Source organism: Brevibacillus porteri (genome assembly GCF_003013475.1).
GTDB lineage: Bacteria > Bacillota > Bacilli > Brevibacillales > Brevibacillaceae > Brevibacillus > Brevibacillus porteri.
The window spans coordinates 1-115343 of record NZ_PXZO01000003.1 but is presented as its reverse complement, the minus strand read 5'-3'; the positions used below and the strand labels follow the sequence as shown (position 1 = coordinate 115343).

General features: G+C 48.4%; 115 protein-coding genes, 2 pseudogenes and 2 other annotated features (1 of these 119 running past the window's edge). Of the genes and pseudogenes, 20 read left to right on the top strand and 97 right to left on the bottom strand.

The window, feature by feature from the left end; genetic code table 11:
* Positions 1 to 1346, top strand: the 3' portion of a protein-coding gene (gene spoVB, locus C7R92_RS04435; protein ID WP_106833376.1) for a stage V sporulation protein B. The gene continues 241 nt to the left of window position 1, outside the view; only the last 1346 of its 1587 coding nucleotides appear in the window; the start codon falls outside the window, past its left edge; the stop codon is at positions 1344 to 1346.
* 3 nt (positions 1347 to 1349) lie between these two features.
* On the opposite strand, the gene C7R92_RS04430 is transcribed toward spoVB, so the two are convergent.
* A complete protein-coding gene (locus tag C7R92_RS04430) occupies positions 1350 to 2063 on the bottom strand; it encodes a DUF421 domain-containing protein (protein ID WP_106833375.1) in 714 nt (237 codons plus the stop codon).
* Between the two features lie 67 nt (positions 2064 to 2130).
* Positions 2131 to 3108 (bottom strand): magnesium/cobalt transporter CorA, encoded by a 978-nt coding sequence (gene corA, locus C7R92_RS04425; RefSeq protein WP_007717563.1) that lies wholly within the window; start codon positions 3106 to 3108, stop codon positions 2131 to 2133.
* A gap of 131 nt (positions 3109 to 3239) precedes the next feature.
* Here corA and C7R92_RS04420 point away from each other — a divergent pair, with 131 nt between their 5' ends.
* Positions 3240 to 3656 (top strand): TIGR04086 family membrane protein, encoded by a 417-nt coding sequence (locus tag C7R92_RS04420; RefSeq protein ID WP_069850500.1) that lies wholly within the window; start codon positions 3240 to 3242, stop codon positions 3654 to 3656.
* Between the two features lie 49 nt (positions 3657 to 3705).
* Here C7R92_RS04420 and yajC read toward each other — a convergent pair whose 3' ends face one another.
* The 9 genes from yajC to C7R92_RS04375 all read right to left on the bottom strand — a co-directional run bounded on the left by yajC (position 3706) and on the right by C7R92_RS04375 (position 11160).
* A complete protein-coding gene (yajC, locus tag C7R92_RS04415; protein ID WP_106833374.1) occupies positions 3706 to 4026 on the bottom strand; it encodes a preprotein translocase subunit YajC in 321 nt (106 codons plus the stop codon).
* 18 nt (positions 4027 to 4044) lie between these two features.
* Positions 4045 to 5175 (bottom strand): tRNA guanosine(34) transglycosylase Tgt, encoded by a 1131-nt coding sequence (gene tgt, locus C7R92_RS04410; protein ID WP_007717557.1) that lies wholly within the window; start codon positions 5173 to 5175, stop codon positions 4045 to 4047.
* A 117-nt stretch (positions 5176 to 5292) separates the two neighbouring features.
* On the bottom strand, positions 5293 to 6321 hold the full coding sequence (queA, locus tag C7R92_RS04405) for a tRNA preQ1(34) S-adenosylmethionine ribosyltransferase-isomerase QueA (RefSeq protein WP_106833373.1): 1029 nt from the start codon (positions 6319 to 6321) through the stop codon (positions 5293 to 5295).
* 43 nt (positions 6322 to 6364) lie between these two features.
* Positions 6365 to 8299 (bottom strand): SpoIID/LytB domain-containing protein, encoded by a 1935-nt coding sequence (locus C7R92_RS04400; protein WP_106833372.1) that lies wholly within the window; start codon positions 8297 to 8299, stop codon positions 6365 to 6367.
* Positions 8300 to 8472: 173 nt separating this feature from the next.
* Positions 8473 to 8691 carry a DUF2905 domain-containing protein gene (locus C7R92_RS04395; RefSeq protein ID WP_012685583.1) on the bottom strand — a complete coding sequence of 73 codons (219 nt, stop codon included), beginning with the start codon at positions 8689 to 8691 and terminating at the stop codon, positions 8473 to 8475.
* Entirely contained in the window at positions 8688 to 9686 is a 999-nt protein-coding gene (gene ruvB / locus C7R92_RS04390; RefSeq protein WP_012685582.1) for a Holliday junction branch migration DNA helicase RuvB, read from the bottom strand. Before ruvB ends, C7R92_RS04395 begins: the two co-directional genes overlap by 4 nt.
* Before the next feature lie 4 nt (positions 9687 to 9690).
* Positions 9691 to 10308, bottom strand: coding sequence for a Holliday junction branch migration protein RuvA (gene ruvA / locus C7R92_RS04385; RefSeq protein ID WP_012685581.1), 618 nt, complete (start codon positions 10306 to 10308; stop codon positions 9691 to 9693).
* Positions 10305 to 10805, bottom strand: coding sequence for a crossover junction endodeoxyribonuclease RuvC (ruvC, locus tag C7R92_RS04380; protein WP_017247564.1), 501 nt, complete (start codon positions 10803 to 10805; stop codon positions 10305 to 10307). Before ruvC ends, ruvA begins: the two co-directional genes overlap by 4 nt.
* Before the next feature lie 163 nt (positions 10806 to 10968).
* The gene (locus C7R92_RS04375; protein ID WP_017247563.1) at positions 10969 to 11160 is read right to left on the bottom strand and encodes a hypothetical protein; all 192 of its coding nucleotides are present in this window, start codon (positions 11158 to 11160) and stop codon (positions 10969 to 10971) included.
* Positions 11161 to 11289: 129 nt separating this feature from the next.
* Between C7R92_RS04375 and C7R92_RS04370 the strand changes: the two genes are divergently transcribed.
* A complete protein-coding gene (locus C7R92_RS04370; protein WP_106833371.1) occupies positions 11290 to 12378 on the top strand; it encodes a hypothetical protein in 1089 nt (362 codons plus the stop codon).
* 86 nt (positions 12379 to 12464) lie between these two features.
* On the opposite strand, the gene C7R92_RS04365 is transcribed toward C7R92_RS04370, so the two are convergent.
* Positions 12465 to 13037: a BofC C-terminal domain-containing protein gene (locus C7R92_RS04365; protein ID WP_106833370.1), complete on the bottom strand. Its 573-nt coding sequence runs from the start codon at positions 13035 to 13037 to the stop codon at positions 12465 to 12467.
* Positions 13038 to 13254: 217 nt separating this feature from the next.
* Between C7R92_RS04365 and C7R92_RS04360 the strand changes: the two genes are divergently transcribed.
* Complete coding sequence (locus tag C7R92_RS04360; RefSeq protein WP_106833369.1) at positions 13255 to 15243, top strand: bifunctional 2',3'-cyclic-nucleotide 2'-phosphodiesterase/3'-nucleotidase; 1989 nt, start codon at positions 13255 to 13257, stop codon at positions 15241 to 15243.
* Positions 15244 to 15298: 55 nt separating this feature from the next.
* Here C7R92_RS04360 and C7R92_RS04355 read toward each other — a convergent pair whose 3' ends face one another.
* Together C7R92_RS04355 and C7R92_RS32690 are read right to left on the bottom strand one after the other, a co-directional pair.
* Entirely contained in the window at positions 15299 to 16327 is a 1029-nt protein-coding gene (locus tag C7R92_RS04355) for a phosphotransferase (protein ID WP_069850516.1), read from the bottom strand.
* A gap of 183 nt (positions 16328 to 16510) precedes the next feature.
* The gene (locus C7R92_RS32690) at positions 16511 to 17215 is read right to left on the bottom strand and encodes a hypothetical protein (RefSeq protein WP_244195645.1); all 705 of its coding nucleotides are present in this window, start codon (positions 17213 to 17215) and stop codon (positions 16511 to 16513) included.
* Between the two features lie 147 nt (positions 17216 to 17362).
* On the opposite strand from C7R92_RS32690, the gene C7R92_RS32685 reads away from it, so the two are divergent.
* Positions 17363 to 17779: a hypothetical protein gene (locus tag C7R92_RS32685; RefSeq protein ID WP_244195644.1), complete on the top strand. Its 417-nt coding sequence runs from the start codon at positions 17363 to 17365 to the stop codon at positions 17777 to 17779.
* Positions 17780 to 17904: 125 nt separating this feature from the next.
* Here C7R92_RS32685 and C7R92_RS32680 read toward each other — a convergent pair.
* The 6 genes and pseudogenes from C7R92_RS32680 to C7R92_RS04325 all read right to left on the bottom strand — a co-directional run.
* Positions 17905 to 17958, bottom strand: a pseudogene (locus tag C7R92_RS32680) (LysM peptidoglycan-binding domain-containing protein); the annotation flags it as partial.
* A gap of 149 nt (positions 17959 to 18107) precedes the next feature.
* A complete protein-coding gene (pheA, locus tag C7R92_RS04345; RefSeq protein ID WP_017247555.1) occupies positions 18108 to 18971 on the bottom strand; it encodes a prephenate dehydratase in 864 nt (287 codons plus the stop codon).
* A 22-nt stretch (positions 18972 to 18993) separates the two neighbouring features.
* Complete coding sequence (thrB, locus tag C7R92_RS04340) at positions 18994 to 19923, bottom strand: homoserine kinase (protein ID WP_106833368.1); 930 nt, start codon at positions 19921 to 19923, stop codon at positions 18994 to 18996.
* Positions 19920 to 21002, bottom strand: coding sequence for a threonine synthase (gene thrC / locus C7R92_RS04335; protein WP_106833367.1), 1083 nt, complete (start codon positions 21000 to 21002; stop codon positions 19920 to 19922). Before thrC ends, thrB begins: the two co-directional genes overlap by 4 nt.
* The gene (locus tag C7R92_RS04330) at positions 21002 to 22303 is read right to left on the bottom strand and encodes a homoserine dehydrogenase (protein WP_106833366.1); all 1302 of its coding nucleotides are present in this window, start codon (positions 22301 to 22303) and stop codon (positions 21002 to 21004) included. The genes thrC and C7R92_RS04330 overlap by 1 nt, the downstream gene beginning before the upstream one ends.
* A 38-nt stretch (positions 22304 to 22341) precedes the next feature.
* Positions 22342 to 22785 carry an ACT domain-containing protein gene (locus C7R92_RS04325; protein ID WP_017247551.1) on the bottom strand — a complete coding sequence of 148 codons (444 nt, stop codon included), beginning with the start codon at positions 22783 to 22785 and terminating at the stop codon, positions 22342 to 22344.
* Positions 22786 to 22970: 185 nt separating this feature from the next.
* On the opposite strand from C7R92_RS04325, the gene C7R92_RS32225 reads away from it, so the two are divergent.
* Positions 22971 to 23123 (top strand): hypothetical protein, encoded by a 153-nt coding sequence (locus C7R92_RS32225; protein ID WP_007728640.1) that lies wholly within the window; start codon positions 22971 to 22973, stop codon positions 23121 to 23123.
* Between the two features lie 50 nt (positions 23124 to 23173).
* On the opposite strand, the gene C7R92_RS04320 is transcribed toward C7R92_RS32225, so the two are convergent.
* The 9 genes from C7R92_RS04320 to C7R92_RS04280 all read right to left on the bottom strand — a co-directional run bounded on the left by C7R92_RS04320 (position 23174) and on the right by C7R92_RS04280 (position 30398).
* Positions 23174 to 24352: an NAD(P)/FAD-dependent oxidoreductase gene (locus tag C7R92_RS04320; protein WP_069850527.1), complete on the bottom strand. Its 1179-nt coding sequence runs from the start codon at positions 24350 to 24352 to the stop codon at positions 23174 to 23176.
* 43 nt (positions 24353 to 24395) lie between these two features.
* Entirely contained in the window at positions 24396 to 24851 is a 456-nt protein-coding gene (locus C7R92_RS04315; RefSeq protein WP_007728644.1) for a helical membrane plugin domain-containing protein, read from the bottom strand.
* Positions 24852 to 25141: 290 nt separating this feature from the next.
* Positions 25142 to 25807, bottom strand: coding sequence for a hypothetical protein (locus C7R92_RS04310; RefSeq protein ID WP_069850529.1), 666 nt, complete (start codon positions 25805 to 25807; stop codon positions 25142 to 25144).
* Positions 25808 to 25815: 8 nt separating this feature from the next.
* Positions 25816 to 27093, bottom strand: coding sequence for a GTPase ObgE (gene obgE / locus C7R92_RS04305; protein WP_017247548.1), 1278 nt, complete (start codon positions 27091 to 27093; stop codon positions 25816 to 25818).
* A gap of 13 nt (positions 27094 to 27106) precedes the next feature.
* Positions 27107 to 27691, bottom strand: a complete 585-nt coding sequence (locus tag C7R92_RS04300; protein ID WP_017247547.1) for a Spo0B C-terminal domain-containing protein — start codon at positions 27689 to 27691, stop codon at positions 27107 to 27109.
* A gap of 108 nt (positions 27692 to 27799) precedes the next feature.
* On the bottom strand, positions 27800 to 28093 hold the full coding sequence (gene rpmA / locus C7R92_RS04295; RefSeq protein WP_005832382.1) for a 50S ribosomal protein L27: 294 nt from the start codon (positions 28091 to 28093) through the stop codon (positions 27800 to 27802).
* A gap of 7 nt (positions 28094 to 28100) precedes the next feature.
* The gene (locus tag C7R92_RS04290) at positions 28101 to 28451 is read right to left on the bottom strand and encodes a ribosomal-processing cysteine protease Prp (RefSeq protein ID WP_069850533.1); all 351 of its coding nucleotides are present in this window, start codon (positions 28449 to 28451) and stop codon (positions 28101 to 28103) included.
* A 13-nt stretch (positions 28452 to 28464) separates the two neighbouring features.
* Positions 28465 to 28776: a 50S ribosomal protein L21 gene (rplU, locus tag C7R92_RS04285; protein WP_016739197.1), complete on the bottom strand. Its 312-nt coding sequence runs from the start codon at positions 28774 to 28776 to the stop codon at positions 28465 to 28467.
* A 10-nt stretch (positions 28777 to 28786) separates the two neighbouring features.
* Positions 28787 to 28865: a sequence feature (ribosomal protein L21 leader region), on the bottom strand.
* Between the two features lie 57 nt (positions 28866 to 28922).
* The gene (locus C7R92_RS04280) at positions 28923 to 30398 is read right to left on the bottom strand and encodes an Rne/Rng family ribonuclease (RefSeq protein WP_106833365.1); all 1476 of its coding nucleotides are present in this window, start codon (positions 30396 to 30398) and stop codon (positions 28923 to 28925) included.
* A gap of 107 nt (positions 30399 to 30505) precedes the next feature.
* On the opposite strand from C7R92_RS04280, the gene aac(6')-35 reads away from it, so the two are divergent.
* Positions 30506 to 31057 carry an aminoglycoside 6'-N-acetyltransferase AAC(6')-35 gene (gene aac(6')-35, locus C7R92_RS04275; RefSeq protein ID WP_106833364.1) on the top strand — a complete coding sequence of 184 codons (552 nt, stop codon included), beginning with the start codon at positions 30506 to 30508 and terminating at the stop codon, positions 31055 to 31057.
* On the opposite strand, the gene C7R92_RS04270 is transcribed toward aac(6')-35, so the two are convergent.
* The 16 genes from C7R92_RS04270 to C7R92_RS04195 all read right to left on the bottom strand — a co-directional run bounded on the left by C7R92_RS04270 (position 31054) and on the right by C7R92_RS04195 (position 46066).
* Positions 31054 to 31890 (bottom strand): M50 family metallopeptidase, encoded by an 837-nt coding sequence (locus tag C7R92_RS04270; RefSeq protein WP_106833363.1) that lies wholly within the window; start codon positions 31888 to 31890, stop codon positions 31054 to 31056. The genes aac(6')-35 and C7R92_RS04270 overlap by 4 nt on opposite strands.
* On the bottom strand, positions 31883 to 32668 hold the full coding sequence (locus C7R92_RS04265) for a M23 family metallopeptidase (RefSeq protein WP_106833362.1): 786 nt from the start codon (positions 32666 to 32668) through the stop codon (positions 31883 to 31885). Before C7R92_RS04265 ends, C7R92_RS04270 begins: the two co-directional genes overlap by 8 nt.
* A 158-nt stretch (positions 32669 to 32826) precedes the next feature.
* Positions 32827 to 33027, bottom strand: a complete 201-nt coding sequence (locus tag C7R92_RS04260) for a cold-shock protein (protein ID WP_005832370.1) — start codon at positions 33025 to 33027, stop codon at positions 32827 to 32829.
* Positions 33028 to 33335: 308 nt separating this feature from the next.
* A complete protein-coding gene (gene rodA / locus C7R92_RS04255) occupies positions 33336 to 34466 on the bottom strand; it encodes a rod shape-determining protein RodA (RefSeq protein ID WP_106833361.1) in 1131 nt (376 codons plus the stop codon).
* A gap of 57 nt (positions 34467 to 34523) precedes the next feature.
* A complete protein-coding gene (minD, locus tag C7R92_RS04250) occupies positions 34524 to 35318 on the bottom strand; it encodes a septum site-determining protein MinD (protein WP_106833360.1) in 795 nt (264 codons plus the stop codon).
* 20 nt (positions 35319 to 35338) lie between these two features.
* Positions 35339 to 36016: a septum site-determining protein MinC gene (gene minC / locus C7R92_RS04245; RefSeq protein WP_026042972.1), complete on the bottom strand. Its 678-nt coding sequence runs from the start codon at positions 36014 to 36016 to the stop codon at positions 35339 to 35341.
* Between the two features lie 150 nt (positions 36017 to 36166).
* Entirely contained in the window at positions 36167 to 38605 is a 2439-nt protein-coding gene (locus C7R92_RS04240; protein WP_106833359.1) for a peptidoglycan D,D-transpeptidase FtsI family protein, read from the bottom strand.
* A gap of 21 nt (positions 38606 to 38626) precedes the next feature.
* Entirely contained in the window at positions 38627 to 39151 is a 525-nt protein-coding gene (gene mreD / locus C7R92_RS04235) for a rod shape-determining protein MreD (RefSeq protein ID WP_017247537.1), read from the bottom strand.
* Complete coding sequence (gene mreC / locus C7R92_RS04230) at positions 39151 to 40110, bottom strand: rod shape-determining protein MreC (protein WP_106833358.1); 960 nt, start codon at positions 40108 to 40110, stop codon at positions 39151 to 39153. Before mreC ends, mreD begins: the two co-directional genes overlap by 1 nt.
* Before the next feature lie 14 nt (positions 40111 to 40124).
* Positions 40125 to 41168, bottom strand: a complete 1044-nt coding sequence (locus C7R92_RS04225) for a rod shape-determining protein (protein WP_017247535.1) — start codon at positions 41166 to 41168, stop codon at positions 40125 to 40127.
* A 156-nt stretch (positions 41169 to 41324) separates the two neighbouring features.
* Positions 41325 to 42023 carry a RadC family protein gene (gene radC / locus C7R92_RS04220; RefSeq protein WP_069850548.1) on the bottom strand — a complete coding sequence of 233 codons (699 nt, stop codon included), beginning with the start codon at positions 42021 to 42023 and terminating at the stop codon, positions 41325 to 41327.
* A 101-nt stretch (positions 42024 to 42124) separates the two neighbouring features.
* The gene (locus tag C7R92_RS04215; RefSeq protein ID WP_017247533.1) at positions 42125 to 42712 is read right to left on the bottom strand and encodes a Maf family protein; all 588 of its coding nucleotides are present in this window, start codon (positions 42710 to 42712) and stop codon (positions 42125 to 42127) included.
* A gap of 8 nt (positions 42713 to 42720) precedes the next feature.
* Complete coding sequence (locus tag C7R92_RS04210; RefSeq protein ID WP_069850743.1) at positions 42721 to 42960, bottom strand: DUF4321 domain-containing protein; 240 nt, start codon at positions 42958 to 42960, stop codon at positions 42721 to 42723.
* A 159-nt stretch (positions 42961 to 43119) separates the two neighbouring features.
* Complete coding sequence (locus tag C7R92_RS04205) at positions 43120 to 44412, bottom strand: hypothetical protein (RefSeq protein ID WP_069850550.1); 1293 nt, start codon at positions 44410 to 44412, stop codon at positions 43120 to 43122.
* A gap of 117 nt (positions 44413 to 44529) precedes the next feature.
* Positions 44530 to 44964, bottom strand: a complete 435-nt coding sequence (locus tag C7R92_RS04200; RefSeq protein ID WP_069850552.1) for a prepilin peptidase — start codon at positions 44962 to 44964, stop codon at positions 44530 to 44532.
* 106 nt (positions 44965 to 45070) lie between these two features.
* The gene (locus C7R92_RS04195) at positions 45071 to 46066 is read right to left on the bottom strand and encodes a ketoacyl-ACP synthase III (protein WP_106833357.1); all 996 of its coding nucleotides are present in this window, start codon (positions 46064 to 46066) and stop codon (positions 45071 to 45073) included.
* 100 nt (positions 46067 to 46166) lie between these two features.
* On the opposite strand from C7R92_RS04195, the gene C7R92_RS04190 reads away from it, so the two are divergent.
* Positions 46167 to 46358, top strand: coding sequence for a hypothetical protein (locus C7R92_RS04190; protein ID WP_106833356.1), 192 nt, complete (start codon positions 46167 to 46169; stop codon positions 46356 to 46358).
* A gap of 174 nt (positions 46359 to 46532) precedes the next feature.
* Here the strand turns inward: C7R92_RS04190 and murC are convergent, their stop codons facing one another.
* From murC to C7R92_RS04160, 6 genes are all read right to left on the bottom strand, one after another.
* Entirely contained in the window at positions 46533 to 47915 is a 1383-nt protein-coding gene (murC, locus tag C7R92_RS04185) for a UDP-N-acetylmuramate--L-alanine ligase (RefSeq protein ID WP_017247528.1), read from the bottom strand.
* A 1-nt stretch (position 47916) separates the two neighbouring features.
* On the bottom strand, positions 47917 to 49290 hold the full coding sequence (locus tag C7R92_RS04180; RefSeq protein WP_106833355.1) for a bifunctional folylpolyglutamate synthase/dihydrofolate synthase: 1374 nt from the start codon (positions 49288 to 49290) through the stop codon (positions 47917 to 47919).
* Positions 49291 to 49333: 43 nt separating this feature from the next.
* Complete coding sequence (locus C7R92_RS04175) at positions 49334 to 52006, bottom strand: valine--tRNA ligase (protein ID WP_106833354.1); 2673 nt, start codon at positions 52004 to 52006, stop codon at positions 49334 to 49336.
* A gap of 57 nt (positions 52007 to 52063) precedes the next feature.
* Positions 52064 to 52305: a binding site (T-box leader), on the bottom strand.
* 59 nt (positions 52306 to 52364) lie between these two features.
* Entirely contained in the window at positions 52365 to 52691 is a 327-nt protein-coding gene (locus C7R92_RS04170) for an STAS domain-containing protein (RefSeq protein ID WP_007726674.1), read from the bottom strand.
* Between the two features lie 107 nt (positions 52692 to 52798).
* Positions 52799 to 54037, bottom strand: a complete 1239-nt coding sequence (locus tag C7R92_RS04165; RefSeq protein WP_069850563.1) for an ATP-binding protein — start codon at positions 54035 to 54037, stop codon at positions 52799 to 52801.
* 25 nt (positions 54038 to 54062) lie between these two features.
* Positions 54063 to 55265 (bottom strand): PP2C family protein-serine/threonine phosphatase, encoded by a 1203-nt coding sequence (locus C7R92_RS04160; protein WP_106833353.1) that lies wholly within the window; start codon positions 55263 to 55265, stop codon positions 54063 to 54065.
* A gap of 250 nt (positions 55266 to 55515) precedes the next feature.
* On the opposite strand from C7R92_RS04160, the gene C7R92_RS04155 reads away from it, so the two are divergent.
* Positions 55516 to 55698 (top strand): hypothetical protein, encoded by a 183-nt coding sequence (locus C7R92_RS04155; protein ID WP_007726679.1) that lies wholly within the window; start codon positions 55516 to 55518, stop codon positions 55696 to 55698.
* A 40-nt stretch (positions 55699 to 55738) separates the two neighbouring features.
* On the opposite strand, the gene C7R92_RS04150 is transcribed toward C7R92_RS04155, so the two are convergent.
* The 11 genes from C7R92_RS04150 to C7R92_RS04100 form a co-directional block, all read right to left on the bottom strand.
* Positions 55739 to 56734: a protein kinase family protein gene (locus C7R92_RS04150; protein ID WP_106833352.1), complete on the bottom strand. Its 996-nt coding sequence runs from the start codon at positions 56732 to 56734 to the stop codon at positions 55739 to 55741.
* Positions 56721 to 57719: a phosphotransferase gene (locus C7R92_RS04145; protein ID WP_106833351.1), complete on the bottom strand. Its 999-nt coding sequence runs from the start codon at positions 57717 to 57719 to the stop codon at positions 56721 to 56723. The genes C7R92_RS04150 and C7R92_RS04145 overlap by 14 nt, the downstream gene beginning before the upstream one ends.
* Before the next feature lie 14 nt (positions 57720 to 57733).
* A complete protein-coding gene (locus tag C7R92_RS04140; RefSeq protein ID WP_106833350.1) occupies positions 57734 to 59218 on the bottom strand; it encodes a LysM peptidoglycan-binding domain-containing protein in 1485 nt (494 codons plus the stop codon).
* 94 nt (positions 59219 to 59312) lie between these two features.
* Positions 59313 to 60722: a protoporphyrinogen oxidase gene (gene hemY / locus C7R92_RS04135; RefSeq protein WP_106833349.1), complete on the bottom strand. Its 1410-nt coding sequence runs from the start codon at positions 60720 to 60722 to the stop codon at positions 59313 to 59315.
* Positions 60723 to 60734: 12 nt separating this feature from the next.
* Positions 60735 to 61667, bottom strand: coding sequence for a ferrochelatase (hemH, locus tag C7R92_RS04130; protein ID WP_106833348.1), 933 nt, complete (start codon positions 61665 to 61667; stop codon positions 60735 to 60737).
* Between the two features lie 17 nt (positions 61668 to 61684).
* Positions 61685 to 62722, bottom strand: a complete 1038-nt coding sequence (gene hemE, locus C7R92_RS04125) for a uroporphyrinogen decarboxylase (protein WP_069850577.1) — start codon at positions 62720 to 62722, stop codon at positions 61685 to 61687.
* Between the two features lie 138 nt (positions 62723 to 62860).
* Positions 62861 to 63709, bottom strand: a complete 849-nt coding sequence (locus tag C7R92_RS04120; RefSeq protein ID WP_106833347.1) for a DUF4097 family beta strand repeat-containing protein — start codon at positions 63707 to 63709, stop codon at positions 62861 to 62863.
* Between the two features lies 1 nt (position 63710).
* The gene (locus tag C7R92_RS04115) at positions 63711 to 64262 is read right to left on the bottom strand and encodes an HAAS signaling domain-containing protein (protein WP_017247514.1); all 552 of its coding nucleotides are present in this window, start codon (positions 64260 to 64262) and stop codon (positions 63711 to 63713) included.
* Positions 64249 to 64578 (bottom strand): PadR family transcriptional regulator, encoded by a 330-nt coding sequence (locus tag C7R92_RS04110; RefSeq protein WP_017247513.1) that lies wholly within the window; start codon positions 64576 to 64578, stop codon positions 64249 to 64251. The genes C7R92_RS04115 and C7R92_RS04110 overlap by 14 nt, the downstream gene beginning before the upstream one ends.
* Before the next feature lie 152 nt (positions 64579 to 64730).
* Complete coding sequence (locus tag C7R92_RS04105) at positions 64731 to 66605, bottom strand: bifunctional metallophosphatase/5'-nucleotidase (protein ID WP_106833346.1); 1875 nt, start codon at positions 66603 to 66605, stop codon at positions 64731 to 64733.
* 86 nt (positions 66606 to 66691) lie between these two features.
* Positions 66692 to 67483 (bottom strand): alpha/beta fold hydrolase, encoded by a 792-nt coding sequence (locus C7R92_RS04100; protein ID WP_106833345.1) that lies wholly within the window; start codon positions 67481 to 67483, stop codon positions 66692 to 66694.
* A 102-nt stretch (positions 67484 to 67585) separates the two neighbouring features.
* Here C7R92_RS04100 and C7R92_RS04095 point away from each other — a divergent pair, with 102 nt between their 5' ends.
* Positions 67586 to 68263, top strand: a complete 678-nt coding sequence (locus tag C7R92_RS04095) for an alpha/beta hydrolase (protein WP_106833344.1) — start codon at positions 67586 to 67588, stop codon at positions 68261 to 68263.
* A 51-nt stretch (positions 68264 to 68314) separates the two neighbouring features.
* On the opposite strand, the gene C7R92_RS04090 is transcribed toward C7R92_RS04095, so the two are convergent.
* The 7 genes from C7R92_RS04090 to hemA all read right to left on the bottom strand — a co-directional run bounded on the left by C7R92_RS04090 (position 68315) and on the right by hemA (position 75355).
* Positions 68315 to 68791, bottom strand: coding sequence for a GyrI-like domain-containing protein (locus C7R92_RS04090; protein ID WP_106833343.1), 477 nt, complete (start codon positions 68789 to 68791; stop codon positions 68315 to 68317).
* Positions 68792 to 68911: 120 nt separating this feature from the next.
* Positions 68912 to 70201 carry a glutamate-1-semialdehyde 2,1-aminomutase gene (gene hemL, locus C7R92_RS04085; protein ID WP_017247507.1) on the bottom strand — a complete coding sequence of 430 codons (1290 nt, stop codon included), beginning with the start codon at positions 70199 to 70201 and terminating at the stop codon, positions 68912 to 68914.
* A gap of 7 nt (positions 70202 to 70208) precedes the next feature.
* A complete protein-coding gene (gene hemB, locus C7R92_RS04080; RefSeq protein WP_106833342.1) occupies positions 70209 to 71183 on the bottom strand; it encodes a porphobilinogen synthase in 975 nt (324 codons plus the stop codon).
* On the bottom strand, positions 71167 to 71979 hold the full coding sequence (locus C7R92_RS04075) for a uroporphyrinogen-III synthase (protein WP_106833341.1): 813 nt from the start codon (positions 71977 to 71979) through the stop codon (positions 71167 to 71169). Before C7R92_RS04075 ends, hemB begins: the two co-directional genes overlap by 17 nt.
* Positions 71976 to 72905 carry a hydroxymethylbilane synthase gene (gene hemC, locus C7R92_RS04070; protein ID WP_017247504.1) on the bottom strand — a complete coding sequence of 310 codons (930 nt, stop codon included), beginning with the start codon at positions 72903 to 72905 and terminating at the stop codon, positions 71976 to 71978. The genes C7R92_RS04075 and hemC overlap by 4 nt, the downstream gene beginning before the upstream one ends.
* A 24-nt stretch (positions 72906 to 72929) precedes the next feature.
* Entirely contained in the window at positions 72930 to 73748 is an 819-nt protein-coding gene (locus C7R92_RS04065; RefSeq protein WP_017247503.1) for a cytochrome C assembly family protein, read from the bottom strand.
* Between the two features lie 242 nt (positions 73749 to 73990).
* Positions 73991 to 75355 carry a glutamyl-tRNA reductase gene (gene hemA / locus C7R92_RS04060; protein WP_106833340.1) on the bottom strand — a complete coding sequence of 455 codons (1365 nt, stop codon included), beginning with the start codon at positions 75353 to 75355 and terminating at the stop codon, positions 73991 to 73993.
* Between the two features lie 233 nt (positions 75356 to 75588).
* Between hemA and C7R92_RS04055 the strand changes: the two genes are divergently transcribed.
* Complete coding sequence (locus C7R92_RS04055) at positions 75589 to 76530, top strand: DMT family transporter (protein ID WP_328137434.1); 942 nt, start codon at positions 75589 to 75591, stop codon at positions 76528 to 76530.
* 49 nt (positions 76531 to 76579) lie between these two features.
* On the opposite strand, the gene C7R92_RS04050 is transcribed toward C7R92_RS04055, so the two are convergent.
* The 12 genes from C7R92_RS04050 to racE all read right to left on the bottom strand — a co-directional run bounded on the left by C7R92_RS04050 (position 76580) and on the right by racE (position 90627).
* The gene (locus C7R92_RS04050) at positions 76580 to 77932 is read right to left on the bottom strand and encodes a protein O-GlcNAcase (RefSeq protein ID WP_106833338.1); all 1353 of its coding nucleotides are present in this window, start codon (positions 77930 to 77932) and stop codon (positions 76580 to 76582) included.
* Between the two features lie 39 nt (positions 77933 to 77971).
* Positions 77972 to 78619: a ribosome biogenesis GTP-binding protein YihA/YsxC gene (gene yihA, locus C7R92_RS04045; protein ID WP_106833337.1), complete on the bottom strand. Its 648-nt coding sequence runs from the start codon at positions 78617 to 78619 to the stop codon at positions 77972 to 77974.
* Positions 78616 to 80955, bottom strand: a complete 2340-nt coding sequence (gene lon / locus C7R92_RS04040; protein ID WP_106833336.1) for an endopeptidase La — start codon at positions 80953 to 80955, stop codon at positions 78616 to 78618. Before lon ends, yihA begins: the two co-directional genes overlap by 4 nt.
* 246 nt (positions 80956 to 81201) lie before the next feature.
* On the bottom strand, positions 81202 to 82899 hold the full coding sequence (gene lonB / locus C7R92_RS04035) for an ATP-dependent protease LonB (protein WP_069850608.1): 1698 nt from the start codon (positions 82897 to 82899) through the stop codon (positions 81202 to 81204).
* A 196-nt stretch (positions 82900 to 83095) separates the two neighbouring features.
* The gene (gene clpX, locus C7R92_RS04030; protein ID WP_007722243.1) at positions 83096 to 84361 is read right to left on the bottom strand and encodes an ATP-dependent protease ATP-binding subunit ClpX; all 1266 of its coding nucleotides are present in this window, start codon (positions 84359 to 84361) and stop codon (positions 83096 to 83098) included.
* Between the two features lie 20 nt (positions 84362 to 84381).
* Positions 84382 to 84963: an ATP-dependent Clp endopeptidase proteolytic subunit ClpP gene (gene clpP / locus C7R92_RS04025; protein ID WP_007722241.1), complete on the bottom strand. Its 582-nt coding sequence runs from the start codon at positions 84961 to 84963 to the stop codon at positions 84382 to 84384.
* A 132-nt stretch (positions 84964 to 85095) separates the two neighbouring features.
* On the bottom strand, positions 85096 to 86388 hold the full coding sequence (tig, locus tag C7R92_RS04020) for a trigger factor (RefSeq protein ID WP_069850611.1): 1293 nt from the start codon (positions 86386 to 86388) through the stop codon (positions 85096 to 85098).
* Positions 86389 to 86513: 125 nt separating this feature from the next.
* Positions 86514 to 87053, bottom strand: coding sequence for a metallophosphoesterase family protein (locus C7R92_RS04015; RefSeq protein WP_106833335.1), 540 nt, complete (start codon positions 87051 to 87053; stop codon positions 86514 to 86516).
* Between the two features lie 30 nt (positions 87054 to 87083).
* A complete protein-coding gene (locus tag C7R92_RS04010) occupies positions 87084 to 87677 on the bottom strand; it encodes an XTP/dITP diphosphatase (protein WP_069850616.1) in 594 nt (197 codons plus the stop codon).
* Positions 87670 to 88431, bottom strand: a complete 762-nt coding sequence (gene rph, locus C7R92_RS04005) for a ribonuclease PH (RefSeq protein WP_017247492.1) — start codon at positions 88429 to 88431, stop codon at positions 87670 to 87672. The genes C7R92_RS04010 and rph overlap by 8 nt, the downstream gene beginning before the upstream one ends.
* Positions 88432 to 88665: 234 nt before the next feature.
* A complete protein-coding gene (locus tag C7R92_RS04000; protein WP_069850618.1) occupies positions 88666 to 89718 on the bottom strand; it encodes a GerMN domain-containing protein in 1053 nt (350 codons plus the stop codon).
* 96 nt (positions 89719 to 89814) lie between these two features.
* Positions 89815 to 90627, bottom strand: coding sequence for a glutamate racemase (gene racE / locus C7R92_RS03995; protein WP_106833334.1), 813 nt, complete (start codon positions 90625 to 90627; stop codon positions 89815 to 89817).
* A gap of 170 nt (positions 90628 to 90797) precedes the next feature.
* Between racE and C7R92_RS03990 the strand changes: the two genes are divergently transcribed.
* Positions 90798 to 91829, top strand: coding sequence for a superoxide dismutase (locus C7R92_RS03990; RefSeq protein WP_106833333.1), 1032 nt, complete (start codon positions 90798 to 90800; stop codon positions 91827 to 91829).
* 78 nt (positions 91830 to 91907) lie between these two features.
* Here the strand turns inward: C7R92_RS03990 and C7R92_RS03985 are convergent, their stop codons facing one another.
* The gene (locus C7R92_RS03985; RefSeq protein ID WP_017247488.1) at positions 91908 to 93014 is read right to left on the bottom strand and encodes a peptidylprolyl isomerase; all 1107 of its coding nucleotides are present in this window, start codon (positions 93012 to 93014) and stop codon (positions 91908 to 91910) included.
* A gap of 398 nt (positions 93015 to 93412) precedes the next feature.
* Here C7R92_RS03985 and C7R92_RS03980 point away from each other — a divergent pair, with 398 nt between their 5' ends.
* The 5 genes from C7R92_RS03980 (at position 93413) to C7R92_RS03960 (ending at position 96945) form a co-directional block, all read left to right on the top strand.
* Positions 93413 to 93931: a YncE family protein gene (locus tag C7R92_RS03980; protein ID WP_106833332.1), complete on the top strand. Its 519-nt coding sequence runs from the start codon at positions 93413 to 93415 to the stop codon at positions 93929 to 93931.
* Between the two features lie 158 nt (positions 93932 to 94089).
* Complete coding sequence (locus tag C7R92_RS03975; protein WP_106833331.1) at positions 94090 to 94845, top strand: Gmad2 immunoglobulin-like domain-containing protein; 756 nt, start codon at positions 94090 to 94092, stop codon at positions 94843 to 94845.
* 98 nt (positions 94846 to 94943) lie between these two features.
* Positions 94944 to 95462, top strand: a complete 519-nt coding sequence (locus C7R92_RS03970) for a sigma-70 family RNA polymerase sigma factor (RefSeq protein ID WP_106833330.1) — start codon at positions 94944 to 94946, stop codon at positions 95460 to 95462.
* Positions 95455 to 96351, top strand: coding sequence for a DUF4179 domain-containing protein (locus tag C7R92_RS03965; protein WP_106833329.1), 897 nt, complete (start codon positions 95455 to 95457; stop codon positions 96349 to 96351). The genes C7R92_RS03970 and C7R92_RS03965 overlap by 8 nt, the downstream gene beginning before the upstream one ends.
* Before the next feature lie 147 nt (positions 96352 to 96498).
* Positions 96499 to 96945, top strand: a complete 447-nt coding sequence (locus C7R92_RS03960; protein WP_106833328.1) for an acetyltransferase — start codon at positions 96499 to 96501, stop codon at positions 96943 to 96945.
* 272 nt (positions 96946 to 97217) lie between these two features.
* On the opposite strand, the gene C7R92_RS32220 is transcribed toward C7R92_RS03960, so the two are convergent.
* The 5 genes from C7R92_RS32220 to C7R92_RS03940 all read right to left on the bottom strand — a co-directional run bounded on the left by C7R92_RS32220 (position 97218) and on the right by C7R92_RS03940 (position 101400).
* Positions 97218 to 97379 carry a hypothetical protein gene (locus C7R92_RS32220; RefSeq protein WP_167403182.1) on the bottom strand — a complete coding sequence of 54 codons (162 nt, stop codon included), beginning with the start codon at positions 97377 to 97379 and terminating at the stop codon, positions 97218 to 97220.
* A 2-nt stretch (positions 97380 to 97381) separates the two neighbouring features.
* Positions 97382 to 97942: a MauE/DoxX family redox-associated membrane protein gene (locus tag C7R92_RS03955; RefSeq protein WP_106833327.1), complete on the bottom strand. Its 561-nt coding sequence runs from the start codon at positions 97940 to 97942 to the stop codon at positions 97382 to 97384.
* Positions 97943 to 97957: 15 nt separating this feature from the next.
* Positions 97958 to 99742 (bottom strand): ABC transporter ATP-binding protein, encoded by a 1785-nt coding sequence (locus tag C7R92_RS03950; RefSeq protein WP_106833326.1) that lies wholly within the window; start codon positions 99740 to 99742, stop codon positions 97958 to 97960.
* A complete protein-coding gene (locus C7R92_RS03945; protein ID WP_106833325.1) occupies positions 99739 to 100272 on the bottom strand; it encodes a TlpA family protein disulfide reductase in 534 nt (177 codons plus the stop codon). Before C7R92_RS03945 ends, C7R92_RS03950 begins: the two co-directional genes overlap by 4 nt.
* 210 nt (positions 100273 to 100482) lie before the next feature.
* Positions 100483 to 101400 carry a PhzF family phenazine biosynthesis protein gene (locus tag C7R92_RS03940; protein WP_106833324.1) on the bottom strand — a complete coding sequence of 306 codons (918 nt, stop codon included), beginning with the start codon at positions 101398 to 101400 and terminating at the stop codon, positions 100483 to 100485.
* Positions 101401 to 101527: 127 nt separating this feature from the next.
* Between C7R92_RS03940 and C7R92_RS32675 the strand changes: the two genes are divergently transcribed.
* Genes C7R92_RS32675 through C7R92_RS03930 form a run of 3 tightly spaced genes read left to right on the top strand, consistent with a single transcriptional unit; the run spans position 101528 to position 102792 of the window.
* The gene (locus C7R92_RS32675) at positions 101528 to 101923 is read left to right on the top strand and encodes a LysR family transcriptional regulator (protein WP_244195643.1); all 396 of its coding nucleotides are present in this window, start codon (positions 101528 to 101530) and stop codon (positions 101921 to 101923) included.
* Positions 101884 to 102396: a LysR family transcriptional regulator substrate-binding protein gene (locus C7R92_RS32670; RefSeq protein ID WP_244195642.1), complete on the top strand. Its 513-nt coding sequence runs from the start codon at positions 101884 to 101886 to the stop codon at positions 102394 to 102396. The genes C7R92_RS32675 and C7R92_RS32670 overlap by 40 nt, the downstream gene beginning before the upstream one ends.
* Before the next feature lie 18 nt (positions 102397 to 102414).
* The gene (locus C7R92_RS03930) at positions 102415 to 102792 is read left to right on the top strand and encodes a DUF3899 domain-containing protein (RefSeq protein WP_069850649.1); all 378 of its coding nucleotides are present in this window, start codon (positions 102415 to 102417) and stop codon (positions 102790 to 102792) included.
* A 51-nt stretch (positions 102793 to 102843) separates the two neighbouring features.
* Here C7R92_RS03930 and C7R92_RS03925 read toward each other — a convergent pair whose 3' ends face one another.
* The 10 genes and pseudogenes from C7R92_RS03925 to C7R92_RS32550 all read right to left on the bottom strand — a co-directional run.
* Entirely contained in the window at positions 102844 to 103794 is a 951-nt protein-coding gene (locus C7R92_RS03925) for an ABC transporter ATP-binding protein (protein WP_106833323.1), read from the bottom strand.
* Positions 103791 to 104813 (bottom strand): ABC transporter ATP-binding protein, encoded by a 1023-nt coding sequence (locus C7R92_RS03920; protein WP_167403181.1) that lies wholly within the window; start codon positions 104811 to 104813, stop codon positions 103791 to 103793. Before C7R92_RS03920 ends, C7R92_RS03925 begins: the two co-directional genes overlap by 4 nt.
* A gap of 20 nt (positions 104814 to 104833) precedes the next feature.
* Positions 104834 to 105769, bottom strand: a complete 936-nt coding sequence (locus C7R92_RS03915) for an ABC transporter permease (protein WP_167403183.1) — start codon at positions 105767 to 105769, stop codon at positions 104834 to 104836.
* A gap of 9 nt (positions 105770 to 105778) precedes the next feature.
* A complete protein-coding gene (locus C7R92_RS03910) occupies positions 105779 to 106711 on the bottom strand; it encodes an ABC transporter permease (protein WP_106833321.1) in 933 nt (310 codons plus the stop codon).
* 15 nt (positions 106712 to 106726) lie between these two features.
* A complete protein-coding gene (gene pepV / locus C7R92_RS03905; RefSeq protein ID WP_106833320.1) occupies positions 106727 to 108160 on the bottom strand; it encodes a dipeptidase PepV in 1434 nt (477 codons plus the stop codon).
* Entirely contained in the window at positions 108157 to 110232 is a 2076-nt protein-coding gene (locus C7R92_RS03900; RefSeq protein WP_106833319.1) for a sigma-54 interaction domain-containing protein, read from the bottom strand. Before C7R92_RS03900 ends, pepV begins: the two co-directional genes overlap by 4 nt.
* 75 nt (positions 110233 to 110307) lie before the next feature.
* Entirely contained in the window at positions 110308 to 111972 is a 1665-nt protein-coding gene (locus tag C7R92_RS03895; RefSeq protein WP_106833318.1) for a peptide ABC transporter substrate-binding protein, read from the bottom strand.
* A gap of 81 nt (positions 111973 to 112053) precedes the next feature.
* Positions 112054 to 113079 carry an asparaginase gene (locus tag C7R92_RS03890; protein ID WP_106833317.1) on the bottom strand — a complete coding sequence of 342 codons (1026 nt, stop codon included), beginning with the start codon at positions 113077 to 113079 and terminating at the stop codon, positions 112054 to 112056.
* A gap of 357 nt (positions 113080 to 113436) precedes the next feature.
* Positions 113437 to 114477 carry a BMQ_0737 family morphogenetic spore coat protein gene (locus C7R92_RS03885; RefSeq protein ID WP_106833316.1) on the bottom strand — a complete coding sequence of 347 codons (1041 nt, stop codon included), beginning with the start codon at positions 114475 to 114477 and terminating at the stop codon, positions 113437 to 113439.
* A 1-nt stretch (position 114478) separates the two neighbouring features.
* Positions 114479 to 115343 (bottom strand): annotated as a pseudogene (locus C7R92_RS32550) (hypothetical protein); the annotation flags it as partial.

The window sequence follows — 115343 nt, the reverse complement described above, 5'->3', positions numbered from 1 at the left end:
GCCGATTTCTGTTACTAGCCTTGTCGGTCACAGGCGGGATTAGCCTCTTCATCTGTGTCCTGCTCCTCTTGTTCGCTCAATGGATATCCGGAATGTTATTTGCGGACCCTCGTGCACACATCGTTCTGCTTGCAGCCATCCCGGTCATCCCGATTTCCGGCATTTCTCTTGTCCTGCGAGGATACTTCCAGGGCAAGCAAAACATGATCCCTACTGCCGTCTCTCAACTTGTGGAGCAAGTCGTCCGAATGGCACTGGTCGTTGTCATGACGATGTCGTTTCTATCGGCAGGGATTGAGTACGCCACAGCAGGGGCGGTCGCCAGCATTATTTTTGGAGAAGCCGCCGGACTCTTGTACATTCTCTGGCAGTATCGTAAAAGCAGCAAAAAAGCAGCAGCTCAGCTTCTGGATAAGCCCCTTCTCATGACGGTTTCAGCAAGCAAAAAGAGCTTGTCGCAACTCATCCATGTCGCACTCCCTGTCACGCTAAGCCGTATCATCGGCTCCATCGCTTACGTACTAGAGCCGATGCTCGTACCGTATGCGCTCGTCATCGCAGGCTTTACCACCTCGACTGCAACTGGTTTGTACGGACAGTTTGCCGGAATGGCCGTTCCTTTGTTGCTTTTTCCCACTTTTTTAACGTATTCCTTGTCCGTTTCCCTCGTTCCTGCCGTGGCGGAAGCGGCCTATCAAAAAAATGCTCCACTCGTGCATCGCCGCATTTATCAAGCCATGCGGATTACACTCGTCATCGGAGCACCTTGTACTGTCTTGCTCACCATTTTTGCAGAACCTTTATGTGTCCTGCTCTACGGCAATGAGTATCGGGAGGTTGGCGTACTGCTAAAAGAGCTGGCACCGTTCTCCGTCTTCCTGTTTTTCCAAGCACCGCTTGCAGCCGCCTTGCAAGGCCTCGATTACGCTCAGGTTGTCTTTCGAAATACACTGATCAGTGCCATCGTCAAAACTGTCGCCATGTTTTTTTTCACGGCACATCCAGCATTCGGCATTCACGGCGCTGTCGTTGCTCTTAATATCGGCATTACACTTGGGACATTACTGCATTTTGCCAGCCTGATCAAAAAAATCGGGTTTACGATCGACCTTCGGGAATTCGGCAAAATCGCGGTCGCCATGCTTCTCATGGGTTATTCTGGTTCCTATATTGCCAAGCACTGGTTTATGGACGTATCCATTGGGCAGCTATTGACTGCAAGCACCTTCATTAGCACCTTGCTGTACTTTGTCCTGCTCGTCGCCATGCGTGTCTTGGGCAAACAAGACGTGCGTCGCATTCCGTGGATCGGCGAACAACTCGCCGTGTTCTTCCCTCGCCGCTAGCGCTTATTGCAGCGGCTTGTCTTTTTTATCCAAATACATGATGCCACGTTCGTCAATGCTGCAAAAAGAGACCTCTCGAATGTCTTTGATTCCATATTTCCGGATTTCTCGTTTGAGCCACAGCTGGTTTTGTCCGATCTTGTTCAATGCCTCCGTCCTCACCTTGCCATCGAGAATCAGTGGGATGGGCAGACCTTTGTACGAGATAGGACCGACTTGTGGCCTCTTCATCAACGATAAATCTTCCCTCGTAATCTTTTCTTTTTGCTCCTTTAAAAACACACTCATCTGTCCAGTTGGCTCCAACAACGCAAATTCAACATCGGCAATGTTTTTTACGTCTTTTTGCCGCAGATGTACCATCAAATCATCCATGTTCAAGCGATTGCGACGCATCGCCTGCTCCCTGATTTGCCCATTTTCTATAATCAAATCGGCAGAGCCGTCCACTGAATCACGGAATTTCTTGCTCTTTAATGACAGATAAGCGAAGGCGACTTCCAATAAGGCAATCAACAGCATCGGCAAATAAAACCGAAGGGCAGGCTTATCGACATCCTCAATCGCCAGTGCAGCCATTTCTGCAAGCATGATCGAAATGACCACATCAAAAACGGACAGCTTTCCCAATTCCCGTTTTCCCATCAACCGCACTAAGATCAGGAGGAAAAAATACGAGAAAAGGGTGCGAAGTAACACCATTGTAAGATTATCCACTTACGCTGCCCCCCAAGAACATTTGATACTAGTGTTCAACAGGGGGCAGGGAAAGTATTAGCACCAATTACAGCCACTTTCGCTTGCGGAAAATGTGAAGCATAGCAAACGTCATGGCTAGCATAATCACGAGTGCCACGATCAGCATATACGGTTCTGCTTCTTCACCCAGCCATGCGAAAGTATTCATCCCGAATAGTCCGGTGATAAATGTCAACGGAAGGATGATCGTGGAGATGATCGTAAGAACCCGCATCGTCTCCGTTGTTTTGGCGCTAATGATGGTATAGTACGTATCCAACGCACCGTTTACTAGATCACGGAAGGTTTCCGTTGAATCGGAAATCCGCTCCAAGTGGTCTGTTAGGTCGGTGTAGAACGGAACGTTTTCCTCGGAAATATCGAAGGAGTAACGGCCATTGACGTTCGCGAAAATTCTTTTTTGCGGCATGATCACACGCCTGATTAAAATAATCGTTCGCTTCAACGCCAAGAACTCTTCTGTAATTTCCTCCATTTGATGCTCATAAATCTCGTCCTCCAGCTCGTCAATCCGCACACTAATCCGATCAATAATGGGAAAATATTCATCGGTAATCCCGTCTACAATGGCATACAGCAAATAGTCAGGACCTCTGTTCAAGTAAGAAATGTTGCGGTGACACATGGCAGCGATCCGACCGATGGTATTCATCGGGGACTTGTGGATCGTCACGATGTAGTTAGGGCCGAGAAAAACGTTCAGTTCTACCGTTGTGATCTCGTCATCACTTTCTTCATTGTAACGCAGGGCGTGAAAAACGAAGAAATAGTAGTCATCGTACTTGTCTACCTTGGCACGTGGACTGACGTGCAGGCAGTCCTCAATTGCCAGCGGGTGAAAGTCGAAAATCTTGGCAATATAGGGCAGTTCATTGTTTCCCACATCATACAGATCGATCCAGAGTAGATCCTCTGGTGATTTCAGCCATTGATCTTTCGTTGCCAGATCAACGTCGTGAAACATCTTCTGTTCAGAGTGGTTATAAAAGTACGTTTTGATCAATCTTCCTCACCCCCGTCTCGTTCCCCATCCATCATACGAAAATTCCTATCAATGTTCAACGCGAAGATGAATACGTGAGCCAAGCCTCTCATATAGATGTACAAACACTTCCAATAAAGGGGGTACATACCGTGCGAAGTGCATCTACCTCTGTACTGACAGGTCTATTGTATACGACATGTCTTGTTTTAGTTGGAGCGTTGCTCGCGACCTTGCTCCTTAGCTTCACCTCGATACGGGAAGGCACGCTGCCCTATTTTACGTACGTGATCAATGCCATCGCCCTCTTGATCGGGGGATTCGTTACTGGACGTCGTTGCGGCGGCAGGGGCTGGTACTACGGCGGACTTACCGGACTCACTTACTTCCTTTTCATCCTCTTGATCGGTTTCCTCGGCTTTGACGCCCCGATGCAATGGGGGACCTTCCTGTTCTTGTTCGGCGCTTTCGGAGTGGCTGCGTTAGGTGGGATTCTCGGCGTGAATTCGGCCAATTCCAACAACAAGCATAAAAGCGGTAAACCTAAAGTTATCAAGCCTCGCCGCTAAAACAAGACAGAAAAAAGCAGGTGGAGCACCCACCTGCTTTTCGCATGTATTATTTGGATTCTTCTTTTGCTTCTTCGCTCTTCGCTGGTTCACTCTTTGCAGGTTCGTTGCTGGTAGAAACTACGCTGTTGATCGCACCACGATCGAACGTAACGTTTACGTTATGAGCAATACGCAAAGTGATAGTATCATCAGACAGGTCTTGGATCGTTCCATGCACTCCACCGATTGTTACGATCTTGTCGCCTTTTTTCAGAGCACCAAGCATAGCGTTGCGTTGTTTTGCCTTCTTTTGTTGCGGACGAATCAGCAAGAAGTAAAAAATCGCAAACATGATGATAATCGGTAAAAACTGAGTCAAGCCATCCATGAAAAAAATCCCCCTCGATTAAAAAGATCTATCTTCACCCAATCCATATTGAGCGAAAAACTGGTCGCGGAAATCTTGCAAGCGGTCTTCGGCAATCGCCTGACGCACCTGTTCCATTAACTTCACCAAGAAATGCAAGTTGTGGTAGGTAGTTAATCGGATGCCAAAAGTTTCCTCCGACTTGACCAGGTGTCGGATGTAAGCACGTGTGTAATTTTTGCAGGTGTAGCAATCGCAATTTGGATCAAGCGGGGTAAAGTCGCGCGCGTATTTTGCATTGCGGATGACCAGTCTTCCCTGGCTTGTCATGCATGTCCCATTGCGGGCAATTCTTGTCGGCAACACACAATCAAACATGTCGATGCCACGGATCGCTCCGTCGATAAGAGCATCTGGTGAACCAACCCCCATCAAATAGCGGGCTTTGCTTGTCGGAAGCAGTGGAACGGTGTGCTCCAGCACTTCATACATCAAAGGAAATGGTTCTCCCACACTCAAACCGCCGATCGCGTATCCTGGGAAATCCATGGAAACGAGATCACGTGCACTTTGTGCGCGCAAATCGTTGAACATGCCACCCTGAACGATTCCAAACAAAGCTTGTTCGTTTGGACGAGTATGCGCCTTCAGGCAACGCTCTGCCCAGCGGGTTGTTCGCTCCATTGATTTTTTTACGTAATCGTACTCCGCAGGATAAGGAGCACACTCATCGAATGCCATGAAAATATCGGCACCCAACGCATTTTGAATCTGTGTAGCCTCTTCAGGACCAATAAACAGCTTTTCTCCGTTTAGGTGAGAACGGAAGGATACTCCTTCCTCCGTGATCTTACGGAGGTTACTAAGGCTAAATACTTGAAAACCGCCGGAATCAGTCAGAATGGCACGGTCCCAATTCATGAAGCCGTGCAATCCACCCGCCTCGCGAACAATTTCATGCCCTGGACGAAGAAACAAATGGTACGTATTACTGAGGATGATGCCCGCGCCAAGTGCTTTTAACTCCTCGGGGCTCATCGTCTTTACTGTCGCTTGTGTACCGACAGGCATAAAGACAGGGGTGTCAATCGTCCCATGAGGGGTATGTAGCTTACCGAGACGTGCACCAGTTTGCTTGCATGTTTTGATTAACTCGTAGCGTACAGCCAAATCTTTGCACTCCTCAAGCTATGTATGTAAGTCTTACCTATTATAGAAAAACTTCTGGATGAAGTAAACCCACCTGACTAATAAGTATACACTTATACAGGTGGGTTGTTCACATTTTTATAAAATGAACATCGCATCGCCAAAACTGAAGAAGCGATACTCCTCTTCCACAGCCGTTTTGTAGGCACGCATCACATTCTCTTTTCCAGCCAAAGCACTCACTAACATAACAAGCGTAGACTTCGGCAAGTGGAAATTCGTCAGGAGCCCGTCCAGAATGGAAAACGTGTAGCCCGGATAAATGAAAATATCCGTCCAACCAGAGGTTGCTACCAGCTTTCCTCCATTCGCGCGCCCTACTGTCTCCAATGTGCGGCATGATGTCGTCCCGACAGCGATTACTCTTCTACCTTCTGCTTTTGCCTGATTCACCAGCTTTACTGTTTCCTCGGAAATCTCATAGTACTCCGCGTGCATGACATGCTCTTCCACGGAATCGGCTGATACAGGGCGAAAAGTCCCAAGTCCCACATGCAGGGTCACGTAAGCCAGCTGTACGCCTTTGGCAGCGATTTGCTCCAAGTACGGCTTCGTGAAATGGAGGCCGGCTGTCGGAGCTGCTGCCGAGCCGCGCTCCTTCGCATAGACTGTCTGGTAACGCTCACTGTCCTCCAGTTGTGCGTGAATATACGGAGGCAAAGGCATCGAGCCTAATTGGTCGAGAATCTCATAAAAGATACCCTCGTACAAAAAGCGCACGATTCGTCCACCCGTCTCTGTCACGTCTTCACATACACAACGCAATAGACCGTTACCAAAAACCACTTCTGTCCCCGGCTTCATCCGCTTCCCGGGCTTCACCAGCGTCTCCCAGCGATCATCCCCCAGTGATTTCAACAAAAGGATTTCTATTTTTGCACCAGTCTCCGCCTTTTCTCCAATCAATCTGGCAGGTAAAACGCGGCTGTCATTCATGACGAGTACATCCCCTGCCTGGAGGTGATCGATTAAATTGGTAAATTGCTGATGAACGATATTACCTGTTTGTTTCTCTAATACGAGCAATCTCGATGATGTTCGGTCTTCTAACGGGTGCTGGGCAATCAAATGCTCCGGCAAATCAAAATCAAATTGTTGCACGTCCACGAAATCGTTACTCCTTTTTGCGGTAGATCTTGTGGCAAACGACTTACTTTTCGATTGTCACATCCTGGTAGTAGTGTTGCAAGATATCTTTGTAGTCATACCCTTCCTCTGCCATCGCACGAGCTCCGTATTGCGAAACACCAAGTCCGTGCCCAAAGCCAGTACCACGGAAGATGAATTGCGAACCATTGATCATTTCTACTTCAAACTTCGTGCTGCGCAGAGAGGAGCCACCTTGTTGAAAAACAGAACGGAAAGCATCCGGTGAAGAAACGACGATCGGCGTCCCATTTGCTTCCATCGCGATCACACGTCCAGATGGACCGCGTTCTGTCACTTTCAGGCTCGTTACGTTCCCTGAAATGCGTGGAGCTTTGTTCTTGTCATGCGCGGCATTGATCATGGCTGCAACCTCTGTAGAGGTAAACGGACCACGCGTCCACGAATACGCATTTTCTTCTTTTACTTCTGAGAGGATTGTTACTTCTGCGCCAGTAGGGAGTACAGACAACACACGATAAGTTGTTGTGCTTGGACCTGAGCGCAAATTGGTATTCTCGGTCGAAATGACCGCTATTCTTTGTCCCTCTGAATTACTCTGGCCTGTTTCGGTGACCAGATCATTTCTTAGATAGCCGAGCGATCCATCTGCTAAAGCCACGCGATACCATACGCTTGCATTGTCCATTGGATATGTGTCTTTACTCTCGACAGATCGCAAATAAGGAACTGGATTGCCCCATACTTCTGTGCCGTCCGCCGTCATACCGCCCGCATTGGAATAGAAGAGCGACTCAGCTGGTTTGCCTTGGTAGTAAATGATTTCGCCTTCTGTCTCGTCGACGGCCTCGCGTACATCATCAGACTCTTTTGTATAGCCATAATACGCCTGCTCGAAAACCGTATCGGACACATTGGCAACTCCATACTTATTGCCTTGCCACACAGCACGAGTTCTCGACAGGACCGCCTGTGTTTTCAAAGCTTCCACCGGCCAGCCTGGAGCCATCTCAGAGCCAACGACTCCATACAGATACTCTTCCATTGGAAGCTCATTTACTAGCGTCAAGTGACCATTGTATTCCGACAGCTCCATCTCGCCGCGATATGTGCGCTGCTCTCGTTCTACAACGCCAATCACCGATTCATCGCCTGCTTTATTCGCTTCAACTGTCAGCTTTGCTTGAGGGGAGAATACATATTTCCAAATCACTTCATCTGATGATCCGTATACATCCTGCTTCAATATAACATAAGATTGGCTGGCAGGCTCCTGATAGGAGAAAGAAGGAAATGCGGCGTTTGCTCTTCGTTTCAATTCTTTCACAGCATCAGGACTAACCTCATCTCCGATCCAAACCGCATATTTGACTTTATCCCCATCTGATACCATCACGGGATAAGCAGGAATACCGGCTGCTTCAAATGACGCTTGCCATTCTTGCGCTTCCTTTAAACTCTTGAATTTACCCGCTTCGAGTCGATGCGGACCTTTTACCAGCGGATTCTGCCCGATTGCTTGGGCAACCGTTTTTGCCTGATTGGCTGCAGCCTGATACGTGTCATACGTTCCGCTTACGACCTGATAGACGGTCTGACTGTTACGTTTTGTCACCTGGATTGAGCCCTCGTATTTTCGTTGGCTCATTTGCTGTGCAATCTGCTGTGCGCGATTCCAGTCACCTGTTTCGGCAACGATCAAATGATATTCATCAACCCGGTAACGAGCTGCATCTCCCTTTAATTCGGGTAAATCTGTCTTGCCCTCGGGTCCATTGAGCACGACTCCCATTCCATTTTCAGAAGTTAGCGTAACGGAAGGAACTACTCCCCGATAGCCTTGTCCTGTATCCACAAATAGCGCAACTCTGATATTGTCGCCGGCAGCCTGCGCTGGTACTTGTCCTCCTACGAGAACTACTGATAGCAGGCCCACCGAAAGGACTTTCCCCATCCATTTCTTTCTCATGTCGTCCATTGTCCTTTCTCCACCTGATTTTGTCTAAGCTTGATTTCGTCAAAAATTGGCATGTCTTCCCATGTTTTTCGACAATCGCAGGCTGATCTCCTGCCTTTTTCGTAAAATGGGACCAAACACCCGCATGCAAAAAGACCACCGGAACAATGAGCTCCGATGGCCTTCACACTTGCCTATTTAAACAGCCGGAATAAATACATGCCAAGAGACAGGACGATGCTAATCACAATACAAGTCACAATCGGAAAGTAGAACTTGACGTTTTCCTTTTCTACCACGATATCTCCCGGCAAGCGTCCTAGTGGCAAAAATCTGCCACCTACCTGCCACAAAAGACCGATTACGATTAAAGCAGCACCACCAATAATAAGTAGCTTGGCTACAGGATTCACGATTTCATCTCCCGACCAAAGTGTTGGTACGCACTCGGGGTGAGTACACGCCCCCGCGGCGTCCGCTGCATAAAGCCGATCTGCATGAGATATGGCTCGCAAACATCTTCCACCGTTTGTGACTCTTCTCCAATTGTTGCTGCAATCGTATCCAACCCAACCGGTCCACCGTCAAAGCGATCAATAATCGCTAGCAACAGTTTATGGTCGATATGATCGAGACCACAGGCATCCACTTGCAATCTTTCCAGCGCTTCTTTGGCAATCTCTGTCGTAATGACGCCTTCACCTTTTACTTGGGCAAAATCGCGAACCCGCTTCAGCAAACGGTTTGCCACCCGGGGTGTTCCACGCGAACGTCTGGCAATCTCCTCTGCCCCGCCTTCTCGAATGACGACCTGCAAGATGTCGGCTGCCCTCGAAACGATAAAGGTCAGTTCCGGAACTGTATAAAACTCCAGGCGATTTACAACCCCAAAGCGATCTCGAAGCGGCGCGGACAGCATTCCAGCTCGCGTCGTGGCCCCGACCAGTGTAAATGGCGGCAAATCCAAACGAACACTGCGAGCACTTGGCCCCTTACCGATAATGATGTCCAGCGCAAAATCCTCCATAGCCGGATACAAAACTTCCTCGACGCTTCGGTTGAGCCTGTGAATCTCGTCGATAAACAGGACGTCGCCTTCTTGCAAATTTGTCAAAATCGCCGCCAAATCACCCGGACGCTCAATAGCCGGACCTGACGTCGTGCGGATGTTCACGCCAAGCTCATTTGCGATAATTTGCGACAAGGTCGTCTTCCCTAGACCAGGCGGACCGTACAGCAGTACGTGATCCAATGACTCTTTTCGCATTTTCGCTGCTTCAATAAAAATTTTCAGGTTTTCCTTTACGTGCTGTTGACCGATGTATTCGTTTAAATAGCGAGGACGGAGGCTCAGCTCCGCCGCATCTTCTTCCCAATTCATATGCGTCGTGATGATCCGAGAATCCAAAATCCTACCCCCTCATGAGCAACGCAAGCCCTTGTTTGATGAGCTTTTCTACACCATCGCCCTCTTTTGATTTCTCAGACAGCGTGTTTCTGATTTTTTGCAGTTCACCATCAGAGTAACCCAGTGCGGTCAATGCATCGAGCGCTTCGTTCAGTGCAGACACAGCTTGCTCGCCTGCTGTCAAATCACCCGCTGCAACAGTCAAAATCGCAGATGGTGTGTATCCTACCAATTTATCCTTCAAATCGAGGATAATGCGCTGGGCAGTCTTTTTCCCAATCCCCGGAAATTTCGTCAAATAGGTAACATTCTCCTGTTGAACCGCCATCACCAACTGCTCAGGCGTCGCTGCAGCCAGAATGGCCAATCCGCCCTTTGGCCCGATTCCGCTAACATCAAGCAGTTTGCGGAACAAATCGCGTTCGTCACGGGTAGCGAAGCCGTACAGCAGAATGGCATCTTCCCGCACATGGTGGTGGGTAAACAATTTGGTTTTGTTGCCTTCATACCGAACGAATTGGTACGGGTTTGGGCAAAACAGTCGATAACCGATTCCGCCCGTTTCGATAACTATGTATTCCGAATCGAGATAACTAAGTGTACCTTCTACAAAATCAATCATTTCTTAACCCCTTCCGAAATGGAAATGAACGCGCGAAACTGTGCGTGCGTAATCGCAATACCCAATGCGTCCGCCACGTCGTCAGGCTTTGGTACTTCTTTTAACCGCAATAGGAGCTTCGTCATTTCCTGAATTTGTTTCTTCTCTGCTCCCCCGTAGCCAGTCACGGCTTGCTTGACCTGCATCGGGGTATATTCATAGACCGGCACACCAGCCAGCTCTGCCGCAAGCAAAATAACCCCTCGCGCTTGACCAACTGTAAAAGCCGTCGTCACATTTTTATTAAAGAAAAGTTTTTCGACGGACATTTCATCGGGACGATATGTTTCCAGAAGGCTCTGCATTGCCTCAAAAATCTGTTTCAATCTAAGCGGTACTGACAATCCTGCTTCTGTCTGAATGCTTCCATATTGGACGGGACGCAATTGGCTGCCCTCTTTATCCACAACCCCGAAGCCAACAATCGCAATACCAGGGTCAATTCCTAAAATGCGCATAGTCCACTCTCCGTGAGCAAAGATTCTACTCTCTACTGTAACACAAAGCATCCAGAAAGCGAACGTGTATTTCCATTTTATATCCGAGTTCAAAAAGTCGACTTTTTGAACTCGGATATAAAAAACCCGCTCCCTATAAAAGGAACGGGTTATACGGTGTCTGTTAGTGTTTGTTCATTCCGAGTGAATCCGACACATCATGCTGCAAGTGGGCATATTCGTCTACGCCACTTTGCATGTGCTCTTTGATCTTGTTGATCTGTTGGTAATTGAGCTTGTTGTGCCCCTGGTTCAACTGAACGTACAAACGCTGATGGAACTGGTCTTTGTAGCTACCTCTAGGCATGGTAGACATGGTCTAAAGACTCCTCCTTCGATCACCGTATGAAATCAGTATGGCGTAAACGCAAGGGCGTTATGATACCAAGATTTACGCAACATGAGCCAGACATTTAATTGAAACGATAAGCAGTGGAGGTGTTGATTGTTGCGAAGCAAAGTCCTTATTTTTTGTATATGCCTTTTCGTAATCGCACTGTCAATGCCACACTCTGCATTTGCCAAGGTCAAGAATGACATCACGGTCACCGTTTCAGTATCACCTGAGTCCTCTTTCCAAACGACCATGTCCTTCCGTGATCAAAAGCAATTTACGAAGCGGCTATTAGGCTCTACTACCGAAGTCGCCTCCTACAACCCACACTGGATACGAGCTACACTGACCGTAAAAAAACGAACGTATGTATATGATCACGATGGACAGCTTTATGAAAAAGAAATGCCCCGCCGTTATGTTTTGGCAAACGATGTTCGCCAGCGGATCGAAGAAATGGTTAAGTCCGTTGAGGCAGTCCATTTTGCACATGCCATACCCTGGGAACAGGTAAAAAAAACGTTGAAACGGATGGAATTCGGTACCGTGATTGATTTAGAGACAGGACAACGTTTTGATGTCCAGCGCAGAGCAGGCAGTCGCCATGCCGATGTCCAACCGTTGACACGCAAGGATACACAGATCATGAAGAACATTTATCAGGGAAAATGGTCGTGGAAGCGCAGAGCCATTCTGGTAGAGGTAGACGGTACTTATTTTGCAGCATCCATGCACGGAATGCCTCACGGCGCTGGCGCGATTAAAGGAAATGAATTCCCGGGGCATTTTTGCATCCACTTTTTCGGCAGCTCCACCCATCGACGCACAGAGCCCGATCCTAGTCACAGCATGATGATTCTAAAAGCCTCCGGAGCACTTGCGACTACAATAAAAGGGGCGTCTCCAGAAGAGCTGGTCGGTTTTTTCCTCACCGCGTTGCATGAGCACGACACCCATGCAATGCGAATGACAACGGACGGATTCTCACTTCCTGAAGGGCTGTCCGCGATCGAATCTGTGCGAACGTCAGAAATCGTCATCCCGTCAGACGAACGTGGCCCCCTCTTGATAGAGGTTCCTGTTCGGCTCACGTACATCGCCCGGGAAGGCGGTAATTTTCGACGAACATGGAAATTTCTTTTGCGCCGCGAAGTCCCGGGGGAACGCTGGCGAATCATTGCGGTTGAACTGAATCCATAGCAATTGAAACAAAAATCCCTTTCCAGTCCAATACGTGCTTGTTACACGAAAGGCTCGAAAGGGATTTCTTTTAGGTCCACCCATTTTCATTGGCCACTCCATTGGTATTCGCCATAGGTGGACAATACACTGTTATACTCTGCCAGATTCCGAATGCGAATCCCCCGTTTCAGATTCTCCCATTCCTCTTTTGGCAGACTCGCTTCCATTTTTGCCGTATCGATTCGATAAAAGGTCTGTACGACATCTTGTTCAGCAGGCAGACCATGAAACAGGGCAAGCATGCCGTCTGACGCTATTCCGATATGTCCATTCTCCTTGCACGCTGGCGCTATATCCTGCTCGCGTTTCATTAAGATCATCTTGACAGGTTCTGCTCGTACAATTTCCCATCCATTATAGTTGCCCATGACGTCTGCCAGTTGATTGGTACGAACTGCCACATGTTCTTCGTCTCGCACCCCACACAAATAATGGCGAGCTAAAACCAGTTCGTACGATGTCCCCGCGACTACATCTGCTTTGCCTGAATGGTTCAGTAAACGAGCAAGACCCGAATCGTTTCCTTCCTTTCCTACTAACAGGATACCGATTACGACGCCAGTGGCTAATGCTGCACCCCATGTCGCGTAAACCACCCACTGTTTTTTCTCTGTCACATAGAACCCCTTCTTTTATATAGGCTTTTCTTCCTATCATTACCACAAAGAAAGTGGGGCATACGCGACCTATGGCGGATTGACGTTATATTTTTTTATTTTTGTCAATACAAAAAATTAATATACTATTTCATCTAGCTATCTATCCAGCGTCCTATTCTAATGATAAACTATTTTTGCTTGGCATTATTGTAAACTTATGGAGGTCATTTCAAACATGAAAAAAACGAACAAAAAAATGCTGACTGCTTTCCTCCTCAGCACTTCTTTGGTTGTTGGCGCTCTCTCTTTTCCTCTTACTCCTGTAAGCGCACAAACAGATTCTGTCCTGAAGCTCCGCCTGTTGGAAACGACAGATATCCACACCAACATCGTTAACTATGACTACTATCAAGACAAAAACACAGACGAGTTTGGCCTCGCAAAAACAGCGACATTGGTCAAAAAAGCAAGAGAAGAAGCGAAAAACAGCATCCTGATCGACAACGGTGACTTGTTGCAAGGAAACCCATTGGGCGACTACGTGGCAAAAATCGACCCGTTGAAAGCTGGAGACACTCACCCTGCTTACAAAGCAATGAACCTGATGGACTATGATGTTGCCAATATCGGTAACCACGAGTTCAACTTTGGTTTGGAGTTCTTGGATACCAGCTTGAAGGGTGCAAAATTCCCTTACATAAACTCCAACGTGTATGTAGACGACAAGGACAAAAACCCTGACAATGACAAAAACATGTACACTCCTTACGAAATCCTGGAGCGCACATTTAAAGATGAGAACGGCAAAGATGTAAAACTCAAAGTAGGCGTAATCGGTTTTGTTCCACCACAAATTATGCAATGGGACAAGGCTAACCTGGAAGGAAAAGTAATCGCGAAAGACATCGTGGAAACTGCCAACAAATTCGTACCTGAAATGAAGAAAAAAGGTGCAGACATCATCATCGCGGTTCCTCACTCCGGAATTGGCCCTACCGAGGGTGGTCCTCAATTGGAGAATGCTAGCTACCAGCTGAGCAAAGTAGAGGGTATCGACGCGATCCTGTTCGGACACTCCCACTCCGTATTCCCTGGTCCTGGATTCGATAAAATTCCAGGCATTGATGCAGAAAAAGGAACGATCAATGGTAAACCAGCCGTTATGCCTGGCTTCTGGGGTAACCACCTCGGCGTGATCGACCTGACGCTGAAACAAGAAAATGGAAAATGGAAAGTGGCTGAGTCCGCTACCAAAGTAGTTCCAATCTATGACAAAGCGAACAAAGCATCCTTGGCTGATGCAGACAAAACTATCGTAGATGCAGTAAAAGAAGATCACGATAAAACAGTTGAATGGGTTCGTTCTGCTGTAGGGAAAACATCTTCCCCGATCTTCAGCTACTTTGCACTTGTGCAAGATGATCCATCTATCCAAATCGTAACCAATGCACAAAAATGGTTCGTTGAGAAAAACGTGAAGGGTACAGAATACGAAGGCATTCCAGTTCTGTCTGCTGGTGCACCATTTAAAGCAGGCGGCCGTAACGGGGTAAGCTACTACTCCAATATCCCAGCTGGTACAATCGCCATCAAAAACGTATCTGACCTGTACATCTACCCGAACACATTGAAAGCGGTTCTGGTCGATGGAGCTACGGTGAAAGAATGGTTGGAGCGTTCCGCTGGACAGTTCAACCAAATCGATCTGAAGAAAACGGATGAGCAACCACTCATCAACGAGTCTTTCCCAACGTACAACTTTGATGTAATCGACGGTGTTACTTATCAAATCGATGTTACACAGCCATCCAAATACGCTGTAGATGGAAAAGTAGCAAGCAAAGATGCAAACCGCATCAAAAACCTGTCTTTTAATGGCAAACCAGTAAAACCTGAAGACAAATTCATCGTCGTAACCAACAACTACCGTGCAAGCGGCGGCGGTGCGTTCCCAGGTCTGGATGGCAAAAACATCGTAATCGATTCTCCAGATGAAAACCGTCAAATCGTAATCGACTACATCCTTAACCAAAAAAATATCGACCCAGCAGCAGACAACAACTGGTCTTTTGCTCCAGTAAATGCGAAGCTGAACGTTACATTCACTTCTTCTCCTGACGCGAAACCATTCGCTGAAAAATTGTCCAATATCAAGTTCATCAACGTATTGGAAACTGGGTTTGCGAAATTCTCTATTGATCTGTCCAAGCCTGCTTCCAAATAAGCTTGTCACCAACACAAACATCCCTCTTTCGAGAGGGATGTTTTGTTTTATCCGACTATCCGACAAAATGGTAATGCCCCCATGGAGAGTGCTGGAAAATTCGTTCTCCATCGTTTAAAAAACGTTGGCGATTCGCCATCACTTTGCCTTCCATTTGGATCAGCTGCATGACGCCCTTCATGTGGTAGCCTGGGCGCTGACTATACAAGCCCGTTACCTCCCGCAAGAAATTATCCGGATAGCGAAGCAATTGATGAACAGCCCATATCTGGGTATCAGATAAATAGTTGATGTTACTATAGGCTTCCATCGCTTCCACAAAGGAATCCATGCGGTAGTCTTGCATCAACAGCATTCGCGACATTAATTGTACAAGGTCAACAAGCTGAAGATCATGACCTACTGTATCAAGGTCAATCAAATAACAATTGCCTCGCTCCGTAAGCAGAAAGTTATGACTCGCCACGTCTCTGTGCGCGAGTGTCCCCCTCTCCATGGCTAAAAACATTTCTGGCGTCAAAGGCAGCTTGTAGGCAGATTGCAGCAGTTCCTTGCCATCTCGAAGAACGTGATCTGCCTGGTGCGAAATGAGTTGCTCCAGTTTGCTCTGGGGTCCTTTCTGTTCAATCGACCACATCAACCGCTCAAAGTATTCCAAGCGGCTCTCCCATTTATCTAAAAGAGCCGGTTTTCCTTCATACGCATACGTATGAGCAATAGGAAAACCCTGAGCTGCAACATGAAAACGGGCCAATGTTTCTGCTGTTTTTTTGACATCGAAAAGAGAAGCGTTATCTGCTTCATGCCCATCAATCATTTTCATGATGGTGTAATGACGGTCTTCAAATGCAAAAATTTTGGACCCTTCATGATTCTCCACATACTGCACAGTATGATGAAAGCCCTTCTCATGTAGTGCATCCGCTAACTCTGTCACCCACACAGCTTTTTCGACCTGCTTATATCCTTTGAGTATCCAGTGGCCCCTGTCTGTTTTTAACAGGTTGACGTTTCGCTTCGGCTTCACACCGTAGATTTGACAGCGAAAAGCCTTTTCAATGGTGGATAAGATTCCTTTGTTCATCCCATACCCTCTCAGTAAGAAGAGGAATCTTCATGCCCATCTCCCCAGTTCGGCCAAACCCCTTGTTCAGGCATGGTAGCCATACACGGGGAAGGCGGGAACATCATGTTATTGTGAATCTCCTGTGGAGAACGATTGTACTTGCCTTTTCGGCCTTTGTACTCCCGGACTTCAGAAGAACACTCACATGATGATGACTCCACTGGTTCCGGGCACACAGGCTTTTTCGCTCGTGGCCGCTTTAATGGCATGGGTGGAAATAGTGGTGGGCATGGATAAGGAAACGGCGGCATCGGTCTGATCGGTGGTGGGACAATTGGAAATGGATTGATTGGTCGCATTTGTTCTGGACTCACAATCGGTCGTCGATTTGGATAAAACGGGCCAATCCACTGGTTCCCGAACGGTGGGCAAGGCGGAAATGGCGGGCATGGTGGCATGAACTGCGGTGGGAATGGCGGGAACGGACGCACCTGTGGCATTGGCCTGCGCTGTGGCATTGGCCTGCGCTCTTGCTCTGGGCTTACCTTCGTCGATGGCTTCAGCTTCTGTTGCGGGCTCACTTTTGAAGGTGGCTTGAGCTGCTGTTGTGGGCTCACCTTTGAAGGCGGCTTCATCGGCCGCAACGGACTCACCCGTGATGGTGGATAGTTTGGCTGCATCGGTTGCAATGGACTTACCTGCGGTGGTGGATAATTTGGCTGCATCGGTTGCAACGGACTTACCCGTGGTGGGTAGTTTGGCTGCATCGGTTGCAACGGACTTACCCGTGGTGGTGGATAATTTGGCTGCATCGGTTGCAACGGACTTACCCGTGGTGGTGGATAGTTTGGCTGCATCGGTTGCAATGGACTTACCCGTGGCGGTGGATAATTTGGCTGTGGGCAAGGTGGGCATGCATATGCTGGCGGTCTTGTAGGCTGTAATGGCAAGACCTGAGTTGGTGGTCTATATGGAATGCTAGGCACATTTTGATTCGGTGGAATCGCTGGTGGATAAATATACGGACTCACTCCGGTTGGAGGTGGAGTCGGTATGAGTGGACGTATAGGAACAGGCGGTACCGGCGGCAGCATATTTGGCTTGCCTGAAATGTTCGGTGGTTTATACGGTGTTGGCTTCTCGATTGGTTTTTCGATTGGCTTTTCAATCGGCTCCGTTGGTTTTGGAATAGGCTGTGTTGGTGGTGGAGGTGGTAATGTAGGTGGTGCTGTTGGCCTGACAACCTCTGGTGAAACAGAAGGGACTGGTGGTCTTGGCATTTCTTTGGGTGGCCTTGGCATCTCCTTGGGTGGCCTCGTAGGAATGGGAGCTGGCAGTGGAGTAGGCCTGATCTCCTCCCTTGATTCGATTTGTACCTCTCCTGATTCTTCTGGCTCAATTGGCCGCCTTTCGATTTGTTGCGGTACCTCCATCTCTTCCTCTTCCGTAATCGGTCTTTCTTTCACATAAGGGGCCGCCTCACTCATTGGATGGGGGGGCGTCGTTCTTTGCTGTGGCCGGACAGGAACTTGTTTCGCCGGAATCTTGATTCTCGCTCCAGGATAAATTGTATCGGGAGTTTTTAATTGACTATTAAGGCGTAACAGTTCTTTGTAATCGACTCCATATCTTTTGGCGATCTTCCACATCGTATCGCCTTTTTGGACGATGTGTATTCTCAATGTTTTTCTCCTCCCTTGCACCAAACTCCCTAACATCGTATGCAGCCATGGGCGTTTTGCTCCTTGACGCCACTCCTTTGTTGGGAGGGAGCCAGAAAAAGAAAAAACCAATCCCTCTAGGAATTGGTCTGATGCATATAAAATGGATACGTCCCGAGCTGACGAACTTGACAACCAATGGCTTCAATCTCCGCAAACGCTCCTGGCAACAAGACGTCGTCCATCTTCTGCTCAATGTCGATGACAAAATAATAGCTTCCGAGTGCCCTCTTCGTCGGACGTGATTCGATGCGAGACAAGTTGACCTTTCTCCAAGCAAAAGCAGCCAGCACTTGATACAATGCTCCTGGGAAATCTTCCGGCAGGGTGACCAGAATCGTCGTCTTTTCCTTGCGGGAAACCGGCAGATCAAGACTTTCCAGACCAACGAGAACAAAACGCGTGTAGTTATTCGAATAATCTTGAATTTGTTCACGCGCAAACTCCAATGGATAAATCTCTACATTCAATCGAGTACCAACAGCAGCCCACGGCTCTTCTGGATGCTCACTCACCATTTTGGCTGCCAATGCCGTACTGTTTACCGTTTCGATCGCTGCTTCCGGCAAATTCTCACGCAAAAAGTTGTGGCTTTGTGCAATCGCTTGAGGATGTGACAACACTCTCGTAATCGCTGACAAAGGCAATGGGTGCTCTCTTTTTGCCACCAGCAAGTTTTGCGTAATCGGTAGTGCGAGCTCCGCCAGAATGGGCAAATCTACTTCGTGAATGAGCCAATCCAGTGTAGAATTGACTGTTCCTTCAATGGAGTTTTCCATCGGTACGACACCATATGCCACTTCCTTTTTGGAAACAGCGTCTAGTACTTCAATAATACTTGGGTACGGAACGAAAGATAACTTTTGTCCGAGCGACAATATCCTCGCTGCTTCTTCGGTAAACGTTCCACGCGGTCCTAGAAAAGCAAGTTTCTTCTCCATGGCTACTCCTATCCACTATGGTCTATCTCTGATGGATTTCTACCTGTACGCCATTTTCGTCCGGTTGCAAGATCATCACGCGGTACGAGATGTCGTGCCCTTTCATCACTCTGTCCACAAATGCACGCAGCTTCTCTAATTCTTCATCCGAAGAGAAAAAACAGAGGATCGTCGGTCCCGCGCCGCTTAAAGCAGCCCCCAGTGCCCCGTGTTCAGTCGCTTTGTCCAGGATTTCGTTCAAGCCAGGTACAAGCTTTGCTCGATACGGCTGATGCAACCGATCCGACATTGCCCGTCCCATCAGGTCGAGTCTGCCTTGTGCCAGTGCAGCAACTAGCAAACTACTATGACCCACATTATATACAACATCCTCTTTGCTGTACACCTGTGGCAAGACGTTCCGCGCTTTTTCTGTCGAGAGCATGAAGTCTGGGATCACGACGAGTGTTTGCAATCCCGCCGGAGCAGAAAACCGCACATATGGAATGGGGTCTCCTGGTACTTCAGGCATCGTCGCAACAATGATACCGCCAAACATCGAAGCTCCCGCATTATCCGGATGCCCTTCTAGGCGTGTTGCCTTTTCAAACAATTGCTCACGAGTAAATGGTTCGCCAGCGAGATGGTTGGCCGCTACAAGTGCACCTACAATCGCAGCTGCACTACTCCCCAATCCCCTCGTCAGGGGAGCATCACTGGAAGCACGAATCGCCAGCTCAGGAATGGCGAGACCTGCTTCTTGAAACAATCCTGCCGCAACCTTGTACAGGAGATTGTTTTTGTCCGTCGGTGTTCCTTGCAGCTCCTTGCCCATCATCTCTACTGTCGTATGATCACTGATTTCCATTTCTACGAAAGAATACAACTGGAAAGCCATTCCCAGCGCATCGAATCCCGGTCCCAGATTCGCTGTTGTTGCTGGTATGGTTACTTTTACACGTTGTCCATTCATGATACAAATTCTCTCCCACTTTGACGAACCAGCTCCATCACAGCTTCATGTGTCGCCGGAACAGAACGCGGCTCTTCACCTACCAGCTTCAAAGCGATATTTGGATCTTTTAGTCCGTTTCCAGTCAGTACACACACGATCTGGCTGCCGGGTTGAAGCCTTCCCGCCTCATGCAGCTTGATAATGCCAGCCAGCGATGCTGCCGAGGCAGGCTCACAAAACACACCTTCACTCTTCGCCAGCAAATGATAGGCATGCAAAATTTCTTCGTCCGTTACACTATCGATAAGACCGCTTGATTTCGAAATGGCATTCAAAGCGCCATCCTTGCTCGCCGGGTTACCAATGCGAATGGCTGTCGCAATCGTTTCAGGGTTGGCTACTGGTTTGCCATGAACCAACGGCGCTGCTCCCGCTGCCTGAAATCCGTACATCTTAGGCAAGCGGCTCGATTTTTTGGCTGCGAAATATTCCTCGAAGCCTTTCCAATATGCTGTAATGTTTCCTGCGTTGCCAACTGGGATGGCCAAAATGTCAGGTGCGTCCGTCAGCGCATCGCACACTTCAAACGCCGCGGTCTTTTGTCCCTCGATCCGGTAAGGGTTCACGGAATTCACCAGTGTAATCGGCTCTTTCGCTGTGATTTCGCGAACGATATCCAGCGCTTCATCAAAATTACCGTCAATCGCGATGACTTCTGCACCATAGGCGATAGCCTGAGCCAACTTGCCTAACGCGATATTGCCGTTCGGGATCAGAACGATGCAACGCAATCCTGACCGTGCCGCATACGCCGCAGCTGCTGCTGATGTATTTCCCGTCGAAGCGCACATGATTGTGTTGCTTCCCTCTTCTACCGCTTTGGCTACAGCCATGACCATGCCTCTATCTTTGAAAGAGCCAGTCGGATTGAGCCCCTCGTACTTGACGTACAGCTCCACCCCCAATTGTTTGGAAAGATTCGGAGCATGGATTAGGGGTGTGTTTCCTTCATGCAAGCTGACCAGCGGAGTTTTTTCTGTGATCGGGAGAAATTCCCGGTAACGTGCCAAGATGCCAGACTGTCGATCAAAAGCCATTATTTGTCTCCCCCTTCTACACGGTAGCAGCTCTGCACAGTTGATACGATATCCATCTGCTCCATGTAAGCCAGTACCGCATCCATGTCACTTTTTGAGGACAGGTGTGTAATCATGATAATCTCCGCTTCACGTCCGTTGTTGAACGGTTGCTGGATGACCTGCTCAAGGGAAATATTTTTGTCTGCCAATAGCTGCGTAATTTGAGCAAGAACACCGCGTTTATCTGCAACTACGATGCGCAGGAAGTATTTAGAGAATTTTTCGCTGTCTTCTTTCAATACTTTTTCTTTGTAGGGAGCAACCATTCCGCGTCCATTCACTCCTAGCTTTCTGTTTTTGACGACAGTGACCAGGTCAGACACAACGGCGGTAGCAGTCGGCAATTCACCTGCGCCCGGCCCGTAAAACATGGTTTCTCCTACCGCTTCCCCATGTACGTACACGGCATTAAAGACACCATTTACGGAAGCGAGTGGATGGGATTTTGGAACCAGAGTCGGCTGCACACTTACCTCAATCGCCTCTTCGTCACGACGAGCCAGGCCGAGCAGCTTGATTTCGTAGCCCAGTTGTTTGCCATAAGCGATATCTTCCTTGCTCACGGAGCTGATCCCTTTTACGTCTACATCTTCGAGCTTCATCGGTACACGGAAGCCCAGCGTTGCCAGAATCGCCATTTTGCGGGCTGCATCAAAGCCCTCCACATCGGAGGTTGGGTCCTGCTCCGCGTAGCCCAGTGCTTGCGCTTCTTTCAATACCTCACTATATTCTGCGCCCTCTTGACTCATTTTGGTCATGATGTAATTGGTCGTCCCGTTGACAATCCCCATCATTTTCGCGATACGGTCTGAGGAAAACCCCTCTACTAGCGCACGCAAAATTGGTATTCCACCAGCCACGCTTGCCTCGTAGAAAACGTCACATCCCTTTTCTTGCGCCTTCTCTAAAATTTCGGCTCCGTGCAACGCCATCAGATCCTTGTTGGCTGTTACTACGTGCTTGCCTCGTTCGAGTGCACCCAAAATGTACTCTTTTGCAGGGTGAATGCCACCAATTACTTCTACGATGACTTCAATTTCTGGATCATCCAAAAGACTAGCAGGATCTGTGGTCAGCGCGCCCTCCATGGATGAAATATTGCGAGATTTTTCCGCATCCTGAACAAGAATACGGGAAACCTCAATACTGAGGCCGGTTTGCTTTTGCAAATCCTCCTGATGCGCTTGAATGATGCGTACTACACCAGTCCCTACTGTTCCAAAACCCATTAATCCCAATTTAATGCTCTGCTTCTCCATGTCTCTCTCCCCTGCCTTTTCTTTGATTGTTTTTTTGCTTAGCCTCTACCGACGATCATCGCTTTGCGAACGCCCGGGATCAGCTGCAAGCTATCCAAAAACTCCGTGCTAGATACGCGAAGATTAGCCATATCGACTGACATGGATATAGTAGCAATCCCTTGAAGTGGTATCGTCTGATTGATGGTCAATACGTTTCCACCTTGATCTGCTACATATGTGAGCACTTTGGACAAGTAACCTGACATGTGATCCAAAGAGAACGTAAACGTCATAATTTTTTCGCTCATCATCGAATTGAACGGAAAAATGCCATCTTTGTACTTATAAAAAGCACTGCGGCTCAATCCCACCCGTTCAACCGCTTCGTTCACAGTATCCACTTCGCCGGATTCCAGCATCTTCTTGGCTTCAATCGTTTTGGCAATCGATTCCGGCAGGATGTCAGATCGAATCAAGTAGAATTTTTCTTCCTTTTTCATGCGTTGTGTCCTCCTGAGAAAAACAGTTGTTTCTTCATAGAGGACATTATAACGGAAAGCATGGAATGTGACAATCCTTATCCGTCACTTTTTTTCATCGGATCACATTTAGTTTACTTTGATTACATGAGGGGGAGCTTCTTCGCGCACAATAATGCGTATCGTATGGAGGAGGTGAAAGACAAATGGCCGGACGTGGAAAGTCAGATAAATCGGAGCGCCGTAACAATCACCCAGCTGGTAAGCCAAGCAGTCTCGAACAGTTTGGCAATGACATGCGGGGCAAAAAGATGGCACAATCCCCAAACGTGATTGAAGATCCAAGCGGAAACGGATAAACAAACACAAAAAACCCGGGATACCATGATCCCGGGTTTTCCTGATTCGATTAGTATGCTAAAGAGGACAGACCGTTGATATGAGTCAAGTAGCGAACGTTACTCGCTTCTTTCATCAAGGTTGCAGGCAGACCTTTCAGCTTCAGTTGGCTTGCACCGATTGTTCCGATCGCGTCTTTACGGCCCAGGCTACCCAATGTACCGGAGAATACCGGTTTGAAGGTATCCATTTTGGTGCCGTTGAAGTGTGCGAAGAGATTGTGACCTACTACTTCGCCCATTTGCCATGCCAGTTGCGCAGTCGGAGGGAATGGACGACCTTCTGGCCCCATGACGACCGCACTGTCACCCGCAAGGAATACATCAGGGTGAGAAGTGGATTGCAGGAATTCTGTAACAGTTGCACGTCCGCGGTTTACTTCCACGCCGCACTCAGCCACTACACGATTTCCTTGTACGCCACCTGTCCATACCATTGTTTTGGTTTCAATGGTACCGCCATCTTTCAGACAAACTGTGGTTTCTTTCATTTCCGTTACAGGTACGCCTGTCAGGAACTGAACACCGCGTTTTTCCAAACTCGTTTTCGCACGTTCAACCAGGTCAGGAGCAAAACCAGCCAAAATGGATGGACCTGCTTCTACGCAGTAGATGGATACGTCTGCAAAGTCTACGCCGTGTTTGTGGCACAGATTTGGCAACATATCAGCGAATTCCCCAACCAGCTCGATACCGGTCAGACCGCCACCACCTACAACGAAGGTAGCATCTGCTTTATTTTTGCTCGTCTTGTATTCAATCACGCGCTCTTCGAGGTGTGCTCGCAGACGATTTGCTTCTTCTACGGACTTCAGTGTAAAGCTGTACTCTTGCAGACCTGGGATTCCGAAGAATGCGGTTTCACTACCCAGCGCAATCACCAAAGCATCGTATTTGATGGAATCGCCGCTCCCCAGTGTAACGCGTTGGGAGTCGAGACCAATATTTTCTACCGTGTCTACTACGAGGTTAATCTCTTTGCCACGCAGCAATCTTTCCAGAGGGAGCGCCACGTTTTGTTCAGACAGGTTTCCTACTGCCAAGCGGTGCAGTTCCGTAATGATTTGGTGAGTAGGAAAACGGTTTACCACCGTGATCGACGCTTCTTCAGCCGTCATGTATTTACGTGCAGTCAATGCGCTGAGCAAACCGCCATAACCGCCGCCTAGAATCAGAATATGCTTCGCCATGCCCAATCCTCCGTCCTTGTCTTACATTCCATAATAAAAAATACTAGCGTTTTTGTTGTTGACGTTCTGCTGATACTTCCAGGAATGCTTGTGCGAAACGCAAAGTTTTTTGTACTTGCGGATCCTTGAGCATTTTGAGAATACCGAACAAACCGATAGTAGACTCTTCAACATGAACACGGTCATTGGCTTCAATGGCTGCTTGCGCAATACCTTTCGCTTTATCAGAGATCGGTTTTACGAACTCTTCCATTCCGCCTTTGATGTCGTCGATCAACACATGATCATTTGCTACTGTTTGTACCAAATCATATGTTTTGGTCAAAAGAGTTGTCAGTTCTGCCAATTTAGGCAGGTTCGCCACCAATACGTTAAGTGACTCTTGGATTTCTGGTTTCATCAACTGATCGAGTACATCTTGTTGCTGCGCTGGTGCCAGAGTTGCAGTGCTTGCTACTTCAGCAGCAGCTTGAGCTTGTTGCGTAGTTGTTTGAGACATAAAAAAAACGTCCTCCTTTGCTTTGGAATAGAGGCCTTTTATTCTCGATGCCTGTTCATACGAGTAACGGCCGCTATTCTCCCTGAAAATCCGGTAAAAAAATGCTTGTAACATTTTTCACAAAGTTAAGCAGAAAACGGATTCGAATAATAAAAAGTGAATGATTTCACAAGTATTTATTCAGGAAAGCGTACACAACAAATCATGAAGTGAACAGGCTCGATGTAGAACTCTATGTACTCTACTATATACCTTCTTCACAGGAACATCAAAGGAAAAAAACCGCTTCCTTAGGAAGAAGCGGTAGTTGAGAGCTTTTTATAGTAATCTTTGATGAGTTCATGGTGCTTTTCATTGATATCCGTAAAGATTAATTCAATGATCGATTGTTTGTCTTGGAACGTTTTTTCCACGATTTTCGCCATCATGACGATCTCCTGCGCTTGCTTCGGTATCTTGAAAGACAAGTGGAGAAAATCGCCCTTCGACACATAACCGTCCGTTCCCAAAACAAGACGCGTAGGAGAAAATTTCAGCAACACTGCCTCGCCTTTTTCTTCGATCGGTCTAGCTCCCATCACCTTGTAAGGGACAGAAATACCGAGATCTGGTGAGATGGGATCCTGCTTGCGCTTTTGTGTAATTTCTACCCCTATACTAATCGGAATCATCCCTAAAAGCTTGATCGGCCAAAGCGTTTGCTCTGAAACTACTTCCAAATCAATGGTATTCACTGCCGCATCCGTTTCCCAACGAATGCGTACAGTTGATCCGAGAAGCTCTGCTTTCGTTTCAGGCTTCATCTCGTAGGAAACTACGAGATAACTGCCCTTTGCATGTTCAACCATAACTTGGACAGGTGTCTTCACCTGCTTGGAGATGATTAGCGGTAGCATCGCACCGCGTTGGAGTCGTTTATCCCCCAAAAATGGGTTCAGTGATGGGACATCAATCATGGTTTTTGTCACTCCACAAAGTCAAACTCTAATTTGCCGATCCGAACGGTATCCCCGTCTTTTGCTCCCAGCTTGCGCAGAGCATCATCTACCCCCATAAAGCGCATTTGTCTTGCAAAACGCTGGGCTGCATCATAGCTGGTCAGATTGGTCATGCGTACGAGCTTCTCGATCTTTTCACCGCTGACAACAAATACTTCGTTATCACGCGTAATCTCGAATTCCTCTGGTTCTTTTTCTGCTCGGAACACCACGCGCTCTTCCACTTCTGCAACTTCCTCGACAGCAGGCTTGTCCGGAATCGTCGCCAAGGCATCCCCGATCGCATACATCAATTCTTGTACGCCTTGACGGGTTGCAGCAGAGATCTCGTACACCTTCACATCTGGAACCTTTTCCTTGAAAATACGCAGGTTTTCCTCTGCTTCTGGCAGTTCCATTTTGTTCGCGACTACAATTTGCGGACGATCTTCGAGCTTCAGGTTATACATAGTCAGCTCTCGGTTGATCTGCAAATAATCCTCGTATGGATCGCGTCCATCTACCGCTGCCATGTCAATCACATGAACGATCAAGCGCGTACGCTCTACGTGACGCAGGAATTGGTGACCAAGACCCACACCTTCATGCGCGCCTTCAATCAATCCTGGCAAGTCAGCCATTACGAAGCTCTGCTCGCCCAAGTCCACAACACCCAGATTCGGTGTCAGCGTCGTAAAGTGGTACGCTGCAATTTTTGGCTTCGCCGCTGTTACACTAGACAGCAAGGTGGATTTTCCTACACTCGGATAGCCAACCAAGCCCACATCTGCAATCAGCTTGAGCTCCATGACAATGTAACGCTCTTGACCTGGTTCTCCGTTCTCCGAGATGTGTGGGGCTGGATTCGAAGAGTTGGCAAAACGAATATTACCTCGTCCACCACGTCCGCCTTTTGCGATCACAGCACGCTGACCCTGCTCCACGAGATCGACAATCACTTCTTTAGTATCATCATCAATGACAGTTGTTCCCGGTGGCACGCGCACGACCATATCTTCCGCGCCTGCTCCGTGCTGAGATTTGTTGCGGCCATGCTCTCCGCGAGGTGCTTTGAAATGTCGTTGATAGCGGAAATCTACCAGTGTACGCAGACCTTCGTCCACGACAAACACGACATCTCCACCTTGACCGCCATCTCCACCCGCTGGACCACCCAGCGGTACGTATTTCTCCCGGCGAAAGGAGACGGCTCCGTTACCACCGTCCCCGCCTTTTACATATACTTTTACCTGATCGACAAACATGGTGTCACCTCTTTCATTCCGCGAATGGGATCACCAAATTCAGGACCCATTCTTCTTCCGTATGTATCCACTCGGTGACCTCCACCGTACTCTGTTCGCTTTTACGTATCAGCTTTTCCAATTCTTCCATTCCGGATGCACGTAGTACACCGGCCAGGTCAAAACGAAAATGAACGCCACGCTCATCCATTTGCAAGCTTACCTGCATGCTGGCTGCTTCGTACCCGCTCTGATCTACATGATCGTTCACTGTGCATAATATCTCTGACACCAACTGGAACAAGTCTTGCTCGTTCAAAACTACTCGCGTGAGATCCACATGATTGCACACGTCTACTTCTAAAAGCAATTCATTGTTCAGTGCATTAAATGTCAAGAAGAAGACGGACAACAAGGAGCTATTCAATCGGGCAACCATCGATTCCTGCATCGCCATCTGTGCAATGCGTTTCAAATGGGCCTCTCCTTGTTCAGTACGGTTCAAATGCAAATAGCCGAGCAGAACCTGAACGTGGTTCAACCAGTCATGCCGCTGCCTGTTCAGAACGGTCAGCAGTTGGTCTGTCTGATGCGTAAACAGCCTCCGCTCGTCCCCCATCACATTCACCCAAGTCGATAAGAATATCTTTCCCATCTATTGTACCATAAAAAAGAGCCGGACAAAAAGAAAACCCAGCTATATCGCTGGGTTTTTCTTAACAAATATTTACGCTTCAGAAGCAACTGGCTCGATCACAACTTGTTTGCGATCACGGCCCAGACGCTTGAAACGAACAACACCATCTGCAGTTGCAAACAGAGTGTCGTCTCCGCCTTTCATTACGTTCGCACCTGGGTAAATCTTTGTTCCGCGTTGACGAACGAGAATGTTACCAGCAGTAACGAATTGCCCGTCGCCACGTTTCACGCCCAGACGTTTGGAAATGGAATCGCGACCGTTCTTTGTGGAACCTACCCCTTTTTTCGATGCGAAAAACTGAAGGTCCAAGTTAAACAGCATGTTCATATCAGACACCTCCCTGCCATTTATGATCATTTACTTTTACGTATTTGCCGTAATTCGCCTCAACCGACAAAAGAGCAATAACCATGCTCTCTGCCAAAAGCTGTTGTTTCTCTCGTGCAGTCTCATCATCCGAAGAAGAAAGGCTCCACTTCAAGAACCCACCGCCTTCTTGTGCGACAGCGACATCAGGAGTGATGCCCGTCAAAGGTTGGATGGCGTTTAATATACCAAAGCTGATGCCTGATACAGCAGAACAAACGATGTCTGCCCCATAGGCACCCGCATTGGCATGTCCGGAAATACTAATTTCATGGATACCGTGCGACGCACGGCTCACGATCACTTCAATCATAACAAGTCACCAATTAAGCGTTGATCTTTTCGATCACAACTTTAGTGAATGGTTGACGGTGACCTTGCTTGCGACGGTAGTTTTTCTTGGCTTTGTATTTGTACACGATAATCTTTGCAGATTTACCGTGTTTTTCTACTTTACCAGTTACCGTTGCACCAGCTACTGTAGGAGCTCCTGCAGTAACTTTGCCGTCTTTGCTTACGAAGAGAACTTTGTCAAAAGTAACAACGTCTCCTTCGTTGCCAGCCAATTTCTCGATGAAGAGAACTGCTCCCTCTTCAACTTTGTATTGCTTTCCACCGGTTTCGATAATTGCGTACACTGTGTGCACCTCCTATACTCAGACTCGCCTTTACAGGTGCGTCGACGAGCGACGGCTTATTTACCTGATTCGTGCGGTTACAGTATGCACGAGGCATATCTGCATGACAACCATTAGGTTATCATAGCTACAATAGCCCAGTCAAGTTATTTCGATTGTAAACGCTCTGCCTCTGCCCGATTTCCGACGTATCCAATTCGAAACTCATCTGGGCTCATCGCAGGAACAAGCTGCTTATAGACATGGACAGGCCATGTGATTGCTTCTGCTTTTTCCCACTCCTCTATCATGTCCAACAATCTTGACGGCATGTCCACGAGAACAGCCTCCGCATCTTGGCTCTTTGCCAATGCGGTGACTTCGGCGTACATGCGCCGGAACAACTCGTCTACTCGCCAAACTCTCCCTCGGCCCTTGCATGCCTCACACGGCTCCGTCAGCCGCTCTGTCAGGCTCGCACGCACTCTTTTTCGCGTCATCTCGACTAATCCAAGCGACGTCATCCCGAGAACAGTCGAAGGCACAGGGTCCTTCGCCAGCTCTTGTTTCAATCGCGAGATCACTCGCTCCTTATTGCTCTGCTCTTTCATGTCGATGAAATCAATGATCACGATGCCACCGATGTCTCGCAACCGCAGATGCCTGGCAATTTCAGTTACAGCCTCGAGATTGGTCGCCGTCACTGCCTGCTCCCGCTGTTGCCCTCCTCCACCTGTGAATGAACCGGTATTTACATCGATGACCGTCATCGCTTCAGTCCTGTCGATGACCAAGGACCCTCCACTCTTGAGCGGCACATGTCGATCACGAGCACGAATCAGTTCCGCCTCGACACCCAAGTAGTCAAAGAGCGGCTGTTTGCCCTGATACCAGCGAAGCTTCTCTTGTATTTCTGGAGCAAAAGCTGCCAACGCCGCTTTTACCTGCTGATGAGTCGTCGCACCTTCTACCAACAGCTCATCCATGCCAGTTGCCAAGCCATCTCGGAGCGCCATCTCAATCAACTCTGCATCCTGAAAAATCCGTCCGGTCGAACGGAGTCCCTCCGCTGTTCGCAGCATTTCCTGCCAGCGATTGCGCAAATAGACCAGCTCGCTAATGAGTGTCTGCTCTTCTGCTTCCGCCGCTTCCGTGCGCAGAATACAGCCTTCTCCTTGCGCTACTGTCGAAGAGATCACCTGTTGCAGTCGTTTTCGTTTGGTATCATCGGTTATTTTACGAGAAAGCGAAATGCTTTCTTCAGTCGGAAGGTATACCAGATAACGCCCCTGCAAGCTGATCTGCATCGTGATTTTTGGCGCCTTCATTTCCAACGCCTCTTTACTCACTTGAACCAATACCTTTTGCCCTACATGAACGCGTTCCGCAATACTTGGTTTCGCTGCTCCATCTGACTGCACACCGACTGTGTCATCTACATACAAATAAGCATTTTGGCCTGTACCAATATCAACAAAGGCAGATTGGATGCCAGGCTTCACATCCGCGATCCGTCCCTGGTAAATGTCACCAACGCTTGCGTGTGCTCCCACATCCTTTGTACGCCATTCCTGCAATTTCCCGTTTTCCATGAATGCGATGCGGATGCTGCTACCTTGTGCACTAATCGCTACTTGCTTCACTGTTTTCACTCCTTATTCCCCGTGCAAACGTTGCCCAAAAGAAGGATAACCGGGCTCATAGGAAGTAATCTAACATAGCTGCTAAGTCAAGGTAAAGGAGATCATCCATGATTCATGCAGGTGATTTAAAAATAAGAGCCTTATCCCCCGATGATGCCGTTCACTTAGTCAAATGGCTTTCTGACGAGCGCGTTTTGGCCTATTATGAAGGTCGCGATCGGCCACATGACGAGTCCCTCGTGCAGCAAAGCTTTTTTCCGGAAGACGATGGTAAAACTCGCTGCCTCATCTTGTACACGGACAAACCGATTGGTTATGCGCAATTTTATCCACTTGATACTCCGGAAAAACAACTGTATGGGTACGTAAAAGACGTCGTTGTCTACGGCATGGACCAGTTCATCGGAGAGCCTGCTTACTGGAATAGCGGTATTGGCACTCAGCTCGTTACAGCCATCCTCCACTATCTCCACAAGGAAAAACGAGTACAAAAAGTAGCGATTGACCCGCAAGCCTGGAATGAACGAGCCCTCCGTTGCTATGAAAAATGTGGCTTTCGAAAAGTAAAAAAGCTTCCTCTGCACGAATGGCACGAAGGAAGCATGCGTGATTGCTGGCTGATGGAATGGACCTCTCCTGCTGATAAGACTAGAGACTAAAGGAGCTTGCCTACTGCGGCGTCGTGCTTTTGCTCAAACAAAAGGGCATACAATAGCTGTTCCTCTGCCAAGAGACCTGCACCTTGCACGTAGAAAAGATGGGAGTATCCCCGCCGCAGCTTGTGTGAGACTGCCAGTACCGTCTCCTCAGGATGCACGCGTATCGCTTGAACGGCAGCTTCTTCTTGCTGCCGTTCGTATTTTTCTACAAGAAAGCGAAAAAATTGATAAGGAAACCGTAAAAATGCCTGAATGTTCAATACCAATAAATAAATCCCGATTACTGCTAAGTTGTACTTCAACTCCAAGCTGGACATCCCCACCATGATCCCCGCAAACAGCGTACTCCCCGTCATCGATATCATCGTCGCCTGCCTATACGACATAAACCAGCATAGAACGGCCAACAAGATTCTCCCGCCATCCAACGGCCAAATTGGCAACAGGTTAAACAGCGCAATCGTCAAATTGCTTACCAAGAAAAAGCGGGCCCACTCTTCCGTCCATATCCCCATAAACCAAAACAAGTACGAAGCAGCCATCATCACCATATTTAAGAAGGGTCCGGCGAGTGCCACGACAATCTCATCCATTGGGTCCGTGGCGTACGCGTCTTCCATCGTTGCTACTCCGCCAAAAGGCAGAAGCTGCACTTCTTTTACGGTCCATCCGAGCTCGCGCGCCATCGCTACATGCCCCAATTCATGGATCAGCACGATGACAAACAAGGTAATGACCTCCAAAAAATGGCCTGTCACCACGGACAAGCCGATCACCGCCCAAAATAGCAGGTGAATGCGAAACCGAATGTCAAGCCAGCCTCCCCTATTCAAACGGTATCACTTCCAGGGGATTAACAAATTGCTCATTCACTCTCGCCCCTACATACAGATGACGAGATGTCTGGTCCATTACCCGTGCGGTTCCGATGACTTGACCAGGTTTAAGGACCTCGTCCTTCGTCACCCCTATGCTATCGAGATTGCCCAGCCATATCTCCCGTCCTTTGGTTAGACGAACAATCACTGTCGTCCCATAATCAGGCTTTTCTCCGACAAACGCAACCCAGCCAGCTTCTCCAATCGTGATTTGATCGTTCATTCCCGTATGCAGGATCACATTAGCACTCTCTGGATCATAGGATTTTACGACTTTCCAGCTACTGGGGAGCTTCCACACAGCATTTGCATCCTTTGTTGTACTCGTGGCTGGCACTGCAGGGGGATTGGTAGGTATCGAAGGAAGCATCGTCGGAATCGGACCAAATCTCGCTTCATACCAGTCCGCTACTCCTGAAAAATTAAAGTCCCGTGTCATGACTTCCCTCGCGGAGCTTTTCCAAGAAGCAGGGATCAGCGTTGTTTGAAACAAAATATAAGCAGCACCAATCAATAAAACAGATGCTAAAATTTGCACGCCCCACTTTTCATGGGACGGTGGCTGTTCCATCATATCTTTCTCACGTGGCGAGTAACTGAATGGGTCTGGCGATTCTTCGATGGGATCTTTCCAATCATCGACGTAGGGAGTATAGCTGTCTCGTGACTGCGTTCGGATTCTTTCCAAACGCTCTCTCCGTCTTTCTTTTACTCGATCTACTCTTTCAAACATGTCCATCCCTCCGCAGGCCAAGCCTTTAGTATCATCCTATGACTTGTCTACCTGCTTTATGACGACCATCGCCCCTCTCCAACGACCCAGTGTATCGGGTGGAAACACGCAAAAAAGACAGTCTCCCCATCGAGAGACTGCCTTTGAATCTGTCAATTTTACAGTTTAGTTACGCTAGCAGCTTGTGGTCCACGGCTACCTTGAACGATTTCGAACTCAACCTTTTGACCTTCGTCAAGAGATTTGAAACCTTCTGACTGGATTGCGCTGTAGTGTACGAATACGTCGTCGCCACCCTCAACTTGGATGAAGCCGTATCCTTTTTCTGCGTTAAACCATTTTACGATACCTTGTTGCATGAAACAAAACCTCCCTGAACATTACGCCTCACGAGGCGAAAGAGTGTAGCGTTAACCTCTTTTTTACAGATAAGCCTTTTGCGTCAAGGAAAAAAAGTCATACGAATTGCGATTGACAATTGGTGACGTCACTCACAATACGTACGACTCCATACCAATCAATCAAACACTATAACTTGTAAAAATGGTTAACTTAGGATGATTTTAGCATAAATTTTTGCATTTGTCACGCATTTCATGAGTGTACAAAAAGTCTTCTATTCATCACCGGAAAGTGGCGAGAACCAGAAGACTTTTTGAACAACTCCTTAATCAAAACGTAACTTGTCCTTACGCATCCCAATATTGAGCACCACACCAATGATCAGGAAGTTGGTTACAAGCGAGCTCCCTCCGTAGCTAATGAACGGAAGCGGAATACCCGTAATCGGCATCAACTGAATCGTCATTCCGATGTTCTCAAAGATCTGGAAGGTAAGCATCCCTACGACACCTGCGACAACGTATGAGCCGAACGGATCTTTTGCCTCCATCGCGATGCGGATCATTCGGTAAATCAAGACGAAAAACAAAATCATCAGCAAGCCTGCTCCGACAAAACCCAGCTTTTCTGCAATGACGGTAAAGATAAAATCACTCTCTCCTACCGGCACCCATCCAAAGCTCGCTTGGGTCGGCGTATCAATCCCTTTTCCGAACAATTGCCCAGAGCCGATAGCAATCAACGCTTGCTTGAGCTGGAATCCTCGTCCCATCGGTTCAAGATCCGGGTTCATCCAAAAGAGGATTCGATCCCACTGATACGGCTTGATAATCTTGAAAAAGATATCCTGCTTGTATTCATGCAGCAACGTCATGGCGGCAAAGAAACTGCCGACCAATCCTCCCATGTACAATACATGCTTCATCCGTATACCACCAACGATTAGCATCGTGGCAAGCATCCCCGTGTAAACCATGGCCGTACCCAAATCGGGCTGAATCAAAATCAAAAGCAATGGTACACCAACCAAGGCCAATACCGGAATCAGCTTATAGAAATAGTAAAACCGATCTGGATCATTTGCCCTCTTAGACAAGAAGCGCGCCACCGTTATGATTGTGAACAGCTTCATCGGTTCAGAAGGCTGAAACAAGACAGGACCAAGGTCATACCAGCTCGTCGTATTGTTAATGGGCCTCGTTTGAAATACCCCGATCAAGAGAATCAGACCGAGTACATATAAGACATAGGCCATGTTGTGGATTAGACGATAGTCAAAAAGCAATGTCACCCCTAGCACAATAAAGCCGATGACATACCAAAGGACCTGCTGATGCGCCTTATCTACACCTGCCGCAGAACCGGAAATCCCCAAATAGCTGAAAATACCCAGCCCTGCCAAAATCAAAATGATGGTCCAGTCAATTGTTTTGAAATGACGTTTTTCCAGGTCCATCCGTTTCCTCCTAGAAAACGTGACTCCCCTCTTTAAAAGAAGGGAGCCATGTATTACCTATTTTAATCCAAAGAATTTACGCATTTTATGAAACACGCCCGCTTTTTCTTCCAATGGCTGCAATGGAACAGCTTCACCTAAAAGGCGACGAGCCACGTTCCGATACGCAATGGAAGCACGCGATTCGTGATTTATTACAGCCGGCTCACCTTGGTTCGCGGATTTAATGATATGATCATCATCCGGCACGACACCAATTAAGTCAATGGCTAACAAATCCAAAATGTCTTCTACATCCAGCATGTCGCCATTTTTCACCATATGGGAGCGAACGCGATTGATGACCAGCTTCGGCATTCCGATTTTTTCTCGCTCTAATAGGCCAATAATCCTATCAGCATCACGCACAGCGGCTTTTTCAGGTGTAGTCACGACGATTGCTTGATCAGCCCCTGCCACTGCATTGCGGAAGCCTTGCTCAATACCCGCAGGGCAATCGATGATGACATAATCATATTCCCGCTTCAATTGCGTAATGATTTCCTCCATCTGCTCAGGAGATACTGCTGATTTGTCTTTGGTCTGAGCAGCCGGGAGCAATGCCAGATTGTCAAACCGCTTGTCTTTGATCAGAGCCTGCGGCAGTCGGCATGCACCTTCTGCAACGTCTACCAGATCATAAATAATTCGGTTCTCAAGTCCCATGACTACATCCAAATTACGCAAGCCAATATCGGTATCTACCATGCATACTTTCTGTCCCAACAATGCGAGCGCCGTTCCCAAATTGGCGGAAGTGGTCGTCTTACCCACGCCGCCTTTACCGGAAGTTACGACAATTCCAATCCCCACGTCCGTTCCTCCTCTTTCCCTCAACCCTCACGCTTTTTCTCACCCAAATCAGGGCGGATTCGCGACAAGTAGTTCATTTTCGCTACCAGCATGATCTCATTTTCCAGATAGGCAAATTCTGTGCCTCCGGAATTATTCGTCCATTCCTCACCCGGCTTGCTGATCACATCTGCAATCCGCAACTGGGTAGGACTCATGACTGCAGCCGCAATAATTACCTGTGAGTCACCGGAAATACCTGCGTGCGCGTACCCTCTGAGATGACCGAGCACGTAGATGCTTCCTGTACTGCGAACCGTCCCCCCGGGATTGACATCTCCCAACAAGAGCAAATCACCGTCAAACTCCAGTACTTGCCCAGAGCGTACCGTATTTACCTGTATGGAAAAATGGGTTTTCAGGCGTTCAGCCATAGCTTCTTCCCGCGTGATCAAATCAGATTCGATTGTATGGATCACCAGGTTGCCCTTCGTTCGAATAATTTGAGTCAACTGCTCTTGTTGCTCGGGTGAGCAGTATCGTTTTCCCAATTTTATAGATACCCGAATGAGTGGCCCAGACAAAATCTGTTGGTGGCTATGCTCTATTTTTTCACGCATATCGGCCAGCAGTTCGTCGAAGGAACAGGTATCATCCATAAAGAAGACGAGACCCTCTTTCGTTCCTTTGATCGTGACCTTGCTTTTCACAGTCGTCACCGGTTTCACCTCGACCGATACCATTCGCCATGCAGAAAGATTTTTCCTGCTCTGCGTGAAAAAATTGCCGAATTGGGTCACATGGTGGCATTTTGCAAGAGCTTGACTCCATTATTTCTGGGGCTTGATTGCCCTGGACAACCATTGTGTTTACTTCGCGGACGTTGGATTTGGCTTCGGAACCCCACCAGTAAGGACACCTGGATTCAGTTCATTGTAAGCTTCGAGCAATCGACGCGAGATCGGACCAGTCGCATCCGAACTGGATGTACCGTCTCTCAAACTGTTCGGCGCAATGACGACGAAAACCAGTTGAGGATTTTCATAAGGCGCAAAGCCGACAACCAGTGCATTTTCCGCTGGCTGCGACGTTTGTGCCGTACCAGACTTGGCTGCAACGGTGAAAGGCAACCCATTGAATCGTTGAACGGTACCACCTGGCTGAGTAACCAGCCGCATCCCTTCTTTTACCACCTGTATATGCTTCGGATCGATATCAACCCGGTTGAGCACTTGTGGTTCAATAACCGAGAGCGTTTGTCCTGGTTTCTTCGGATCGGTAGTTCCTTTGCGAATTTCTTTTACAAGATGTGGGCGTACCCGATATCCTCCATTAGCAATGGTCGATACGTATTGACCCAGCTGCATCGGCGTGAACAGATCGTATTGACCAATCATCACGTCCGCCAAGTTCCCGTAGTAAAGGTTCTGGTTTTCCCAACCGGTATGTTCATTCGGCAGATCCACACCTGTTTTCACACCAAGACCAAACTGGGCATTGTAGTAATCATAGACAGAAAACTGCTTCTCCCAGCCGTCTTTTCCTTTTCTTGCCAAGCGAATCGCCATTTCGTACATATACGTATTGTTTGACACCTGCAAGGCACGACGAGCGTTAACGGGTCCGTGACCGCTTGCCTTCCAGTTGCGTTTATACGTGTTACCGACATTCAAGCCACCTCGGTCATAGATGACTTCGTTCGGTGTAGTCAGCCCCTCCTGAAGCGCAATCATGACAGACAGGGGCTTGTAGGTAGAAGCAGGTGGATACGGCGTATAAATGAATCGGTTTGATTCGTTCGGCAAAATAAGCGAGGTGTAATTCTCGTTGAATTTCTTGCGGTCGTAATACAGATTCAAATTGTAATCTGGATAACTCGCCATCGCCAATATTTCGCCCGTATTTGGATTCATCACTAATACATGTGCATCTTTAAATTCTTTTGGCGTAGTCGGGCGCTTCTTGAATGCTTCAACCTCTTCTTTCAAGATGGCCTCTACCTTGCTTTGATAACGCCAGTCCATAGCCAAAACGAGATCGTTTCCTGGCTGAGGGCCTTGGTCTGGGCGCATCTTTTTCTCTACCGTCTCCGAATTTTTGTTCACGTGTACTTCCATAATCCCGTTTTTGCCACGCAAATAACGTTCATAGGAGCTCTCCAGACCGGTTACACCGACACGGTCGATCGCGTTGTAGCCCTGTGCCTGATATTCTTTTAAGCTCTCAGGTCGAATCGCATTGATGTACCCGAGAAAGTGAGTACCAAATGCCGAACCATCCGGGTCTTCGAAAATCTGGCGAACAGGCTCCAACTCCACACTAATTCCTGGCAGCTCGGTGCGTCGTTCTTCGATCTGGAACATTTCCTGCTCCGTGATGTTGACCTTGACACGCCTCGGAATATAACTAGCCATCTGCGGTGAACGCATCTCTTGCAGCAACGAGAGCTTGTGCCACTGAAATTGGCGTTGCTGCTCTGTCAACGGCAGCTTGATATCCATGTCGAACAACGAGGCATAGCGCAGCAAATCCATGTCAGACTTTTCTGCTAAGCCTCCGGGGGTTGGCAAAACTCCGATCTGATCCTTCACTTTTTTTGCAAGGTCATTACGATCTTCCTTGTCCAATTTAAGAGTGAGGGTCATATTAGCGTTTATCGCCATTTTTAACAGTTCGAAATCCGTAGTATTCGCTTCCGTAATAGCAGGTGTACCCGGCTTGGCAGCATTCAGTTTCTTAAGAAGGTCTGCTCTCTCCTTGTCATCAAAAGGAGAACGAACACGCATCCCGAGATACACAGCAGTCTTTACCAGCTCAAAGTCCGACATCTGATCGACAGTCTCTACTTTTGGAACGGCTTTTAGCTTCGCCGCAACCTTTGCCTTGAGATCGTTTGTTTCTTGTGCATTGAAAGCAACAGGCAAGGTTGACCTCAGTTCAATCGTCTTCTTTAACAGTTCCTTATCCGTACCAATTTTACCGCCATCGGGGATGAGGATTTTTGCCAGACGATCCGCGACTTTCTCTTCATCAATGTCCTGCCCTTGTTCTTCAACGTATTGAACGGTGTACACAGGCTTATTCGAAACGAGTACCTCGCCATTTTTATCCAAGATACGGCCACGAGGAGCGGAAATCGGCAGTTCGCGAATACTGAACTTTTCCAATTCATGCATGTACTGTTCGCCTTCCACCAGCTGCACAAAGGCTAGCCGCAAAATAATGGCGGCGAAGAACAAAAATACAATCACAAACAATATATTGAGCCGAATAGGTATGCCTGATTTCGGTTCTTTGACTTCTTCCACGAACTCTCCTCTCCTTTGCCCTTACTGCATGTGCATTTCCTTTTTCGCCAGAATCTTGTTGCATACATTCTTGATCGGAAAGTATACCAGTAAGCCAAAAGCGAGATTCAACAACACACTAGGCAAAATTTGATGTGTCAAAATCCATTGAACATCGAAGGGGGCAGCGGAAAACAAGCGGAACAAGGAATACAAAAGCCACTCATGTCCGAATAAAATCAGGAAGCTGGTAATGAAAACCATCCCGAATCCTCTCTGGAACAAAAGAACGATCATCCCTGCAAAGTAGCTGGCCACCATCATGGACATGGTATAGATTCCAATTAGTTGCCCAAACAGGACATCCTGTAAAAATCCGAAGGCGATCCCGTAATACAAGCCCTCGCGTCTACCGAGATACATCGAAATAAAGATGCAGCACACAAGCGCAAACCGGGGTACCGTCATCCAGGACAGACCCCATGTACTAGGTGCAGACACTTGCATCACAGTTCCTTCCAAAACAAACATGACCACTACGCCCAACGTCAATAAAAACCGAGCCATTACTGACCACCCCCGCTAGCAGGTGGAGCCGGAGGCACAGTTGTCTGTGTTTGTGTCTGGCCGGCTGGCTGTTGCGGGATCAATTCACCATTGGGAGCGATTGTAAAATCACGTTCCACAACCATGACTTCATTCAATTGTGAAAAATCAGCGCTTGGCTGGATGTAGGCGGTTTGAGTCAAGCCATAATCATCTGGCTCTACGCGAACAATATAGCCAATCGGCAAATTGCGAGGGACAACTCCTCCCAAACCTGACGAGATCACTTGCTGATCTTTTTTAATCGCTTGTCCCCAAGGGATTTTGCGCATGACGAGCAATCTTTCTTGCGGATCGTATTCTTCAATGACACCACTAATTTGACGGTACACAGGCTTGCCGTCGACTATCTGCTCCGTCAAAATATCCGCTGAGATATGGTCACGTCGCTCATAGCTCGTCAACAATTCAACCGTAGCTGAAAAGTTGGCAACACTCTGTACGCGCCCGATCATTCCTTTGGCTGTAATGACAGCCATATCTTTTTTAATGCCACTTTTTAATCCTTGATCGATGGTAACGACGTTGTTCCATGTATCAGGGTTTCTCGCCACGACTTCCGCAAAGTGAAGGTTGTAAGATTTAAGTGAATCTTTTGCCCCTACCATTTCTCGAAGGCGCTGATTATCTGCTTTGAGTGTGTGCAATTCGGCACTTAGACGGGCGTATTGATCCAAGCTTGCCTTAAGTGCCTTGTTTTCTTCATATACGCCGTACGCTTCTTCCATTTCCTGAAAAAAGCCAGAAACAGCCTGGGCAGGGCGATAGAAAAAGCCCTGCACCACGCTGAAGGTATCTTTAAAGAACATTTCTGGCCAGGTCAGGCTAACCCGTTCACGAGAAGTGAAGCCCACGACGGAGATAAGCAGGACCAAGCCTACAAGTACAATGATAAGCCGCTTATTCCCGAAAAACGACATGCCCTACCCTCCGTTTATTTACCCCGTTTTAGTCGGGAAGAGGTGATGCCTTGCTTGGATTTGAACAGGTGAATGTTCTCCAATGCACGACCTGTTCCAATCGCTACGCAATCCAGTGCGTTTTCCGCAACATGCACGGGCATACCCGTTTCCTTACTTATCAGGCGATCCATATTACGCAAGAGCGCACCGCCGCCTGTGAGTACAATTCCACGATCCATGATGTCCGCCGCGAGCTCAGGCGGGCTTTTTTCGAGTGTTACCTTCACCGCTTCCACAATAGCAGAAATGGTTTCCGCCAATGCTTCGGCAATCTCTGTGCTGCTTACCGAGAGTGTTTTTGGCAATCCGGTTACAAGGTCACGACCGCGAATGTCAACGTTTTCGACCTCATCAGGAGCAATCGCAGAGCCGATCTCCAGCTTCAGTGTTTCTGCTGTCCGTTCCCCGATCATCAAGTTGTAACGGCGCTTGATGTACTGAATAATCGCCTCGTCCATCTCATCTCCAGCCACACGAATGGAACGAGATGTAACAATCCCCCCGAGAGAAATGATAGCGACTTCTGTCGTACCACCACCAATGTCTACGACCATACTTCCAGTCGGTTCCCATACTGGCAGGTCTGCACCGATCGCTGCCGCAAACGGCTCTTCAATCGTATGGGCTTCCTTCGCTCCAGCCTGCTTCGTAGCATCTTCGACTGCGCGCTTTTCCACCGCAGTAATTCCCGAAGGTACACAGACCATTACATTTGGACGACGGCTAAACAGCCCTTGATTTTTTTGTGCTTGATTAATGAAGTAGCGCATCATTGTCGCAGTTGTATCAAAGTCAGCGATAACCCCATCTTTCATTGGACGAACCGCTACGATATTACCCGGCGTACGACCGATCATACTTTTCGCTGCATTCCCTACTGCTTCAATGGAATTGTTATTGGTACGAATCGCTACAACAGAAGGCTCACGCACCACAATTCCTTTCCCCTTCACAAAAACAAGTGTATTGGCAGTGCCGAGGTCAATCCCCAAGTCACGTGTAAATCCACCAAACATAAAAAAACTCCTTCCAAATATTAATCCAAATGACAAGCATAAGAGAACCTCTATCGAGGCCTCCAAAAGATAGAGCGACCGCGTTTTTGTGGAAGGTTTTCATGCGCTCAAGAATTCATAGACGTTTCGATGAAAAATCTTGTGCGTATAAACATGTTACAAGTACCCTTGCTCTTTGAGACTAATGTACTTGCCTTCCCCGATAATAACATGATCCAACAATGAAATCCCCACCAGTTCACCAGCGTCACGCAATGTATGCGTAATCGCGATGTCTTCCCTGCTAGGTGTCGGATCACCGCTCGGATGGTTATGTAGGCATATCACCGATGCGCTGCTACGACGGATCGCTTCTTTAAAGACTTCTCTCGGGTGTACGATGGAAGCGTCCAGACTGCCTACGAAAATCGTCTGCTTGCCAATCACGTGGTTCTTGGTATTCAGAAAGAGACAGACAAAATGTTCCTGTGTCAAATGAGCAAGCTCTGGCGACATCAAATCAGCTACGTCCCGTGGTAAACGGATAGAAGCCCTATACTCTCGAGGCACTCCCATCAATCTACGCCCAAGCTCAAACGCAGCATGCAATTCAATCGCTTTGACTGGACCAATTCCTTTTAGCTCTGTTAACTCAGCATGAGAGGCTTGGGCTAAACCACGCAGGTCTCCAAACCTGGCTAACAAGCGCTGAGCCAACTGATGGGCCGTCTCTTGTTCCCTGCCTGTCCGCAGTAAAATGGCAAGAAGTTCAGCATCAGACAGATGGACCGCTCCTTCGCGAAGCAGTCGTTCACGTGGACGGTCATAGTAAGGGACGTTTTTCATCAGCATTTTGTTACAGGTATTTGTTGCCATTTTATATCCGCCTCCAGCCATATTCACATTATCGAAAACGGCTGACATGGAGAGGTTCATGAGGCGTATGGCCGTCGCCGCTTGCTTCAAGCATGACAACTTTACAAAATCGGCATCCCAAAACGTGTCAAAAGAGTAGACGTCAGGCCTAACGGAAGACCAACAACTGTGAAGTAGTCTCCGGTTATTCCTTCCACGATCGTGGCTCCAATACCCTGAATGGCGTATGAGCCCGCTTTATCCATCGGCTCACCTGTCGCAATGTACGACTTGATTTCTTGCTCTGTTAAAGCTCGAATTCTTACGTGTGTTAGACTATGTGAGACTTCCGCACGGCCTGTCTCCACATCTATCAAGGCGACTCCACTATAAACGGTATGCTCTTGCCCCTGGAGCATGGACAACATACGATATGCGTCCATTTCATCAACAGGCTTGCCCAATATTTGGCCATCAAGAACGACTACCGTATCAGATCCTAAAACGACGCCTTCCGTCAAGCGAGAAGCCACTTCCTTGGCCTTGCGTAAAGACAATTCTTCTACTACTTCGCTCGCAGATAAATGCTCTGCTGTCGTCTCATCTACATCACTGGTGATAACGGTAAATGATAAACCTAAAGCTTGCAGAAGCTCCCTTCGACGCGGCGAAGATGAAGCCAGAATGAGAGGAACATTTTTTTTCGTCATTTTTCAACCTACTTTATTCGTCGATGTATCCAAAATGCGAGGGCTAAGCCTCCGATACTGGCTAGATTTAGTTTTACCTGAAAGTTCAGTTCGTACTTCAAAATTTCTAAATCTGCCGCAGGCGACCAAGTAATCACTTTGCTCTTGGTCAAAAAAGGTAGCCAGGGACTTAAAATCTCCCCGATAATACTGCCAAACAAAAGTCCACTCACCAACAGAAACACGAGAGTAAGCGTTTCTTTCCCCATTTTCCCAACTCCCTTTTTATAAGGGATTCTCTTTTTGCCAAACATAAGTTTAGCAAATGGGGAGAAGCGAAACAATCCCTGATTGCTCTTGGTAGTTACTGTATAGAAAGAAAAGTCCTCCTGCAAGAAAACCTTGCGGAAGACCATATAAACATGCATTTATGTGGATGGACGCGCATTTTGAATCCAACTTGCGTAGCTCTCGAAAAAGGCAAGAACACCCGCCTGTACTTGCCACGCATAGGATTCGGCGCTTTCCACCTTTTTGCCTGCGCTTGCTTCTGCCATTTTGTCCCTGGCTGCCAGCGCTTGATTCACCCCATTTACCATCCCATCTAGCAATGGCTTCCAGGCTTCCTTGGCTTCCATTTTACGGCTTTCCTCCAGAAATTGGCGGTGAATTTCTTTTAATTCTGCCGTTTCTTTTGCCGTTGGCGATAGTTGACCCGTCGTAATAATCAGCCCTGATTGTGCCGAAAGAGTTTGGACGAGTTTGACTCCGTGGGTGAAAAAGGCCTTCACGTTAGGGTCACCAGATGCGTTAGCGGCTTTTCCGACAGGGACAGACCCTTCAAAAGCGGGAAAGGAAAATTCTTTGACGTATATATCCATGCCTTTGTTTTTCAGGCTGGCGGCAAAGCCTAGCACAGCATCTCTTGTAGGAGCAGCGGCGGCGAACATGTACTGCTTGCTTGCGTCCTTATAAAGCAAATGAGGAATCCCCGCTTTCTCCAGTGGTTCTACAGCTGTTTGCGGCGATGCATCCGGCTGGAATACTCCTGCCTGTGCAACGTACATGTTTACGGCTGGCAGTTGTAAAGCTATCGCTTTTTGACCCACTGCATTGCCATTCGTCGGCGTCTCTTGTGTTGGCTGGCTTTCATTAGGTGAAGCGGGACCTGTCACGCCATTTTTCCCAGCCGTTTGTTCAGTGCCTGCACCCGGCGCGGTCAGTGTCTGAACCGTTTCACTCAGAACATTTCCGTATGACTCAGAAAACTCCTTTTGGGAAAAGACTGTCAAAACAAGAAATCCGAACAAGAGGCCAATTGCTACAGCCCCGCCTGTTGTTAAAGTCGTGCGCCAAAAGGGCCCCTTTGGCCATAACGCAGCAAGCCGACTCACCGGACTACTCCTGTATCCCTTCTCTTCGGTATCCTCGAAGGAATAATCGGATTCATACGAGTCGTTTGTCGTCTGATCGAATTCAACATTCGGCTTCGTTTCTTTCGTGGCAGATCCACGTAGCTGCATCATCCGTTCCCATGCTTCGTTGCCCTTCTCCTTCAACGGGTCAGTAAACAGCAAGGGAGGTGCTTGGAAACGTACGCGTGGCGTATCATCCTTTGGAGTGCGCTTTCTACTTGCTTCCTTTGGGATGTCGTCCCGCTTTTCATCCCAGAACCTTCCGTTCATTTTGACCGTCACACGATTTTTATTTTGTCCGCTCATACGCTTGCCCTCCTAGCCACAGGCTCTTTGTACTAGCATACGTTTTGCTCGGACGGGTTATGACTTCTATCTAGTGATTCTATTAAATTTGTTTCTACTACCATTCCCCATGCCATTTCAAGAGGTTTTGCTCATATACAAAATCACAGCTAAGCCAATCGTCACAAAAGGCGCAAACGGCACTTCGCATTTGATACTTACTTTTCGTATCAGCAACAAAACGAGAGAGACGAGAAAAGCAGCCAAGCTCGCAATCGTAAGAACGAGAACAAAATCGCGGACCCCAAGTCCATAGCAGACTAGCGCGAACAGCTTCACATCCCCCATCCCAAGCGCAAGCGGCCTGTGCCAGCTGATCCATCCAAATACCAGTAAACTGAGAATCGCAAAGAGTCCAGCCATCAACCATTCCCTCGGCGAAGAGAGAACATACTCCATAATAGAAATCAGTACAAACCCTGCACCTAATGCACGATTGGGTATTCGTTTATAACGAAAATCTATCCACGAGAGGTAAAGGCAGAGCCCGAATAATATCACAGCGTTGGCCATTTCTTCTTCCCCCAGTCGAAAACTGTCCTTAAGAATACCTTTCATTCCTGGGACAAAAAAAACTGCCCAGAATGTTCTGGACAGTCTCTCGATTTATGAACATGTTTTACGGATTCCAAGTGAACAAAAGGCCAGCGTGGACGAGACCACCGCCAAACCCATACAACAGGATCGTATCCCCTGCCTTTACTTTGCCTTCCTTGATCCCCAAGGCGAGCGACAAGGGAATGGTAGCCGCTGATGTGTTGCCGTAATGTGTCAGACTGTACAATGTCTTTTCGAGAGGGAACTGACTCTTCTCGCAAATGGATTCGATCATGCGCAAATTGGCACTGTGCGGGATGAACCAGTCGACATCTTCTAGCGTTTTTCCCGCCCGGCTCACTACCTCCTGCATCCCCTTTGGAACAGTTGTTACAGCCCACTTGTACACTTCTCTCCCGTTTTGAACCATGCATCCATTCCCGCTCAATTCTCGTCCGTCCATATGTGTTGACAAGCCCGATCGGTATACATGAATCCCACCGTCCCCCTTTGAGCCTAAATAGGCGGACAAAAAACCGGGAGCTGTAGAGTCCTGCTCAATCAGTACCGCACCCGCTCCGTCCCCGAACAGGATGCACGTCGTACGATCCGTATAATCCGTTACTTTTGTTAACGTTTCTGCACCTACCACCAACACTTTGCGATGCAAGCCCGAGCTGATAAGCGCATTTGCCATATGGAGTGCATACGTAAATCCTGCACAGGTAGCGGAGAGATCCATGGCTCCCGCCTGCTCGACTTGAAAATGCGCCTGGATTTGGCTTGCGACACTTGGAAATGGATAGTCTGGCGTACTGGTTGCCACCAAAATCATATCGACATCACGGACATCCTTCTTATAGTTTTCGATCAAATCTTGGATAGCAGCGATGGCAAGATCACTGGTAAATTCATCTTCCCTTGCCATACGCCGCTCATGAATACCCGTTCGTTGTAAAATCCACTCATTCGATGTCTCCACTAGTTTTTCCATATCTGTATTGGTAAGAACGCGACTCGGCACATACGTACCGATAGCGGTAATTCGCGACTTGAAGGGGGTTGCCATTGTCATCATCCGATCATCACCTTCCGTTTTTATGATCTGATTATAACACTAGATATTAGTATCTGGTACTAATTTTTGATAAATAAAAATCTAAGAAGGGCATTTTGGTTTGAGTCAACATAGTGGAGGAGAAGAAAAAGCACAGTTCTCTTCGACTCTGACACGCCAGCAGGGGGGATTCACTGGCCGTCTCCACTTCCAAAAGGGGACCGTCGAGCCAAAGCCACCCTACGGGCGGAAGTTTCTCGAGGAAGAAGTGTTCGACAAGCGTGGTCCCCTTTTGGAAGTTCCGACTGGGTAGGCGTTGTCAAGGTCTACGAGCCCTGTGCTTTTTCTTCTCACCTACATTGGTGCTTTATCGATGTCTTTTAAAACATAGGTAGATCATCCTTAGCAGCATTACACCAAAGCTTTCCGATAGTAAATAAAAAGACTTGAAACCCGTAGGTTCCAAGTCTTCATATGCCTCTATCCGTTATTTTTCTAGCTTTTCAGCCAACCAATAAGCAGATTTCCAGATATCTCCTGCACCCATAGTCAACACGAGATCGCCCTCTTGCAATCCTTTGAAGACATGCTCCTGCATTTGTTCCTTTGTCGGAATGTACTGCGCACGCGGGTGGCTGTTGGTGCGGATTTTTTGCACCAGAACCTCGGAGGTGACTCCTTCGATTTTTTCTTCTCCGGCTGGAGAGTAGATATCCGTAATAATCACTTCGTCTGCTTCTGCAAAGGCACGGCTGAATTCATCCATGAGGAAATACGTGCGTGTGTAGCGTTGTGGCTGAAACACAGCGATTACACGTCTGCCCGATGCCCTTGCCCCGCTTAGTGTAGCGATAATTTCCGTCGGATGATGCGCGTAGTCGTCTACGACTAGGACGCCTCGTGCATCCCCGATAATTTGAAATCTGCGCTTGGCACCGCTAAAGGTAGACAGTGCCTTGGCAATTTTATCAAAAGAAAGGCCAGCATCCAGGCAAACAATGATCGCAGCCAGTGCATTCGCAATATTATGCTTGCCTGGAACCGAGAGGCATAATTCACCCAAGAGCTCATTCTGACGATAAATTTGGCACTTGCTGCAACGATCACCACATTCAATTGAAACGGCAGAAAACCCCGCTTGCGCTGTAAAATTCGGATCGACTGCATATGTCACGACCGTTTTTTCAACAGATGGCATGACTTCGCGCACGATTGGATCATCGATGCACAGGATCGCTTTTCCATCCGGTTTGAGATGGCTCAAGAACTGGACATACGCCTGTTTCAAATTGTTGAAGTCGCCATCGAAATGCTCCAGATGATCTGGTTCAATGCTCGTCACAATTTCATACATCGGTCTGTATTCCAAAAAGGAACCGTCGCTCTCGTCTGCCTCGGCAATCACATAGTCACTGGTACCTGCCTTTGCATTGGTACCAGCACTCATCAATTCACCGCCGATGATGAAAGTCGGGTCTACACCGCACTCTTCCAGCACGTGAGAGATCATTGATGTCGTAGTCGTCTTGCCGTGTGCTCCAGCTACTGCTACTCCTGTACGTTCATTCAATATGCGAGCAAGCATTTGGGAACGGTGCATGACCGGAATCCCTAATGTTTGACCTGCGATCACCTCAGGATTGTCTTTGGAAATACTGGTGGAGTATACGATGCTGTCTGCTCCCTCCACGTGGGCAGCATTATGGCCAATATGAATGACCGCCCCTCTTGCTTCCAGCTTTTTCGCCAAATCATTCATGGCGACATCGGAGCCGGTTACCTTGTATCCAAGGTCGATCAAGACGCGGGCAATGGCACTCATGCCATAACCGCCGATGCCCACAAAGTGGACGTGTTGGGCCTGATCCACCCTATTCACCTGCCTCTTCTACTATAGTGGGAAAGAATGCGCGTACTTGGGCGATGAAGTAGAGCGAACCGCAGACGACCAACCAGTCATCCGCCTTCGCTGATTGCTTCTCCCGCATCCAAGAAAGGAGAAACGCCCGCCAGTCTGGGACTGCATCGAGAAACTCTTGCTCCCAGCCACCGGCTAAAAACGACTTTTGTAAGCTATTGGCTTCGGCTGCACGCGGGAAGTCAAAGGTCGTCACATGCAGCTTTTTGATTTTTGACTTTACTGGTGCGAGCGACTCTGCCATTTTGGCAAGCGGCTTATCTGCCAATCCAGAAAAGAGCAAATGCAACTGTACTCCGTCCGGTAACAACCGCTCCAGACTGCTTACAAGCGCCTCCATTCCTTCCTGATTGTGTGCCCCATCCAAGATAACCATTGGTCTTGGAGAGATGACTTCTAGACGACCAGGCCAACGCGTTTGTTGCAAACCACGAGATATTTCTTCTTCCTCCAGCAAGAAAGAGAAGTAATTCCGCAGGATATCAATGGTCATCAAAGCAACGGCTGCATTGGTTGTTTGGTGAATACCATTCATGGTGAGACGGTAGGATGCTTCTGCACGACGGTGAATGCTTTTGTAACGAAACTGTTGGTCATTCAACTGCTCCTCTACCTGCTCTGCCTGGAAATGTTCACCTATATGGTATAGCGTACTCTTTGTTTGTCTCGCGCGCTCCTCAAAAACCTCGAGAAGTTCTGGCCTAACCTCACCTGTGACTACAGGAACACCCGGCTTGATAATCCCCGCTTTTTCCCGGGCAATATCTTCCAAGCTATCTCCCAACACTTGCGTATGGTCCATGCCGATATTCGTGATGACCGAAACAAGCGGAAGGACGACGTTCGTCGAATCCAATCGCCCGCCTAGTCCTGTTTCCCATACGACTACCGCTGGTCTCGCCACTCTTGAAAAATAAAGAATGGCGATCAGCGTAATCACTTCAAATTCGGTAGGGGAACCGAACTCTGTTTCTTGTTCGCATCGTTGCACCCATACCTTAACCTCATTTACCAGCTGCAATAGATCTTCTTCCGCGATCATGCTGCCGTTGAAACGGATGCGCTCACGGAAATCAACCAAATAGGGGGAGGTAAATGTACCTACACTATATCCGGCTTCCATCAGCATTTGCGTCAGGAATGCGCAGGTTGAACCTTTTCCATTGGTGCCAGCCACATGAATAAATGGGATTCTCCGCTCAGGATTTCCTACTTGCTCCAAAACCCACTGCATTCTCTCAAGCCCCGGCCGTTGACCGAACCTGAGTAGTCCATGCAGCCAGTGGAGCGCTTGCGTGTATTCTACAAACCCTTCTTCTGCATGCATACCACAATGCTCCATTCTCAAAAATATGCGATGGTATGGCGGATCATTCGCCCTTCAATTCGGCAAGTCGTGCAATCACTTTATCCCGCTTATCCATGTAGTCTGCCATCTTCGCTTTTTCCTCTGCGACTACTTTTTCAGGTGCCTTGGCCATAAATCCAGCATTGTTGAGCTTTTTCTCAATGCGCTCCACTTCGCCGCCCAGTGTCGCCACTTCTTTTTCCAGGCGCTTCAGCTCTTGCTCGATATCGATCAAGCCTGCCAGTGGAAGGAACAATTCTGCTCCCGTAATCACAGCAGACATCGCTTTATCAGGCGTAGCCAGATCCAGGCTGATTTCCAGACGCTCAGGGTTGCAGAAACGGGCGAGGTAGTGTTCACCGCGTGTCAGGCGCTCAGCGGACAATGCATCGCTTGGCTTGATCAAGAGCTCAATTTTCTTGGACATCGGTACGTTTACTTCTGCACGGATGTTGCGTACGCTGCGGATGATATCCATCAATTGGTTCATTTCGCTTTCTGCTTCAGCAAAAATCCATTGCTCGTTAACAGTTGGCCAAGGTGCTACTGTGATGCTCTCACCTTGGTGTGGCAATGCCTGCCAGATTTCTTCCGTGATGAACGGCATGAACGGATGCAACAGCTTGAGCGTTTGATCCAGAACCGTCACCAGAACGGATTGGGTTGTTTTCTTCGCCGCTTCATCTGTACCGTACAGCGGCAGCTTCGCCATCTCGATATACCAGTCACACAGGTCATCCCAAATGAAGTTGTAAAGCACACGGCCTGCTTCACCGAATTCAAATGCGTCAGACAGACGGGTTACATCTGCGATTGTCGCTTGCAGGCGGGAGAGAATCCATTTGTCTGGTGTAGACAGCTCACCGCTCAAATCAATTTCCTCGTATTTGAAGTCAGCCAGGTTCATCAAGGCAAAACGAGACGCGTTCCAAATCTTGTTCGCGAAGTTGCGGTTTGCCTCCACCTTTTCCCAATAGAAGCGTTGGTCATTCCCTGGGGAATTCCCTGTCGCCAGTGTGTATCGCAGCGCATCCGCTCCGTACTTCTCAATCACTTCCATTGGATCGACACCGTTGCCGAGTGATTTGGACATTTTTCGGCCCTCAGAGTCACGAATAATGCCGTGAATCAAGACGGATTCAAACGGACTTTTCCCGGTAAATTCAAGACCTGAGAACATCATGCGAGCAACCCAGAAGAAGATAATATCGTAGCCTGTTACCAGGACATTCGTTGGATAGAAGTACTTCATGTCCTCGGATTCTTCCGGCCAGCCCAGTGTCGAGAACGGCCATAGACCAGAGGAGAACCATGTATCGAGAACGTCGTTGTCCTGCTCCAGCTTGTGGCTGTGGCAGCTTGGGCACTCAGTCACATTCGTGCGAGATACAATCGTTTCGTTACAATCTCCGCAATACCATGCAGGAATTCGGTGGCCCCACCAAAGCTGGCGGGAGATGCACCAGTCGCGGATGTTTTCAATCCAACGCAGGTAATTTGTCTTGAAGCGCTCTGGGACGAATTTCACACTTTCAGGGCTATTTGCATTCGCCAGTGCTTCGTCAGCCAAAGGCTGCATTTTTACGAACCATTGGGTAGAAAGGTATGGTTCTACAACTGCATCGCTGCGCTCGCTATGTCCAACCTGATGAATATGCTCCTCAACCTTGAACATTACACCTTGCTCAGTCAAATCTTTGATGATTTGCTTGCGGCATACAAAGCGATCCAAGCCTTTGTAGATACCAGCCAGCTCGTTCATCGTGCCCGACTCATCCATGACAACGATTTGTGGCAACTGATGACGAAGACCCAATTCAAAGTCATTCGGATCGTGTGCAGGCGTAATTTTTACAGCGCCAGAACCAAACTCAGGATCAACGTAGTCATCTGCGACGATTGGAATCTCACGTCCTACGATTGGCAAAATCACGGTTTTGCCGATCATGTCCTTGTAACGCTCATCTTCCGGATGTACCGCTACAGCCGTATCACCGAGCATCGTTTCCGGACGGGTTGTAGCTACTTCGATATAACCGGTGCCATCTGCCAATGGGTAACGCATGTGATGCAGCGCACCTTTTACTTCCTTGTAGATTACTTCAATATCGGATAGAGCCGTGCGAGCAGCAGGGTCCCAGTTAATGATACGGTTACCGCGATAGATCAAGCCTTTTTCGTAAAGGCGAACAAATACTTCGCGTACAGCTTGGGACAAGCCTTCATCCATCGTAAAACGCTCACGGGAGTAATCCAGGGCAAGACCGAGCTTTTCCCACTGCTCACGAATATGCGAAGCGTAAATGTGCTTCCACTCCCATACCTTTTCCACGAATTTTTCGCGGCCCAGATCATGGCGAGAGATGCCTTCTTCACGCAAGGTAGCTTCCACGCGCGCTTGGGTTGCGATACCAGCGTGATCCATACCTGGCAAGAACAAGGTGCTGTAGCCTTGCATACGCTTGGTACGCGTAATGATATCTTGCAAAGTCGTATCCAGTGCATGGCCCAAGTGCAATTTACCAGTTACGTTCGGCGGTGGAATGACAATCGTAAACGGACGTTTATTCGGGTCGCGTTCTGCTTTGAAAAATTGTTTTTCGATCCAATACGGATACCATTTGTTCTCTGCTGCTTTTGGATCATAGTTTTTCGGCAGCAATTGGTCGATGTCGGTTGTTGGCTGTGTAGACATGTACGACTCCTCCTATTAGCATAACTTGCTTTGCAAAAAATAAAAAAACCCTTCATCGCAAAGGACGAAAGGATTATTTTCGCGGTACCACCTTTGTTAACACACGATAAACGTCATGCTTATGGCGTGTTCACTCTGACAAGATAACGGTTGCGAACCGGTCTCGGCTAGGCACATGCTTTCACCGAAAAAACTCCTGGGCGACCTTCAGCCATTCATAACCTTAGAGAATCTCGCAGCAACTGATTCTCCTCTCTGCTAAGGTGTCCTGACTTACTCTTCCCACTCATCGTTCATATCGTATGTAGTTGTCGTATGATTAACTTTTCACTATTATATACAATCACGCTGTTTGGCGTCAAACCCGGGTTTCGCCCACTTTTCCAACTGCAATGCCCAGTGCTTCGGTAAAACCGAGCACGCCCAAAATATCGAGAATTTCTTCTCGGACATTGACGATTTCTACCTGTTTGCCCATGGCCAACAGTTCTTTCGTGGTAAAAAACAGGCTTCCAATACCGGAAGAATCTACAAAGGAGACACCTTGAAAATCGACGGTAACGGATTGATTTCGCCCTCCATACTGCTGGAGCAATTCACCTACTCGATCTCCTACAGCCATGTCCAACTCTCCGACGAAAAACAATGTAGCCTGTCCGTTCGCCTCTGTTGCGCGGTAGTCCATGCTCAAACTCCTCTCAATAGGTATCGGTACATCCAATCTGCTCGTCCTTTTACTATATTACCCATTTTCATTCACTTGCAAACATTTGGCTTTTGGGAAATCGTGGCTTAACGCGAAAGGATACATTCTAAAATAAGCTTTGTACCTGCCAGGGAGCTGCTTAAATAAACACGATCACAGTATTGCAGGATCACGTGAAAACCGGCCCCAAGCGAGTGGCGCGTAGAAAATCCTTGCTGTAGGGTAGCTCGCGGGATATCCTCGAGCAAAATTCCTTGTCCTTCATCATGGATCACAGCCCGACACATCTGCCTGTCATTCGATAGGTATAGCGTGACCACACCGCCATTTCCGTGCTTCAACGTATTGGAAGCAGCTTCGTTGACCGCAACGAGAAACTGTAGCAAGCGCTTATCAGAAATGCCTTGTGGTTCCAAAGCTTGCTTGAACAATTTACGCAGTTCTGCCAGCTGCTCCGGTAAGCGGATGTCGATTGCCAAGAGCTTATGCCCTTCCCGAAGCAAAAAAAATAATTCTTCATCACTAAGCAACAATAGCTTACCTTCTGTGACCACACCCAGAATATCTCTGTAGATCTCCCATTCCCGTCTTTTGCGTTTTCGTTCTTCTGCAATAACGGCAGTGACATCGATCAAAGCCATTCCACAGGTCCGATCTGGCAATACAGATGTGTATAATTCAAAGACCTTTGTGCCATCAGAGGTGACAATTTGCTCCCTTACAGGACCACCCGATCCAGCCGCATCTTCGACCAGTCGTTGCATTTCTCGCTCTACTTCCAAACTCGCACGAACGTCACCCAACGGACGCACTTTCCCTTCATCGTAAAGATAGAGGAACACGGTCTCGATCTGACGCAGTATGGATAACTTCTGAATCTCTTGCTTTATTAACCGCCCCCGCTCGTCGTCTCGATCCTTCCAATGTAACAAGACGTCTGCCGGGTCCAATTCGCCACTCATGTGCCATGTATGAAATTCTTCCAGGAGCAATCGCTCCAGAACATCTTCCCGTCGCAAAACTTTTTCGATATCGATAATGTAGTACGGATCACCTGCTATACCGCGCAATCCGCTACCGATAATTCGGAAATCATAGGCGAGCTCTATTTCTATGCGTCCGTGCAAATCATGATCAGAACTGCTTAACCCAATGGTCGTCCGGCTCACTGCTACCAGCTTCGCCTGGAACGATTCCATCGTCGCTAGGTTCGTCACCTTTACAGTGCGGGGCGGAACTACTTTGTTCGCTGCACCGCCAGAACGTAGCGCGACAAGGCAATTATCACAAGTGGGATTGTCCGGACAACGCTCACACAAAATCACAGTTCATCCTCCTATTCACGCGCAACTACACGAGGGCTATACTCTCTTCAGGCTCAAATTGAAGAATCAACACAGAAATATCATCCGTTTGGTTTCGCTGCTGTGTTATCCCCATTAAGTAAGCCTCAACTCGATTCATCGATTCCTGCTTACTTTCACAAGGCATATGTAATAAGGAGGATAGTTCTTCTAGCCAATGCCTGCTGCCTCGAGATACTTCTTTTCTCCCTGTATCCAGCAAACCATCTGTGTAGAGCAATAGCATGCCCTCTTCTTCTAAGGGTACCTCCTCCATTTGATACGTGCTATCGGGCAAAAGCCCTAGGCCGACCCCACCCTTGCTAGCTAAAATGGTTTGATTCGACTTGGACAAATAAAAAGGCTGTGGATGTCCTGCCCTGCCAAATCGAATTTTGTGTTCCATCTCATCATAGACAGCAACCAGCATCGTAATGTAAGAACGAGTTTTTACTAAATCGGCATAAAGCAACTGATTGAGTCTTTCCAAAATCTCATCCGGCGAATAGCTGGACTGCAAAACCTGCCGTACAGCAATCCTAATCCCCGTTGCCCAAATACTAGCCAAAAAACCGTGCCCAGACACATCCGCAATGATAAAACAGGTGTAGCGATCATTGATTTGTCTATAATCGATGTAATCTCCGCCTACATAATCGACGGGTACATAAACCGTTCTTGTTCGCAAACTGGTTAACTGCAACTCTTCTGTGGGAATGAGCATCGACTGCATACGTCTAGCCAGCTTCATCTCCATCTCGATTTCTCGCTGCCCTGATGACTGGTCCTGTTGACATCTGAGGATCAACGCCCGAATGTTCACGAGGAGCAGCCCATAAAAAGATTTCTCCAGTTCCTTTAGATCACGGTCATTGACGTTACTCTGGGCGAACAAGCGGACATAGCGCGGTGTTTGAGCGGTGTCACACTGTTCCGAGACAACAATGCGCTCCTCTACTTCGCGCTGCACTTTTGCGCTCTCTTTGTTGCCACGCTCGATCCGAAAATAGACAGCACCTAGAGCCGATTCAAACGTGATCGACAAGAAGCAAGGCTTGTCCATTTTCACGAACCACGTATCAACCAACTCTTCTATAAATGGCATGAGGCTCTCGTAATTGACTTGGCGCTTGCTTTGCTCATTGCTGGTCATCACCAGATACTCGTAATTCTGTTTCAATTCCATTAGTTTGACCAATTGATGATTCATCCCCGAGCCACTCCCATACACACTTTAGCATAATTCTTTCTTTCGGGAATTGCGAAAAGGGTTATGGCAATTTTCAAAAACATTGTGATCACCTTTATTCGTTTCGTCCTAGCCTTCCTGCCCTACACCTTCCCTTTTCAGACACCATTCAAACCACTATCTACTTTCAATGAAAATGTTTTAGGCATTTGCTCAAGGTTGTAGACACTGTCCAAAGTAGCCGCGCATATGCTGGAATGAGGTGATTGTGATGAATTTCCGTTGGAAGTATAACCCCACGTATTTACGGATCAAATACGGATGCAAACAGGTGCTCTTTCCGCTGTTGGTTTTTCAGTTTATCCGAACCGTTGTATTTCCTACTTCTTTTGATGTCGTCCTTCTCGGTTTGCTAGCCATGCTCTATGTTGCCATCTCCCTTGAATGGTTATAAAAAAAGAAAAACAACGCCCCACGCGGTGAGACGTTGCTCATTAAAAGGCTTGCTGGACCCAACGATGCAGGCGCATCAGGCGGTCCATATCTTTTTCAAAACGTTGGACAGCGTAAAACTCGCTCCACTCGCGGGGATGATGATAATAAATATCCAAGTCCCTCATGATCCTCTCCGGGTAGGACAGAAACGAAGCCATCAGTTCAATTTCTTCCGGTCGCAGCGGAAAAATCTCGGCGTAGCGATGGAATAGTTGAGAAGCCCCAACCTCATCCCCCGCCATTTGAAAATAAGTACGATAAAATAGTGTCAAATCGCGCACTGGTGTATCAAAGCTGGCACGATCAAAATTAAGCAGCCGTCCTTTTCCCGATCGATCTGGCACAACATGCTCAGGATTTGGGTTGCCATGGATCAAACATAGGCGAAAATGCGCGTGCGTCTCATGCCGCTCTCGCCAATCGGTCAATAAGTCTGTCGCTGTTTGAGCCATTTCCTCAAGAAACTCCTTGTTTGCCAAAAACACCAGGTCAAAAGGGGAAGGATATTTGCGCTCCTGCGCAAGGGTTGCCGCTTTATTCATTTGGTCTTGCCAATATTGCCAACGGTTAAGCAAAGAGTCGACAAGTGGCTCTACCTGTCTCGGATCATCGTAGCGATAATTTTGTGTCAAATGATGAAGCTCCGCCATACGCTCCAAAGCAGGAGTCGCCCAAGACAAAGGCTGCTCGGCCCATTCCTCACTTCCTGGCTGCCAAGGGGTTACGTAAAAGGCAGCGCTTCCCTGTTGGACAAATGGATCATCGTATTTCGTGTACGTAAAAGGAACGGCCCCATCCCATCCGCGGTGCTGCAATTGACGCAGCATATCGCTGACGAAAACAAGACGTTGAGCAGGTATTTGCGCTCGTTTGCATACGAAGGAGCCGTAGGGAGTCGTCGCCTTAAATACATTTGGCTCCTTTAAAACGTCAATGCTCTGGGCATACATGTCATACTCTTTGAACAAAGGAGCAATGTCATCATACCGACTCATAGACTCCCTCCCTCCTCGAACGCTCGGCCCGCTCTGCAATATGCCGAAGCAGCAAGTCAACAGATTGTTGGCTCTGCAAAGCGTGCTCAATACCAGCGATCGACGCTTCTTGATCCAGCGATACGCGCTTCACATACGATTCGATACTTCTGTACACTTCACGAGGACGAGCCATAAAGGCGAGTATCAACGAATAGTTTCCATAGGAGAGTGGCTTGATTTCTTCATAGCCGTCAAAAAAAGCGTCAATCTGCTTCAGATCCTTATGGGTTAAAAAATGATCGCGCAAAAAGCTGGCAACATCGCGTTGCTGGACTGAAATTACCGGCCGGAAAAAGCCTCTCAAGTACAGCTTCCCGTTTACCATTCCCCAGTTGTCACGCAAAAGGTCCCGATGGGATACAGCAACTGCCTCCGGAGTAATTCGCTCATGGGCAAGCATCGCAGCGGAACGGTCCATTCTTTGCAGCATAGGGGTCATGAGTTCCGATACCCAACGATTTTCCTTAGAATCCCGTCCAGATTTGGCTCGAAATGATTCGACCAGCTCTTTGGCACGTCTTCCTTTTTCTTCTACTTGCTGTTTTTCCTGCTTGAGTAAATCACTTCCGGACAGTAAAGGACTTTCCTGCTGAGACTGATGCATCATAGCGATCACGCGTCCGCATTGCCTCGCAATGTCCTGGCCGGGCTGATAGTCTTCGAATTGTCGGTGATGGTCGGTCATGGTAACTCCGCGTTTACCCAAAATCAAAAATGGCTTGGTGTCTCTCGTCCGAATAAACCGCTCCACTTCTCGAAACCCCTGACGAGCCAGTCGTTCGCGCCAGGCAAACGACCAGCGCATCACATCTACACGCGGCCAAACGTGGAGTTCTTTGGGGCCCCGGTTTGTCTCCAGTAAATAGCAATCCTCTAGGGGCGTAATTCGGATTACGCGCGCCCGATATTGCTGGCAAACCTCGGAGAGATCAATTTTATCCACGGTCCCCCACTCCTCTATTGTGGGATGTACAGAATCTGCCCTGCTACTAGCTGCTCGGAAGCTAATCGGTTCACTTCCACGATTTTGGAGACAGGCAAGGAGTATCGCTGTGAAATATGCTCTAACGTCTCATCTCGCTGAATAATACACATTTTCAGCTGACTCGATCGCTCTTCTTTTCTGCGGACAAACGACGTGAGATTTTGCATGGCCTCCATCGTAGAAGCGTTGACATTCCCCGAAGATCCATGTCGCGAAGAGCTAGATGAAGATTCCGCCTCCAACGCCATCGCTTCCTGTTTGGCACGATTCGCTTGTGAGAAGATGGAGGTAATGTTCACTCGACTTCTTTCTTCATAGGAGGGTTTCCCTGAAATCGCCACTCGCACTTCTACATCTTCCGCAGCAGCCTCTGGTTGTGCAACGACTGGTTCTGCTTCTTGCTCAGGTTCTTGCTCGGAAACAACAGTGGCTTCCACCGCTTCTTGCACTGCTTCCTGCGACTCTGCTTCGACTGACGCCCCAGTAGATTCATTGGAAACTTGCTGGTATGCGATTGCCTGCTGATCGTGTATAGCCAGTACAGGCTCCTCATGTTCTTGTTCTTTTTCGGCTATTTCTCTCATCTGCTCTTGCTCATCAGCCAATACTGACTGCTCGGAATAGGCGACAGAAGAATCGTACGAAGCAGATTGTTGGGAATCTAAGTCATACGAAATAGAAGCAGTCTCCCAGGACTCTGGAGGATTGGACTGTGCCACTTCCAGCACATCACCGTATTGCTCGTAGTATTCATCCTCATCGGATTGAGCAATAGCCGGAGTGTCGAACATGGAAGGAGATTCGGTTGATTCATAGGATGCTGGCAATGCCTGACGCTCCAATTCCTCCTCCAGCGCACTCAGCTTTTGATCAATGTCATCGAGGGACGTCTGCTCCGTATATTCTTGCCCATCATCACCAGCAGCGAAGGTGTATTCCCATGCTCCTTCGCCTGGTCCGGCAGCTTGCGTTTCGATCTGCTCTGCTTGTTCAGCTCTATCCCCCAGGACTATCCCCAAAATCTTCAGATCGGCATCGATTAGCATTTGATGTGGTGATTCTAGCTTGTAGTCAAAGCTGTCCACAATTGCGTAGATGTCTCCGATCTCGGTAATCCGATCCAATGGAATGGTGATGTTCAACGGAATGCGATGACCAATCTGTTCCTCCCAGCCATAAAAGGCTTGATCCGATGCTTCCTGGCGAAAGGGAGTAAAAGTCATGGCCTCAACCAGCGATTCTCTTTCGCCGCCTGTCGCTTCTGCGGCTTCCCTGATTGGCTCGTACTTCCCTACTAACTGCAAGCAACCCGTGATTGAGATGTAGGAATCGTTTTCCAACACTTCCACATCTGGAACCAATTCCAGCTCTTGCAATTCACCTATTCCAGCTCTATCGGATGAGAGGAAAATGGTCTCCTTGATGGCAAAAGAGAGTTGCCCATCCTGTAATGCCATTCGTGCTCCTCCTTTCAAGTGCAGGACATTTCCCTATACTATATGGACAGGACGAGCCGTTTAGCACCGAAAAAAAAGGAAAAACCGGGGTTATCTATCTCCCCGGTTTTACAGACGCGATCCATTCTGCTATTGCTTTTTTCCCCTGATCAATACAATCTGGTACACCTACGCCACTGTATGACGCACCTGCCAGGATAACACCAGGGAGTTTTTCTTTTAATTGATTGTTCACATCCTGCACCCAAGCCTGATGCCCGACCACATATGGTATGGCATTTTGCAAGCGTGATACGTTATAAAAATCCGGCTCTGCTCGAATCGTCATGATCTTGCGCAGATCTCGGAGGACAGCCTCCAAAATTTCCTCGTCTGTCTGCTCCATGAAGGATTGCTCTCCTGCTCTTCCTATGAAGCTACGCAGCAAGGCTTTGTTTTTCGGCGTCGTATGCGGCCATTTGCGATGCGCCCACGTACACGCGGTAATTTTTGCTCCAGAATCCCGCGGTACAATAAATCCTGTCCCTTCCATTCCTAAATCAATCGCTGACTCTGGAAACGCCATCGCGATGGTTGCGACCATATGCGGCTTCGCTTGTGCCAAGGTAGGAACTTGTACATAAGGACGGAACAACGGCTCTGCGACAGCATGTGGTACGGTAAACAGCACCGTATCTGTCTCGATCGTTTCCCCATTTTTCATTACCAAGGTGTACTTCCCGTCTGGCCGTTTCACCAGTTCTTTGACACCGGTATTCTTCGAGATAACTTCTTCTGGCAGGCTCTTTTCGATTGCCTCTACTAAGGACTGCAAGCCGTTCTTCAGCGTCAGGAAGATGCCTTTTGGCTTTTCTTGCGTTTTTACTTGCGGGCGAGAATGCTTCATCGCTACGATCAAGCTGCGATGCTGCTCCTCCATTTTCGCGAATTGAGGAAAACTCGCAAGCAAGCTGAGTTTGTCGAGATCCCCGGAGTAGACACCGGACAATAAAGGCGCTATAAGATTATCAATAACTTCATTACCTAGCCTACGCCGAAAAAAGTCCCCCACGGAGATATCGCCGTCTCCTTTTGATGCAGGAAGAACGAGATCCAAAGCTGCCCGAAGCTTGCCCGGCCAAGAAATGAGATCGGTCGTGACAAAAGGCATGAGCTTCGTCGGTACACCCATGACCGCTCCTTCTGGTATAGCCTTCAGGCGATCCTGATGCCAAATATAAGCTTGGCCTGTACTGTTGCGAACGAGATCATCCGCAAGCCCCAAGTCCACTGCCAGCTCAGCCGCACTCGTTTTCCGCTCGAGAAACGAATCGGGACCTTGCTCAATAACAAACCCTTCGTGACGCCATGTCTTGATTTTCCCACCAAGTCGTCCCTGCTCTTCAATCAGTTGAAAACGGATGGGCAAGCCTTTTGCTTCGATTTCCTTTTGTAAGTAAAAAGCAGCGGTCAACCCTGTGATGCCGCCGCCTATAATCGTAATATGATAGGTATTATCGCTCATATGATCGATCCCCTAATTCGCCAGCTTCTTTCCGACTGCATCAGCCAGACAGGAAATGAACGCAGGTCTGGCGTTAGGCATCGCTGGACGATAGTAATGTACCCCTAGCTCATCTGTAACCGCTTTGCATTCCACATCATTATCAAACAGAACTTCCAAATGCTCCGCAATAAATCCGACAGGACAGTAAACAAATGCTTGGTAGCCTTTTGCTTCGTACAGCTCTCTAGTCAAATCCTGTACATCTGGTCCCAGCCACGGATCAGGTGTATTTCCGGCGCTTTGCCATCCGATTGCATAGGAAGTGATCCCTGCTTGCTCGGCAATGAGCTTTGCTGTCTCTTCCAGTTGCATTGGGTACGGATCACCTGACTTCAGGATTTTTTCCGGCAGGCTGTGAGCGGAGAAGATTACGACTGCTTGTCCACGCTCTTCATCCGTCATCGTAGCAAACGTCGCTTGAATAGCATCAGCCCAATATCCGATGAAGCCTGGTTCCAGATACCAGCTCTCAATGCTGTGGATGATAGGTCCGCCAATTGCTGCGGAATGCTCCTGTGCTCGTCCATTGTATTCTTTGACGCTATAGCTGGAATAATGAGGTGCCAGAACTAGACTGATCGCTTCTGTAATCCCATCACGCTTCATTTGCTCTACTGCGTCTTCGACAAACGGAGCGATATGCTTCAAACCAAGGTACCCTACAAATTCACGGTCTGAGTAGCGGTTGTTCATTTCCTGCTCGAGAGCGCGCACCTGCTCATCCGTAATGTCTGCAAATCGATTCAATCCATCTACAGCCTCGTAACGCGCCATCAAATCATCGAGCAGTTCTTGTGGTGGCTTACGACCACGACGAATGTGCGTATAGTATGGTTCAATCTGTTCAGGACTGCGTGGCGTTCCATACGCCATTAACAAGAGTCCGATCTTCTGCTTTGACATGATAGCGCCCCTCCTGATTAGACGTCCCTTTTGTAACTATGGATGAACTTCGTCAGTTGTTGCAGCGTTTCTACTTTGGCGTCAGGGAATACGCCGTGTCCCAGGTTGAAAATGAAGCCTGGTTGTTTTGTGCCTTCATCCAAAATTTCCTTCGCCTTCGCTTCGAGCTTCTCCCAAGGAGCCAATAGCAGCGTTGGGTCCAAATTGCCTTGCAGCGTCTTCGTCACACCCATCTCACGAGCAGTCGTAATCGAAGTACGCCAGTCCAGACCAACCACATCAACAGGCAAGCGGTTCCAATCCATCAAAAGATGACCAGCGCCGATACCAAAATAGATCGTTGGCACGCCTGTATCTTTTAATGCGTTGAAGATACGCGTCATAACTGGTGTAATGTACTCGCGGTAATCTTCGTCATTCAATGCACCGACCCACGAATCAAATACTTGCACAGCTTGCGCGCCTGCTTTAATTTGCGCTTTGAGATAGGTGATCGTCATATCGCCCAGTTTTTCCATCAGCGCCTGCCAAGCAACTGGCTCGGTATACATGAATGCTTTTGTCTTATGATAGTGCTTGGAAGGGCCACCTTCGATCAAATAGCTAGCCAGTGTAAACGGTGCACCCGCGAAACCGATTAATGGAACAGATAATTGCTGACGCAAAATCTTAATGGACTCAAGAATGTACGGCACATGTGTTTCCGGATCGAGCTCAAGCAGACGCTCAACATCCTTCAAGGATTCGATTGGGTTTGCGATTACAGGACCAATGCCAGATTCGATATTCACATCCACGCCAATCGGTTTTAGTGGCGTCATGATGTCTGCAAACAAGATTGCAGCGTCAACGCCCAATTGCTCAACGGGCAGACGTGTCACTTCCGCGCAAACTTCCGGTATGTAGTTCATTTCAAAAAAGCTATGCTTCGCGCGGATGGCGCGGTATTCTGGCTGATAACGCCCTGCCTGACGCATGTACCAGACTGGAACATGCTCTGTCGCTTCACCGCGACATGCTTTCAAAAACGTATCGTTAAAAGTTTTTGCGGTCATGAATAAACCTCGCTTTGCACAATTATGTTTCCTTCAATATGATACCATTCGTCATTCGACAAGTAATGTCTCTTTTGTGTCAAAATCTTTTCGTTTCTTCCGTTTCCAATCCTATCCATCAGTGTTTCCAAACTTCTCCTATTGAATGCGAACGTCCCCGGTAGAACTTCGCACCGTCATTTTGGGTCCACCTGATCCAATCGATGCCTTCACTTTGTATTCCTCGTTCTTTTCATAAGTAAGGTTAGACCAGGTGGTTTCGATGCCTCCTGTATCTGTCGTTACTTCCAGCTGTGCTGCAGCAGGCTCCTTGGCTACTGTCACTCGAATATCCCCCGTATCCGTTCGAATAGATACGTCATGGGTTAACTCTGGCATTGTCAGTTTATCAATCTCGCCTGTAGAGCTTTCAATTGTAACGGCCGAGCGAACATTTGCCAGATTGATATCTCCTGTAGCTGTCTGGACGTTAAGCGCTTCTCCTTCATAGCCCAACACGTCCACATCTCCATTGCTGCTGGATATTTTCGTGTTCTTTGCATGCAGCATTCCGCTCTTGATATCCCCTGTCATCGTTTCAAGCTGGACGCGCTCATATACTTTTTCGGGTAGGAAGAGCTCCAGCTTTACCTTCCCGTTGCGAGGATAAAACATATTGACGTGAGGACGTTCACGCAGTTCTACGAGCAGCGTACCATCTTGTGAGACTACACTCCGAAACTCCAGTCGCTCCTGCTGTTGTTCGGATACTTCCCCGACCATCCGTACACTCGCTTTTGGTTGCTTGCTTGCCATGATTTCCACATCAGCCGTTTCCGTCAGCAACTCAATCGCTTTTACCTCTTGTTCGATCATGCGCTCTTCATTGACTTGTTTTAACGAAAATGAGAAATTTTCTTGCTTCGTAAAGAGCCAGATGATTCCACATACACCGATGATGAACAAAAGAAGACTGATTCCAAAGAGTCTTTTCCCCAAATTTCTCATCTCATTTCCCCCTGATCATCTTCACGTTGAACTGGAGATAACGCAAGAACTGGCGATACAGCCATTTCGTCAATCGCAGCAAGCCGATGGCAAACATTCCGCCCAATCCTACGGAAACCATGCTGGAGAACAACAAGAAAAGTCGCTCTTGAGAAGGAGCAGGAATCCCGTAATCCAAGAATATTCCGACTGGGGCGACCAAAAGCGCCGCAGTCATTGCATACAACCCCATCAGTATACCAATCAGGCCTAAAAATGGCCCCAAAACGAAGACGAGATTGAAAAATCCCAAGCTGATCGTCGCGACAATCGCTCGCGTCATATTCCCTACGGATGCGTTGGACTGTGCTTGATCAATTCGGTAGCCCGCCAAAAGTTCACGTGCCACTAGCTTCGGACTCCCCAATCCTTCTGCAATTTCAACCTCCGTCTTCCCTTGTTTCATTCCTAAGAGAAAATGCTCTGTATAATCGGCAAGGATGTCTAAGCGCTCTTTATCAGGCAAAGCGCTAAGCAAAGCATTTAACTCATCCATAAACTCACGCCTTGTCATATCCGAGTCCCTCCTCTATGATCTCATTTACCCCGCGGTTAAATATTCGCCACTCCAAGACGAGGTCATTCATGTATTGACGACCGCGATTTGTCAGCTGGTAATATTTCCGTGGGGGTCCCTCTTGTGATTCCGCCAAATAGGTCGTAAAAAATCCTTCCTGGGTCAAACGGCGAAGTAAGGGGTAAACCGTTCCTTCAGAGATATGGAATTTTTCCGAGATGCTCGCAACCAGTTCGTAGCCGTATCTGTCCTGCTTAGCTGTCAAGACGAGAACACACAGCTCCAGAACCCCTTTTTTAAACTGTACGTTCATCAACATCACCCATGTCAAAGCTTACCAAATTGCTACTATATATTGCAAGGTACTTCATAATAACAAAACCTCTTTTTCACAGCATGCCAAGGAGCTGCGACTGCGTAAAAAATGGACAGGGAGGTTTTTCTCCATCCCTGTCCGGTCAAACCTTATTTTGCTTCAACAATGCGGCCTTCTACTTTTGGATTGACAGTTTTACGCTTGACCAAGCCTTCTTCCACAATGCTGTACATGGACAATCCTGTGTTGAAGAATGGCTTTTTCAACGATTCGTAACCATCTCCACCTGCTGCCAGGAAGTCGATTGTTGCCAATTTATACGTTTTGGTCAGGTCAAGCGGCTTGTCGCCAACTTTTACTTCTACTACGCGCTCGCCAGCTGGCTTGGATGGGTTGTACGTGAAGCTCATGCCGCTCACTTGCGGGAAGCGTCCTGCTCCCTCTTCTACCTGGCTCACGCCGTTTTCGAGGGCTTTCTTCAGCTCTTCGCCTGTTACTTCTACGACTGCCAGTGTATTATTCTCGAATGGCAGGAGCGTGTACAGACCTTTTTTCGTGATATCGCCTGCTGGCAGCTGTGTACGAATTCCACCGCCGTTAGCAAGTGCTACATCTGCTTCATAGCCTTTGATCGACTTCGTGCGCTCCAGCATGATATCTGTGATCAGGTTACCTACGTTTGTTTCTTTCGTACGTACCAGTGCACGGTCACCATCGAGTGGCACTTCGGATTTCGCAATGACAACATTCATTACCGTATCGATCTTGCCCACGATTTCTTTTACCATCTTATCTACTTCTGGATCAGCCACAACTGCTTCATCGTACTCTTTCAAACCGCCGCTGAATGCTACCAATTCTTTGCCGAGGTAGTAGAGGTCAGCGCGTCCGAGAGACTTGCCGTACTCCCAGTCTTGTACGATGTACGTGCCGTTTACGAGTTCAGGTGCTTTCAGCGGAGTATGGGAGTGACCACCAACAATCAGGTCAATGCCAGGAACGTTTTTCGCGATTTCACGGTCTACGTTCACTCCGATATGGGAAACAACAATCACGTGATCTACTTCTTTTTTCAGCTCAGGTACAAGTACTTTCGCCACTTCTACCGGATTTTTAAATGTCAGCCCTTTTACGTTGTCAGGGTGAGTCAATACAGGTGTGTCTTCCGCTACGAAACCAACAAAGGCGAATTTCTTCCCGCCAATCTCTGCTTTGAAAATAGGTGGCAGCAATTCTTTTCCATCTGCCTTGAACACGTTAGCAGAGATGACTGGATGCTCGAGCATGTCACGCAGCTTGAGCAATTGCTCATAACCGAAGTCAAACTCGTGGTTACCGGCAGCCATTACGTTGTAGTCGAGGCTGTTGAGGATTGGAACAACAGATTCGCCTTTGAATTGGTTCACGAAAACGGTACCTTGGAAGGTATCACCAGCGTCCAAGAGCAAGAAGTTTTCGTTCTCTGCACGCCATTCCTTGAGTAAAGTTGCAATTTTGGCAAAGCCGAATTCTTTTTGGTTCTTGTCTTCTTGAATATGACCATGTGTATCGTTGGTGTGTGCAATCGTTACATGCGTGGTAGCCGCATCACCCAATGCTTGGAAAAATTCACCGCGCGTTACCGTCGCTTTGTTGTCGAGCTTCATTTTGTAGCCCAGTTTGTCAGCCATTTGTGTCAGCTTGGCAGATGTTACCACTTGCGCAGGGTTTTTATAGTCGTCTTGTGTGAGAGCGCCTTGGCTCTTTGCCCAGTCGAAGTAAGGAGCAGACCAATGAGCACCTTTAGCGGCAGCTCCCACTTTTACTTCTTTCAATTTGGAGAAAACAACAGTAGCTTCCGCGAGAGTCACAGCACGATCCAGAGCAAGATCGCCATTTTGACCCGCTGATACAATTGCCTTTTTCACCATCCAGTCAGCGTGCTGTACGGGATGCAATGGTGCTGCAAATGCTGAGGAAGACATCAGCGATGCAAATACGATAGATGCAAACGCCGTCATCGTAATCCGACGTGCCTTTTTCATGATAATTTCCCCTCTCGTCTATGTATAAATAAATAGGATAACGTTTTCATTATAGCAAAATTTGCTAGGACTATGGTGTGATTTTGTTACTTTTTGTTGAGAAAGCTCCCCAATGCTTCAGCCATTTTCTCTGGCGCTTCGACCATGCCCATATGCCCAACATCAGGCAGCAGCACTTGCTCGACGCTATTTCTATCCACTGTAAAAGTTTTTTCTGCAGGAATGATCTGGTCCTCTGTTCCTGCGACTAATAGCACAGGTAAAGTCGTTTCTTGCAGCACATGATTGCGATCTACTCGATCACGCATAGCGCCTAGTGTTTGGATGGCTCCAATCGGGCTCGTCGCAAAGCCAATCTCTTTTGCCAGCTGGACTTCTTCTCTCATCGATTCGATATGCGAAGGTGCGAACAGCTTCGGGATGAGTGCTTTGATAAAAGGCTCCATACCATTCTCCCGAATACTCTGGGCTCCTTTATCCCGGTTAGCCTTGACAGCGTCGTCATCCGGATATGGCGTCGAATGGATCAAGCCAAAGCTCGCCAGCTTGTCCGCGTATTGATTTGCAAAAGACAAGGTCACATAGCCACCGAGCGAATGTCCAAACAGATGAATCTTCGCTAAACCCAGCTCATCTACAAACAAAGCCAGATCGTCTGCAAAGCGCTCCATCGAATACGGTTCATCAGGGGCCGAGCTATTTCCATGACCACGCAAATCGATCGCAATGACACGATGCGTTTTAGACAGGAGCGGCACTAGCTTATGCCAGTAAGATGAGCTCCCGCAAAAACCGTGGATCAAAACAAGCGATTCTCCTGTTCCTTCTTCTACATAGGCTATTTTGATGCCGTTACTCAGTTGGACTTCCTTTTTCATCGAATCATACTCCTTTATTGTTTGGTTACTTCTTGTCAACAAGTGCTACTTACCCTTACGATTGGAAAATACCCCCTGAACATGAAAGAGGTGCACATGTAGATGGTATACCCAAAAACAGGTTCCGTGATCGTCAGGGACGGGAGAGAAATGGCGTATACGCACATTCAGGCAAGTCAGACGCCATCTCGCTCCGTCTGTTTTTTCTTTCCCGGAGCCAGCTATTCGTTCGACAGGCCTTATCTGTATTATTCTACCATGCTTTTTTTGAGCAAACAGTTCGATCTCGTCTATGTACACGCAGAGTATGGACGAGACAATGCGGATTTTTGGAATAGCTCATTCGCCAAACGAAGTGCTTGGATCAGCGAGGAGATGCAAACGGTTGTCTCACATGTGCTGGATGTGTACGAATACGAACGAGTTTTCTTCCTCGGGAAGTCACTCGGTACGGTGCCGATTACCTGCGGATTGCTCAAGGAATCTCGTTTTGCCCGTTCATCTGCAATCTTATTGACGCCATTGCTGACTGAGGAAGTGTTCCATACGGAATTGCTAACTCTTACCCAACAGGTATTTCTCGTCTCAGGCACCGCCGATCATTACTACAATCAGGGCGTGGTTGATCAACTTGCCACATCCAAACCAAACATGCAGCTACATCTCCCGCCAAACGCCAAGCACTCCCTCGATGTTGATCTCTACGTCGATGATTCCCTTCAAGTGCTACAGTCTGCCATGGGTGAACTAGCACGTTTCCTGGACAAGCAAATAGATTGACATCAAAAACAACACCTCTTGCTTGCAATGAGCGGTGTTGTTTTCTTTTTTTTACCGAAGCGGAATAAAAATTTCATACGCATTGTCGACCCGAGCAGACTCATGCACAGAGGGAACGTACCGTTGATCGTAGCGCTCCATGCGCAGAGCTTGCTCGTCCACCTGATGGCCATTCTCGTTGAGCCAGCCAAACAGGCCGTGGTATGTATTTTGCACCTGTTCCATAGGCCCTGTATGGGTAAAGCTGGCGTATGTCCTCTCTGGAATCGTGAACCCGAGCATGCCCTCAGGGATACGCTCGAAACGCTCCACTTCCACCACAATGTACTCGGTATACATTTGGTACGTCCGATTCTCGTTGCTGATGTCGTAACGAACATCTGGTGAAATCACGAGAGAAATCTCATCCTGGCGCTTCAAAAAAGTCTCCCACAGCTTCGGCATGTATTCCACTAGCATAGGAAACGAACCAGAGAAGCTAAGGCCAACCAGATGCTTTTGCGGTACGTGAATGATCGTCCCTTCCATGTCTCCACCTCATTCATCTGCATTTTCCTTCGTATTTTGACAGGGGGTGGAAAAATCCTGCAAAAAATCAAAAAAAGCACCTCCTGCATCAGCAAGGAAGTGCTTTCTTCTTTTCATTCTTTATTCAAACGCTCTTTTCATCGCTTTGAAGCTTGCTTCAATCGTACGTTCGATATCTTCATCGGTATGAGCCAAGGAAACGAACATACCCTCAAACTGGGACGGCGGGATCATGATGCCTTCCTCCAGCAGATAGCTAAAGTACGCCGAGAAACGCTCCAGATCGGATGATTTCGCTGTTTCGTAGTTGATAACTGGCGTCTCTGTAAAGAACAGGCAAACCATGGAACCTACGCGATTGAGCGTGTGCGGAATGCCCAGCTTCTTGGCATTGTCAGCCAAGCCTTCAGCCAAACGAGCGGACATCTTCTCCAAGCGTTCGTATGCGCCTGGTTTGCTGAGCTCTTGCAAGGTAGTCAAGCCTGCTGCCATCGCCAAAGGATTACCCGACAGCGTCCCTGCCTGATAGATTGGGCCTGCAGGAGCCACTTGCTGCATGATCTCACGTTTGCCACCGTATGCACCTACTGGCAAGCCACCCCCGATGACTTTCCCCATCGTGGTCAAATCCGGAGTAATGCCGTACAGCTCTTGTGCACCGCCCAATGCTACACGGAAGCCAGTCATGACTTCATCGAAAATCAGCAGTGTCCCATGTTTCTCTGTAATTTCACGCAGTCCTTCGAGGAAGCCTGGCTGTGGAGGAACAACCCCCATGTTGCCGCCGATTGGCTCCACAATAACTGCTGCCAGATCATCGCCAAACGCTTCAAATGCCAGTTTGACGCTTTCCAGATCATTGTAAGGAACCGTAATCGTGTTATGTGCTGTTCCTTCAGGTACACCTGGGCTGTCTGGAAGTCCCAGTGTAGCCACACCGGAGCCAGCTTTGATCAACAGGCTGTCGGCATGACCATGGTAGCAGCCTTCGAACTTCATGATTTTATTGCGTCTGGTATAACCACGCGCGAGGCGTAGAGCGCTCATCGTTGCCTCTGTACCGGAGTTCACCATGCGCACGACTTCTACAGATGGCACGATCTCACAAACGAGCTTTGCCATTTCTGTTTCCCGCTCAGTAGGTGCGCCGAAGCTAGTTCCAAGCGCAGCTACTTCCGTAATCGCTGCAAGGACACGCGGATGTGCATGGCCCAAGATCAATGGACCCCACGAGCCGATGTAGTCAATATAGCTGTTTCCATCCACATCAAAAATGCGGGAGCCTTCTCCTTTTGCAATGTAAACTGGATTGCCTCCGACGCTCTTAAAGGCACGAACCGGACTGTTTACTCCGCCTGGTATGTAATGCTGTGCTTCTGCAAATAACTGAGTAGATTTTTCTCTATTCATCTCATGCTCACCTCGCCAGCCATTTTGCAACATCTTTTGCATGGTACGTAATGATCAAATCTGCACCTGCACGTTTGAAGCCAACCAATGTTTCCATAACGATACGCTCTTCATCGATCCAACCATTCAGAGCTGCCGCTTTTACCATGGAATACTCTGCACTCACATTGTAAGCCACGATCGGCAGGTTGAAGTTCTCACGCAGACGAAGAACCATGTCCATGAAGGCAAGACCTGGCTTCACGATCAAGAAGTCCGCTCCCTCTTTTACATCGGAAGCTGCTTCGCGCAGACCTTCACGTGCATTGGCCGCGTCCATTTGATAGCTTTTGCGATCGCCGAATTGTGGAGTCGAGCCTGCCGCATCGCGGAATGGCCCGTAGAAAGCAGAAGCGTATTTCACCGCATAGGACATGATCGGAATGTGCTCAAAACCAGCCTCGTCCAAAGCTTCACGGATTGCAACCACGAAACCGTCCATCATGTTGGAAGGAGCGATAATGTCTGCTCCGGCTTTTGCTTGGGAAACGGCGGTCTGACCCAAAAGCTTCAATGTTTCGTCATTGACCACTTCGCCCTCGTGAATGACACCACAGTGACCATGATCGGTGTATTCACACAGGCATGTATCTGCAATCACGAGCATTTCCGGATGGGCTTCCTTAATCAGACGCATCGCCTGTTGGGTAATCGCATCATCATTGTACGCCTCTGTTCCGCATGCGTCTTTATGTACTGGTACCCCAAACATCAAAACAGCTTGAATTCCCAGAGCTACGATTTCCTTCATCTCTTCTGCCAAAGTGTCCAAGGAGAGCTGATACACGCCTGGCATGGACGGAATCTCATTCTTAATACCGGTTCCTTCCACTACGAACAACGGATAAATCAAGTCTTCCACCCGTACGTGGTTCTCCCGCACCAAATTGCGCATAGCCGCACTTTTGCGAAGACGGCGATGACGGTCAAATGTTTGTACCATGTCGATTCCCTCCCAGATTCTCTATGATAGCTGCTAGTAAGCCTTCCACGGTGTACTCACTCGCTACCGCATGAACAGAAAGCCCGTTTTGTCTTGCTGTATCTGCCGTGATGGGTCCGATACAGGCTATCTGAACATGCTTGAGCCAGTCAAACGATGCATAGGACTCCATCGCTGCCATGAAATGCGTCACCGTTGAAGAGCTGGTAAACAAGATGATATCGATGAGACCTTGTTGTAGCTTTTCCGCTGCATCTGGAGCCTGCTCTGCATCAATGACAGTCTGATACACGTCTACCTCTGTCACAGCAAGCCCCAAACGAGCCAGCTCCTTTGGCAGTGCCTTGCGGGCAATATCTGCACGAGGCAACAGAACACGCTGACCAGGAAGCAGCTGATCATACAAGCTCGACAACAAGCCTTCCGCCACGTAATCAGACGGGATGACAGCTACTTCGAGCCCGTGATGCTCAAGCGCCTTGGCCGTCTTCGGACCGACCGCAGCAATTTTGCCAGTGAACGCTTCGAGTCCTACCCCGACCTCACGCATTCGCTCCAAGAAGAAGCGTACCCCATTCACACTCGTAAAGACCACCCAGTCGTATGTTGGCAACTGGGTAATGGCCTCGTCGAGCTTGGCAGTGTCCGTCGGCGGCATCATTTTTAACAGGGGAAATGCGTACGCTTCTCCACCTAACCGCTCGATATGTTCAACGAGCTCGCGAACTTGACTTCTTGCCCGCGTGACCATGATGCACTTGCCAGTCAGCGGCTTGTGCGATCCGTGGACAATCATTGCTCATTCTCCCGCAATACTTGCGCAAGTACTTCTCCCGCTCCCTGCGCCAGGAGGGCTTCCGCCACTTGAATGCCCAGCGCTAACGGATCTTGGCCAGTCGCCGTGTTTTTGAACATTTGCTTCCCATCTGGGGAGCCAACCATTCCCGTCATAGTAATTTCATTGTTCTCTCCAACTGTCGCATATGCGCCAATCGGCACCTGACAGCCACCTTGCAGTTTGTGCAGGAAGCTGCGCTCTGCTGTTACCGCTAAACGCGTCGGTGCGTCATCAAACTGCTTCAAGAGGGCGAGTGTCTCCTCATCGTCTGCACGGCATTCGATGGCAAGCGCTCCTTGACCGACTGCTGGCAAGCTGATTTCAACAGGCAGGAACTGCGAGATGTTCCCTTCGAAGTTCACACGCTCAAGTCCAGCCGCAGCGAGGATGATCGCGTCAAAATTGCCTTCTTCCAGCTTGCGCATGCGCGTATCAATATTTCCACGCAGAGATTCGATCTGAATGTCAGGGCGATGTGCAAGAATTTGTGCAGAACGGCGCAAGCTACTAGTCCCTACCAAAGCTCCTTGCGGCAGTTCATCCAACGTCTTGCCGTCCTTGGAAAGCAGAACATCCCGAGGATCAACACGCTTCGGAATCGCGCCGATTACCAAGCCCTCTGGCAATTCAGCCGGCATATCCTTCAAGCTGTGTACCGCAAAATCGGTTTCCTTATCGAACAAGGATTGCTCGATTTCTTTGACAAACAACCCTTTTCCGCCTACTTTGGACAAGGTCACATCGAGGATTCGATCGCCTTTTGTCACGATTTCATGCAATTCAAAATCAGCTTCAGGTGCGAACCCCTTCAGTTTTTCTACGACCCATTTCGTTTGGGTGAGCGCCAATTTGCTGCGACGCGTTCCCACTTTCCATTTTCCCATGACAGCCTCCTTGATGAACAGCCCCTACCACCAGTCGTGAAATGTAGAAGTAGTGAAGCCTAAAAAATTGATAAGCAGTAACAAAAACGCCAGGACGTTCCACTGCGCGAGTCTGCGCATCTGCACCGTATCCCGATAGCGTTGGTACAGCCACAGCGAATAAATCGCAAGAACCAGCACGGAGAGCACTACTTTGGAGTCAAACAAAAATTTCTCCGGCAAAACCATTTTACCCCAAATGATCCCTAATACAATCGAGAGCAAGAGCATCGGTACACCCAGCATGTTCATTCGGTACGCGTAGCCTTCCAGTTGATCGAGGCTAGGCAATCGCCTGAGCAACGGCGACCAGCGTCTTTCTTTGAGCATTTTGTGCTGAAGCAAGTACATGGCCGAGAAGATCATGGAGAGCGAGAACGCCCCGTAGCTGAACATAGCCAGTGTCACATGCGTCAACAATAGCTCAGAGGTCAAGATGCTCGATACAGCCTCAATCGGCGTTTCCGGCAAAAACATCGACATGACGAGCACGACGAACCCGATAATATTAGTAAAAAAAACCAGCAAATCAATGCGAAAAAAATAGTGAATGGCAAGCGATAAGCCTACCAGCACCCATGAATAAAAAAAGAGCGTCTCAAACAACGTAATGACTGGAAAATACCCCTTCATGACTGCTTGCGAGACAAAAAATGCGGTTTGCAAGGCCCAAACGACAACAAGCAACCCGAAAGCCAGACGATTGACTTTCCGGTTGCTTTGCAAGAAGTCGTTAAAATAGAAGAGAACACTTGCAGCGTAGAGAAAGATCGTCAAGTCGTAGATCCATCTCACCTCGGCCATGCACTCTCTCCCCCACTTTCCCAATCGGTTTCTAACAGTGCGTGTTCAAAAAGTCGGCTTTTTAGCACCGAGAAGATGGCGAGAACCGAACGACGGAGGAGCGGAGTGTAGGTAATCTACATGAGCACCGGACTTCGGAGGTGAACGCCATATTCGATGTCGAATTAGCTTTCTGAGCTACTTCGTGATCAAAAGACGACTTTTTGAACAACCTCTAGTAGCAGATAGATTGTCAGGTCAGCTTAGTCAGGGAACCGGGAAGCCAATACCTGCTCCCGAGAAGAAGATGTCTGTTTATTTTTATCGTTAGCCCAGATTGCTTCCTGTTCTTTTCGCTCCAGGATCTCCTCCAACGCAAACATTTTCTCGAAAATATCCAGTACTTCTTCCCCATCTTTGGTAGCTGCCATTTCTTTTAAACGCACGACCGGATCGTGCAACAGTTGATTGACAATACCCTTGGTTGTCTTGCGGATGATGTGCATCTCCCGCTCAGATAAATTCGGCAGCTTGTTTTCGATTTTTCGCATCGCTTCGCTTTGGATCGTGTTTGCCTTGTCACGCAGTGCAGCGATGATTGGCGCCACGCCAAGCGTTTGGTACCAGGTCGTGAATGCCACGATCTCTTCTTGAATCATGACATCCAGACGTTCCGCTTCACGAGAACGTTCCGCAACGTTACTCGCAACGATGCCTTCGAGATCGTCAATATCATATAAAAATACGTTATCCAGATCATGCAAGTCAGGATTCAGGTCGCGAGGAACTGCGATATCCACCATGAACAACGGACGATGCTTCCTTTGTTTCATGATCGGAGCCAGTTCTTTTTTGCCGAGGACATAACCTGTCGCTCCGGTCGAGCTGATGACGATGTCTGCTGTGAGCAGTGCCTCTGGCAACTGCTCCATCGTACAGGAGTCACCCTTGAACTTTTCTGCCAAAAACTGCGCTCGCTCCAATGTACGATTCGCTACCATGACGCGTTCCGATCCATTTGCGTGCAGGTGCTTGGCAGTCAGCTCGCTCATTTTTCCCGCTCCTACGATCAGGACAGACTTCCCTGCGAAGGAACCGAAAATCTTTTTCCCCAGTTCGACAGCAGCGTAGCTGACAGAAACCGCATTTTGCCCTATCGCTGTCTCTGTATGAGCACGCTTGGCGAACGTAATCGCTTGCTTGAACAAGGTGTTGAAGACGGTCCCTGTCGTTTGACGCTCCTGCGCCAACAAGAACGCATCCCGGACTTGTCCGAGGATTTGTGTTTCTCCCATTACCATCGAATCAAGACCGGAAGAGACTCGGAACAAGTGCTCGATTGCTTGTTCGTTCTCTTTTATATAGAGATGATCCTTAAATTGTTCTTTCTCCACGCCGAACCATTCAGCCAAAAAACGGCGGGAATAGTCTCGGCCAATATTCGCCTGGTCGCAAACAACGTAGATTTCCGTCCGGTTGCACGTCCCCAGGATGATACATTCTGCGATACTCTTCGTCTGGGAGAGAAGATGAAGAGCGCGTGCTGTCCCATCGTCGCTGAATGTAAACTTTTCGCGAATTTCGACAGGAGCTGTTTTATAGTTTAGACCCAGCAAAAGAATATCCATAATGTCCTCCCAGAATAACAAACCTGTTAGCGGCATATGTAAAATGCACTATTATTATATCATTATGTCCCGAATCGGATAGGAGTAATTGTGAAAAGTTTTTTAACGGAGTGTACTTTGGGTATATCCTTTATAATCCGCTTGCGTTCCGTCCGGGAATCCCTTATGATGTCGGCTATACATGAAAACAGAAGAAAAATTGCGAAAATGTCAGAAAGGAGAGAAAAGAAGCTTTGAGAAAACCTTGGATGGCAGACATAACGCTGCTCCTCGTCGCAGTTATCTGGGGAACTACGTTTTTGATCGTACAGCAGGCAATCGCATCGCTGCCTCCCAATACGTTTAACGCCGTACGCTTTACCATTGCTGCGTTATTTTTACTGATCATTTATTTCATCCGCAATCGTTATCGTGGGCAGAACTCTGAATGGAGAGGGCCATTGCTTCGCGCAGGCATCATCCTCGGTTTTTGGCTCTGTCTGGGATATGCCTTTCAGACCGTAGGACTTTTGTATACATCACCGTCCAAAGCTGGCTTTATCACAGGTTTAGCCGTCGTATTGGTACCGCTCTTCTCATTTTTGCTCTTGCGTGAGCGTGTTAAGCCTCTCGCTATCATCGGCGTGATTCTAGCAGCGTTCGGCTTGTATTTGCTGACACAGAGCCAGTCGTTCTCCTTTAATCTCGGTGATGCCCTGGTATTCTTCGGTGCAATCTGCTTCGCTATGCAAATCGTCTCTACCGGCAAATACGCACCTCGTTTTGCAGCATTGCCCCTTGCCATTACGCAATTAGGCACGGTAGCTGTTATGAGCTGGCTGTACGCCTTTTTCTTTGAGGATTGGAGTCGTGCTTTTGATCCGACGATCTTGTTCATCCCAGAGGTGGCCTTTGGTTTGATCGTCACTTCTATTTTCGCTACGGCACTGGCCTTTCTCGCGCAGACGGCCTTGCAAAAACAAACCAGCTCGACGCGGGTCGCTCTCATTTTCGCTTTGGAGCCCGTTTTTGCTGCAATCACCTCCTACGTGTTTATTCATGAAGTATTGAATGGACGACAGCTGACCGGATGTCTCCTGATTTTCACCGGCATGATTCTCGCTGAACTGCCGATTCAAGAATGGTTGCGGAATTTCCGTCAGAGAAAACCAAATGAGAGTCGTGAATCCGCCTGATGCGAAAAAGCAAAAAAGTTCCTTCTCCCCTGCGGAAAAGGAACTTTTATTATGAGCTCTTCTTGACCTCTAGCATTACGGCATCCACAAAAAGCTGCATGACCGGTCCGCACACTTCTTGCGGGTAACGTTCCGTTCTTTTGAGCCACTGTTTGAGCCGGAGCAAGTGATACGCTGCTTGTGGAAGTCGCCCTCTTGTCCCCTGATCAATGAGAGCGACTGCCGACAGACCGACCTTTGTCCACAGATGGAACTTCTCCACCCACGGCCTCGTTTCTTCTGCAAGCTTCTGATTCGTCATCCCTGCCAACAGCTTGTCTGCCGACGCCTCCATCTTCTGAAAAAGGGCCGTCAAGTCCGCAATGGCCTTTTGCCGATCTCCCTGCAAAAAATGAAAGCGGAAGGTCAGGATCGCTTCTAGCAATCGCGGCGATTCCACCTCGCATAAAAACGAGCTTTGCACATTATCGGCAAAGGTAAAGAAAGCATCTGCATCCTTTTGTCCCGCTACTTCCTCTACGGCTTGTTTCCATACCGTATCAGGATCGTAGCCGATCGGATCTCGCAAATAAGCTGCCGTCGTAATCAAAGGAATCTTCGAGCATTCTGGTCTAGACATCGCATTCGCCACATAGCCTGCTGCGTATTGCCACAGGTCAGGATCGCGGTGACGCAATGGACCGATATGTAGTTCATTCGCCATGGCCAAATCATTCACAGGGTAGTTGTCCCAATAAAATGGCTGATGACCCGTAGACTCATGAAAGCGAATGGCATCACCATCCGTCAGGTAAGGCGAGCAGACGAATCGTCCCGTCCAGAACAAATCGATTTCTGACGGCAGATGCTGGCCGAGGTACATGATGTACGCTTCTTTTCCAATCCCGTTGTATTGTGTAGGACAGACAACCAACTTGACTGGTTCGCCCCAGCTCCGTATCAAATCCCACACATAAAGCGTCGTCTGGGCATGCGCCTCCGCCAAATGGGCGAACTCGGCTACATCCTTCTCATGCAACAGATGCATGGGGATATCATCAAACAATAGCGCAAAGTAACGCACACCACGATCATACAAATCCCGATACTTCCTGCCTAATATCTCCAAGTGCTGACGATTCGTATATTCCATGCTGAGCCCAGGACCCAGACAATAAATAAACTGCATGTTGCGAGTCTTTGCCCGCTGGATCAACTCTTCTAACTGTTGATTGGCTTTTGTAGGGAGCGACTCCATCCAGCGTTCCCGCAGATACTCGTCATCTTTTGGAGCGTAGAAATACGCGTTGTAATCATGTCGGTGCAAAAAGTCGATCATATCCAGCCGCTCTTCATGTGTCCAAGGTGTTCCATAGAAGCCTTCGATCACACCACGTACAGCAAAGCAAGCACTCCCGCTCACTCAGATGCTCCCTTCCCCACGACGAATTGGGTCTAAGAATTACTCATTGGCTGGAGCAGTCTCCTCAGCCTTGGCAGCCGTCTCCCTGGCTATTTCCTCGCCAGCACGAATACGACGCATGATTTCTGCCCACAGTTCATCCTTGCCTTGACCTGTCTCCGAGGAAAATACAATGATCGTATCATCCCCGCGCAAATTCAGGCTTTGACGGATGATCTTCGTATGCTGTAGCCAACGCCCGCGAGCGATTTTATCACCTTTCGTCGCTACGACTACGGTAGGGATCCCGATTTGCTTGCACCAATCGTACATCGCAATATCGTCTTTACTCGGAGCATGGCGAATATCGACCAGTTGAATAATGAAGCGAAGCTCTTTCCGGTTTTTCAAATAGCCCTCGATCATTTTTCCCCATTGTTCCTTGATCGTCTTCGCTACCTTTGCATACCCATAACCCGGGAAGTCAACGAAGTAGAGCATTTGATTGACACGGAAATAGTTCAATGTCTGGGTTTTACCCGGACGAGAACTGATCCGGGCAAGCCCTTTGCGGTTCATCATTTTATTGAGCAATGATGATTTTCCTACGTTAGAGCGTCCTACCAGCGCGATCTCATGGAGACCATCCGTAGGATACTGCTTCGGTCCAACCGCGCTGATAATAAACTCTGATGATGTTACTTTCATGCTTTGTCACCTACTGGCTGTTTAGTTAGCGCGTGACGCAGCACTTCATCTAAATGGTCAACTGGATAGAATGACAGTTCACCGCGTACGCTCTCCGGGATATCCTCGATATCCTTCTCGTTGTCTTTTGGCAAAATGATTGTGGTTAAACCTGCACGGTGAGCAGACATGCATTTTTCTTTCAGCCCGCCAATTGGCAGTACCCGACCTCGCAATGTAATCTCCCCGGTCATCCCCACTTCTTTTTTCACAGGGATTTTCGTCAGGGCGGATACGAGTGCGGTTGCCATGGTAATCCCAGCAGAAGGACCGTCTTTTGGAATCGCCCCTTCTGGAAAATGGATGTGGATATCGTTCTTCTCGTGGAAGGACGGATCAATTCCCCACTGATCTGCATGGGAGCGAATATAGCTAAACGCAGCCTGCGCAGATTCCTTCATGACGTCACCCAGTTTCCCCGTCAGGGTGAGCTTACCTTTTCCAGGCAAAATGCTGACTTCTACATTCAGCGTATCTCCACCTGCTTGTGTCCAAGCCAGACCCGTAACGGAGCCGACTTGATCTTTTTTCTCCGCCAGTCCATAGCGGTAGCGCGGTTTGCCGAGCAGTGCCTCCAATGTCTTTACCGTAACCACGACACGCTTCTTCTCCCCGCTCACGATCAGCTTGGCAGCTTTGCGGCATACATTAGCTGCTTCGCGATTGAGGTTGCGAACACCCGCTTCTCGCGTGTACAAACGAACGAGCTTAAGCATCGCATCGTCGTTCATTTTCAGCTTATCTTTGCCCAGACCGTGATCCTGCATTTGCTTCGGCAAGAGGTAATCACGCAAAATGTTCAGCTTTTCCAATTCGGTATAGCTGGAAATCGAGATGACCTCCATCCGGTCCAAGAGCGGACGCGGAATCGTATCGAGACTGTTTGCGGTCGTAATAAACATGACGTTCGTCAAATCATAGGTCTCTTCGATATAGTGGTCACTGAATTTATCATTTTGGTTTGGATCGAGTACTTCGAGCAGCGCAGAAGCAGGGTCTCCACGGAAATCGGACGCGAGCTTGTCGATCTCATCCAGCAAAAAGACAGGATTAATCGTACCTGCTTGCTTCATTCCTTGTATGATTCGTCCTGGGAGAGCACCTACATACGTGCGGCGGTGTCCGCGAATTTCTGCTTCATCGCGTACTCCACCCAAGGAAATGCGAACGAAATTGCGCCCGATTGCACGCGCTACGGAACGGGCCAGAGATGTTTTCCCCACACCCGGAGGGCCTACCAGACAAAGGATTGGTCCACGCATGGAGTTTACCAGCTTTTGTACTGCCAAATACTCCAAGACGCGCTCCTTCGGTTTATCCAAGCCGTAATGATCTTCATCGAGAACTTGCTGTGCATGATGAATATCCAGATTGTCTTCGGTCGTCTTCGCCCACGGCAGTGCAAACAAGGTATCGATATACGTACGGATGACTGAGCCTTCCGCAGAAGTCGCCGGCATCTTTTCCAGACGCTCGAGCTCCTTCTCGATCTTCGCTTTGATCCGCTCAGGAGCATCCGATTTTTCGAGCTGAGCACGCAGCTCATCTACTTCACCTTGACGTCCGTCCTTGTCGCCCAGCTCTTTTTGGATAGCTTTCATTTGCTCACGCAGGTAATATTCCTTTTGCGTGCGCTCCATCTGTTTCTTCACGCGGTTGCCGATCTTGCGCTCCAGCTCTAGTACTTCGCGCTCGTTGTTCAAAATGGTTAAAAGAATTTCGAGACGTTCCTTGATGTTGGTCGTCTCCAAAATTTCCTGTTTGTCCTTCATCTTGAGTGGCAAATGCGAAGCAATCACATCTGCCAAACGTCCCGGTTCCTCAATGTCCTGCACAGAGGTTAACGTCTCTGGAGAAACCTTTTTGGACAGCTTGATGTACTGCTCAAAGTGGCCCAGCAAGGAACGCATTAATGCTTCCACTTCGTTTTGCTCTGCTTTTTCATCTTGCAAATATGTAATCGACACGACGAAATAATCTTCCTGTTGAAGATACTCCTCGATCTTCGCGCGTTGCAAGCCTTCTACCAATACACGGATTGTCCCATTCGGCAGCTTCAGCATTTGCTTCACACGCGCAACGGTACCAATACTGTAAATTTGCTCAGCATCTGGCTCTTCTATATGGACCTCTTCCTGTGTCGCAAGCAAAATCTTGTTATCGTCTACCATGGCTTGCTCCAATGCGCGGATGGACTTTTCCCGTCCAACGTCCAAATGGAGTACCATTGTCGGATAAACAAGCAATCCTCGCAACGGGAGAAGCGGTAATTCTCGTTTACCGGAACGTTCGCCCAAGCGGATGCACCTCTCCTTGTTGATCTACCCTCTTACAAAGAGCCTTATAACAGACAAAAACGGCCCTCAAAGCCGTTTTTCAAACGCCCGCCCGGCCCCAAAAAACGAGACAAAAAAGATCTCGCAATCATTTTTCGTGGAGCTCGTTTCAGGCCGGGCAAGGCCTCAGGCTCTTTGCAAGCAGAAGCTTTTTTCCATTGTAGCGCAAACACAATCCGATGTCTAATCTGCGAGCATACCCGACTGTTACAGGGATAGCGGAGAGGAAGCGAGATCCTCTGCCGGAATTTGCAAAGTAAATCCCGTCGCCTCTTCTTCTTGCATAGTAGCTTGCGGTACAGCTAGCTCAATTACCTCTGTGACAGTTGATACTGGTATGATCTCGATCCCTTTCATGTCTGCAAAAATGCTTTGCCAGTTTTCCTGTGGAATGAGGACTCTGGTCGCTCCCGCTTGTTTGGCGGCCTCTACCTTCGCAACTACACCTCCAACTGGCTTTACCTTCCCATGAATACTGATTTCGCCAGTCATGGCCAGTAAATTATCGACAGGCTGATTAAAAATCGCCGAGTAGATCGCAGTAGCAATGGTAATGCCCGCAGAAGGCCCATCAACAGGGATGCCTCCCGGAAAATTGATATGCAGATCGTAATCATACGGGCGGACGCCCATTCTGTTCAGGACAGTCAAAACGTTTTCGATCGATCCTTTTGCCATCGACTTCCGGCGGATCGTCCGGCTACGGCTGCCCATCTCCTCTTCCTCAGCCATTCCTGTCATCGCCATTCGACCTTGACCAGGAACAGCGGTGGGAGAAGCAGTCACTTCCAGCTCCATCACACTGCCCATGTTCGGACCGTACACAGCAAGACCGTTGACCAATCCGACCTGCGGTGTATCATGCACCTGCTTTTCTGGGCGAGGCGATTTTTGACTGCTGTGCATCACCCATTCCACATCGGCAGCCTGGATGTCATTGCGGTCTTCCGTCAAGGCAATTCCCGCAGCGATTTGCAGTGTATTGATCGCTTCACGCCCATTGGTCGCGTAGCGCTCGATCACGGAAACAGCACCATCTTCCATATTCATATTCATTTTAGGCACGGCCGTACGCACGATACTCCCAATTTCTCCAGCCTTCAATGGGCGGAAAAAGATTTCCAGGCAACGGGAACGAAGCGCAGCAGGCAGTTCTTCTGGTAGCCTTGTCGTCGCTCCAACAAGGCGGAAGTCGGCCGGCAAACCATATTTGAAAACGTCATGAATATGCGAAGGAATTTGGTTATTTTCCTCGCTGTAGTAAGCACTCTCTAGCATGACTTTACGGTCTTCAAGAACCTTTAGTAACTTATTCATCTGCACAGGATGAAGTTCCCCTATTTCATCAAGAAAAAGCATGCCACCGTGCGCTTTCGTCACAGCGCCTGGCTTTGGCTGCGGAATTCCCGCCTGCCCAAGCGAGCCTGCCCCTTGATAAATAGGATCATGTACAGAGCCAATTAACGGGTCAGCAATCCCGCGCTCATCAAAACGAGCAATCGTCGCATCGATTTCAATAAACTTGGCATCAGAAGAAAACGGCGATAGCTGATTTTTCTTCGCTTCTTCCAGCACGACCCTAGCCGCTGCGGTCTTGCCTACACCAGGCGGTCCATAAATAATGACATGCTGTGGGTTGGGACCACACAAAGCAGCACGCAACGCACGAAGCCCATCTTCTTGTCCTACAATTTCTTCCAAAGTCGCTGGTCTTGTTCTCTCTGACAGAGGCTCAGTCAATGCAACCATTCTCATTTTACGAATGGAATCAAGATCCTTGCGCGATTCCTTTTCGGTTGAGGTTTTCGTGTTTCTCTGCGCTCGCAGCAAGTTCCAAAAGTAGGTGCCGATCACGATCCCAACAACCACTTCAATGACAGCAATGACCAATGTCGTATAGTCCATATGCAGTCCCTCCCATGCGTCTTCGCTTGCGGTCAACTTTTGTCCCCCAAAGAGAGGGGACACGTTCATGACCGTTTTGTGCATATGTAAAGCTTCTCTTGAACGATATCAAGTAGTATTGCCCCGCAAGCGTAGACGTAAACCAACAACAAAAAAACCACCTCGCTTATAACGAGATGGTTTGTGTAGACAATACTTATGCTGTTTCTTCGTGCAATTCCTGGCCTTCTTTGGTCAACAATTGCGGCTTCACTTTGTCGCGTACCGTTTCTTCGGTAATCACGCACTTGTTGACGTCTTCTCTGGAAGGAAGCTCATACATCATATCGAGCATGATTTGTTCGATAATCGCACGCAGGCCGCGCGCACCAGTGTTGCGCTTAATCGCTTCTTTCGCGATTTGCATGAGCGCACCGTTATCGAACTCCAGCTCAACACCGTCGAGACTCAGCAGTTTTTGGTACTGTTTCACCAAAGAGTTTTTCGGCTCTGTCAGGATACGCACGAGCGTCTCCTCATCCAGCGGCTCCAAGGTAGCCAGCACTGGCAAACGACCGACGAACTCCGGAATCAGACCAAATTTCAGCAGGTCTTCCGGCAAAATGTATTTCAGGTATTCTCCGGCTTTCAGATCGCCTTTTACGCCATCGCCGAAGTCTGCACCGAAACCGATGACTTTTTTACCCAAACGACGCTTGATAATCTGCTCGACGCCATCAAATGCACCGCCGCAGATGAACAAAATGTTCGACGTGTCGATTTGGATGAACTCTTGGTGAGGATGCTTGCGTCCGCCTTGTGGTGGCACACTCGCAACGGTCCCCTCCAAAATTTTCAAAAGCGCTTGCTGAACGCCTTCACCAGATACATCACGCGTGATGGATGGGTTTTCCGATTTGCGGGCTACCTTATCAATCTCGTCGATGTAAATGATTCCTTTTTCAGCCTTCTCAACATCATAGTCAGCAGCCTGGATGAGCTTGAGCAAGATGTTTTCAACATCTTCACCCACATAGCCTGCCTCTGTCAGAGAAGTTGCGTCCGCAATCGCGAAAGGTACATTCAGAATGCGCGCCAATGTTTGCGCGAGCAACGTTTTTCCGCTACCAGTCGGACCGATCAGCATGATGTTGGATTTTTGCAGTTCCACATCCTCGATCTTCGCCCCGGAATTAATCCGTTTGTAGTGGTTGTACACCGCTACAGACAAGGACTTCTTCGCCATATCTTGACCGATGACATAGTCGTCCAAGATTTTGCGAATTTCCACTGGCTTTGGAATTTCTTTCATATCGATTTCTTCTTCAGTGCCCAGTTCTTCCTGTACAATTTCATTGCACAGTTCGATACATTCGTCACAAATGTAAACACCAGGACCAGCTACCAGCTTGCGCACCTGTTCCTGGGACTTGCCGCAGAAGGAACACTTCAGTTGGCCTTTGTCGTCGTTAAACTTAAACATGCGCTTCACCTCACAACGGGTCAGTTTTTGCGTTCGATAATAGAGTCAATCAATCCGTAGGCCTTTGCTTCTTCTGCGCTCATGAAATTATCGCGATCTGTATCTTGCTCTACGCGTTCATAAGGCTGACCTGTCCGCTCAGACAAAATCTCATTTAGCTGGCGCTTCGTTTTCATAATCCATTCCGCATGAATGCGGATGTCTTCTGCTTGCCCACGCACACCACCAAGCGGTTGGTGAATCATTACTTCGGCATTTGGCAGAGCGAAGCGCTTGCCTTTTGCACCAGCAGCCAACAGGAAAGCACCCATGCTGGCAGCCATGCCCACACAAATCGTGGACACATCCGGTTTGATGTACTGCATGGTGTCATAGATGGCCATTCCTGCTGTAACAGAACCACCTGGAGAGTTTATGTATAGCGATATGTCTTTGTCCGGATCTTCTGCCTGCAAGAAAAGCAACTGAGCAACAACAAGATTGGCGATTTCATCATCAATCTCGGTGCCCAAGAGAATAATCCGGTCTTTCAGGAGGCGCGAGTAAATATCATAGGAGCGCTCGCCCCTGCTTGTTTGCTCGATGACCATAGGGATTAACATTATGTATTTTCCTCCTTTGCCGAAAAAAGTCAATGGTGGAAAAACAAGGCACGATACACTCGTGCCTTGTGGTCTTGACAGCCAGCGCTCAGGGTTAGCCTGCCCACTGACCAATCATGCGTTCTTCTAAGCTTATGCTGTTACTTTGCTTTCTGCAACCAGCAAATCTACTGTTTTGCGAGTTTGCACATCGCGGTACAGAGCAGCCATGCCATCTTGTGCGGAGAAGATTTTGCGCAACTCGTCTGCTGGGCGGCCGTATACGCCAGCCAGTTTCTCGAGTTCTGCAGTTACATCTTCTTCTGTTGCTTCGATGTTTTCTGCTTTGCCGATTGCTTCCAAAGTCAAGGAAGTGCGAACGCGGGATGTTGCGTCTGCACGCAATTGATCACGCAGTTGGCTCTCATCCATGCCAGAGAACTGGTAGTACAGTTCCAGCGTCATGCCTTGGTATTGCAGACGTTGACCAAATTCATTTACCATTTGATCCAATTCATGCTCAACCATTACTGCTGGCAAATCGATCTCAGCGTTTTCAGCTGCTTTCAGAACGAGTTGCTCACGAACATATTGATCTTTTTCTTGCGCTGTTTTTTCTTCGAGTTTTTTCTTGGTGTCTGCTTTCAGCTCTTCCAGCGTGTCGAACTCGCTCACGTCTTTGGCAAACTCATCATCCAAAGCAGGCAGGTTTTTGCGCTTCAGGCTGTTCAGCTTCACTTGGAATACCGCTTCTTTACCAGCGAGGTTAGGAGAGTGGTACTCTTCAGGGAAAGTTACGGTAATTTCTTTTTCTTCGCCGATGTTCAAGCCAGCCAGTTGCTCTTCGAACCCTGCGATGAAAGTACCGGAACCCAGTTCCAGAGAGTAATCTTCCGCTTTACCGCCTTCAAAAGCTACTCCGTCTTGGAAGCCTTCGAAATCGATTACAGCGATATCGCCTGTTTGTGCTGCGCCTTCTTCTACTGCTACGAGCTCAGCATGACGCTCTTGCATACGCTTCAGTTCAGCGTCAACGCTCTCTTCAGTTACAGAGAAGTCTTTATCTTCGATGGACAGACCTTTGTAGTCGCCCAGCTTCACTTCAGGCTTCACAGTTACAGTCGCTTTGAAGATCAGGTTTTTCCCTTGTTCCATTTGCGTAACGTCTACTTCTGGACGATCTACTGGTTCGATACCAGCTTCACGAACAGCTTGTCCGTATGCAGTTGGAAGCAGAATGTCAAGAGCGTCTTGGTACAGAGATTCTACACCAAAACGGGATTCGAACATTTTGCGTGGTACTTTTCCTTTACGGAATCCTGGAACTTGAACTTTTTGAACCACTTTTTTAAACGCTTGATCCAATGCTGCGTCTACTTGCGTAGCATCTACTTCAATCGTCAGGACTCCCTGGTTATTCTCTACCTTTTCCCAATTTGCTGCCACGTAAACTTCCCCTCCTAAATCGAATCAACAGAACATCGCCAGCCGCGCCATGGTATCTTCGCAGGCTCGGATGATAATATTCTAGCCATTATAACCATTCTAGTATAGCACAAATCTTTTAGTTTTCAAGAAGACCTCATTGGTCGACGAACAGAATAGTTCCCTCCCAATTGTGGAACCGGGTTGCCTAAATGATCATAAAACGCCACGGATATGTAAACATCTGTCGGACTCGTTCCTGTCTCTTCTAAAAGAGCATATGTCGGTACGTGAAAACCTCGCGGCATTTGCAAGCTGCCCGGATTCAGAAACAAGATGTCTCTCTCGACGCCACAGACAGGTACATGAGAGTGACCGAATACAACTACATTTGCTCCTACCTCTTCTGCACGATAATGAAGGCGCAGAAGAGAGCCTTTCACTCCGAAAAGATGCCCGTGCGTTTGCAGGATGTGAAGGTCGCGCCATTCGGTCTCTTGCTCAGTCGGCACCTCTTGTGTCGAATCGCAATTGCCTCGGACAAGCGTCATGTTGGAAAACGGATCGCGCTTATGGTCGACACAAAAATCGCCACAATGCAAAATTTTTTCGACATGATGTCGGTTGACGACCTGGCTGACTTCCCGAACCAAGCCGTGGCTATCGCTCATGATGAGAATTCCCATCACGCCTCACTCTCCTGTTTTCTCTCTTGTCTACTTGATGTTTTCAAGCAGTTGCTGCATGGCACGAGCGCGGTGGCTGATCTGGTTCTTTTCTTCTGGCATGAGTTCAGCCATCATTTTGTCCATCGATGGAATGTAGAATACCGGATCGTATCCGAAGCCGTTTGTCCCTTTTGGCTCACGCGCGATCACACCCTCACAAGCACCAGTGGCAATGATTGGCTCCTCGCCAGGAATCACCAACGCCAACGTACAACGAAAGCGAGCTGTGCGTTCCTCTGTCGACACCTCTTCCAGCTCTTTCAACAATTTACGCCAATTCTGCTCGTCTGTTGCCTCTTCCCCGGCAAAGCGTGCGGAGTAAACCCCTGGGCGTCCTTCCAGCGCATCTACTTCCAGACCAGAATCGTCACCGAGGGCTGGCATTTTCAAGTATGTAGAGATTTCGATTGCTTTTTTCAGCGCGTTTCCTTCGAAGGTGTCCTTGTCTTCTACTACCTCGGGCACACCGTCAAATTCAGCGAGGCTAATTCCTTCCCAGCCAGCATCTGCGAACAGCCTGTTGAATTCTTTCACTTTTCCTTGGTTACGTGTTGCAAGAACGACTTTTTTTCGATTAGGCATGACTTTCCTCCGCTACTGATTGTGCAAAAGAGAGCGAAACATCAGCGAGCGCCTCTTTTTGACTGTTAATCAAGTTGTCAATGCCGACTTTTGCAAGGGCAATCATTTCTTGTAGCTGTTCAGGCGAAAACGGAGCATCCTCCCCTGTTCCTTGCAGCTCGACAAACTTTCCTTTTCCCGTCATGACGACATTCATGTCGACAATCGCTGTAGAATCTTCTTTGTAGTTGAGATCGAGCACTGCTTCCTCGCCGACTACCCCTACTGAGGTCGCTGCCAGGAAGTCATTGAGCGGCAGCTGCTTCCAGGTGCCACTATCCACCAGCTTTTGCATCGCGTCTACCATTGCCACGAAGGCTCCGGTAATCGAAGCTGTCCGCGTACCTCCGTCAGCCTGAATGACATCGCAATCCAGCCAAATAGTGCGTTCACCCATTGCTTCAAGGTTCACAACGGAGCGCAGAGCACGTCCAATCAGACGCTGAATCTCCATTGTTCGTCCACCGACTTTTCCTTTGGACGACTCACGCGCGTTGCGGGTCGCTGTTGCTCGGGGAAGCATGGAATACTCGGCTGTGATCCAGCCCTTCCCGCCACCACGCATAAAAGGCGGCACCCGGTCCTCCAAAGTCGCCGTACAAATCACCTTTGTGTCTCCGACTTCAATTAGGCACGATCCTTCTGCGTGTTTAATGTAATTGCGCGTAATGGTTACAGGACGCAATTGATCATGGGCACGGCCATCCACTCTCATTCCAAGTTCCTCCTAAATCACTTTGTTACACTCCGCTCATTATACCAGAGGCGGGAAACGATCTGCCACTGCACAAACGCCTCTTCCTTATTTACGTTAATTGCAAATATTCTTGAATAAAAATTTCAAGCAGACATCAGTTGCTCCTTGGCGGCTGGAGGACTGTAAGCGCTGGTGACAGCAAGCAAGTGGCGAACAAAAACCACGCTCGTTAATACGGGCGTGGCTCGTTCCTTACAGCTGTATGGGATTGAGTTGAACTGGACGGCTCACTGGCTTGGTGAACTCACCACTGGCTAGCGGTTTTCCTTCCACCAGCAGCTGCACTTGCTTGGCTCCTGTCGTTTCTGTCAATGACAAGACCAGCGATTGCAGAGCTTCTGGACTCGCTTCCTTACCATCGTCATACTTGAGGATGTCACTGCTCAAATTGACTGTCACCAACTCTTTTTCCTGCTTCACATCCAGAACACGTGTCGTACGCAGCAAGGAACTAAAGAGCTGAGACCCTTGTTTCGGTCCTTTGATCAACTCTTCAACGGTTGCCTTGGCGATGTCAGCCGTTTCAGGAACCAGACGAGTGACTGGGACATAATACGTACGTGTATCATCCAGCTGTCCTTGGAAATAAACCGTTATGCTGGAGGTATCTCCTGGTACCGCCCCATCGCCCAATTCGAGATTGACTCCTTGATTCCGGTCTAATAGCGTTATCGGTGTTTTGGCTGCTGGCATTTCCGTCAACGGTGTTCCGTTCACCCAAATTTGCACAGTCTTGACGTTGCTAAATTCCGTCAACGCCCGGGTGACTGCATCGACAATTTTCTTCTCGTCTTTTTCCTCGTACGTTTTAAAGTCTTTGGAAAAATCGACAGTCGCTACGCCATTTTTGATGACAAGTCCTTTTACTTCTGTCCCTTTCGGCAAGACAGCGGAGAAGCCACCCTGGAGCATACTCTCTACCGGACCACCTTTTACCATGTAGCTCAATACTTGTTTGGCAGGACCTTCTGATTTCGGAAGAGTCATCGAGACAGGAACGATGTATCCGTTAGCATCCTGCAAATACACCATTCTCTCTCCAGTCTCCTGAACGACCGGTTGTGCACCTTCTTTTGCAGCATCCGGGGTCGGCGTGCCGTTTGGCAAATCAACTGATACCTCTGACTGTGGTGGTGCATCAATACGAATCGTTTCCTTTTCCGGGCCAAAGAGACCGCAGCCCGACAAAAGCACTGCGCTAACCCCCAGCACGGCCGTCATTTTCCCGATGTGCCTTATCTTCATTACCCCAGCCTCCTCCAGACACTTTGTACTACCATGTATACGAGCTAGGCTTGGGTTTATGCGTTGAAAGTTTGTCTCGCTAGACAAGGTCTTCCATCAGGGATGGACGGTTTTTTCCAATGAGTTGTGCTGGACGTTCACTTTGCAATCCAGCCATTCTTCTGCAATGGTCCGGAATTTGTGGGCGTCCCCACTCGTCACAAACAGATGTTCCGGACGCTCTATTTGCTTGCTTTCGGCGTCCGTCGCAATTTGCAGGGACAATTCTCGCGCTGTCTCTTCTGCGGAGTTGATCAAGCGTACTCGATCTCCCATCACTTCCGAAATGACCGGTGCGAGCAACGGATAGTGTGTACAACCCAAAATTAACGTGTCCAAATCTTCGTGCAAGAACGGGGCGAGCGTTTCTTTTACGACTCTTCTTGCTTCCTCCGAGTTCGCCATGTGGCTCTCCACCAGTGGCACAAATGCGGGACAAGCCATGCCTGAGACGTACAGATCCGGTTGAATCCGTAAAAGCGCACGCTCATACGCCTTGGTACGAATGGTCGTTTCTGTCCCGATGACACCGACCCTTCCGTTTTTCGTCACTTGTACAGCCGCACGTGCCCCTGGCTCAATCACCCCAATAACGGGCAGTGGCAAATCCTCCATCGCTTCCTCCAGCACGACGGCAGTCGCAGTATTACAGGCGATCACCAATGCTTTTAACGGTGTACGCATCACATATTCGATCATTTGAAAGCTGTAGGCACGAATCTCTTCCGGCGATTTGGAGCCATACGGACAACGGGCATTATCGCCTACATAAACAATCCGTTCTTCGGGTAGCTGACGCATGACTTCCTTCGCAACAGTTAATCCTCCCACTCCTGAATCAATAACGGCAATCGCTCGTTCTCTACTCATGCTAATGTGTCTCCCCTGTTGAAATGAATATAGTACAGCATACCACTCAAACATTTGTGCTACTACCATATGCGGAGATGAAATTTCTTGTACTCCGCAAATGTCGCACCTTCTCTAGGCGCCTTTCATAATGTGGGGAGAGATGATGTGCCCACGAGGAGGAGAATCTTTTGGTAGAAGAAGCCAAAAATTTGTTGGACTGGAGCCAATGGGGCCGACAATGGATCGAGCATTTGCGAAGACATAAGACCCTCAACCGAGAACTCGAACGGCATCTGCACAAATTCGAAGAAACATTTACAGTGATCGGAAGGCAAGCCTCGAAGCTTGATTCGACAACAGAAAGCGACGAACTCCCTGTTCTCATCACTCGCGCAGAACAGGTACAGGAGCAATTCCATCACTTTTTACGACTGGCTCAGTTGAGTGAAGATGAGCATCTGGAAGGAGAGGTGAGGGAACCTGTTCAGGAATCAATGAATGCACAGCCAGCGGTGGCGGAAGAAGTACAAGTGCCTGTAGAGCCAGAACCCGTTTCCTATCCCGGTGCACGTGAGCCAGTCCGTGCGGCACGCCCCGTGGCTGTCGGCCGACATACCCTCCCGCCGCTCCCTTATGCCTACAACGCTTTGGAGCCATACATCGATGAAGCTACCATGCAAATCCATCACAACAAGCTACACCAAAAGTATGTAGACGATCTCAATACAGCAGAGCGGAAGCTGGCAGAGGCGCGAGAAAGTGGCAACTTCGATCTCGTACGCCATTGGGCACGCGAGCTAGCCTTTAATGGGGCCGGTCATTACTTGCATACGATCTTTTGGCCATCCATGAGTCCAAATGGGGGTGGCACTCCCTCCGGTGATCTCGCAGCGGCAATCAATCGGTATTTCGGTTCGTATGACGCCTTTAAGAGACAATTTAGTCAGGCGGCAGAAAAGGTAGAAGGTCCTGGGTGGGCAATCCTCGTTTGGTCCCCGCGAGCACATCATCTAGAGATTCTAACAGCCGAAAAGCACCAGAACCTGTCACAATGGGATGTGATTCCGCTACTGGCTCTGGACGTATGGGAGCATGCCTATTTCCTGGCGTATCAAAACCAGCGAGACAAGTATGTAGAAAACTGGTGGAATATCGTCAACTGGCCCTATGTGGAAGAGCGATTCGAGAAAGCACGAAAACTGCGCTGGGAGCCGTATTAACTTGTATCTCCCCTTCATTGACAAACCCCCTCGTCATCCCAAATGACAGGAATGAGAGGGGGTTTTTGCTGGCTAAACTTATTCGTTATACGGGACAAATTCGATCTTTTGCACCTTGACCGGATTTTGGATGGGCTTGGCGTTCTCATCTGTTTTCTGGGCAGCGATCTTGTCTACGACTTCCATCCCGGAAAATACATGACCAAAAACAGTGTGGCGATTGTCGAGGTAAGCTCGTCCGCCAATTTCTTTATACTTCGCTTCTGCATTCAACGGCAGCGCCGACAAATCGAGATACTCCTGATCTACCTTGGGGCTCTGTACAATATAGAAATGTGTGCTGTTCGTATTTGGTCCCGCGTTCCCCATACTGAGCGCTCCTCTGAAGTTGAACAGATCTCGGCTAAACTCGTCCTCAAAAGACTCTCCGTAAATACTCGGCAGCTCCTTCCCATCCGGCCCTTTCAAATCTCCTGCCTGAATCATGAAATCGTTGATCACACGGTGAAATATCATATTGTTGTATTGCCCTTTTTTCGCCAGAGTCTTAAAGTTTTCCACCGCTTTTGGAGCTTTGTTCGGGAACAGTCTCAGCTTAATCACACCGGCATCAGTCGTGATCACGCATATTTCTTCGCCTTTGCGCGGCTTCTCCAACTGAATCAGCTTCACATCTGACACATCGATGCCAGAGTCCTGCCAAATGACGCCCCACGCCTTCCAGTTCACCGGGTCTGTCCCGAGTCTGGCCAAGCCAAGATAATCCGTTTTTTCAATGGCCTTGTTATCTGCGGTATACCCGACGTATTTAAATTTCACAATCGCGCGGTAGTTGTTGTAGGCATCCTCTTTCGTGACAGTGTACAGCTTGTCCACTTTTGCTTCGATCACCTGAATGTTTTTGTATTTCGCCAATCCTTCCACATAGGTTTTCATCGCAAAATTCGTCATGGAGTCACCTACTACCAGCTTTGCTACCTCAGCAGGTTTGGATCGTTGCTTCACCAAGGACGCGATGAAATCATTTACTTCCTGCTTATCTCCCCCATGTGGGCGGAACTGGTTGACCTGAACTTCGTTACGATAGTCATGAATAGGGTTTGCAGCAGCATGTTGGACAAAAGTCGGACTCAGTAACGGGATCGCAATACTTGCAACGACTGCCAGAGAAACGAGTTTTTTCATTCTTTCCGCCCCCACTAAATTAGAAGATTTTTACACAAGAATAGTATAGCCTAATCTGATTTCAATTGACGATAACATTTTTAATATTCAGTTATTAACATTGTGCGTATGCAGCTTGTCATCTATCCCTTTCAGATCCATAGATTCCTTCATAGATTGGAATTATCATGCAAAAAAAGAGGAGCTATGCTATGGCGAATGAACGGAACGATCCAGAAAAAGGTCAGGGAAATAAACTGTCCTTGTAGTCGCTTCAGTTTCTTCCGTAAATCTTGAAAGCAGTTTGTGCTACCTGATTCAGATGGCACGGTGAATTTTTCAACCTTCATTTCCACTTTCTCTGCGTCGATCTTGATTTCATCTGCATATAGCTTGTCTTTGTCTGCGATAAAGGCAGTGTGATTCTTACTGGGGATTTTCCGAATTCTCCAGCATTCAATACTGTCCTTGCTACCATTCTCGTAGGAGCGTCCCCTATTGATCTGGAAATTACACCAGACGGAACAAGTGTTTATGTAACGAATGCGCTTGATGATACTGTTTCCGTCATCGATACAGCAACCAATACAGTCATAACCATACAAGTTGGCGTTGGACCTGCTGGTGTGGGAATTGGACGAACACCTGTTGGGACTAGAGTCTTTGTACTAAATTCTGGTGATAATATGATCTCCGTCATAGATGCAGACCCGGACTCTCCTACATTCAATACTGTCATTACTACCATTACGAAGGGAGTCGGGAATTCACCTAGTGATGCAGATCTTACTCCTGATGGAAGAAAAGTATATGTACCTAATAACCTGAGTAATAACGTATCCGTCATCAATACCATAACCAACACCATCATCACTTCCATTCCAGTAGGTAACCTACCAAATGCGGTAGCCGTCGGACAGGTGTGTAGCATAATATGATTCACCTCCCCACTCGCAACCTTTTTTCTGTTTTTTTCCATAAAATCTGTTGCGTCTTTTTGCATCCCTCCCCCGTCTAACCCATGTAAACTTCATGAAGCTACAACTAAAAACAATCAACCATGACGGCCATATGCCATATAAGGGAGAGACATACCATGAATAAAAAAACCATCACTGTATTTGCTGCTTCTATTTTGACTTGCTCTGTTTTTGCTGTAGCTCTCGGCACTACTTGGGCTAACCAAGCTGCTATCCCAGTAACCACCCAGCAAGAAACAAAAGCAAACGAAGCTGCCAAGCAAACTATGTTCCGGAATATCAAACTAGCGGAGCCTGCTCTACTGTACACCTTACAAGGGGAAGCAAGTGTTTTTGAAGGAACATATCAATACGCAGTCAAGCAAGGGAAGCACATCTTGGCAAAAGGATTCGGCACAGCTTCAAAAGGTGGCCCGGAATGGGGAACTTTTGCGCAAACGATTAAGATTCCAACAAGCGAACTGATCGGAAACGAGCCATTGATGCTCGAGATGTTTGAAATCAACCAAGAGAACGGCGCGATCATCAACAAGCTTTCCATTCCATTAGATAGCTCCGATAAAGTAAAAAACAATAACGTATTTCGTAACCTAAAGCTTGCGGCAACATCTGTCGTGTACAAAGCATCCGGCGAAGCTAGTGTTTTCGAAGGCACCTATCAATATGCCGTGAAGCAAGGCGAACAAGTAATTGCCAAAGGCTTTGGAACAGCATCGAAAGGCGGCCCGGAATGGGGTGAATTCTCTCAGGAGATTGTCATTCCGCTGAGCAATCTATCTAAAAATAAGCCAAGCACCCTCGAACTGTTTGAAATCGATCAAGAAAGCGGCGAAACGAAAAATAAAATGGTACTTCCATTACAGCAAGGATAAAAAGGATCTACGCTCCCGCAGTGTGTCTCGCGCTGCGGGATTATTTTTGAGAAGTAAGGAAGAACCTAACGTATTCAGTAAGGAGGATGTGCAGCATCGTGAATCAAACTGAACTGGCACAAAGAGCCATTTCCGGTGATGAAGACAGCTTTACTCTTCTGATCCAAGAGAATAGAGAAAAAATATATCGCATGGCTTTTACTTATGTGCGAAACAAGGAAGACTCGCTGGAAATTGTGCAGGAGACTGTCTACCGCGCCTTTATCTCCGTACACAAATTGAAGCAGCCGCAATATTTTCAAACCTGGCTGACCAAAATTGCCGTCAACTGCGCCTTGGATCACATACGCAAAGCAAAAAAAGTCGTTTATATGGATAAAGAACATGAAGGTAGCTACGAGCAGAAACCGCGGGAAGATGTCATCGACTTGCATGATGCCTTGGGCCAACTCGATGAAAAATCCAGAACGGTCATTATGCTGAGATATTTCGAAGACATGCCCATCAAGGACATTGCCGATGTGCTAGACATACCCCTCAGTTCCGTAAAGTCGATCATTTACCGCGGACTGGAGAAATTGAAAGTGAACATTGGGGAGCGTGAATCTCTTGGATAAAAAGCTGGACGATTATAAACAAGCCTATCACGATATTGAAATTCCCGAGGAGTTGGCGGCAGTCACCGAGCAAGCCATCGAACGTGGCAAGCTGCATCGAAAACGTGCGAAAGCAAGAACGAGTTGGGTAAAGCACGCTGGCGTAAGCGCAGCCGCTGTTTTTGTTCTTTTCACGGTCAGCGTGAACACGATGCCCGCATTTGCAAGTGCTTTGGAAAACGTACCTGGTCTGGGCAAGCTGGTGAAAATATTACAATTCAATAAAGGCAGTGCAGGCGGCGGTACTCCTCAGGATGCCGTAGATGTTAGCTTCATTACGGTACAGAAGCAAGGAGACCAGGAAAGCATCATCTTGAACTTTACCCAGGATAATGAGGTACAGCAGAACGCCAGCTCCTTCCACGTAAGTTTTACAGAATATCCGAATTCGGCTGTCAAAGATTTCGAGACATTGAAGCAAAGCCCGTATATCGAAGACGCCTACGAGATCATTTCATTGGACGATTCTCTGGTGCGGTTTCATGTGACTTTTAAAGAAGCGATTGCTTATGAAGTGAAAGAGTATAAGGAACCCGCACAGGTTGTGATTACGATTTCGCCAGTAGAAGTATCGCCAGAAAAGCAGCAGCCTGTGTACGCGGTGCGCACTGCTTCCGTGCCGTATGGAGAGACGCTCGGGGCTATGGAGGAATCTCTGCTGGTCGCGGACAATATGCGGGTTTTGAAGGACAAGCAAGGTGGATACTTTGTCGAGGCGGGGTACTATCGGACGGAAGCGGAGGCTCAGGAGAAAATGAAGCAGTTAAAGCATGAGTTTGGGGTTGTAGAGCCGTTGTTTGTGGAGAAGAGAGAGTATTTGGAGGTGCCTGGGGGGATTGTGGCGAGGTAGGGTTCCCCTTCCCTCTTATCAATCGTCAGATTATTCTGAGAGGATAGAAAAGCTGTGAACATGATAGAAAAGTTCCTAGCGACTCTATATAATAAGCTCTCAAGAGCGCTCTTTTCTGTTTTCTAGTTTGAATCGGGAGGTTTCATGATGAATACCAAAACTGTTGTTTATGAAGCCAGCTATCGTGATCAATTGGTAGATATTTGGTATCGTGCTGTTTGCCGTACTCATCATTTTTTGACGAAAGAAGATATTGAGTTTTATAAAAACATGGTAAAAAATGAAGCACTATCTGCCGTTGAGGTATGGATGGAAATAAACGAAAAGAAAGAGCCTGTAGGCTTTATTGGCCTCGATGGAACGAAAATCGAAATGCTGTTCGTTGATCCAGAATACCACGGAAAAGGGATTGGCAGCAGATTACTCGAACATGCGGAACGCAAGTATGGCCCTAATCTGAAAGTAGATGTCAACGAGCAAAACGAAGGGGCTCACGCTTTCTACAAACGGTATGGGTTTGTGCAAACAGGACGATCTGAACTGGATGGTTCGGGAAGGCCGTTTCCTTTACTTCATTTGGATTTACAACGTTAATTTTCGTTTGTTCAAAAAACAAGACTGTCTCCTGTCGTAGAATTCTCTACTTGCGAGACAGTCTTGCTCTACTTATTTGCCTGAAAAACTACCAAGGGCATTCACACAAAGGGCCATTTCTTACGCACCCTTTTTGGCATCCTGCAAACGCACTTGCTCCGAGCTTTTGAAGTAATTTCTTGAACATGCTTATCACCTCTTTTTTACATAATCTGTATCCACAGGAATATAATACAATACTTATATGAAAATTGAAAGCGTTTTCTGAAATTTCAAGAAGTAATATTTTTGTCGCTTCTTCTACTATTCTCTTCTGCTGCTTCCATTTTGTTAATGAATGTCCCGAGTACCTTTAATACTTGAAACAGGACAACCAAAATCGCAATGACCGTCACCCATAATACCGCAAACCCAATCACCCAGCCTGTAGACATGTTCATCCCTGCCTTTTTCGCAAAATATGTTGGAACGTACTGATTTCTCCGCTAATAGCCATGAGCAGTGAGATGCACACACTCGAAAAGAAGATAGCGATTACCCAGTTAGCAATTCCGAAATTGCCAGATAATAAATAATGGTCAACACTCGCCCAGCCCCCGCTCCATTGACCTACATAGACGGCCATACTGATGAATACAAGGTTACGTAAAACGAGCTTCCACGATAAAAAATGGTTTCCCGCCATTCCGCCGCATCCGCATGAAATCTTCTTTCTGCCTCTTGCTAGATTGATACTGATCGCAAGTGTGTACGCCCCTAGCAACAAAATCGCCAGGAACAGTCCCAGCGTTGTAAAAAGACCGAGCAGCAAGGAAATCGCTACGATGGCTTGCAACCCCAGATCAAGATACGTAAAGCTTTTTGACCACTGGTAGGGTATGATCTGATAGGCTTGCACAATGGACAAATGCGTGCTAATATCGCTTATTTTTGAGACAAACGTGCTGAGAAATAAAAATGCGAGAATCAACCGAAACAGTAAACCAAGCTCCTCCATAACACCCCTCCTTCGTTACGCAAACCATTTCGCCTGCATGCGGTACATACGCGAATATTCTCCGTTTGCATCCATTAGCTCATCATGATGCCCTACTTCGATCAGCTGACCTTGCTTCATGACAAAAATCCGATCCGCCATTCGTGCTGCAGCCATCCGATGGGAAATAAAAATCGCCGTCTTGTTCTGTGTGAGAGAATCAAACTGCTGAAATACTTCCAGCTCTGCCTGCGGATCAAGTGCAGCCGTAGGCTCGTCCAGAATAAAAATTTCTCCTCTTCTGTACAAAGCCCGAGACAAGGCTATCTTCTGCCACTGTCCGCCTGACAGGTCTTCGCCGTCCTGTAGCGTCCGACCCAAAATCGTATCGTATCCACTGGGAAGCTTGCGAATAAAGGTATCTGCACCGGTTTCAACCGCTACTTGCCTCATCTGCGCGGGATTGATTTCCTGCGTCACTCTCCCAATGGTGATGTTCTCTCCAGCAGTGAAATTGTACCGAATGAAGTCTTGGAAAATGACCGTAATATTTCGTTGCAGGTCGGAAATATCGAGCTCATGAATCGACTGTTTGTCGAACAGAATATTACCCGAATGGATCGGATAAAGCCCCATTAAGCATTTGACGAGCGTCGTTTTTCCTGAGCCATTATCGCCAACAATCGCAATACGCTCCCCCGGCTTGATCGTAAAGGAAACTTCATTGATCACATTGCGCTCCATTTTGGGATAGCAAAACGAAACCCGATCAAACGTAATACCAGATTGCAGCTTCGTGGGAAACTCAGCTTTTCCAGTGAGCTGCGGAATCGTTTTATCCTCATATTCCAGAAAGTCAAACAGATCAGCGATGTACAAGCATCTGTTGACGATATGTGCGAGGTTAAAGGTCATGAGCGAAAGTAGCTGCTGCGTATTCTGTACCGCTTGTGCAATGGCTACAAAATCCCCTACCTTCAGGGCGCTCGCTCGAAGTAGCGATACGACCAATCCCAAGCAGCCAATATACATCGAGGAGGTAAAAATCCCTGAGAGAATCAGTGCTTTTTCCCTGCGGTGTAGCAGACGAAGTACCTCTTTCATATTTTTCAAATACAGGTGAGACCATCTGCCTAGCAAAAAGTCCTTTAGCTGAAACAGTCGGACCTCTTTTGAGCTGTCGCGCTCATTCAGAATCGAGCTGATGTAAGAGGCTTCGCGAATCTCTGGCGTCTGTAGCCTTGCGAGAAAGTATTCCGACATACCAAATTTGATTTGGACAATTAACAGCGGGATCACGGCCAGCAAGCTCATCACAGCTAATCCCCAGTGAATGCTAAGCAAAAATACCGCGTAGGAAATCAGAGTAATCAGATTTTTACCGAGATCCAATACCCTTTCCACAGGGTCCAGAAATCGTTCCCCCATCGCCTCTGCCCGGATGCGGTGATGATGATTGTAAAATTCCGGATCATCGAAATAAGAGAGCGGAACAGATGCTGCCTTCTTTGCTACCATATGCTCCAAATGATATTCCAGTCGTTGCTCCGTATGGGCATCGAGAATGCGCAAGACCGTTTCCAACGCATTGGTCACCAGCGTCACGGAAAACAATCCCGCAAGCAGCCATAGCAATGGCTGGTAATTATCCGTCTGATCTAACACAATGGCTGTAACCTCGTTCACCATTTCTTTCATGATCCAGATCGTAGCCAACGGGGAAAATGCCAGGATGATTCTGAGGGCAATGGAACAAATGAGCCATAGCTTGCCATGTGCCCAAATCAATCGAACCGTTTTTGTAAAATAGGAACGCGTCATACTGCCTCACCTGCTAGCGCCAGTAGCTTATTTTTGGTTTCCACGGCGGTTATTGGTTTGGCACGAATGACGTCCTGTTCGTCGATCACAAAAACGCTTGGGAAATGATTGATCTGGTAGGTTTCAAGCATCGGTTCGTTGCCAATCAGTACAGGGATGCCGGATATGTTGTTTTCTCGCAGCCATTGGGCAGTCGATATGTGCTCGGATTCTGTTGAGATGATAACGGATGCATCTGTGAGTACCCCTCCCTCTGACAATAGTTCGCGCACATGATTGGCACAGTGCCCGCAGCCTGTATGTGTGAAGTTTACGATCAGTGGGCGGGGCAAATGGTTTAGTTGTTGCTCTTGGCCGTTTAGCGTGCGGAAAGGTAGTGATTGTAGTTTGGTGCCGATTGCTGGTCCTGTTTCCGGGATGAAAGGGTGGAAGTGATGGACCTGACTCTGGGTTTGTTTTAATAGGGTGAGAAGTTTTGCCAATATAAAGGCAAAGATAAGTAGAAAGATCATGTTTAAGGCTATGAGCAAATCTATCGATCCCCTTCCATGCGACTCGAGATTATACGAGAGGCGTAACATATTTTTACAGAGAAAATACCATAATATTCTAGTTTTGTCATTGTTTTATGTTTCAAATATGTTTGTTGGTAGAAAAGATTTTGGTGAGAAAAAGAAACCCCAAACAAGTATTTTACTACTCGCTTGAGGTTTAACTCTTTTTTGCATACATCATAATCTCTATTTCTGTCTCGATTGTGTTAACCCACATATCTGCCCCGCAATCGTCAAATGCGCCTCACCTGCTACTCGAATAACAGGCTGCTCTCCAGATCGATCAACCGTTATATACAGCTTTCCTGGTCGACCAATCGCATGTCCTTGCCCTACGACAAGCTGTGTCACTTTTCCAGCAGGCAGTCTTTCTTCCAATGCCAGATAGCCAGCCAACGCCCCGTTTGCAGCACCTGTTACGGGATCTTCCGCAATTCCGATCGCAGGCGCAAAATCCCTCGTATACAAGTCATAGCCTTCTTGAGCATCCCACGTAAACAAATGGGTGGTTGTGATGCTGTGTTCCCTGTTCATTTCTGCGAGCGTTGAGAGCAGTGGCTGCGCTGCATCAATCGCCTGTCGGGTGCGGACTGGAACGAGTAGATGCATATTGCCAGTGGAAGCGAGCTTCATCGGATAGCGATCGTCCAGATCAGCAGGTGTTATACCTACCAGCCTCGCTACCTCTTCTCTGTCGAAATCAATCTCCTTCACAGAAGGCTTGATTTGGGTCATTTCCACTCGCTGTAACTGACCATCTTCCATCACCAATTGAACAGGTATCAACCCGACGTTGGTCTCAAACACAATACGGCTACCCTTTTCCAACCATCCGCGCTCTGTTGCCAATAGCCAAGCAGAACCCACTGTCGCATGGCCGCAGAAATTGATCTCAACCGAAGGAGAAAAGTAGCGAATACGAAAATCTGCTTCTGGATGGTCAGACGGCATCAAAAATGCAGACTCAGGAAGATTCAACTCATTGGCAATTTTCTGCATTTGTTGTAAAGTCAAAGTACCTGCTTCCGGGATGACGCCTGCGGGATTGCCTGCAAATGGCTCTCTCGTAAAGGCGTCCACATGGTATACGCTCACATGATTCATGGTTATTTCTCTCCTTTTGTTAAACGAATGCTTCTCTTGCTTTTCATCTTAAAGTGATGCAACCGCGCTGTAAAATGAAGCTTTCGCATACCAACCATGATAAAAACTTCATGAAAGGAGGAGCTCCATGACTTTGTTTCAAATGGAAGTCCTTGTGGCTGTCACGAACGCTGGTAATTTCACGCGAGCTGGAGAACAAATCGGATTGAGCCAGTCAGGAGTGAGTCATACCATCGGCGCACTGGAGAAAGAGCTTGGTATTTCCTTGTTCATCCGAAATCGTGGCGGTGTTAAGCTGACCGCAGCTGGCGAAAAAATCGTCGCCTCTGCTCGGACCATATTGGAAAACGTCTCGTTGATTAAACAGGTAGCTGCCGAATCAAGCGAGCATTTGGAGGCAACGCTCCGTATTGCTTCTTTTCCCAGCGTAACCGCTCAGCTCCTGCCAAAATTGCTGAAGTCATACAGAGTCGCTATCCGCATATGCAAACAAAGCTATATGAAGGAAGCTATCAAGAAATAAAAGAATGGGTTCGCTCTGGGGTTGTCGATGTCGGTTTTCATGTGTGGCCCGATGACGAGCTAGAGGGAATTCTACTGATGACAGACGCCCTGCATGCTGTCGTGCCAGCCCATCATCCTCTGGCAAAAGAGCCCTCTCTTACCTTGGAGCAATTAGCCAGCGAATCGTTTCTCATGCCCATGGCTGGTTGTCACTTGTTGATAGGCGCGGAGTTTGCCAAGACTGGGCTTACGCCAAATGTTTCCTATGAAATCGCGGATAATACAACGATACTCGCAATGGTAGAAAGCGGTGTTGGGGTGACAGTCGTTCCGTCACTGACTCTACCAGCGCAACTACCCGATGTCGCTGTCATAGAAATCACACCGCCTCTCTCTCGCCAAATCGGCTTGGCTGTACGCTCGCTTCGTGAAGCCCCACCTGCCGTTCGAGCTTTTTTGCGGGAAGCAGAGCGCATTGCACCCACACTATAAAAAGGACGTGCTTCTTCGTTGAAAAAATGGCTCATTCTACTACTCGCTCTCTCGGTGATCAGCAGTGTGATTTTAGGAATTACCATTCAAGCAGGTACGTTGGTTCCATTGATTAACCAGAGCTTTTTAATCGGTCTTTTCCTGTTGATCGTTGGGAGTATTGCCGTCGTTACACGCTCTGGATTTTTCACTATATTTCTACGGGGATTCAAACAGCTGAAAGGGATGTTCTTTCGCAAGCCGCGCATGATGGACAGTGACATCGTTCAGGCAAACGACTTTGCTTTCGAGGAAAAGAAAGAGTCATTCGTGCGAGTCGGAACCTCGCTTTTTCTCACGTCGGGCACTGGACTGATTGTCTTCTCGATCATTCTTACCTGTTTCTACTATTTATAATCTCACGAGAAAGGGCTGTCCCACCGATCGGGAACAGCCCTTCTTCCTCTCTTACGACTCTATCAAATGACAAGCCAGCCAATGCCCGGGCTGCGCCTCCTGCCACTTCGGCACTTCTTCCGCACAGCGAGGTTGTACGAGTGGGCAGCGTGTACGAAAACCACAACCACTCGGCTTGTTGGCTGGACTCGGCAAATCTCCCTGCAAAACGATACGCTCCCGCTTCACCGTCGGGTCAGGCACTGGCACAGAAGAAAGCAACGCCTGCGTATAGGGGTGCAACGGACGAGTGTACAGCTCATAGCTCGATGCAAGCTCGACCATTTTTCCCAAATACATGACGCCAATCCTGTTGGAAATATGTTTGACCATGGACAGATCATGTGCGATGAACAAATAGGTCAATCCGCGATCATGCTGCAAATCCTCTAATAAATTGACGACTTGCGCTTGAATCGAGACGTCGAGTGCGGAGATCGGCTCATCAGCAATGATAAATTCCGGTTCCACTGCCAACGCCCGCGCGATTCCGATCCGTTGGCGCTGTCCCCCACTGAATTCATGCGGAAAGCGCTGCGCATGATCCTTATGCAAGCCCACTAGATGGAGCAGTTCGGCCACACGCTCTCGTCTCATCCCGCTATTCAAATGATGGATGTCCAAACCCTCTGCAATGATATCCTCCACGGTCATACGCGGGTTCAGACTGGCTTGCGGGTCCTGAAAAATCATCTGGGCATCCCGATTGAACTGCCCCGCTTCTTTTCCCCGAAGCTGATGAACATTCTTCCCTTTGAACAGCACTTCCCCATCTGTATGATCATATAGGCGAATAATGGTCCGGCCTAACGTAGACTTCCCGCAGCCACTTTCGCCGACCAGACCGAACGTCTCCCCTTTGTTGATCGTAAACGAAACACCATCGACTGCTTTCAAATCAAATCCCGTTCCAAGCGAAAAATACTTCTTCAAATCGCGAACATCAAGCAAAGCTTCTGTCATATTCCCTGCCTCCCTGCTGCCACCAGCTCCTCTATTCGCGGTGCCCGTGGATCGTGGAGCCAGCAGGCTGCCTGATGTCCACGCCCGAATTCGCTCGTCACGGGCATCTGCTGTTCGCATATCTCCATCGCAAAATCACAGCGGGCAGCAAACGGACAGCCGACGGGCGGATTGAACAAATCTGGAGGGCTGCCTTCGATGGGAATCAGCCGTTGCTTTTCACCTTCATCCAGACGAGGGAGGGAGCGCATCAGTCCCCATGTATACGGGTGACGAGGATTTGCAAAAACGTCCTCAACCGTCCCAGTCTCTACCACCATTCCTGCATACATGACAACCATGCGATGAGCGATCTCGGCTACGACTCCCAAATCATGGGTAATAATCACAACCGACAACTCCTGTTCCTCTTGCAGTCGCTTGAGCAAATCCAAAATTTGCGCCTGAATCGTCACATCCAGTGCTGTCGTCGGCTCATCAGCAATCACCAGCTTGGGCTGGCAAGCAAGAGCAATCGCAATGACCACACGCTGGCGCATCCCTCCGCTGAATTGGTGCGGGTACTGATCGATTCGCTTTTCCGGATCGGGAATTCCTACGAGTGAAAGCATCTCTATCGCTCGCTTTCGCGCTTCCTCTCGCGATACTTGGTGGCTGCGAACGAACCCCTCTACGATTTGTGTCCCTACCTTCATCGTCGGATTGAGCGCTGTCATCGGGTCTTGAAACACCATGCCGATCTGCGTTCCGCGAATACCCAGCAGCTCTTTTTTGGGCAGGTGACTGATTTGGGCTCCTTCAAATACAACCTTTCCCCCGACGATTTTTCCAGGTGGATTCGGAATTAATCCCATGATCGCTTGAGCCGTAACGCTCTTGCCACATCCACTCTCGCCTACGATGGCAACCGTCTCCCCTTTGTCCACGTAAAAGGACACTCCCCGCACGGCTTGAACCTCACCACCATACGTCTTGAAATTCACCCGCAAGTTATCGATTGTCAGCAAATGCTGAATCATCCTCATTCCCCCTGTCGTCTCTAATCGCGTAGACGTGGATCAAGAGCATCCTGCAAACCGTCACCGAATACGTTGAAGGCGAACATCGTCAGCGAGATCATCAATGCTGGGAAAAAAAGTCGCCACCAATCACCCGTTAAAATAACGCCCAAGCCATCGTTTGTCATCGTCCCCCAACTGGCGACGGGAGCTTGTACACCGAGTCCAAGAAAGCTGAGAAAAGATTCCGCAAAAATCGCCGATGGAATCGTAAAGGTCAAATTGACGATAATAACGCCAAATGTGTTGGGAATCAGATGCTTGAGCAAAATTCGTGAAAACTTCGCTCCCAGTACTTGGGCAGCCAGAATGAACTCTTGATTTTTCAATTGTAGGATTTGTCCGCGCACCAACCGCGCCATGCCGACCCAACCAGTAGCAGAAAGAGCAATAATAATCGTCAGCATTCCCGGCTCCATCACGACCATGAGCAAAATGACGACCAGTAAATACGGCAACCCATACAAAATCTCGATAATACGCATGATGATCGTATCGATGCGATCCCCTCGTTTGCCTCGCCCTGCCATATAGCCTGCAATTCCCCCGACTGTCACTCCGATGACCAGGTCGATCAATGCTGCGACAATGCCAATCGTCAAAGAAATCCTCGCCCCGTACCACGTACGGGCAAACATGTCACGTCCTAGCTCATCCGTACCGAACCAATGCTCCGCGGAGATTTCCTGATTTTTGGTCAGCAAGCTCTGGTCGGAATAACTATACGGCACGAGATTCGGTCCAATAATCGCCATGCCAACCAAAGCGAGAATAATGAACAGCCCAAGCATAGCCAGCTTGTTTTTCAACAGCTTCCGAATGACCTGCTGCCCATTGCTGAGACTGGGTCGTGCAATGACATTCGCCTGCGTGTTTTTCGCCAACGGGCGAAATAACGGGTCCACTTTGTGCTCCATCGCCACAGTTTATCTCTCCTTGTTGGTCAGCTTGATCCGGGGATCAATCAGGGTGTATGCGATATCAATCAGGAAAATGGTAAAAATCAGAATCGCACTGTAAAAAATAGTCGTACCCAAAATGACCGGATAGTCACGGTTGAAAATACCGTCTACGAAATACTTGCCAATGCCGGGAATCGCAAAGATTTTCTCCACGACAAAGGTCCCCGTTATCAAACTGGCAATCAAAGGTCCGAGAAAGGTGACAACAGGCAGAATCGCATTGCGAATTCCATGTCTGACGACGATGATAAACATGGGAATACCCTTTGCTTCTGCTGTTCGAATGTAGTTCTGGTTCATGACTTCAATCATGCTGGCACGCATGTAGCGGGTAATGACCGCAACTGGACCAAAGGCGAGCGCCAGTGAAGGCAGTATTGTATGCAGCCAGGTCCCCCATGTCGCAACGGGAAAGAGCGGCAGCTTGATCGCGAAAAAATTGATCAGAAGCGGTGCCATAATGAAGCTCGGGATCGCTACCCCCAACACAGCAAGCGCCATGGCAACGTAGTCCAGCCATTTGTTGCGATTGAGTGCTGCGATGATTCCCAACGAAATTCCGAAAAGGAGTGCAATCCCGATCGCTTGCGCACCCAACCACGCAGATGCACCAAAGCCATCGGAAATCATGTCATTGACTCCACGAGAGTCTGATTTGATGGATGGTCCCAAGTCGAGTATTAACAGATTTTTCAGATATAAAACGTATTGAACAGGCAACGGCTCGTCCAAGTTGTATTTGGCACGTAAATTATTGAGAATTTGCTCTGGGAGCTGATCCGACTCGGAGGCAAACGGGTTCCCCGGAATGGCATGCATCAAGGCAAACGTCAGCGTCACGATAATCCACAGAGTGACGAACATCATCAAAATACGTTTTACGAGATAGTTTGACATGGAAGTCCTCCTCGTTTACTTAGCCAGCTCGTAAATGGCATGCGCGTAAATCGCCATGGCACGCAGCAGGTCGTCAATCTCGGCATATTCATCAGTCAGATGGGCCATGGATTCCTTGCCTGGAAAGAGCGGGCCGAATGCAACACCATACGGCATGATTTTGGCATAAGTTGCTCCTCCTGAGGAAAGTAGGGTCGCTGGCTCTCCCGTGTGCTCCTCGTACACCCGCGACAAGGTTTGGATCACAGGATGATCTTTTGGCACATAATGCGACTTGGATGTTCGCAAATCGGCAATCGTCCAATCCAGCTCTGCCGTCCTTTGCTTCAATTTCTCAACGTATTCCTCACAGGAAACAGTCGCTGGATAACGGATATTGAGCCGAACTGTCCCCCCTTCGCTGGAATCGTAACGCAAAATTCCCGCGTTGACCGTCAGCTTGCCTGACACTTCATCCTCGCAAGCCATATGTAGATGGTGAGCAAAATAATCTTCATGCAGGACGTCAGACAACATCGTAAGAAAGGACAAGCAGGAGCCACCAAACGGGTACGAGCGCAAAAAAGTAGCCAACAAGGTTCCCGCATTCACGCCCTGGAATGGCGCCATCCCATGAGCCGGCTTTCCTGCGAGCGTGAATTGCAATTGTCCCAGCCCTACCAGTTCCATACGACCAGTTGTGTGGTTTTCATTCAGAAACATTTCCCATTCTTCCGCCAATCGAGAAAGGACTACCTCCTGCCGTGCCTGAGAGTCCAGTCGTACAAGAGCGATTGCTTTTTCGGGAACACTGTTGCCTTGATCACCGGAGACAAATGACGCTAACTGCCATGCTCCATTTCGTTCGATTGGTTCGATCACTGGAATCGTCAATGTCGGGTTGATCTGCCCCTTCTCGGCATGTGTCATCGGGAAGGAGGAATCTGGTGAAAAGCCAATCGGCGGGATGCGATCATGCTCGGCAAAATGCTTCATGCACAGCCAGCCGCTCTCTTCATCTGTTCCGATGATCATTCGCACACGTTTTGTCAGTGGCAAACCTGAATCCTTGACCATCTTCAACGCGTAGTACGCAGCCATCGCTGGGCCTTTGTCATCAATCGCTCCACGCGCATAGATGCGACCATCTCGAATGCTCGGTTCAAAAGGCGGGGTCGTCCAACCTTCTCCCACAGTGACCACATCGATATGAACGAGCACACCGATCTCTTCTTCCCCGTCGCCGAACTCGATTGTCCCTGCGTAACCATCCAGGTTTTTGATCTGGAAGCCATCCAGCTCACCGCGAGCGAGCATTGTTTCAAGCGCTGCGGCAACACCTTCGCCAAATGGCTTTCCTTCTTTTGCCGTCGTCATGTCTTCAATGCTGTTAATGGAAAGAAAGGATTTCAAATCATCCAGGTACTGCTCTCTTTGCAGAAGCGCTTGCTGCCGCCAGTAATCACTCATATGCGTTCCCCTGCTTTCATCTGATGTAGATAGGCAAGAAACGATTCACCTTTTGAGGAAATCTGACTCCCTTGTCTTCCTTTTCCCACTTGAATCAGCTCATCCTGCTGCAAAAGTTTCAGCCGATAGCGCAGCTGTTGCAAGGTAACCGAGTGGCCTCTTTCTTGTAACTGTGCAAGTAGCGTATAGCGTCCACCGCTTCCCTGCCCCAGCTCCTGCAAAATAGCCGTGATTTCATCCAGAAATCCTCGTTTTTTATATTCAGTGACGATGATTTCACATTCCTTGTTTAGACCATCTACAGGCAACGGCGCTTCTGGTATTTCCCGCAGAAACGGCAAATGATACGGATACGCTTCATCCTCGACGACGTGTGCTAAATACTCAATCACATTTTCGAGCTCACGAATATTTCCAGGCCAATCGTACTCATGGAGCGCCCGCATGGCTTCATTGGTCAACGTAAACGGTGGGCGGCGCAAATCATAGGAATATTTCTTCATAAATTGATGGGCCAACCACGGGATATCCTCCCGTCTGTTTCGCAGCGGTGGCAAATGAATCGGCAAGATATTCAGACGATAATACAAATCAGCACGGAAGGCTCCTTCCGCAATCATCCGCTGCAAATCTTGATTCGTTGCTGCGATGACGCGAATATCTGTCGGGATGATCTTGCTGCCGCCTACGCGCATAATCTGGCGTTCTTGCAATACACGCAGCAGTCTGTTTTGAATAGCCGCGCTGGCATCTCCGATCTCATCAAGAAAAATGGTCCCTTTGTGGGCCAATTCAAACCAGCCGATATGTCCACCTTTGCGCGCTCCGGTAAAAGCCCCTTCTTCATAGCCGAACAGCTCGCTTTCCAAAAGAGATTCCGATATGGCAGCGAAGTTGACCCCGACAAACGGCTCTCTTCTGCGTGGCGAAGCGTTGTGGATAGCCTGGGCGAGCAATTCCTTCCCTGTCCCTGTCTCTCCCAACAACAGCACTGTGGAGTTGCTTCTTGCGATTTTGCGGGCAATCTGAATCACTTTTTGTACAGGCACGCTCTCCCCATAGAAATCATCAAATTGGTACTTGGCTACCAATCCTTTGCTGTAAAGGCGCATGCGGTAATCGTGCTCCAGCTTTTCAATTTCTGCAGCCTGACGAAACAAAAGCAGACTCCCGAGAAAGCTTCCTTCCATGACGATGTGCATTTTGCGGAAAAAGTAGGTTTTGTTCGCCCAATCTACCAAAACATCTTTGTTCTCTTCACACTGCCGGATCAACTGATAAAAATTCGCAGGCAAGCAATTGGACGCCCGCTCACCGACGAATTCATTCCCTTCCAACTGCAACGTTTCGATTGCTTTCTGATTGACAAAACGGATGTTTTCTTTTTCATCCATGGCAATCACCGCGTCCTCGATCCGATTGACGATGGCCTCCAAATATTTACTCAACAGATGCGCATGCTGAATTTCGTTGTTTAGCTCTTTGGTGATATCGACCAACGATTGCATGGCGCGTGCGGTCACCTTTTGAAAATTGCCGTTTTTAAAATGAGAGTAGATGGCAAGCCACGTAGATAAATCGATGATCCGATACCCGATATCGACAACTTTGCGAATATGTGGGGGGACATGCTCTGCCTCTCCTGGCGTTACAGCAATCTCAATGTCAGGTGGATAGTCAGCACCTGGATAGTAGGGATACAGTTCAAAATCCATCCCAGAGGCACGCAGCAATTCCACATTTTCTTCAGCAGTCTCTTTGGTGTCACTGACGAGAAGCACTTTCACGCCTTTCGGAATTTCCAGCATGCCGCGCAAATTATGGTATGGCAGCATTCGCTTGGCGATGATGATGCTGGATTCTTTTGGCACATACGTTTGTACAAGTGGGATAATGCTTTTGGTGGATACAATGACGAGGGCACCAGGCGTGATCGGGCGTAACGGAAGCTGGTCGACTCGCATCGCCTCGACATGGATATCATCGCCGATCCCCAATTCATGATACTGACTAACGACGGACTGTAGAAACTCATCCATTCTTGCAATAAATATGATCGATTTTTTGTCCATATCAGCCGCTCCAAGATGTAAAGTGAAGACAAGAACGTTTCGAATATTCGCTCTTGTCTTCGCTTATTTTACTTATTACTTATTGCCGATTTCTACCCATTTGTAGTCAATCGTACCAACTGGATGGCGAACGATGCCTTTTATGTTTGGCTGCTCCATAAATACTTTTGTCCCGAAATAGATAGGTACGAGTGGCATATCATCCATGAAAATTTTCTCCGCGTCATGCATGAGATTGAAGCGCTCTGTTTCGTCGGCAGTGTTGCGAATCTTCTCTACCAGTGCGTCATACTCTTTGTTGCTGTAGTTGACACGGTTTCCAGGATGGTCAGTCACGAACAGCTCCAGGTAATTGACCGGGTCTCCGTAGTCAGCAGGGATCGTCGAGCGGGAGAATTGAAGACTGCGGGCACGTTGTTCAGCCAGGAATACTTTCCACTCTTTGTTTTCCAGCTTCACATCTACCCCGAGATTTTTCTTGTACATTTCCTGCAAAACTTGCGCGATGGCCTTGTGCGCATCACTGGTGTTATACGTCATGGTGACAGGCGGGAGGGTCGTCCACCCTTCTTCCTCCAACCCTTTTTTCAGCAGTGCTTTTGCTTGCTCTACATCGTTATCCTTGAAGAAATCCCCGTCCTTTGTGCGGAAATCCGCTCCGTCTGGCTCTGGGAAGCCTAATGGCACGTGAGCCATGGCAGGTGTCTGTTTCCCTTGCACGACATTGTCGATCAAGGTCTTGCGATCGATGGCCAGCGCAAATGCTTTCCGAATGTTGGCGTTAGTGAATGGAGGAATTGTCGTGTTCATCCGGTAGTAGTAGATGGACGCTTCCGTTTCTACCTTTGCTTCCCCAGAATCGATCAACTGTTTCTTCATATCGTTTGGAACGGTCTGGATCATGTCGAGCTGACCTGTTTTGTACATTTGGAATTGCGTATTTTCATCGTTGACCATGACAAACTCGATTCCCGCATATTTGATCGAATCACGGTCCCAGTAGCCGTCGTTTTTCACCAGCTTCACTGATTGGTCATGAACCCAATCTTCCATTTTAAACGGTCCATTCGTCACGATACTTGCAGCGCCTTCCGCCCATTTTGGATTACTCTCCACGACTTTTTTATTCACCGGGAAGAAGGTCGGCTGCGTCAGGATGTGGAGGAAGTAACCTGTTGGCGCCTTCAGCTTTACCTCAAACGTCTTCTCGTCTACGGCTTTTACCTGTACGCCGTCTGCATTTCCTGTTCCTTTGTTGAACGCTTCTGCTCCATCGATGTAATAGGCGAGGAAAGCAGACGGGAATGCATGGTTCGGATCGACAATGCGTTTAAACGCAAACTCGAAATCCTGCGCTGTCACTGGTTCACCATTCGACCATTTGCTATCGCGCAGTGTAAAGGTATACGTTTTCCCATCCTCACTCACTGCCCATTTCTCGGCCATGGCTGCTTGCGGCTTGTGATCCTTGTCCAGTCGAACCAAGCCTTCCATTGTGGCATTCAACACTTCGTTTGAAGTACTGTCAAAGCCTTTTGGTGGATCGAGCGAAGGTGGTTCCGTCTTCAGATTGAGCTTGAGTTTTGCAGCAACATTGGCTTGTCCACCTGTATCTGTGGACGCTTGACCTGCTGTACCTCCCCCGGCTGGTGGCGTTGCCGACTGACTACAACCGGTAATGGCAAGAACAGTGACAAGTGCAGCGGTACTAAGCAGCTTCCATCCTTTTCGCATGTTCATTGCATGTGACCCCCTTTTCTTTTTTAAACAACAATTAGCCTTTGTTGCTTTATGAATAAACGGCACTGCTGGGAATGCCATTTATACACGTAAAGAAAAATCTGTCTTGGTGAGACTAAAGGATGTCTTGATCCGTCCAACAACGTTACCACTCATGTTTGTAATAGGCGGGTTTGTATATTCCGCGAGCGTTTCCAAAAGACCGTCCATGCCGATTCCCAGTTGACGAAGCACTTCATTGACGACCGGATTGATCGCCCGTGGTCCTCCATCCTCGATTTTGATGGCAATGCCCCATCCTGTTTCTCTATCGCCCAGGCAGTACACGGACTCGGCGCCAGCCTTCCCTACGATACGACCGCCAAAGGCTGTCATGAGGTCTGTGCAATATCGATTCTCGCCTCCGACCATTTCGGGATGAGCGGTCATGGCATCCGTAATTCGCTGAACGGCTTTTCGTCGCTCGGTATTCTCGATCACCTCTGGTCTTGCCAGCTTGGCGAATGCCCACGCGTAATGGGCGAGCGGCAATTGATGGACGGGAACCCCACATCCATCTGTCCCGAGGTTGATTTTGTCTTTGGGGTAGCCTGTTATGTCTTCGACTACATCAAGAATCCGCTGTTGCACTGGATGCGTAGGCAAATGATAGGTAGTCACGTCCTCCCCCATATGTGTCGCGGTGGCAATCATGCCGGAGTGCTTACCAGAGCAATTCGAGAATACAGGTGTAAGCGGCTTGCCCTCTCGAATCAGCTGTTTATAGCTCTCCTCATGACGTGGCACATGTGTCCCGCATTGCAATGTCGCTTCTGGCTGACCTGCTCGCGTAAGCATAGAGAGCGCACGTGCGCGATGGCGTGGCTCTCCACTATGAGAAGCACAACAGAGCGAAAGATCAGCCGGCTCAAAACCATACCGATCTGCCGTCCCCGTCTCGATTACCGGAATCGTCTGCAACGGCTTCATACTGGAGCGTGCATATGTAAGGCGATGGGGATCACCGTACGAATAGAGCAATGTCCCCTGCGAATCAACGACTGCGATATGTCCGAGATGTGAGCTCTCTACCTGTTCTCCCCGGTATACGTTGGCAACGACGTTCATAGCAAGTCTCCTTTGTGTGCAGAAGTTTGAATGTTTGCTCTTTTCTAACTAAGCAAATAGTGTGCCAATAACTAAAAAAATACGCAACAGGTGGAGTTTGGCTATTTTCTAGAGAAAAAGAGCAACCCTTTCCCTAGAATGGAACAAGAACAGGCTAACTCATTGTCTGAAATAGGTTCACCTTAAAAAGTAACAGGGTGACATTTCTATGTTCATTTCAAAACGGAGTACGATCAGAACACTGCCATAAGCCTATGAGCCACCGCGTTTAGCAGAAAGCTTTGCACGCTACGAAAAAAAGAGACGTTCCCTATGAAACGTCCCCTTGGCTCGTGTTGTGATCCTACTTTGTCCCGCCTAATCCTGACTCGGGAAAATCGATTGGCATTGCCGAGGAAATACGAAAGAAGGGCAACGAAAAAAGGGCGTAGGAGTAGGAGCAGGGATGTTATTTGGACGCGGGGAACAAAATTTCCCCAGCACCTCCATTTTGACTTCCGCATGTACCTGAATCTCCTTGCAGATGATCACTTCCAATTCGACCCTTCCGCCAAGTAGAAAGTGTGCATTCGGCGTGCACTCAATACCTGTGATCCGGCAGGTGATATTGTTTTCGTCCAAAGGCTCAGGCAAGCATAGAATCACTTCATCGTCGAACGAAACGACAACCGGGAATTCGAACAAAAAGTCACCGTTCGCAAAGACGCGGAGTAGGACAGTTGCCTGAAAAACAAACTGTACCATACCTGCCAGAAAAGTCGTTTGATTGATTGTCATCTGCACTCTTCGAACGTTGACGATCCTACAAGAAAAATCGGAGACACATTCCGTGTGTGAGCGATGAAAGAGCGGAAATGGCGGAGGAACGACAGGCTCTATGCATTGAATAGAGATGTCCTGACCAGATTGTATGGCTTCATCAACCAACGGAAGGAATTCATCAGGGATGGATACCTTGCTCCGTTCCCGGTTCGTAGAGACTACCCAGTCGTATACCTCTTGAACCATGATGCATCTAGCCTCCAAATTGTTCGGGATCGGAGGCGTGGCAGTTGGAAATACGTTCGTAACTGTAACAGTAAACGAACAGGAGCTCGTATTTCCAGCCGCATCCGTTGCCGTGCACGTCACCACTGTCATTCCCTGCGGAAACGCCATGGTCTCAACCACTTCCGCTACAGGTAAAGACGGGAAATTGTGAACGACGCCGGACGGACTGCAGGAAATCGAGACGATACCGCAGCTAGGACTTGTCGCTGTTACCATGTACGTTACCGTGCCGAAATCCACACCTGGTTCCGTACCGGTGCTGATATCAGGGGGACAGGTGATGGTCGGGGGTTCGACGAAAGGAAAACTGATGATGACCTGACCATTGCCAAGCCCAATCCTTGTCAAGTTAAGCTGATTGCTCCCCCCGTTGAATGAGCCACCTCCTCCACCGAGCCCACGAGACTAGAGGAAACAAGGGATCTAATCCGTTTCCGCCGCCGCCACCACTAAAGCCTCCACCTCCTCCACCGCCACTAGCTCCGCCTCCGCCGCCTCCTCCAAAACCGCCAGTTCCGCCTCCACCATCAGGAGCTCCACCCGCGCCACCGGCATTGATCGCGGTTCCACCTCCGCCTCCACCTGGGGAGGAAGAACCATTTCCAACAATGCCTGCTCCACCGCCTCCTCCATCGTCTGGCGCTCCCGCACCACCACCTAACCCATTGATCCCTCCAGCTCCGCCAGCCGCTCCTGCCGTTCCGCTTGTGGTTAAAGCTGCATCCCTTCCAGGCAGTAAATTGGCTTCCCCGCCTCCGCCACCCGCTGCTACGAGCAGATTGGCTGCTGTCACCGGGTTTATAGTCCGCCATACAAATGTACCGCCACCGCCACTTTGACTATTTCCCATTCCACCAACCAAAACGGTCAATACTTCACCCGGCGTGACGGAAAAATCCCCCTGAATGAACGCTCCTCTGCCAAAATCAAGTGAACCTCCGCCTCTCGCCCCTACTGCCTGTATCGTCATAGAAGTAACACAAGGAGGGACGACGAAAGTCTGAAGCTCGCCCGTAAAATTGAGTGTAACAGCCGCAAACGTGATGACTACGATACCATCGCCTGTTCCCACACCGGAAACGTTTTTCTGATTGAGTCCGGCATTAAAGGAACCTCCGCCTCCACCTCCTCCGAATGATTCCACAAGGTTTGTACCACCTCCACCCCCACCGCCGCTGTATCCTCCACCGCCGCCGCCACCTGCGCTCCCTGCC

Bases quoted from the DNA above. Each gene is read 5' to 3' on its own strand.
- yajC (WP_106833374.1), bottom strand. From the start codon at position 4,026: ATGGATGGCTTGACTCAGTTTTTACCGATTATCATCATGTTTGCGATT.
- C7R92_RS04400 (WP_106833372.1), bottom strand. From the start codon at position 8,299: ATGGACGACATGAGAAAGAAATGGATGGGGAAAGTCCTTTCGGTGGGC.
- ruvA (WP_012685581.1), bottom strand. From the start codon at position 10,308: ATGATTGATTTTGTAGAAGGTACACTTAGTTATCTCGATTCGGAATAC.
- ruvC (WP_017247564.1), bottom strand. From the start codon at position 10,805: ATGCGCATTTTAGGAATTGACCCTGGTATTGCGATTGTTGGCTTCGGG.
- C7R92_RS04375 (WP_017247563.1), bottom strand. From the start codon at position 11,160: ATGTCTACCATGCCTAGAGGTAGCTACAAAGACCAGTTCCATCAGCGT.
- C7R92_RS04360 (WP_106833369.1), top strand. From the start codon at position 13,255: ATGAAAAAAACGAACAAAAAAATGCTGACTGCTTTCCTCCTCAGCACT.
- C7R92_RS04355 (WP_069850516.1), bottom strand. From the start codon at position 16,327: ATGAACAAAGGAATCTTATCCACCATTGAAAAGGCTTTTCGCTGTCAA.
- C7R92_RS32685 (WP_244195644.1), top strand. From the start codon at position 17,363: ATGAGTGGACGTATAGGAACAGGCGGTACCGGCGGCAGCATATTTGGC.
- pheA (WP_017247555.1), bottom strand. From the start codon at position 18,971: ATGGAGAAGAAACTTGCTTTTCTAGGACCGCGTGGAACGTTTACCGAA.
- thrB (WP_106833368.1), bottom strand. From the start codon at position 19,923: ATGAATGGACAACGTGTAAAAGTAACCATACCAGCAACAACAGCGAAT.
- thrC (WP_106833367.1), bottom strand. From the start codon at position 21,002: ATGGCTTTTGATCGACAGTCTGGCATCTTGGCACGTTACCGGGAATTT.
- C7R92_RS04330 (WP_106833366.1), bottom strand. From the start codon at position 22,303: ATGGAGAAGCAGAGCATTAAATTGGGATTAATGGGTTTTGGAACAGTA.
- C7R92_RS04325 (WP_017247551.1), bottom strand. From the start codon at position 22,785: ATGAAAAAGGAAGAAAAATTCTACTTGATTCGATCTGACATCCTGCCG.
- C7R92_RS32225 (WP_007728640.1), top strand. From the start codon at position 22,971: ATGGCCGGACGTGGAAAGTCAGATAAATCGGAGCGCCGTAACAATCAC.
- C7R92_RS04320 (WP_069850527.1), bottom strand. From the start codon at position 24,352: ATGGCGAAGCATATTCTGATTCTAGGCGGCGGTTATGGCGGTTTGCTC.
- C7R92_RS04315 (WP_007728644.1), bottom strand. From the start codon at position 24,851: ATGTCTCAAACAACTACGCAACAAGCTCAAGCTGCTGCTGAAGTAGCA.
- C7R92_RS04310 (WP_069850529.1), bottom strand. From the start codon at position 25,807: ATGATTGATGTCCCATCACTGAACCCATTTTTGGGGGATAAACGACTC.
- obgE (WP_017247548.1), bottom strand. From the start codon at position 27,093: ATGTTTGTCGATCAGGTAAAAGTATATGTAAAAGGCGGGGACGGTGGT.
- C7R92_RS04300 (WP_017247547.1), bottom strand. From the start codon at position 27,691: ATGGGGGACGAGCGGAGGCTGTTTACGCATCAGACAGACCAACTGCTG.
- rpmA (WP_005832382.1), bottom strand. From the start codon at position 28,093: ATGCTGTTTAACTTGGACCTTCAGTTTTTCGCATCGAAAAAAGGGGTA.
- C7R92_RS04290 (WP_069850533.1), bottom strand. From the start codon at position 28,451: ATGATTGAAGTGATCGTGAGCCGTGCGTCGCACGGTATCCATGAAATT.
- C7R92_RS04265 (WP_106833362.1), bottom strand. From the start codon at position 32,668: ATGTTTGAAAGAGTAGATCGAGTAAAAGAAAGACGGAGAGAGCGTTTG.
- C7R92_RS04260 (WP_005832370.1), bottom strand. From the start codon at position 33,027: ATGCAACAAGGTATCGTAAAATGGTTTAACGCAGAAAAAGGATACGGC.
- rodA (WP_106833361.1), bottom strand. From the start codon at position 34,466: ATGGACCTGGAAAAACGTCATTTCAAAACAATTGACTGGACCATCATT.
- mreD (WP_017247537.1), bottom strand. From the start codon at position 39,151: ATGGCTCGGTTTTTATTGACGTTGGGCGTAGTGGTCATGTTTGTTTTG.
- mreC (WP_106833358.1), bottom strand. From the start codon at position 40,110: ATGTCGTTTTTCGGGAATAAGCGGCTTATCATTGTACTTGTAGGCTTG.
- C7R92_RS04225 (WP_017247535.1), bottom strand. From the start codon at position 41,168: ATGTTTGGTGGATTTACACGTGACTTGGGGATTGACCTCGGCACTGCC.
- radC (WP_069850548.1), bottom strand. From the start codon at position 42,023: ATGGCAACAAATACCTGTAACAAAATGCTGATGAAAAACGTCCCTTAC.
- C7R92_RS04215 (WP_017247533.1), bottom strand. From the start codon at position 42,712: ATGACGAAAAAAAATGTTCCTCTCATTCTGGCTTCATCTTCGCCGCGT.
- C7R92_RS04210 (WP_069850743.1), bottom strand. From the start codon at position 42,960: ATGGGGAAAGAAACGCTTACTCTCGTGTTTCTGTTGGTGAGTGGACTT.
- C7R92_RS04205 (WP_069850550.1), bottom strand. From the start codon at position 44,412: ATGAGCGGACAAAATAAAAATCGTGTGACGGTCAAAATGAACGGAAGG.
- C7R92_RS04200 (WP_069850552.1), bottom strand. From the start codon at position 44,964: ATGGCCAACGCTGTGATATTATTCGGGCTCTGCCTTTACCTCTCGTGG.
- C7R92_RS04195 (WP_106833357.1), bottom strand. From the start codon at position 46,066: ATGATGACAATGGCAACCCCCTTCAAGTCGCGAATTACCGCTATCGGT.
- C7R92_RS04180 (WP_106833355.1), bottom strand. From the start codon at position 49,290: ATGCATGCAGAAGAAGGGTTTGTAGAATACACGCAAGCGCTCCACTGG.
- C7R92_RS04175 (WP_106833354.1), bottom strand. From the start codon at position 52,006: ATGTCTACACAGCCAACAACCGACATCGACCAATTGCTGCCGAAAAAC.
- C7R92_RS04170 (WP_007726674.1), bottom strand. From the start codon at position 52,691: ATGGACTACCGCGCAACAGAGGCGAACGGACAGGCTACATTGTTTTTC.
- C7R92_RS04160 (WP_106833353.1), bottom strand. From the start codon at position 55,265: ATGAATCATCAATTGGTCAAACTAATGGAATTGAAACAGAATTACGAG.
- C7R92_RS04155 (WP_007726679.1), top strand. From the start codon at position 55,516: ATGAATTTCCGTTGGAAGTATAACCCCACGTATTTACGGATCAAATAC.
- C7R92_RS04150 (WP_106833352.1), bottom strand. From the start codon at position 56,734: ATGAGTCGGTATGATGACATTGCTCCTTTGTTCAAAGAGTATGACATG.
- C7R92_RS04140 (WP_106833350.1), bottom strand. From the start codon at position 59,218: ATGGCATTACAGGATGGGCAACTCTCTTTTGCCATCAAGGAGACCATT.
- hemY (WP_106833349.1), bottom strand. From the start codon at position 60,722: ATGAGCGATAATACCTATCATATTACGATTATAGGCGGCGGCATCACA.
- hemH (WP_106833348.1), bottom strand. From the start codon at position 61,667: ATGTCAAAGCAGAAGATCGGACTCTTGTTAATGGCGTATGGAACGCCA.
- hemE (WP_069850577.1), bottom strand. From the start codon at position 62,722: ATGACCGCAAAAACTTTTAACGATACGTTTTTGAAAGCATGTCGCGGT.
- C7R92_RS04120 (WP_106833347.1), bottom strand. From the start codon at position 63,709: ATGAGAAATTTGGGGAAAAGACTCTTTGGAATCAGTCTTCTTTTGTTC.
- C7R92_RS04115 (WP_017247514.1), bottom strand. From the start codon at position 64,262: ATGACAAGGCGTGAGTTTATGGATGAGTTAAATGCTTTGCTTAGCGCT.
- C7R92_RS04110 (WP_017247513.1), bottom strand. From the start codon at position 64,578: ATGAACGTACAGTTTAAAAAAGGGGTTCTGGAGCTGTGTGTTCTCGTC.
- C7R92_RS04105 (WP_106833346.1), bottom strand. From the start codon at position 66,605: ATGAAAAAGGCACGTCGGATTACGATGACGGCGTTTGCATCTATCGTA.
- C7R92_RS04100 (WP_106833345.1), bottom strand. From the start codon at position 67,483: ATGAAAAAGGAAGTCCAACTGAGTAACGGCATCAAAATAGCCTATGTA.
- C7R92_RS04095 (WP_106833344.1), top strand. From the start codon at position 67,586: ATGGTATACCCAAAAACAGGTTCCGTGATCGTCAGGGACGGGAGAGAA.
- C7R92_RS04090 (WP_106833343.1), bottom strand. From the start codon at position 68,791: ATGGAAGGGACGATCATTCACGTACCGCAAAAGCATCTGGTTGGCCTT.
- hemL (WP_017247507.1), bottom strand. From the start codon at position 70,201: ATGAATAGAGAAAAATCTACTCAGTTATTTGCAGAAGCACAGCATTAC.
- hemB (WP_106833342.1), bottom strand. From the start codon at position 71,183: ATGGTACAAACATTTGACCGTCATCGCCGTCTTCGCAAAAGTGCGGCT.
- C7R92_RS04075 (WP_106833341.1), bottom strand. From the start codon at position 71,979: ATGATTGTCCACGGATCGCACAAGCCGCTGACTGGCAAGTGCATCATG.
- hemC (WP_017247504.1), bottom strand. From the start codon at position 72,905: ATGGGAAAATGGAAAGTGGGAACGCGTCGCAGCAAATTGGCGCTCACC.
- C7R92_RS04065 (WP_017247503.1), bottom strand. From the start codon at position 73,748: ATGGCCGAGGTGAGATGGATCTACGACTTGACGATCTTTCTCTACGCT.
- hemA (WP_106833340.1), bottom strand. From the start codon at position 75,355: ATGGATATTCTTTTGCTGGGTCTAAACTATAAAACAGCTCCTGTCGAA.
- yihA (WP_106833337.1), bottom strand. From the start codon at position 78,619: ATGAAAGTAACATCATCAGAGTTTATTATCAGCGCGGTTGGACCGAAG.
- lonB (WP_069850608.1), bottom strand. From the start codon at position 82,899: ATGGACTATACGACATTGGTCATTGCTGTCATTGAAGTGGTTGTTGGG.
- clpX (WP_007722243.1), bottom strand. From the start codon at position 84,361: ATGTTTAAGTTTAACGACGACAAAGGCCAACTGAAGTGTTCCTTCTGC.
- clpP (WP_007722241.1), bottom strand. From the start codon at position 84,963: ATGTTAATCCCTATGGTCATCGAGCAAACAAGCAGGGGCGAGCGCTCC.
- C7R92_RS04015 (WP_106833335.1), bottom strand. From the start codon at position 87,053: ATGGGAATTCTCATCATGAGCGATAGCCACGGCTTGGTTCGGGAAGTC.
- C7R92_RS04010 (WP_069850616.1), bottom strand. From the start codon at position 87,677: ATGCCTAATCGAAAAAAAGTCGTTCTTGCAACACGTAACCAAGGAAAA.
- rph (WP_017247492.1), bottom strand. From the start codon at position 88,431: ATGAGAGTGGATGGCCGTGCCCATGATCAATTGCGTCCTGTAACCATT.
- C7R92_RS04000 (WP_069850618.1), bottom strand. From the start codon at position 89,718: ATGAAGATAAGGCACATCGGGAAAATGACGGCCGTGCTGGGGGTTAGC.
- racE (WP_106833334.1), bottom strand. From the start codon at position 90,627: ATGAGTAGAGAACGAGCGATTGCCGTTATTGATTCAGGAGTGGGAGGA.
- C7R92_RS03985 (WP_017247488.1), bottom strand. From the start codon at position 93,014: ATGAAAAAACTCGTTTCTCTGGCAGTCGTTGCAAGTATTGCGATCCCG.
- C7R92_RS03975 (WP_106833331.1), top strand. From the start codon at position 94,090: ATGAATAAAAAAACCATCACTGTATTTGCTGCTTCTATTTTGACTTGC.
- C7R92_RS03960 (WP_106833328.1), top strand. From the start codon at position 96,499: ATGAATACCAAAACTGTTGTTTATGAAGCCAGCTATCGTGATCAATTG.
- C7R92_RS32220 (WP_167403182.1), bottom strand. From the start codon at position 97,379: ATGTCTACAGGCTGGGTGATTGGGTTTGCGGTATTATGGGTGACGGTC.
- C7R92_RS03955 (WP_106833327.1), bottom strand. From the start codon at position 97,942: ATGGAGGAGCTTGGTTTACTGTTTCGGTTGATTCTCGCATTTTTATTT.
- C7R92_RS03950 (WP_106833326.1), bottom strand. From the start codon at position 99,742: ATGACGCGTTCCTATTTTACAAAAACGGTTCGATTGATTTGGGCACAT.
- C7R92_RS03940 (WP_106833324.1), bottom strand. From the start codon at position 101,400: ATGAATCATGTGAGCGTATACCATGTGGACGCCTTTACGAGAGAGCCA.
- C7R92_RS32675 (WP_244195643.1), top strand. From the start codon at position 101,528: ATGACTTTGTTTCAAATGGAAGTCCTTGTGGCTGTCACGAACGCTGGT.
- C7R92_RS32670 (WP_244195642.1), top strand. From the start codon at position 101,884: ATGCAAACAAAGCTATATGAAGGAAGCTATCAAGAAATAAAAGAATGG.
- C7R92_RS03925 (WP_106833323.1), bottom strand. From the start codon at position 103,794: ATGACAGAAGCTTTGCTTGATGTTCGCGATTTGAAGAAGTATTTTTCG.
- C7R92_RS03920 (WP_167403181.1), bottom strand. From the start codon at position 104,813: ATGATTCAGCATTTGCTGACAATCGATAACTTGCGGGTGAATTTCAAG.
- C7R92_RS03915 (WP_167403183.1), bottom strand. From the start codon at position 105,769: ATGGAGCACAAAGTGGACCCGTTATTTCGCCCGTTGGCGAAAAACACG.
- C7R92_RS03910 (WP_106833321.1), bottom strand. From the start codon at position 106,711: ATGTCAAACTATCTCGTAAAACGTATTTTGATGATGTTCGTCACTCTG.
- pepV (WP_106833320.1), bottom strand. From the start codon at position 108,160: ATGAGTGATTACTGGCGGCAGCAAGCGCTTCTGCAAAGAGAGCAGTAC.
- C7R92_RS03900 (WP_106833319.1), bottom strand. From the start codon at position 110,232: ATGGACAAAAAATCGATCATATTTATTGCAAGAATGGATGAGTTTCTA.
- C7R92_RS03895 (WP_106833318.1), bottom strand. From the start codon at position 111,972: ATGAACATGCGAAAAGGATGGAAGCTGCTTAGTACCGCTGCACTTGTC.
- C7R92_RS03890 (WP_106833317.1), bottom strand. From the start codon at position 113,079: ATGAACGTCGTTGCCAACGTATACCGGGGAGAACAGGTAGAGAGCTCA.